Annotated in this window: 113 protein-coding genes, 1 other RNA gene and 25 pseudogenes (2 of these 139 running past the window's edge); 84 read left to right on the top strand and 55 right to left on the bottom strand. The window is 34.8% G+C overall.

The genetic code is table 11. The features are described from left to right. The 4 genes from N7U66_RS08020 to N7U66_RS08005 form a co-directional block, all read left to right on the top strand. Positions 1–345: the 3' end of an AsmA family protein gene (locus N7U66_RS08020; protein WP_267678023.1), read on the top strand. The gene continues 1110 nt to the left of window position 1, outside the view; 345 of the gene's 1455 nt are visible here — the last part of the coding sequence; its start codon lies beyond the left edge, outside the window; the stop codon is at positions 343–345. Continuing rightward, a complete protein-coding gene (locus tag N7U66_RS08015; RefSeq protein ID WP_267678022.1) occupies positions 326–469 on the top strand; it encodes a hypothetical protein in 144 nt (47 codons plus the stop codon). Before N7U66_RS08020 ends, N7U66_RS08015 begins: the two co-directional genes overlap by 20 nt. Positions 470–573: 104 nt before the next feature. Continuing rightward, positions 574–747: a hypothetical protein gene (locus tag N7U66_RS08010; protein WP_267678021.1), complete on the top strand. Its 174-nt coding sequence runs from the start codon at positions 574–576 to the stop codon at positions 745–747. Continuing rightward, positions 748–1266: a dienelactone hydrolase family protein gene (locus N7U66_RS08005; RefSeq protein WP_267678020.1), complete on the top strand. Its 519-nt coding sequence runs from the start codon at positions 748–750 to the stop codon at positions 1264–1266. It begins immediately after the preceding gene. On the opposite strand, the gene N7U66_RS08000 is transcribed toward N7U66_RS08005, so the two are convergent. Next, on the bottom strand, positions 1263–2543 hold the full coding sequence (locus N7U66_RS08000) for a UDP-N-acetylmuramoyl-tripeptide--D-alanyl-D-alanine ligase (RefSeq protein ID WP_267678019.1): 1281 nt from the start codon (positions 2541–2543) through the stop codon (positions 1263–1265). The two genes, N7U66_RS08005 and N7U66_RS08000, sit on opposite strands and share 4 nt — an antisense overlap. Positions 2544–2607: 64 nt before the next feature. Next, positions 2608–4293: pseudogene (gene gldJ / locus N7U66_RS07995) on the bottom strand (gliding motility lipoprotein GldJ). Positions 4294–4564: 271 nt separating this feature from the next. Between gldJ and porU (N7U66_RS21570) the strand changes: the two are divergent. From porU (N7U66_RS21570) to N7U66_RS07950, 10 genes and pseudogenes are all read left to right on the top strand, one after another. Continuing rightward, the gene (gene porU / locus N7U66_RS21570; RefSeq protein ID WP_313791466.1) at positions 4565–4960 is read left to right on the top strand and encodes a type IX secretion system sortase PorU, long form; all 396 of its coding nucleotides are present in this window, start codon (positions 4565–4567) and stop codon (positions 4958–4960) included. Positions 4961–5095: 135 nt separating this feature from the next. Then, positions 5096–8451, top strand: a pseudogene (gene porU / locus N7U66_RS22510) (type IX secretion system sortase PorU). A gap of 33 nt (positions 8452–8484) precedes the next feature. Continuing rightward, positions 8485–9744 (top strand): annotated as a pseudogene (porV, locus tag N7U66_RS07985) (type IX secretion system outer membrane channel protein PorV). A gap of 194 nt (positions 9745–9938) precedes the next feature. Beyond that, positions 9939–10421, top strand: coding sequence for a cytidine deaminase (gene cdd / locus N7U66_RS07980; RefSeq protein WP_267678018.1), 483 nt, complete (start codon positions 9939–9941; stop codon positions 10419–10421). A 153-nt stretch (positions 10422–10574) separates the two neighbouring features. After that, positions 10575–11576, top strand: coding sequence for a pyruvate dehydrogenase (acetyl-transferring) E1 component subunit alpha (gene pdhA, locus N7U66_RS07975; RefSeq protein WP_267678017.1), 1002 nt, complete (start codon positions 10575–10577; stop codon positions 11574–11576). 3 nt (positions 11577–11579) lie between these two features. After that, positions 11580–13285: pseudogene (locus N7U66_RS07970) on the top strand (pyruvate dehydrogenase complex dihydrolipoamide acetyltransferase). A 113-nt stretch (positions 13286–13398) separates the two neighbouring features. Beyond that, positions 13399–13593, top strand: coding sequence for a hypothetical protein (locus N7U66_RS07965; protein WP_267678016.1), 195 nt, complete (start codon positions 13399–13401; stop codon positions 13591–13593). Positions 13594–13645: 52 nt separating this feature from the next. Continuing rightward, positions 13646–14410 (top strand): M20/M25/M40 family metallo-hydrolase, encoded by a 765-nt coding sequence (locus tag N7U66_RS07960; protein WP_267678015.1) that lies wholly within the window; start codon positions 13646–13648, stop codon positions 14408–14410. Then, positions 14400–15086, top strand: a complete 687-nt coding sequence (locus tag N7U66_RS07955; protein WP_267678014.1) for an SDR family NAD(P)-dependent oxidoreductase — start codon at positions 14400–14402, stop codon at positions 15084–15086. The genes N7U66_RS07960 and N7U66_RS07955 overlap by 11 nt, the downstream gene beginning before the upstream one ends. Before the next feature lie 11 nt (positions 15087–15097). After that, positions 15098–16114 (top strand): bestrophin family protein, encoded by a 1017-nt coding sequence (locus N7U66_RS07950; protein WP_267678013.1) that lies wholly within the window; start codon positions 15098–15100, stop codon positions 16112–16114. A gap of 1 nt (position 16115) precedes the next feature. Here N7U66_RS07950 and N7U66_RS07945 read toward each other — a convergent pair whose 3' ends face one another. After that, on the bottom strand, positions 16116–16532 hold the full coding sequence (locus N7U66_RS07945) for a hypothetical protein (RefSeq protein WP_267678012.1): 417 nt from the start codon (positions 16530–16532) through the stop codon (positions 16116–16118). Positions 16533–16723: 191 nt separating this feature from the next. Here N7U66_RS07945 and N7U66_RS07940 point away from each other — a divergent pair. Next, positions 16724–17277 (top strand): annotated as a pseudogene (locus N7U66_RS07940) (thioredoxin family protein). 77 nt (positions 17278–17354) lie between these two features. Then, positions 17355–18287, top strand: coding sequence for a citrulline utilization hydrolase CtlX (gene ctlX, locus N7U66_RS07935; protein WP_267678011.1), 933 nt, complete (start codon positions 17355–17357; stop codon positions 18285–18287). Between the two features lies 1 nt (position 18288). Here ctlX and N7U66_RS07930 read toward each other — a convergent pair whose 3' ends face one another. The 3 genes from N7U66_RS07930 to N7U66_RS07920 are packed head-to-tail and all read right to left on the bottom strand — an operon-like array spanning position 18289 to position 20329. Then, positions 18289–18510, bottom strand: a complete 222-nt coding sequence (locus N7U66_RS07930) for an ATP-binding protein (protein ID WP_313791464.1) — start codon at positions 18508–18510, stop codon at positions 18289–18291. Then, complete coding sequence (locus N7U66_RS07925) at positions 18420–19391, bottom strand: sensor histidine kinase (protein ID WP_267678010.1); 972 nt, start codon at positions 19389–19391, stop codon at positions 18420–18422. The genes N7U66_RS07930 and N7U66_RS07925 overlap by 91 nt, the downstream gene beginning before the upstream one ends. Before the next feature lie 14 nt (positions 19392–19405). Next, entirely contained in the window at positions 19406–20329 is a 924-nt protein-coding gene (locus N7U66_RS07920; protein WP_267678009.1) for a tetratricopeptide repeat protein, read from the bottom strand. 433 nt (positions 20330–20762) lie between these two features. Here N7U66_RS07920 and argS point away from each other — a divergent pair. Both argS and N7U66_RS07910 read left to right on the top strand, forming a co-directional pair. Further along, positions 20763–22558 (top strand): annotated as a pseudogene (gene argS / locus N7U66_RS07915) (arginine--tRNA ligase). A gap of 158 nt (positions 22559–22716) precedes the next feature. Continuing rightward, positions 22717–22890: a hypothetical protein gene (locus N7U66_RS07910; RefSeq protein WP_267678008.1), complete on the top strand. Its 174-nt coding sequence runs from the start codon at positions 22717–22719 to the stop codon at positions 22888–22890. A 284-nt stretch (positions 22891–23174) separates the two neighbouring features. Here N7U66_RS07910 and N7U66_RS07905 read toward each other — a convergent pair whose 3' ends face one another. Continuing rightward, positions 23175–24236, bottom strand: a complete 1062-nt coding sequence (locus tag N7U66_RS07905; RefSeq protein WP_267678007.1) for an SAM-dependent methyltransferase — start codon at positions 24234–24236, stop codon at positions 23175–23177. A 268-nt stretch (positions 24237–24504) separates the two neighbouring features. On the opposite strand from N7U66_RS07905, the gene N7U66_RS07900 reads away from it, so the two are divergent. The 5 genes and pseudogenes from N7U66_RS07900 to N7U66_RS07880 all read left to right on the top strand — a co-directional run bounded on the left by N7U66_RS07900 (position 24505) and on the right by N7U66_RS07880 (position 28734). After that, positions 24505–25101, top strand: coding sequence for a fasciclin domain-containing protein (locus N7U66_RS07900; protein ID WP_267678006.1), 597 nt, complete (start codon positions 24505–24507; stop codon positions 25099–25101). Between the two features lie 315 nt (positions 25102–25416). Next, positions 25417–26074, top strand: a pseudogene (locus N7U66_RS22505) (SprT-like domain-containing protein). A gap of 75 nt (positions 26075–26149) precedes the next feature. Next, complete coding sequence (locus N7U66_RS07890; protein WP_267678496.1) at positions 26150–27244, top strand: mannose-1-phosphate guanylyltransferase; 1095 nt, start codon at positions 26150–26152, stop codon at positions 27242–27244. A 3-nt stretch (positions 27245–27247) separates the two neighbouring features. Continuing rightward, a pseudogene (locus tag N7U66_RS22800) lies at positions 27248–28155 on the top strand (DUF389 domain-containing protein); the annotation flags it as partial. A 99-nt stretch (positions 28156–28254) separates the two neighbouring features. After that, positions 28255–28734, top strand: a complete 480-nt coding sequence (locus N7U66_RS07880) for a hypothetical protein (protein WP_267678611.1) — start codon at positions 28255–28257, stop codon at positions 28732–28734. Positions 28735–28736: 2 nt separating this feature from the next. Here the strand turns inward: N7U66_RS07880 and N7U66_RS07875 are convergent. Together N7U66_RS07875 and N7U66_RS07870 are read right to left on the bottom strand one after the other, a co-directional pair. Continuing rightward, positions 28737–29503 (bottom strand): annotated as a pseudogene (locus N7U66_RS07875) (ABC transporter ATP-binding protein). Continuing rightward, positions 29503–30240: an MlaE family ABC transporter permease gene (locus tag N7U66_RS07870; protein WP_267678005.1), complete on the bottom strand. Its 738-nt coding sequence runs from the start codon at positions 30238–30240 to the stop codon at positions 29503–29505. Before N7U66_RS07870 ends, N7U66_RS07875 begins: the two are co-directional and overlap by 1 nt. Positions 30241–30352: 112 nt before the next feature. Between N7U66_RS07870 and pafA the strand changes: the two genes are divergently transcribed. Then, on the top strand, positions 30353–32017 hold the full coding sequence (gene pafA, locus N7U66_RS07865; protein WP_267678004.1) for an alkaline phosphatase PafA: 1665 nt from the start codon (positions 30353–30355) through the stop codon (positions 32015–32017). Positions 32018–32051: 34 nt separating this feature from the next. Here the strand turns inward: pafA and N7U66_RS07860 are convergent, their stop codons facing one another. The 6 genes and pseudogenes from N7U66_RS07860 to rsfS form a co-directional block, all read right to left on the bottom strand. Next, complete coding sequence (locus N7U66_RS07860) at positions 32052–32318, bottom strand: acyl-CoA-binding protein (RefSeq protein WP_267678003.1); 267 nt, start codon at positions 32316–32318, stop codon at positions 32052–32054. Beyond that, on the bottom strand, positions 32318–32968 hold the full coding sequence (locus N7U66_RS07855; RefSeq protein ID WP_267678002.1) for a phosphatidylserine decarboxylase family protein: 651 nt from the start codon (positions 32966–32968) through the stop codon (positions 32318–32320). The genes N7U66_RS07860 and N7U66_RS07855 overlap by 1 nt, the downstream gene beginning before the upstream one ends. Continuing rightward, on the bottom strand, positions 32958–33779 hold the full coding sequence (locus N7U66_RS07850) for a phosphatidate cytidylyltransferase (protein WP_267678001.1): 822 nt from the start codon (positions 33777–33779) through the stop codon (positions 32958–32960). The genes N7U66_RS07855 and N7U66_RS07850 overlap by 11 nt, the downstream gene beginning before the upstream one ends. A gap of 3 nt (positions 33780–33782) precedes the next feature. Next, complete coding sequence (locus N7U66_RS07845) at positions 33783–34388, bottom strand: LUD domain-containing protein (protein ID WP_267678000.1); 606 nt, start codon at positions 34386–34388, stop codon at positions 33783–33785. A 110-nt stretch (positions 34389–34498) separates the two neighbouring features. Beyond that, positions 34499–36449: pseudogene (gene ftsH, locus N7U66_RS07840) on the bottom strand (ATP-dependent zinc metalloprotease FtsH). A gap of 9 nt (positions 36450–36458) precedes the next feature. Continuing rightward, a pseudogene (rsfS, locus tag N7U66_RS07835) lies at positions 36459–36831 on the bottom strand (ribosome silencing factor). 107 nt (positions 36832–36938) lie between these two features. On the opposite strand from rsfS, the gene N7U66_RS07830 reads away from it, so the two are divergent. Continuing rightward, on the top strand, positions 36939–37592 hold the full coding sequence (locus tag N7U66_RS07830) for a biotin--[acetyl-CoA-carboxylase] ligase (RefSeq protein ID WP_313791463.1): 654 nt from the start codon (positions 36939–36941) through the stop codon (positions 37590–37592). A gap of 75 nt (positions 37593–37667) precedes the next feature. On the opposite strand, the pseudogene N7U66_RS07825 reads toward N7U66_RS07830, so the two are convergent. Both N7U66_RS07825 and pyrE read right to left on the bottom strand, forming a co-directional pair. Next, positions 37668–38065 (bottom strand): annotated as a pseudogene (locus N7U66_RS07825) (SRPBCC family protein). 90 nt (positions 38066–38155) lie between these two features. Further along, positions 38156–38804 (bottom strand): annotated as a pseudogene (gene pyrE, locus N7U66_RS07820) (orotate phosphoribosyltransferase). 128 nt (positions 38805–38932) lie between these two features. Between pyrE and N7U66_RS07815 the strand changes: the two are divergent. After that, positions 38933–39514 (top strand): NUDIX hydrolase, encoded by a 582-nt coding sequence (locus tag N7U66_RS07815; protein WP_267678495.1) that lies wholly within the window; start codon positions 38933–38935, stop codon positions 39512–39514. A 100-nt stretch (positions 39515–39614) separates the two neighbouring features. Here N7U66_RS07815 and N7U66_RS07810 read toward each other — a convergent pair whose 3' ends face one another. The 4 genes and pseudogenes from N7U66_RS07810 to N7U66_RS07795 form a co-directional block, all read right to left on the bottom strand. Continuing rightward, positions 39615–40220, bottom strand: a complete 606-nt coding sequence (locus N7U66_RS07810) for an N-formylglutamate amidohydrolase (RefSeq protein WP_313791462.1) — start codon at positions 40218–40220, stop codon at positions 39615–39617. A gap of 78 nt (positions 40221–40298) precedes the next feature. Then, positions 40299–41532: pseudogene (locus N7U66_RS07805) on the bottom strand (glutamate-cysteine ligase family protein). A 1-nt stretch (position 41533) separates the two neighbouring features. After that, a pseudogene (locus N7U66_RS07800) lies at positions 41534–42980 on the bottom strand (RimK family protein). Positions 42981–43158: 178 nt separating this feature from the next. Further along, positions 43159–44889 carry a M14 family metallopeptidase gene (locus N7U66_RS07795; protein WP_267677998.1) on the bottom strand — a complete coding sequence of 577 codons (1731 nt, stop codon included), beginning with the start codon at positions 44887–44889 and terminating at the stop codon, positions 43159–43161. A 99-nt stretch (positions 44890–44988) separates the two neighbouring features. Between N7U66_RS07795 and N7U66_RS07790 the strand changes: the two are divergent. The 6 genes and pseudogenes from N7U66_RS07790 to N7U66_RS07765 all read left to right on the top strand — a co-directional run bounded on the left by N7U66_RS07790 (position 44989) and on the right by N7U66_RS07765 (position 51631). Next, positions 44989–46649, top strand: a pseudogene (locus tag N7U66_RS07790) (SulP family inorganic anion transporter). A 111-nt stretch (positions 46650–46760) separates the two neighbouring features. Continuing rightward, positions 46761–48044, top strand: coding sequence for a histidine kinase dimerization/phospho-acceptor domain-containing protein (locus tag N7U66_RS07785; RefSeq protein ID WP_267677996.1), 1284 nt, complete (start codon positions 46761–46763; stop codon positions 48042–48044). Beyond that, complete coding sequence (locus tag N7U66_RS07780) at positions 48019–48711, top strand: hybrid sensor histidine kinase/response regulator (protein ID WP_267677995.1); 693 nt, start codon at positions 48019–48021, stop codon at positions 48709–48711. Before N7U66_RS07785 ends, N7U66_RS07780 begins: the two co-directional genes overlap by 26 nt. Further along, positions 48701–48937, top strand: coding sequence for a response regulator (locus tag N7U66_RS07775; protein WP_267677994.1), 237 nt, complete (start codon positions 48701–48703; stop codon positions 48935–48937). Before N7U66_RS07780 ends, N7U66_RS07775 begins: the two co-directional genes overlap by 11 nt. Positions 48938–49452: 515 nt before the next feature. Beyond that, positions 49453–51357 carry an ATP-binding protein gene (locus N7U66_RS07770; RefSeq protein ID WP_267677993.1) on the top strand — a complete coding sequence of 635 codons (1905 nt, stop codon included), beginning with the start codon at positions 49453–49455 and terminating at the stop codon, positions 51355–51357. Beyond that, a complete protein-coding gene (locus tag N7U66_RS07765; protein WP_267677992.1) occupies positions 51344–51631 on the top strand; it encodes a response regulator in 288 nt (95 codons plus the stop codon). The genes N7U66_RS07770 and N7U66_RS07765 overlap by 14 nt, the downstream gene beginning before the upstream one ends. Here the strand turns inward: N7U66_RS07765 and coaD are convergent. Together coaD and N7U66_RS07755 are read right to left on the bottom strand one after the other, a co-directional pair. Then, positions 51621–52079, bottom strand: a complete 459-nt coding sequence (coaD, locus tag N7U66_RS07760) for a pantetheine-phosphate adenylyltransferase (protein ID WP_267677991.1) — start codon at positions 52077–52079, stop codon at positions 51621–51623. The genes N7U66_RS07765 and coaD overlap by 11 nt on opposite strands. A gap of 56 nt (positions 52080–52135) precedes the next feature. Next, complete coding sequence (locus N7U66_RS07755; protein WP_267677990.1) at positions 52136–53119, bottom strand: D-alanine--D-alanine ligase; 984 nt, start codon at positions 53117–53119, stop codon at positions 52136–52138. 275 nt (positions 53120–53394) lie between these two features. On the opposite strand from N7U66_RS07755, the gene N7U66_RS07750 reads away from it, so the two are divergent. The 3 genes and pseudogenes from N7U66_RS07750 (at position 53395) to yaaA (ending at position 56012) form a co-directional block, all read left to right on the top strand. Beyond that, on the top strand, positions 53395–53946 hold the full coding sequence (locus N7U66_RS07750; protein WP_267677989.1) for a PASTA domain-containing protein: 552 nt from the start codon (positions 53395–53397) through the stop codon (positions 53944–53946). A 5-nt stretch (positions 53947–53951) separates the two neighbouring features. Further along, entirely contained in the window at positions 53952–54989 is a 1038-nt protein-coding gene (locus tag N7U66_RS07745; RefSeq protein WP_267677988.1) for an RluA family pseudouridine synthase, read from the top strand. Positions 54990–55253: 264 nt separating this feature from the next. After that, positions 55254–56012, top strand: a pseudogene (gene yaaA / locus N7U66_RS07740) (peroxide stress protein YaaA). Here yaaA and N7U66_RS07735 read toward each other — a convergent pair. Then, positions 56013–56144 carry a 30S ribosomal protein THX gene (locus N7U66_RS07735; RefSeq protein WP_267677986.1) on the bottom strand — a complete coding sequence of 44 codons (132 nt, stop codon included), beginning with the start codon at positions 56142–56144 and terminating at the stop codon, positions 56013–56015. An 80-nt stretch (positions 56145–56224) separates the two neighbouring features. On the opposite strand from N7U66_RS07735, the gene N7U66_RS07730 reads away from it, so the two are divergent. The 6 genes from N7U66_RS07730 (at position 56225) to N7U66_RS07705 (ending at position 60516) form a co-directional block, all read left to right on the top strand. Next, positions 56225–56947, top strand: a complete 723-nt coding sequence (locus N7U66_RS07730) for a hypothetical protein (protein WP_267677985.1) — start codon at positions 56225–56227, stop codon at positions 56945–56947. Next, positions 56948–57628, top strand: coding sequence for a uracil-DNA glycosylase family protein (locus tag N7U66_RS07725; protein ID WP_267677984.1), 681 nt, complete (start codon positions 56948–56950; stop codon positions 57626–57628). It begins immediately after the preceding gene. Positions 57629–57782: 154 nt separating this feature from the next. Continuing rightward, positions 57783–58484 carry a tryptophan-rich sensory protein gene (locus N7U66_RS07720; RefSeq protein WP_313791461.1) on the top strand — a complete coding sequence of 234 codons (702 nt, stop codon included), beginning with the start codon at positions 57783–57785 and terminating at the stop codon, positions 58482–58484. 181 nt (positions 58485–58665) lie between these two features. After that, positions 58666–59961, top strand: coding sequence for a DEAD/DEAH box helicase (locus tag N7U66_RS07715; RefSeq protein ID WP_267677983.1), 1296 nt, complete (start codon positions 58666–58668; stop codon positions 59959–59961). 22 nt (positions 59962–59983) lie between these two features. Continuing rightward, entirely contained in the window at positions 59984–60196 is a 213-nt protein-coding gene (locus N7U66_RS07710) for a DUF6500 family protein (RefSeq protein WP_267677982.1), read from the top strand. A 95-nt stretch (positions 60197–60291) separates the two neighbouring features. Beyond that, complete coding sequence (locus N7U66_RS07705; protein WP_267677981.1) at positions 60292–60516, top strand: VF530 family protein; 225 nt, start codon at positions 60292–60294, stop codon at positions 60514–60516. A gap of 354 nt (positions 60517–60870) precedes the next feature. On the opposite strand, the gene N7U66_RS07700 is transcribed toward N7U66_RS07705, so the two are convergent. The 17 genes and pseudogenes from N7U66_RS07700 to N7U66_RS07625 form a co-directional block, all read right to left on the bottom strand. Then, complete coding sequence (locus N7U66_RS07700) at positions 60871–61533, bottom strand: hypothetical protein (protein ID WP_267677980.1); 663 nt, start codon at positions 61531–61533, stop codon at positions 60871–60873. Positions 61534–61543: 10 nt separating this feature from the next. Beyond that, positions 61544–63065, bottom strand: a pseudogene (locus N7U66_RS07695) (carbon-nitrogen hydrolase family protein). Between the two features lie 155 nt (positions 63066–63220). Further along, a complete protein-coding gene (locus tag N7U66_RS07690; protein ID WP_267677979.1) occupies positions 63221–63676 on the bottom strand; it encodes a tRNA (cytidine(34)-2'-O)-methyltransferase in 456 nt (151 codons plus the stop codon). 10 nt (positions 63677–63686) lie between these two features. Continuing rightward, a complete protein-coding gene (locus N7U66_RS07685; RefSeq protein ID WP_390886645.1) occupies positions 63687–63911 on the bottom strand; it encodes a GNAT family N-acetyltransferase in 225 nt (74 codons plus the stop codon). A 30-nt stretch (positions 63912–63941) separates the two neighbouring features. Then, the gene (locus N7U66_RS07680) at positions 63942–64148 is read right to left on the bottom strand and encodes a hypothetical protein (protein ID WP_267677978.1); all 207 of its coding nucleotides are present in this window, start codon (positions 64146–64148) and stop codon (positions 63942–63944) included. A 156-nt stretch (positions 64149–64304) separates the two neighbouring features. Continuing rightward, a complete protein-coding gene (locus N7U66_RS07675) occupies positions 64305–64532 on the bottom strand; it encodes a hypothetical protein (protein WP_267678610.1) in 228 nt (75 codons plus the stop codon). A 10-nt stretch (positions 64533–64542) separates the two neighbouring features. Then, complete coding sequence (gene trpA / locus N7U66_RS07670) at positions 64543–65307, bottom strand: tryptophan synthase subunit alpha (RefSeq protein ID WP_267677977.1); 765 nt, start codon at positions 65305–65307, stop codon at positions 64543–64545. Between the two features lie 223 nt (positions 65308–65530). Further along, positions 65531–66711 (bottom strand): annotated as a pseudogene (gene trpB, locus N7U66_RS07665) (tryptophan synthase subunit beta). After that, positions 66701–67045, bottom strand: a complete 345-nt coding sequence (locus N7U66_RS21550) for a phosphoribosylanthranilate isomerase (protein ID WP_313791460.1) — start codon at positions 67043–67045, stop codon at positions 66701–66703. Before N7U66_RS21550 ends, trpB begins: the two are co-directional and overlap by 11 nt. A 26-nt stretch (positions 67046–67071) precedes the next feature. Then, on the bottom strand, positions 67072–67335 hold the full coding sequence (locus N7U66_RS21545; protein ID WP_313791459.1) for a phosphoribosylanthranilate isomerase: 264 nt from the start codon (positions 67333–67335) through the stop codon (positions 67072–67074). 114 nt (positions 67336–67449) lie between these two features. Further along, a complete protein-coding gene (gene trpC / locus N7U66_RS07655; protein WP_267677976.1) occupies positions 67450–68235 on the bottom strand; it encodes an indole-3-glycerol phosphate synthase TrpC in 786 nt (261 codons plus the stop codon). Between the two features lie 44 nt (positions 68236–68279). Further along, a complete protein-coding gene (trpD, locus tag N7U66_RS07650) occupies positions 68280–69272 on the bottom strand; it encodes an anthranilate phosphoribosyltransferase (protein ID WP_267677975.1) in 993 nt (330 codons plus the stop codon). A gap of 105 nt (positions 69273–69377) precedes the next feature. Further along, a complete protein-coding gene (locus tag N7U66_RS07645; protein ID WP_267678493.1) occupies positions 69378–69944 on the bottom strand; it encodes an anthranilate synthase component II in 567 nt (188 codons plus the stop codon). A 74-nt stretch (positions 69945–70018) separates the two neighbouring features. After that, positions 70019–71412: pseudogene (locus N7U66_RS07640) on the bottom strand (anthranilate synthase component I family protein). Positions 71413–71658: 246 nt separating this feature from the next. Continuing rightward, positions 71659–72222, bottom strand: a complete 564-nt coding sequence (locus N7U66_RS07635) for a YceI family protein (RefSeq protein ID WP_267677974.1) — start codon at positions 72220–72222, stop codon at positions 71659–71661. A 28-nt stretch (positions 72223–72250) separates the two neighbouring features. Beyond that, a complete protein-coding gene (locus tag N7U66_RS07630) occupies positions 72251–72883 on the bottom strand; it encodes an NAD(P)H-dependent oxidoreductase (protein WP_267677973.1) in 633 nt (210 codons plus the stop codon). Between the two features lie 48 nt (positions 72884–72931). Continuing rightward, entirely contained in the window at positions 72932–73387 is a 456-nt protein-coding gene (locus N7U66_RS07625; RefSeq protein ID WP_267677972.1) for a MarR family winged helix-turn-helix transcriptional regulator, read from the bottom strand. Between the two features lie 122 nt (positions 73388–73509). Here N7U66_RS07625 and N7U66_RS07620 point away from each other — a divergent pair, with 122 nt between their 5' ends. The 4 genes and pseudogenes from N7U66_RS07620 (at position 73510) to N7U66_RS07605 (ending at position 75507) form a co-directional block, all read left to right on the top strand. Further along, positions 73510–74022, top strand: a complete 513-nt coding sequence (locus tag N7U66_RS07620) for a TlpA family protein disulfide reductase (RefSeq protein WP_313791458.1) — start codon at positions 73510–73512, stop codon at positions 74020–74022. Positions 74023–74039: 17 nt separating this feature from the next. Continuing rightward, positions 74040–74648, top strand: a complete 609-nt coding sequence (locus N7U66_RS07615; RefSeq protein WP_267677970.1) for a thioredoxin family protein — start codon at positions 74040–74042, stop codon at positions 74646–74648. A gap of 114 nt (positions 74649–74762) precedes the next feature. Beyond that, positions 74763–75074: a rhodanese-like domain-containing protein gene (locus tag N7U66_RS07610; protein WP_267677969.1), complete on the top strand. Its 312-nt coding sequence runs from the start codon at positions 74763–74765 to the stop codon at positions 75072–75074. A gap of 30 nt (positions 75075–75104) precedes the next feature. Continuing rightward, positions 75105–75507 (top strand): annotated as a pseudogene (locus N7U66_RS07605) (rhodanese-like domain-containing protein). Positions 75508–75510: 3 nt separating this feature from the next. Here N7U66_RS07605 and galE read toward each other — a convergent pair. Beyond that, a pseudogene (gene galE, locus N7U66_RS07600) lies at positions 75511–76528 on the bottom strand (UDP-glucose 4-epimerase GalE). Between the two features lie 81 nt (positions 76529–76609). Continuing rightward, a complete protein-coding gene (locus N7U66_RS07595; protein WP_267677968.1) occupies positions 76610–77338 on the bottom strand; it encodes a nitroreductase family protein in 729 nt (242 codons plus the stop codon). A gap of 190 nt (positions 77339–77528) precedes the next feature. On the opposite strand from N7U66_RS07595, the gene N7U66_RS07590 reads away from it, so the two are divergent. Together N7U66_RS07590 and N7U66_RS07585 are read left to right on the top strand one after the other, a co-directional pair. Then, positions 77529–77807 (top strand): hypothetical protein, encoded by a 279-nt coding sequence (locus N7U66_RS07590; protein ID WP_267677967.1) that lies wholly within the window; start codon positions 77529–77531, stop codon positions 77805–77807. 725 nt (positions 77808–78532) lie between these two features. Beyond that, a complete protein-coding gene (locus N7U66_RS07585; RefSeq protein WP_267677966.1) occupies positions 78533–78796 on the top strand; it encodes a hypothetical protein in 264 nt (87 codons plus the stop codon). Between the two features lie 262 nt (positions 78797–79058). On the opposite strand, the gene N7U66_RS07580 is transcribed toward N7U66_RS07585, so the two are convergent. Together N7U66_RS07580 and N7U66_RS07575 are read right to left on the bottom strand one after the other, a co-directional pair. Beyond that, the gene (locus tag N7U66_RS07580) at positions 79059–79577 is read right to left on the bottom strand and encodes a hypothetical protein (RefSeq protein WP_267677965.1); all 519 of its coding nucleotides are present in this window, start codon (positions 79575–79577) and stop codon (positions 79059–79061) included. Next, positions 79574–79711 (bottom strand): hypothetical protein, encoded by a 138-nt coding sequence (locus N7U66_RS07575; RefSeq protein ID WP_267677964.1) that lies wholly within the window; start codon positions 79709–79711, stop codon positions 79574–79576. The genes N7U66_RS07580 and N7U66_RS07575 overlap by 4 nt, the downstream gene beginning before the upstream one ends. A 345-nt stretch (positions 79712–80056) precedes the next feature. Here N7U66_RS07575 and N7U66_RS07570 point away from each other — a divergent pair, with 345 nt between their 5' ends. The 21 genes from N7U66_RS07570 to N7U66_RS07475 all read left to right on the top strand — a co-directional run bounded on the left by N7U66_RS07570 (position 80057) and on the right by N7U66_RS07475 (position 93059). Then, positions 80057–80245, top strand: coding sequence for a hypothetical protein (locus tag N7U66_RS07570; protein WP_267677963.1), 189 nt, complete (start codon positions 80057–80059; stop codon positions 80243–80245). Positions 80246–80272: 27 nt separating this feature from the next. Next, the gene (locus N7U66_RS07565; RefSeq protein WP_267677962.1) at positions 80273–81907 is read left to right on the top strand and encodes a tetratricopeptide repeat-containing sensor histidine kinase; all 1635 of its coding nucleotides are present in this window, start codon (positions 80273–80275) and stop codon (positions 81905–81907) included. A 3-nt stretch (positions 81908–81910) separates the two neighbouring features. Continuing rightward, on the top strand, positions 81911–82576 hold the full coding sequence (locus N7U66_RS07560; protein WP_267677961.1) for a response regulator: 666 nt from the start codon (positions 81911–81913) through the stop codon (positions 82574–82576). A gap of 231 nt (positions 82577–82807) precedes the next feature. Further along, complete coding sequence (locus N7U66_RS07555; protein ID WP_267677960.1) at positions 82808–82960, top strand: hypothetical protein; 153 nt, start codon at positions 82808–82810, stop codon at positions 82958–82960. 192 nt (positions 82961–83152) lie between these two features. Then, complete coding sequence (locus N7U66_RS07550) at positions 83153–83971, top strand: hypothetical protein (protein ID WP_267677959.1); 819 nt, start codon at positions 83153–83155, stop codon at positions 83969–83971. A gap of 319 nt (positions 83972–84290) precedes the next feature. Then, the gene (locus N7U66_RS21540; RefSeq protein WP_313791457.1) at positions 84291–84476 is read left to right on the top strand and encodes a hypothetical protein; all 186 of its coding nucleotides are present in this window, start codon (positions 84291–84293) and stop codon (positions 84474–84476) included. A 35-nt stretch (positions 84477–84511) separates the two neighbouring features. Beyond that, a complete protein-coding gene (locus tag N7U66_RS21535; RefSeq protein ID WP_313791456.1) occupies positions 84512–84682 on the top strand; it encodes a hypothetical protein in 171 nt (56 codons plus the stop codon). Positions 84683–84688: 6 nt separating this feature from the next. Next, positions 84689–85948: an ABC transporter permease gene (locus N7U66_RS07540; RefSeq protein WP_267677958.1), complete on the top strand. Its 1260-nt coding sequence runs from the start codon at positions 84689–84691 to the stop codon at positions 85946–85948. Position 85949: 1 nt separating this feature from the next. After that, the gene (locus N7U66_RS07535; protein ID WP_267677957.1) at positions 85950–86315 is read left to right on the top strand and encodes a hypothetical protein; all 366 of its coding nucleotides are present in this window, start codon (positions 85950–85952) and stop codon (positions 86313–86315) included. 113 nt (positions 86316–86428) lie between these two features. Next, entirely contained in the window at positions 86429–86860 is a 432-nt protein-coding gene (locus N7U66_RS07530) for a hypothetical protein (protein WP_267677956.1), read from the top strand. A gap of 19 nt (positions 86861–86879) precedes the next feature. After that, on the top strand, positions 86880–87125 hold the full coding sequence (locus N7U66_RS07525; RefSeq protein WP_267677955.1) for a thermonuclease family protein: 246 nt from the start codon (positions 86880–86882) through the stop codon (positions 87123–87125). Next, entirely contained in the window at positions 87088–87411 is a 324-nt protein-coding gene (locus tag N7U66_RS07520) for a thermonuclease family protein (protein WP_267677954.1), read from the top strand. Before N7U66_RS07525 ends, N7U66_RS07520 begins: the two co-directional genes overlap by 38 nt. Before the next feature lie 18 nt (positions 87412–87429). After that, the gene (locus N7U66_RS07515) at positions 87430–87786 is read left to right on the top strand and encodes a hypothetical protein (RefSeq protein WP_267677953.1); all 357 of its coding nucleotides are present in this window, start codon (positions 87430–87432) and stop codon (positions 87784–87786) included. Between the two features lie 22 nt (positions 87787–87808). Continuing rightward, positions 87809–88186 (top strand): PH domain-containing protein, encoded by a 378-nt coding sequence (locus N7U66_RS07510; RefSeq protein WP_267677952.1) that lies wholly within the window; start codon positions 87809–87811, stop codon positions 88184–88186. 26 nt (positions 88187–88212) lie between these two features. Beyond that, a complete protein-coding gene (locus N7U66_RS07505; protein ID WP_267677951.1) occupies positions 88213–89052 on the top strand; it encodes a DUF3387 domain-containing protein in 840 nt (279 codons plus the stop codon). Next, a complete protein-coding gene (locus tag N7U66_RS07500) occupies positions 89027–89206 on the top strand; it encodes a type I restriction enzyme endonuclease domain-containing protein (protein ID WP_267677950.1) in 180 nt (59 codons plus the stop codon). Before N7U66_RS07505 ends, N7U66_RS07500 begins: the two co-directional genes overlap by 26 nt. A 255-nt stretch (positions 89207–89461) precedes the next feature. Further along, on the top strand, positions 89462–89737 hold the full coding sequence (locus tag N7U66_RS07495; protein WP_267677949.1) for a hypothetical protein: 276 nt from the start codon (positions 89462–89464) through the stop codon (positions 89735–89737). Further along, positions 89715–90272: a hypothetical protein gene (locus N7U66_RS07490; protein ID WP_267677948.1), complete on the top strand. Its 558-nt coding sequence runs from the start codon at positions 89715–89717 to the stop codon at positions 90270–90272. The genes N7U66_RS07495 and N7U66_RS07490 overlap by 23 nt, the downstream gene beginning before the upstream one ends. A 135-nt stretch (positions 90273–90407) precedes the next feature. Further along, positions 90408–90671 carry a hypothetical protein gene (locus N7U66_RS07485; RefSeq protein ID WP_267677947.1) on the top strand — a complete coding sequence of 88 codons (264 nt, stop codon included), beginning with the start codon at positions 90408–90410 and terminating at the stop codon, positions 90669–90671. A gap of 59 nt (positions 90672–90730) precedes the next feature. After that, positions 90731–92134, top strand: coding sequence for a hypothetical protein (locus tag N7U66_RS07480; RefSeq protein WP_267677946.1), 1404 nt, complete (start codon positions 90731–90733; stop codon positions 92132–92134). Then, positions 92100–93059, top strand: coding sequence for a BamA/TamA family outer membrane protein (locus N7U66_RS07475; RefSeq protein WP_267677945.1), 960 nt, complete (start codon positions 92100–92102; stop codon positions 93057–93059). Before N7U66_RS07480 ends, N7U66_RS07475 begins: the two co-directional genes overlap by 35 nt. Positions 93060–93442: 383 nt before the next feature. On the opposite strand, the gene ssrA is transcribed toward N7U66_RS07475, so the two are convergent. After that, positions 93443–93837: a transfer-messenger RNA gene (ssrA, locus tag N7U66_RS07470) on the bottom strand. A 233-nt stretch (positions 93838–94070) separates the two neighbouring features. On the opposite strand from ssrA, the gene N7U66_RS07465 reads away from it, so the two are divergent. From N7U66_RS07465 to N7U66_RS07450, 4 genes and pseudogenes are all read left to right on the top strand, one after another. Further along, positions 94071–94280, top strand: a complete 210-nt coding sequence (locus N7U66_RS07465) for a hypervirulence associated TUDOR domain-containing protein (protein WP_267677944.1) — start codon at positions 94071–94073, stop codon at positions 94278–94280. An 88-nt stretch (positions 94281–94368) separates the two neighbouring features. Continuing rightward, positions 94369–95578, top strand: a pseudogene (locus N7U66_RS07460) (NAD(P)-dependent oxidoreductase). A 14-nt stretch (positions 95579–95592) separates the two neighbouring features. Next, complete coding sequence (locus N7U66_RS07455; RefSeq protein WP_267677943.1) at positions 95593–96315, top strand: SDR family NAD(P)-dependent oxidoreductase; 723 nt, start codon at positions 95593–95595, stop codon at positions 96313–96315. 245 nt (positions 96316–96560) lie between these two features. Further along, positions 96561–96707: a hypothetical protein gene (locus tag N7U66_RS07450; RefSeq protein WP_267677942.1), complete on the top strand. Its 147-nt coding sequence runs from the start codon at positions 96561–96563 to the stop codon at positions 96705–96707. A gap of 95 nt (positions 96708–96802) precedes the next feature. Here N7U66_RS07450 and N7U66_RS07445 read toward each other — a convergent pair whose 3' ends face one another. The 7 genes from N7U66_RS07445 to N7U66_RS07415 form a co-directional block, all read right to left on the bottom strand. Beyond that, entirely contained in the window at positions 96803–98683 is a 1881-nt protein-coding gene (locus N7U66_RS07445; protein ID WP_267677941.1) for a TlpA family protein disulfide reductase, read from the bottom strand. A gap of 55 nt (positions 98684–98738) precedes the next feature. Next, complete coding sequence (locus tag N7U66_RS07440) at positions 98739–99281, bottom strand: DUF1361 domain-containing protein (RefSeq protein ID WP_267678492.1); 543 nt, start codon at positions 99279–99281, stop codon at positions 98739–98741. Positions 99282–99395: 114 nt separating this feature from the next. Continuing rightward, a complete protein-coding gene (locus tag N7U66_RS07435; protein WP_267677940.1) occupies positions 99396–99779 on the bottom strand; it encodes a ribosomal maturation YjgA family protein in 384 nt (127 codons plus the stop codon). A gap of 71 nt (positions 99780–99850) precedes the next feature. After that, entirely contained in the window at positions 99851–101230 is a 1380-nt protein-coding gene (gene creD / locus N7U66_RS07430; RefSeq protein ID WP_267677939.1) for a cell envelope integrity protein CreD, read from the bottom strand. Between the two features lie 179 nt (positions 101231–101409). Then, positions 101410–101703, bottom strand: a complete 294-nt coding sequence (locus N7U66_RS07425) for a winged helix-turn-helix domain-containing protein (RefSeq protein ID WP_267677938.1) — start codon at positions 101701–101703, stop codon at positions 101410–101412. A gap of 29 nt (positions 101704–101732) precedes the next feature. Next, complete coding sequence (locus tag N7U66_RS07420) at positions 101733–102065, bottom strand: hypothetical protein (RefSeq protein WP_267677937.1); 333 nt, start codon at positions 102063–102065, stop codon at positions 101733–101735. A gap of 1 nt (position 102066) precedes the next feature. After that, the gene (locus tag N7U66_RS07415) at positions 102067–102669 is read right to left on the bottom strand and encodes a hypothetical protein (RefSeq protein WP_267677936.1); all 603 of its coding nucleotides are present in this window, start codon (positions 102667–102669) and stop codon (positions 102067–102069) included. 341 nt (positions 102670–103010) lie between these two features. Here N7U66_RS07415 and N7U66_RS07410 point away from each other — a divergent pair, with 341 nt between their 5' ends. Continuing rightward, positions 103011–103370, top strand: coding sequence for a hypothetical protein (locus tag N7U66_RS07410; RefSeq protein ID WP_267677935.1), 360 nt, complete (start codon positions 103011–103013; stop codon positions 103368–103370). A gap of 14 nt (positions 103371–103384) precedes the next feature. Beyond that, a complete protein-coding gene (locus N7U66_RS07405) occupies positions 103385–103753 on the top strand; it encodes a DUF1801 domain-containing protein (protein ID WP_267677934.1) in 369 nt (122 codons plus the stop codon). On the opposite strand, the gene kdsA is transcribed toward N7U66_RS07405, so the two are convergent. Continuing rightward, the gene (kdsA, locus tag N7U66_RS07400) at positions 103750–104568 is read right to left on the bottom strand and encodes a 3-deoxy-8-phosphooctulonate synthase (protein ID WP_267677933.1); all 819 of its coding nucleotides are present in this window, start codon (positions 104566–104568) and stop codon (positions 103750–103752) included. The genes N7U66_RS07405 and kdsA overlap by 4 nt on opposite strands. A gap of 546 nt (positions 104569–105114) precedes the next feature. Between kdsA and typA the strand changes: the two are divergent. The 7 genes and pseudogenes from typA to N7U66_RS07370 all read left to right on the top strand — a co-directional run bounded on the left by typA (position 105115) and on the right by N7U66_RS07370 (position 112069). Beyond that, positions 105115–106915 (top strand): annotated as a pseudogene (gene typA, locus N7U66_RS07395) (translational GTPase TypA). 207 nt (positions 106916–107122) lie between these two features. Then, complete coding sequence (locus N7U66_RS07390) at positions 107123–107365, top strand: uroporphyrinogen decarboxylase (protein WP_267677932.1); 243 nt, start codon at positions 107123–107125, stop codon at positions 107363–107365. Between the two features lie 451 nt (positions 107366–107816). Further along, a complete protein-coding gene (locus N7U66_RS07385; protein WP_267677931.1) occupies positions 107817–108689 on the top strand; it encodes a GNAT family N-acetyltransferase in 873 nt (290 codons plus the stop codon). After that, on the top strand, positions 108686–109051 hold the full coding sequence (locus N7U66_RS21530) for a DegT/DnrJ/EryC1/StrS family aminotransferase (RefSeq protein WP_313791455.1): 366 nt from the start codon (positions 108686–108688) through the stop codon (positions 109049–109051). Before N7U66_RS07385 ends, N7U66_RS21530 begins: the two co-directional genes overlap by 4 nt. Beyond that, positions 109029–109787 carry a DegT/DnrJ/EryC1/StrS family aminotransferase gene (locus N7U66_RS07380; RefSeq protein ID WP_313791454.1) on the top strand — a complete coding sequence of 253 codons (759 nt, stop codon included), beginning with the start codon at positions 109029–109031 and terminating at the stop codon, positions 109785–109787. Before N7U66_RS21530 ends, N7U66_RS07380 begins: the two co-directional genes overlap by 23 nt. A 54-nt stretch (positions 109788–109841) precedes the next feature. After that, positions 109842–111320, top strand: coding sequence for an oligosaccharide flippase family protein (locus N7U66_RS07375; protein ID WP_267677930.1), 1479 nt, complete (start codon positions 109842–109844; stop codon positions 111318–111320). Next, entirely contained in the window at positions 111317–112069 is a 753-nt protein-coding gene (locus N7U66_RS07370; RefSeq protein ID WP_267677929.1) for an acyltransferase, read from the top strand. Before N7U66_RS07375 ends, N7U66_RS07370 begins: the two co-directional genes overlap by 4 nt. Here N7U66_RS07370 and N7U66_RS07365 read toward each other — a convergent pair. Further along, the gene (locus N7U66_RS07365) at positions 112059–112976 is read right to left on the bottom strand and encodes a glycosyltransferase (RefSeq protein ID WP_267677928.1); all 918 of its coding nucleotides are present in this window, start codon (positions 112974–112976) and stop codon (positions 112059–112061) included. The genes N7U66_RS07370 and N7U66_RS07365 overlap by 11 nt on opposite strands. A 122-nt stretch (positions 112977–113098) precedes the next feature. Between N7U66_RS07365 and N7U66_RS07360 the strand changes: the two genes are divergently transcribed. The 3 genes and pseudogenes from N7U66_RS07360 to N7U66_RS07350 all read left to right on the top strand — a co-directional run. After that, positions 113099–114154, top strand: a complete 1056-nt coding sequence (locus N7U66_RS07360) for a glycosyltransferase (RefSeq protein ID WP_267677927.1) — start codon at positions 113099–113101, stop codon at positions 114152–114154. A 105-nt stretch (positions 114155–114259) separates the two neighbouring features. Beyond that, entirely contained in the window at positions 114260–114676 is a 417-nt protein-coding gene (locus tag N7U66_RS07355; RefSeq protein WP_267677926.1) for a sugar 3,4-ketoisomerase, read from the top strand. Positions 114677–114701: 25 nt separating this feature from the next. Next, positions 114702–115343, top strand: a pseudogene (locus tag N7U66_RS07350) (glycosyltransferase) (it continues 440 nt past the right edge of the window).

Raw genomic sequence — 115343 nt, 5'->3', positions numbered from 1 at the left:
GGTATTTTTATGGAAGGAACTCCTTTTAAAGCTGACTGGGCATTTGATGTAAACAATAAAAGCGATTCCTTTGTATTTGCTATGGATATGGATCAACTAGAATTGTCTAAAATAAACACATTTACTGAGCCTAATTTAAAAGTGAAGTTAGAAGGGCAAACGAAAAAAATATTCTATACAATAGATGGTAATAATACCAGATCGACTATTGATTTTAAAGTGAATTACGATGATTTAAAAATTTCTGTTTTAAGAAAAGAAGGCAAAAAAGAAAACTGGCTTTTATCTGCTGTAGCCAATCTGTTTGTCTCTAAAACAAGCAAGGATGATCCGAGACAATTTTAGAGCCTCAGAAGCAGAAATTGAGAGAGATAAAACCAAATCTATTTTTAATTTTATTTGGCTTAATGTTAAACAGGGGCTTTTAAAAAGTATTGCAGGTGATGGAGAAGTGGAAGAGAGTAATTAAGACACCATAGCTTATCAGAAAATAATGCTTTTAGGCTTTATGTTTATAAGCCGATGGCCTGTGAAAAAGAATTACAAGTACAACAGTTAAATTTGAGATAAGAAATGAGGCAGGATAAAGGAGCTATAGTAAACACCGAAACGATAACCTTGCCATCTCTTGACGGGGTAACCATTACAGCAGATGTATACAAAATAGATATTGACCCATTACACTACTTCTATGCCACCAAGCGGGCTATAGCCGAGCAGAATATAAGACTACGGCATCACAATTGAATGCTTTGGGGTATTCGGTTATGGCCATCGATCAAAGGTCTCGGACAAGAAGTTAATGGGGTTATTAATGAAACTGCAAAAGTAGCTAAGGCACTAGATTTACCAACAAATTATAGCGATGCGAAACAGGATATAGAAGCGGCAATACATTTTATTTATTGGAATAACGGCAATAAACCAATCGTAATCGTTGGTAGTTCTTATTCTGCGACTTTAGCGTTGTTGATTGCTCATGAAAATGAAAAAGTGAAAGCAGTTGCCGCTTTTAGTCCTGGAGAGTATTTTCCTGCGATGTTTATTCAGGATAGGATTCAAGGTCTTAAAAAACCGCTTTTTGTGACGTCCTCTAAGGAGGAGGCAGCAGCCGTCTCACTACTTGTCAAAGAGGTATCCAAAAATAATTTAACACACTACGTTCCTCATGAACAAGGGATCCATGGTTCTCGTGCTTTATGGGAGTCTACGGAGGGTTGTTTAGGTTATTGGGAGTCTTTTAAGGCGTTTTTAGAGCAGCTTTAGAGTACATCTAAAAGGCGTTCTAAAGCCATCCCGCGTGAGCCTTTAATTAATAACGTTGTCTTTTTATTTGAGGGGATTTTGAAATCTTGTTTTAAGGCTTCAAAAGATTTAAATTTTGTTGTTTTTTGCGACACACTTTCAGTCTTATAAAAATTTTCTCCTACAAGAATAATTTCGTCAATATTTAAATCGGAAGCTAAATTAGTGATGGATTGATGTTCTGTTTTAGCTTCATTACCCAACTCAAACATATCTCCAAGAATGGCGATTTTATAATGATCCTTAAGTTGGTCAAAATTTGTAAGCGCTGCAGTCATACTTGTTGGATTGGCATTATAGGCATCTAGTATGATCTTAACGCCTGCTTTTTTAATAATTTGCGAACGGTTATTTTTTGGAGTATAGCTTTCTAATCCCTTTTTTATGTTTTCGGCAGAGACTTCAAAGTAATTTGCGATACAAATAGCGGAAGAAATATTGCTAAAGTTATATTCACCAATTAAATGGGTTTGAATACGGTGGCCATCAAACTCACATGTTACAAATGGCTGTGCTTCAATAAATTGAATAATGACTTCGCTGTCATTTGTTTTTCCAAAAGAATACACGTTACCACCTTGAGATAATGTCTGTTGCTTAGGGTCGTTGCCATTCACAAAAATGAGTTTATCATTTTTTTTCAAATAATTGTAAAGTTCTGTTTTTCCTTTAATAACACCCTCAACACCACCAAAGCCTTCCAAATGTGCTTTTCCAAAGTTTGTAATGTATCCATAATCTGGTTTAGCAATAGCGCATAAAAACGCAATTTCTCTTAAATGGTTGGCTCCCATTTCTACAATACCTATTTCTGTTTGTTTTGTCATAGATAGCAAGGTGAGCGCAACGCCAATGTGATTATTTAAATTGCCAACCGTAGCGGTGGTTTTATAATGTTGTGATAGTGTCGCATTGATGAGCTCTTTGGTTGTAGTTTTACCATTGCTGCCCGTTAGCGCTATTATGGGAACATTTAAATAGGTTCTATGGTAAGTAGCCAATGCTTGAAGGGTTTCTAATACATTTTCAACTAAAAGGTATTGCTCAGAGGTTTGGTATTCAGCCTCATCTATTACCGCATATTTTGCGCCATCTGTTACCGCTTGTTTAGCAAAGGCATTGCCATTATAATTTTCTCCTTTTAAAGCGAAGAAGATATCATTTTTCGCAAGCTTTCTAGTATCTGTACATACCTTTGGAAAGTTCAGCAATAACGCGTGCAGGTCTTTTATTTTCATAAAATAAATGTATAAAAAAAGTCCTAACGGTGTGTTAGGACTTTTAATATATTTTAAAAAAATATTAGTTTTTAGTCTTATTCTTATTTTGAGATTTAGAACCCACTCGAGACATAGCACATCTAAAGCCGATGTAATCTGTAGCCATACTTTGTGGGAAATAGCGTCTTTGTGCAGGGTCTAACCAATATTCTCTATCTTTCCATGACCCTCCTTTATAAACACGAGTTTCATCATTAATTAAAGACGTTCTTCTGTTAGACTTATCCCATTCTCTAACCAATGTTCCAGTCGAATCATATTCTACACTGTGATTTGGAGAGTTGTACATTTTACGGGTAAGTGAAGCATTTGTTGGGTTATTGCCGTCCACTTCATCATCAAAACTTTCACTATAACCTCTTGATGATTGCTTATCACCATCTCTAAAGTTACGGTTATCACTTCTGTCAAAGTTTGTTCTCAAATACGTTTCATTTTCGTTAACAGCAACTTGAGCAATTTCGCCAGGTAAATCTCTAGCAATAACCTTTCCGTTTGGTAACGTATCGTATACAATATCGTCGGTAGTTACAATAGTAACCGTACCGTCTTCTGAGATTGCATTTTTAGTATAGACATTACCTCTATAGTAATTGAAATCGTTAAATTCATCATCAACAATAGGACGATACACATCGGCAACCCATTCAGCAACATTTCCAGCCATATCGTATAAACCATAATCATTAGGTTCGTAAGATTTTACTTGGGCAGTAATGTCTGCACCATCGTCAGACCATCCTGCAATACCACCGTAATCACCTTTTCCTTGCTTAAAGTTAGCCAATTGGTCACCACGCACTTTACGTTTCCCGAACGGGTATACTGTCCATCCCATGGGTATTTTTTTCGTCCTCTATAAACGTTATAACTTCTAATTTCAGATAAACCTAAAGCGGCGTATTCCCATTCTGTTTCAGTAGGTAGTCTATACTTAGGAGAAATAACTCCCGTTTGTCTAGAGGCATAAATTCCAGTTTCGTTTCCTTCAGCATCTACTTGGATGTTTCTTGATTTTCCTGGGTTTATGATGTCTTCATTTCCACCAAAGGTTTGTTTTGGAGAATTGATATAAGTATCTGTATTAAAGTTGGCGTCAGCAGTCGCCTCATAATGGCTATCTTCTCTTAAGTAGCCATCTTTTTGTAAGTACATTTCGTTCACACGGTCTGTTCTCCAATTTGCATATTCTACAGCTTGAATCCAACTAACACCTACAACAGGATACTCAGCGTAACCCGGGTGGCGCAAATAATTTTCCGTCATTACTTCGTTATACCCTAAACGGTTTCTCCATACCAATGTATCTCGGCACAACGCCATCATATATTCTTCGGAAGTTTTCTTCTTCCGGTGGATACACTCTTTTAATCCAATCTAAGTACTCCATATACATTACATTAGTTACTTCTGTTTCATCCATATAGAACGATTGCAAGTGTTGTTGATTGGGGGTGTTGTTCCAATCATGCATGACATCATCTTGAACACGACCTTTTGTAAATGTTCCCCCTTCTATAAAGACTAGACCTGGAGATGTTTCTTGTTCTTTAAATTGTGTGTTGTATTGGAAACCACCTTCTTTTGCGTTAATATCCCATCCTGTTCCTCTTGAGACGTTTGATCCGCCGGATGATCTGCCACAACTAACCAAGGTTAGCGACACTGCTAATAACATTAAAATCCTTGATACGATTACTTTTTTCATACTGATACGTTTAAGTAGCTAATTATGTTTTATTTGGAGACGCAATATAACAATTATACATAACTCTACAAGCTTTTTTGCGAAATATGAGTAAAAAAATTGCATTTCATCCTAATTATATGCTTTACATCGATGTTTTTTGTGTGTTTTATCGATGATTTCATACACTATAACGGCGCTTTTTTTGTTTTATTATTGTAATTTTGAAACGTTTTTGTGAAAATGTTAAAATTTCAATAATAACGGAGTAATCTAGACGTTAGTATAAGCAATGAAAAAGATATTATTTATTATAGCAGTATTATTAAGTGGTACTATGTTTTCTCAACAAAAGAAGATTAATATAACATGGCAAGCTAGTAAAACCTTTAGTTCGAGTGACTACGCTGTAGAAATACCGCTTTTTTCCCCTGAAGAGCATTACAGCTACAGCCTTTTTGATGGATTAAACATTGTGTCCCAATGGAAAACGAACACTTATGTCAACGAAAAGAGCGCACAGCTTACCAACATAAAGTACCAGCCCATCTCTAAAGGAGACTTAAAAGGGTTAGACTTAAAAAAGATTCCCTCGAAAATAAAAGTCGAATTAAAAAATTCTATTGCCGAGAGATCTAAGTTTTGCCGTATTAAAGGTGCCTGCAATAGTAAAGTCCGGAACGGATAGTTATAAAAAGGTGGTTTCTTTTACTGTAAATTATAAAAATGCACCAAGGTTGAATTCGGCGCTCAATAGGTCTAGCTTTCCAATAAGTAATTCGGTACTTAGCACAGGTTCTTGGTATAAATTTGCTATTGATAAATGCGAGTATTTAAATTGTCTAAAAATTTTTTACAACAATTGGGGATTAGTGTGAACAATATAGACCCTAGAACTATTGGTATATATGGTAATGGAGGTGAAATGATTCCATATCTTAATGATGCCACCTATCCAATCGATCCTGTAGAGAATGCCATTAAAGTTGTTGGGGAAGCTGATGGTGTTTTTAATGATGACGATTATATCTTATTTTATGGGGTTGGACCTAAGGGTTTGGTTGACAATACTGCTATTAACACGAATATTAATCCGTATCAAGATATTGCTTATTATTATATTAATATTGGTTCAGGCCCAGGAAAACGAATGAATGCAATGGTTGAGCCTAGTGCTTCACCTTCATTACAAATAAATACGTTTCAAGACTATCAATTTCATGAAGTAGATGAGTTTTCACTTGCTTTAGTAGGAAGACGCTGGTTTGGTGATAAATTTGATATTGAATTGAATAAAACATTTGCATTTAATTTTCCAAATTTAGTGGGATCTGAACCCGTTCAATTTAAAGTTTATGCCGCGGCTATTTCTCCAATTGCCTCTAGCTTTGCGGTCTCTGTAAATAATAATAGTGTTGCAAACCTTCCTATTTCAGGGATTGGACCAAATGATCCTAATTTTGCTCATGAAGGTGTTTTTAATAATAACATCGCTATTTCGTCCGACAATGTTTCGGTTCAAATTAGTTATAACAAAGCGGGTAATCCCAGTGCAGTGGGGTATCCGGATTATATTTCATTGGAGGCTACAAGAGCATTAACCTTTACAGGGCAGCAATTAAAATTTTATAATAAAAGTACCACTCAGACCTCAGGTGTAGGGAATTACACGATTTCGAATACCACAGGTGTCTCCGAGGTTTGGGATATTACAGATACTAATAATATAACTTCAAAAGTCAACGATAATCAGACTTCTATAAGTTTTAAATCTAGTTTAGGGCGTCTAAAAACATATGTGGCCGTGGCGCCTTCAAATTACTATAGTGCCATTGTGGTGTCTAATTCTAATATTGCGAATCAAAATATTAAAGGCTCCATATTTAAAAATGCTCAAGGCCTTTTTCAAGATATCGATTATTTAATGATTACTCCAGGGGCACATCTAAATCAAGCGGAACGTTTGGCTCAAATTAATAGAATCCAAAATAATTTAAATGTAAAAGTCGTTACTGTTGAAAGTATTTATAAAGAATTTAATTCGGGAATAGTGATATTTCAGCCATTAGAAATTTTATTAAATATGTTTATGACAATGCCAGCAGCCCTGAAAAGAGAGTAAAGTATTTATGTTTATTTGGGGATAGTTCTTTTGATTATAAAGGAAGGATTTCTAACAACACCTACAATCTACCTTCATGGAATGCCTATTCCAGTTTTAATTTAACGAGCTCATTTATTTCCGATGATTTTTACGGCATGATGGATACTAACGAAGGAACTTTAGTGACTGCTGATAAGTTAGATATAGCAGTAGGACGAATCCTTGCCGATTCTCCACAACGGGCTAAAAAAATGGTAGACAAAATAGAGAGTTATTACTCTAAAGAGGCGTTGGGAAACTGGAGAAATAATATCATTGCTATTTCAGATGATGTTGATATTATATGGGAACGCATTCTTCAGGAAACTACTGATGCAATAGCAGATGAAATTACAGATAGGAAACCTTTTATCAATGCTATTAAAATACATGCCGATGCTTACCAACAACAATCTTCTGCCGGTGGAGATCGTTATCCAGCAGTTACTTCGGCAATTGCAGATGCTATAGAAAATGGTGCGCTAGTAGTTAATTATTTTGGGCATGGCGGTGAAGACGGATTAGCCTTTGAACGTATTTTTGAGAAAATGGATGCTGAAAACTTAAGGAATCAATGCAAGTTAAATTGCTTTGTGACTGTTACCTGTGAGTACACAAGGTTTGATAATCCGTTGCGGGTTACTGCAGGTGAATTAATATACTGGAATGAAAAAGGAGGAGCTATCAGTTTAATAACAACAACACGACAAATTTTTGTGACTGTTGGTGTGACATTCAATAAAAAATTAGAAGAGTATTTGTTTTCTTACAGTGATAACGATACGTATAGTGATTATGAGTATCCAACAATTGCAGAGGCCTTAAGACTTACGAAAATAGACCCTTCAGTAACGAATATTAATCAGAAATATTTGGTGTTTTACATTGGTGATCCTGCTTTAAAACTAGCATTCCCAGATCCGGATGTGCGTCTTACAAAAATTAATGATGTACCAATAAGTCAGCAAACCGAGGTGTTAAGTGCACTAAGCTACGCAAAACTAGCTGGTGAAGTAACCGATATTTCGGGTAATGTTTTAACCAATTATAATGGTAAAGTCGTGACTACTATTTACGATAAATCAATACAAAGGCAAACCCTAGCGAATGATAATATTTCAGATGGAGGAGAGCTTATAAAATTGGATTATACAACTTTGGGTGAAGTGATCTTTAGGGGACAAGTTACCGTTACTAATGGTAGTTTTGAATTTGATTTTATTGTGCCAAGAGATATTGGTATTCCTGTGGGGTATGGTAAGGTGAGCTTTTATGCTTCAACCGATAATTCAACTAAAGATTTAAGTGGTGCTGCAATAAATAGTGTGCAAATAGGTGGGATTAATGCGAATGCACCTGAAGACAATCAAGGACCAGTCATTAATTTATTTATGAATGATGAAAATTTCGCATCAGGAGGAGTTACTAACGAATCGCCAACACTCTTAGTCAAATTACAAGACGAAAATGGTATTAACACAGCAAGTGGTATTGGTCATGATATTGTTGCTGTGATTGATGGAGATGAAGTAAATCCGTATGTTTTAAATGATTATTATATTACAGAATTGGATGATTACACGCGCGGAAATTTGAGTTTCCCCTTTAGAGACTTAGAACCGGGTTTACATACACTTTCTCTAAAAGCTTGGGATGTTTACAATAATTCCTCAACTTCAGAGTTACAGTTTAGAGTTTTTAATGAAGATGCTAATTTAGTCATTGATAACGTTTTAAACTACCCCAATCCTTTTGTGAATTACACAGAATTTTGGTTTAGTCACAATAGTTCAGAAAATTTAGAGGTATCGGTTCAAATTTTCACTATCTCAGGCAAGTTAGTAAGGACATTAAATGGTAAAACTAGCGGAGCAGGGGTGAAATCAACGGCTTCAACTTCTCGAGATATTGTTTGGGATGGGCGCGATGATTTTGGGGATAAGATAGGCAAGGGAACTTATATCTATAAGTTAAAAGTACATTCAAGTGCGATAAATAAAACCGTAGAAAAAATAGAGAAACTTGTTATACTCTAATAAAAAATTATATTTGCTAAATAAAATTAATCCATGAAATTAAACCTATTAACAGTATTAGCCATTGTTTTCGCACTTAACTTAAATGCGCAAAACTCATTTCAAATAGAACCATATCAAGATTCCGGAGTGATTACTACGGGAGTGCCTTTTTTGTTAATTGCACCCGATGCGTGAGCGGCGTCGATGGGAGATATGGGCGTGGCGACATCGCCGGATGCTTTTTCACAACAATGGAACTCTGCAAAATATGTGTTTTCAACAACGAAATCTGGTTTTGCAGTAAGTTATACACCATATTTAAGTAAGTTGGTCAATGATATTTTTTTAGGCAATGTCACTTATTTTAATAGAATCAATGAGCAAAGTGCCTTTGCAGCAAGCTTTAAATATTTTTCATTAGGGGAAATTGAATTTGTTGAAGATGAATTTTCTGAAGCATTAATTCAAAAGCCTAATGAGCTAACTATTGACATATCTTATGGATTAAGGTTAAGTGAACAATTCGGTATGGCAGTAGCCATGCGTTATTTGCGTTCTGATTTAAAATTAAATTTCGGGAATAATGATACTACAACAGGAAGTACCTTTGGGGTAGATATTACAGGGTATTATCAAAGCGATGAAAAAGCTTACAACGATTTTAATGGTCGTTGGAGAGGGGGTTTTGCCATTCAAAACTTAGGACCTAAATTTAAATATGACGAAGGAGGACAAGAGAACTTTCAACCCACGACGTTACGCTTAGGTGGTGGTTTTGATTTTATTTTTGATCAGTATAACAAATTAGGAGTCACTGCTGAATTTGCTAAATTGTTGGTGCCAACGCCTCCAGTTCTTGGCGAAAGAATTGAATATGTCGATAATAATAACAACGGACAATATGATTTACCTGATAATGATCCTACAACAACTGATGATGAGGAAATAAACACAGAGGAGAATTATATTATTGATGGACAAGACAATAACGTTGATTTTATTTACGGTATTTTTCAATCCTTTGGTGATGCACCCGGTGGAGTAAAAGAAGAATTGCAAGAATTCACTTATGCTTTAGGTGCAGAATATTTGTATCAAGACGCTTTTGCTTTTCGATTGGGTTATTTTAATGAGCATGAAACAAAAGGTGCACGAAAGTTTTTCGCATTAGGAGCAGGTTTTAAATACAATGTTATGAATATAGATTTATCGTATTTGTTCTCTGCATCAAAAGTGCAAAGTCCGTTAGAAAGTACTTTGCGTTTCTCTCTAACCTTTAATTTAGGAGCAGGAGAATATAAAGAGTATTAAAAATATAATGAGATTATAATAAAAAAACTATTGCCCATCGCAATAGTTTTTTTTGTCTTCAATAGTTTCCATATATTAGTTATACCAAGCGAAGTTTGATTTATAAAATTGAGCATAGCGTGAAATATGCTTATATAATAAAAACCTAATGATACACAGCCTTTAAAAGTTAAAGGTTTGTGATACTAAAGCTTATGAAGGAAGTAAAAATAGAGTCGACACTATATGTTTTTGAGTCACTCAGTGACACCCCGGAAGACATTCAAAAACTCATGAAGGCAGCGATAGAAGTTCGAGATAAGGCTTATGCGCCATACTCAAGATTTCATGTGGGTGCTGCATTATTATTGGATAATGGGAACGTGATTTCAGGAAGTAATCAGGAGAATGCGTCTTACCCTTCCGGATTGTGTGCAGAGCGTACTGCTATTTTTTATGCTGGCGCACAATACCCCAAAGCCAAAGTGCTAAAAATGGCCATCACAGCAGCGTCTCAAAATCAGAAAACAAACAATCCAATACCACCTTGCGGGGCGTGCAGACAGTCCATTGCTGAGTATGAATTTAAGCAAGAACAGCCTATAGAAATCTATTTTATGGGGGAGACTGGAAGCGTCATGAAATCAAGTTCTCTATCTAATTTATTGCCATTTAGTTTCGACGCTTCAAATCTATAACGATTTCGTAAACTTTACGATTTTCAGTCTTTTTTATTACTAACTAAAGTGTTACTTTTGTTATCGCTTATGCCAATTTTAAATTGGTATCTCAATAAGAAACGGTAAAAAACCAAATCTTGAGCATTGGCATGGTTTAAAATAATAGATTAAATGCAAAAAATCACAAAAGAAGTTTACCTAAAGTGGTATGAAGATATGTTATTACGGAGGAAGTTTGAAGACAAACTTGCTGCCGTTTACATTCAGCAAAAAGTAAGAGGATTTCTTCACTTATATAATGGTCAAGAAGCCGTTTTAGCAGGTGCTTTACATGCTATGGATTTGACTAAAGACAAAATGATAACCGCGTATCGTAATCACGTACAGCCTATTGGTATGGGAGTGGATCCTAAACGTGTCATGGCCGAGCTCTATGGTAAAGCAACGGGAACCTCTAAAGGTTTAGGGGGTTCCATGCATATCTTTTCTAAAGAACATCGCTTTTATGGAGGACATGGTATTGTAGGTGGCCAAATTCCACTAGGTGCAGGGATTGCATTTGGTGATAAATACCACGATAAGGATGCCGTTACCATTTGCTGTTTTGGAGATGGTGCTGCTAGACAAGGTTCGCTTCATGAAACGTTTAATTTGGCTATGCTCCGGAATTTACCAGTTGTATTTGTATGTGAGAACAATGGTTATGCTATGGGAACCTCAGTAGAAAGAACAGCCAACCATACAGACATTTGGAAGCTAGGATTGGGTTACGAAATGCCATGTGGCCCTGTAGATGGTATGAATCCGATTAAAGTTGCCGAAGCTTTTGACGAGGCGATTACTAGAGCGAGAACCGGTGGTGGACCAACATTTTTAGAAGTGAAAACCTATCGATATAGAGGGCATTCCATGTCTGATGCGCAACATTATAGAACAAAGGATGAGGTTGCCGAATACAAGAAAATAGATCCCATAACACAAGTTAAAGACATTTTATTAGATAAAAAGTACGCAACTGAAGAGGAAATTAAAGTTCTCGATAAGCGCGTAAAAGCATTAGTTTCAGAGTGTGAGAAATTTGCAGAAGAATCTCCATATCCGGAAAAGAGTGTTATGTATGATGCTGTTTACGAACAAGACGATTACCCATTTATCGAGCATAAAATACAATAAGCTATGGCAGAAGTAATAAATATGCCGCGTTTAAGCGACACGATGGAAGAAGGTACGGTGGCCAGCTGGTTAAAGAACGTTGGTGACAAGGTGGAAGAAGGAGACATTTTAGCTGAAATTGAAACCGATAAAGCAACGATGGAGTTCGAGTCTTTCAATGAAGGTACGTTACTTCACATTGGTATTCAAGAAGGTGAAACGGCAAAAGTAGATACGTTATTAGCGATTATAGGTGAGGAAGGCGAAGATATTTCAGACTTAGTGAAAGGAGGAGCTTCTACAGATAAAAAAGAGGATAAGGAAGCGCCTAAAGCTAAAGAAGGGTCTGAGGATGAGGAAAATGACTCAGAAGATGCATTAGAAAGTAAAAGTGAAGACGAAGAAGTCAAGGCATCTACAGCCAAAGAAGACACTAAACCAATGGAAGATATTCCGGAAGGGGTAACCGTTGTTACTATGCCTCGTTTAAGCGATACCATGGAAGAAGGTACCGTGGCCACTTGGTTGAAAAAAGTAGGTGATAAAGTAGAAGAAGGCGATATTTTAGCAGAAATAGAAACCGATAAGGCGACTATGGAATTTGAGTCTTTTCAGTCAGGTACTTTATTGCAAATTGGTTTAGAGGAAGGCGCATCGGCAAAAGTAGATGCCCTATTAGCAATCATTGGCCCGAAGGGACAGATGTGTCCGCAATAGCGAAAAACTTTAAAGCCGCAGGAGGAACTTCAGAAAAAGCGGAAGATTCACCTAAGCAAGAATCAAAAACAGAAATTCCAAAACAAGAGTCTAAGAAAGATGTTTCCATGAGCGCTCCAAAAAAATCCGGAGAAACGCAAAGTAATTCATCTCCAAACGGCCGTATTTTTGTATCCCCTTTGGCCAAAAAGATGGCAGAAGAAAAAGGCATTAATCTTTCTCAGGTTCAAGGTACTGGGGAAAACGGTCGTATAGTAAAACGTGATATAGAGAATTTCACAACCTCCGTGGCCTCCTCTGCATCTGCTGCAAAATTTGTAGCTTCGGGTACGGAAGATTTTGATGAGAAACCAAATTCGCAGATGCGCAAAGTCATTGCGAAGCGTTTAGCAGAATCTAAATTCACCGCACCACACTATTATTTAAATGTAGAGTTTGACATGGATAATGCTATGACTTTTAGAGCACAGTATAATTCATTGCGAGATACTAAAATTTCATATAATGATATGATTGTTAAGGCCTGCGCTTTAGCATTACGTCAACATCCACAAGTAAACTCTCAATGGTTTGCAGATAAAATGAAATTAAATAATCATGTACACATTGGGGTAGCGGTGGCGGTTGAAGATGGATTAGTCGTGCCAGTAGTTAAATTCGCTAATGAGCAATCCTTACCACAAATTGGAGCGGCAGTGAAAGATTTTGCAGGACGCGCAAGAAATAAGAAATTGACACCAGCAGAAATGGAAGGGAGTACCTTTACGGTATCGAATTTGGGGATGTTTGGTATTGAAAGTTTTACATCAATAATCAATCAGCCAAATTCAGCAATCTTATCTGTAGGTGCTATTCTTTCTAAGCCCGTAGTTAAAAACGGACAAGTGGTACCAGGAAACACGATTAAACTCACACTCGCTTGTGACCATAGAACGGTTGATGGCGCCACAGGAGCAGAATTCTTACAAACTTTAAAGGGGTATATTGAAAACCCCGTAACGATGTTAGTGTAGTTTTTTATAGCTGTTCAATTTGAGATCTTAAAAAAGAAATTAAAAATCATAATCCCAATTCAGCCTATTTGAATTGGGATTTTTTTATATTTAAACGCATTATAAAACTACATATGAAATCAATAGCAGCATTATGTATTGCCACCTTGTTATTAGGTTGTAATACTTCAAAAAACACAACAACAGAAAATACCACGGATGGTTTAGAAACTCCCGCAACGGTAATCGTATCTGCAACACCTAAAATGTCTGAAATTGTTTCTACAAGCGAAGTGAAAGAAATCGTTAGTTTTCACGGCTTCCGATGATTTAAAAGGTAGAAATACGGGAAGTGAAGGCATTGCTGAAGCGGCAAACTATGTGGAAAATCAATTTAAATCCTTTGGGTTAAAACCCTATTTTGAGACCTATCGCGATACTTTTAAAGTTGGAGCATTAGACGCTTTCAATGTTGTTGGATTGGTAGAAGGTAATGATCCTCAATTAAAAAATGAATACATCGTTATTGGCGCACATTACGACCATATTGGTTCGAGTGCTGAAGTTGATGGTGATAGTATCGCCAATGGCGCAAATGATAACGCCGCTGGAACGAGCGCTGTATTGGCTATGGCAAAATACTTTGGAAAAAATAAAACAAATAAACGTAGCTTGATTTTTGTCACTTTTACTGCTGAAGAAAAGGGCTTGTTAGGATCAAAACATTTAGCCGAAAAATTAAAAGCTCAAAACATCAACCTGTATACCATGATTAATTTTGAAATGATTGGAGTGCCTTTTGTAGGTAGAGATTATGACGCTTTTATCACGGGTTACGCCATGTCTAATTTAGCAGAAAGAATCAATGCTTACGCAGGTGACAAATTAGTAGGCTATTCAGAAGTTGCTAAAAAATATAATCTATTTAAACGATCAGATAATTACGCGTTTTATGAAGCTTTTAAAGTGCCTTCTCACACCATATCCTCTTGCGATTTAACTAATTTTGATTTTTATCATCATGTGGATGATGAAGTCGATAAATTGGATTACCATTTTATGGCCAATTTAATTAACAAAATGGGACCTGTTATAGAAGCCATGGCAAATGCAGCAACCCAAGAAATTAAAATGAATGACAACTAAGAATATTATCATTACAGGAACAAGTAGAGGTATAGGATTTGAGCTAGTACATCTATTCGCTAATCAAGGACATAATGTTTTAGCGCTGTCTAGAAACGAACAGAAGGTGAGTAACCTACATTTTGATAATATAGAATCCTTTTCTTTTGATTTATCTGCAGTAGATGATTACAAAAAAGTCGAACATTTTATTAAAACAGAATGGAAGCAGGTCGACATCCTAATTAATAATGCCGGAACGTTGTTAAATAAGCCCTTTGCCGAAACGACCATGGCGGATTTTGAACACGTATATAAAACGAATGTTTTTGGAGTTGCAGAAATGACGCGCTGTGTTTTGCCATTCATGAAAAAAGAGAGTCATGTCGTTACTATTAGTTCTATGGGGGGAGTACAAGGCAGTATGAAATTCCCTGGCTTGTCTGCTTACAGCTCAAGTAAGGGGGCGGTAGTCACATTAACAGAATTACTTGCAGAAGAATATAAAGAAACGGGACCCAGTTTTAATGTATTAGCGTTAGGGGCGGTACAAACAGAGATGCTCGCCGAAGCGTTCCCAGGGTATCAGGCTCCAACAACAGCGTTGGAAATGGCGAAGTATATTGTAGAATTTTCACTAAACGGAAATAAGTATTTTAACGGTAAAATGCTACAGGTGTCCAATTCTACACCTTAAAATGTTCGGGTATGTATATTAAAAGAAATATTGGTTGGGGACTTATTTTAAGATACGCATGGAAAAACCTGATCATTTTTACCGTGTATGCCAGTATTATTTTTTGTTTATACTATTATTTAGGTTGGGATTTTATAGACATTCCTTTTCAACCATTAAGTGTTATTGGTATTGCTGTTGCTTTCTATATTGGTTTTAAAAATAGCCAAAGTTATGATCGGTTTTGGGAAGGTAGAAAAATATGGGGAGGCATTGTAAACTATAGCCGTACGTGGACAATTCAGCTGCTGAGCTTTATCGACACTGGAGATCAAAGTAAAAATAAGGAAATACAGCAACGCTTAGTATATAGGCATCCGGGGTGGATAAACGCCTTGAGAGTTCAATTACGGCAGCCAAAATCGTGGGCCTTAAAAGAAAACTATGCCGTTGAAACTCTTTTTAATAAGCATAATGAGCGTAATATTTCATGTAATGAAACCGTAGGTTTTGTGTCAGTAAGTGAATATGAAGATTTAGAAAAACGCGTAAATCCGGCAACACATTTAATTAAGAATCAAGCACTAGATATTACTGCTCTTAAAAAAGAAGGATTACTCGATGGTTTTCAAGAAGATCAATTGCAATCGGTATTAGAAGAGTTTTATAATCTACAAGGGATGTGTGAGCGCATTAAAAACACACCATTCCCAAGACAATACGGTTATTTTTCTAAAGTATTTACTTGGATCTTTGTTCTTTTATTGCCCTTTGGTTTATTAGATGTATTTGAAAATGATGCACTAAATCTAACCAATGAATTAAAAGAGTGGTATGCTTTTTTAATGATCCCTTTTTCAGTTCTAATTTCTTGGATTTTTGTAACAATGGAAGTGATAGGTGATAATAGTGAAGACCCCTTTGAAGGTAGAATAAATGATGTTCCAATGACAGCCTTATGTAGAACGATAGAGATCGATTTACGTGATATGTTAGACGAAAAAGATCTTCCTAAAAATATTCAACCTAAAAATAATATATTGTACTAGACTATGCTCGCTCTAGTGCAGCATACGCTTTTGATCCTGAAAAAGCTTCTTTAGAAAACACATTGTATTCTAGTATTTCTATAATTTTAATAAGTTGATTGAAGTTTTTTTTCTTGTAAACATGTTTTAGCTTATCGCCAAATTTAAAAAACATTTCAGAGGTCTTGTTTTTAGTATCTGTACCGTAGAAAAAAAGTATTTCATTTTTTTTAGGTTTAAAAAAACGATAATCAGATATAATACTTCCTTCTCGAACATGATAGACTTTAAGGTTTATTTTGTCTACAGTAATATCTTTTTGAATATTTAATTCCTTTGGGAGTAATTTGTAGCGTGTGACTTCTAAAGGGGTTTCAAAATCCTGTGCGGCAGTGAATAGTGAACACAGAAAGAATAGGAGTATAAGAGAATACTTCATGTGAGGGAGATGCTATTAAGAATTACTATTAATATTTTTCAAGAACGCCATTACAATGAACTTATTGTTTTTTTTTTTATAAAAATTAAAATTTAGAGGAGTATATTATGAAAATCTTGTGATGAATTAATTGGGCGATTTTATCATTTCTACTAACTTGACGTTTGAACTAATTTCACTTTACAGAGACTATGGCACTTACAGAATCTAATGATTTTAAAAATGGAACTTTGGCACCGAATTTTCTTTGACCGATACGGTAACAGGAAGAACGATGAGCCTGCATCAGCTTAAGGGTGACAAAGCAACGGTAATTATGTTTATTTGCAACCATTGTCCCTATGTGTTGCATGTGAATGCGCAATTGGTAAAATTAGCTAACGATTATGAAAATAAGGGGGTTGGTTTTATTGCCATTAGTAGCAATGATGTCGATAATTATCCGCAGGACCGTCCTGAATTAATGAAACAGGTTGCGACTCATTTAAAATATCCGTTTCCTTATTTATTTGATGACACTCAAAAAGTCGCAAAAGCATACGATGCAGCCTGCACTCCGGATTTTTATGTTTTTGATACAGACTTAAAAGCCACCTATCACGGGCAATTAGATGATTCAAGGCCAGGTAATACTCTACCAGTTACTGGGAGTGATTTAAGACAGGCCATCACCGCTGTTTTGACTAATAATAAACCATTGTCACATCAAAAGCCGAGTATGGGCTGCAATATTAAGTGGAAATAAAAGGCGTGGATTTTATTTTGTGTATTTTCAATTTACTTCTTATTTAAATTAATTTACTTTTGTAAAAAAAAACAGAAATGCAACAAACCACAAATACCCTATTAATGATTCGTCCTGTAGGATTTAGAATGAATGAGCAAACGGCCATTAATAACTATTTCCAGGAAGAACTTGAACTTAAAAATGCCGAAATTAACGCTAAGGCACAAGACGAGTTCGATCATTTTGTAGAGAAGTTGCGGGCTGTTGGTATTACTGTTATTGTTGAAGAGGATGATACGCTAACAGATACTCCGGATTCTATTTTCCCTAATAACTGGGTGAGTTTTCATGAAAACGGAAATGTTGGACTCTACCCTATGTTTGCAGAAAACAGAAGACAAGAACGCCGGGATGAGATTTTTATAAGACTGGAGAAAGAAGGTTTTAAAATTAATAATATTATCGATTATACTTCGGCAGAAGCGGAAGGGGTATTCTTAGAGGGTACTGGAAGTTTACTGTTAGATCGCGCAAATGATAAAGCTTATTGTGCATTATCACCAAGAGCAGACGAAACACTGTTTATAGAATTCTGCGAGGATTTTGAATATACACCAGTTGTTTTTACAGCTTATCAAACCGTAGCCGGTAACAGATTGCCTATTTATCACACCAATGTGATGATGTGTCTTGCTGAAACTTTTGCGGTCATTTGTTTAGACAGTATTGATGATAAAAAAGAACGTAAACACGTCATTCAAAATTTAACGGAAGACGGTAAAGAAGTGATAAAAATTAGCGAAGCGCAAATGGGGCAGTTTGCCGGAAATATGTTACAAGTAAGAGGTGCAAACGACAAGTTGTATTTAATAATGAGTCAGTCGGCTCATAATTGTTTAACTCAGTCTCAAATACAATTGATAGAGCATCATTGTGAGATTATATCTAGCTCTTTAGAGACTATCGAGACTTGCGGAGGAGGGAGTGCGCGTTGTATGATGGCTGAGGTATTTCTACCAAAGGTGTAGTTCATGTGTTCTCGGGATTTTCATCGCTGGCTTTAGGCAGTTCAACAAAAAAGGTACTGCCTACGTCGGGTTCGCTATCTACCCAAATACGTCCTTCATTAAGTTCAACCAATTCACGGCAAATGGTAAGGCCTAAACCTGTGCCTTTTTCGCTACTAGTGCCAATAGTAGATAAGGTATTATTATCAAATAGCTTGTGCTGATTTTCGGTAGAGATACCCACCCCCGAATCTGCAACACTAATAATGGCTTTTCCGTTGTTTGCCTTATTACTAATGGTAATAAAATCTCCGAATTACAGAATTTAACGGCATTAGCCAATAGGTTTTGTATAATGATTTCAGTCATACTTCTGTCTGCAAATATAAAATCACTAACGGTTTTATCTTTTAAAACAATGCCTTTGGTCTGCATTTTCTGTTCAATCAGTTTTATTTTTTCGTGAAAAACCTCTCTAATATCAAATACAGTAGGTTTTGGTTTAAGTGATTGCATTTGTGATTTAGACCAGTTTAAAAGATTGAATAATAGTAAAGAGGCATTATTCGCGTTCTCACTGAGTTCGGGCAACAAATTATGGAATTCCTCTTGAGAAAGCTGGCCATCCTTTAATAAGTCTATAAATGCCTTAGTGGAAGTCAATGAGTCCTTTAAATCATGAGAGACAATGGAAAATAATTTATCCTTTACATTATTAATGTTTTCTAAGTGTTTGCTTTGTTCAAGGATGGCTTCATTTTGTAGTTCTATTTTTTTGTTTTTAGCCTCCAATTCTTGGGTGTATTTAAGACGACTGTTTCGTTTTAGATAGAAGAGTATAAAAAATATCGATACAATTGCAAATGCCGCTAGTAAGCCATAGAAAATAAGTTTGTATTTGTCTAATACTTTTTGAGCATCATAATTTTCTTTTTCATCAACTTCATCAACACGTATAGGGTCCTCTAGTAATAATAGCGCATTTTTCATTATAGGCTCCTCTTGAATTACGGGTGTACTATAAATGGGTTGCTCTGCATCTAAAGCGCTTTTTATTTTATGATATTGACTTTGCGGGACAAACGCTTTTTCAAAATCTCCTCGTGTAGAATCCAAGGTCTTCATTAAGGCGTAATTTTTTAAAAGCGCTTGCTTGTTATCTTTTTTTTAGCTATGCTCTGAGCTTCTTGAAGTTGTTTTTCGGCTATTTTATATTGTTTCTCAGCAAGGTTGAGAGCGCCTAAATTATTTAACGATTTAATGATACCGTCAAGGTCTTTCAATCTTCTATTTAATTTAATTCCAAGCACCAAATAATCGGCAGCTAATTTATAATCTCCTATTCTTAAATAAGCTTCACCCAGTTCGGGTAAGATGATAGCTCTTAAGGTATCGTTACTATCTTTAACATAATTGAGCGCATTTTCGTAATAGCGAATACTTCTTTTAAAGTTTTTTTTATTATAGTATAAATGCGCCAAATTAGTATGGCTTTTCACTAAGCCCTCAATATCGTTAAGCTCTTCTTGAATGTCTATACTTTTTAAATGATAATCAATGGCTTTTTCAATAACATTTATTTTTTCATAGGCTGTAGCCGGACCATGATAGCCAAGGATTAATTCTTCTTGTAGATCATGTTTTTCAAGCTCATCAATACCGTCGAGCACAAATTTTAGGCCTTTAGAATAGTTGCCACGTTCTATTTCAATAGCACCCACATGGTTTTTAATTTTTGCTAATGCTAAAGTATCTCTAAGTTTCCCATAAATAGTTGTCGCTCTTATAAATTGTGCCGCTGCATTAATGTAATCGTCTTTCTTATTATAAATTAAAGCTTTAAAATAGGCCATCTCGGCAGAACCTCTAGTGTCATTAAGTTCTTCGGAAAGACGTTCGGTCTCTATAATGTATTTTAAGGAACGATCGTATGCTTTGGTTTCGTAGAGTAATTTTATGATTTTTGATGCAGTTTTAATTTTTATACTGTCAGATTTCTCAAAAGTTAATTCAATAATAAGACTTTCTAGTTCCTCATTTTGAGAAAATCCAGAGTAGGTCATAAGAAAACATAAAAGAACGATCAGTTTTTTCATAAATACTTTAAACAGTAACAAATAAAAGACAACTAAAAGACCTTATTCATGTCGAGGTTGCGAAAGACAGTAAATAAAAATGTTTGTTAGTTAAGGATTAAATTTTGTTGATTATTAGCGTATTAACAAAAATTCAAAAAACTTAACAATAAAACGAATTAATGGGTTTTAATGTAAAAAAATTAGTTTAAGTGACTGCGTTTTTTCTGTATTGGCGCTATAACGGTGTTTTAGAGAGGAGATTGAAAATCAATCGCCTGAGTCGACGAAAGGCGTGTGTCTAAAAAGCACAAAGATTTAAGGCTATAAATGTTGTCTATTATAACGATTAAAAAACCACGTATCCAAATTGGTTTCCATCATAAAATAGTATCTTTGTCGCTTTAATAAACATAATAAAATGGACCTTCAAGAGACCTTATCTCAACACGTAAAAACTGCTGTAACATCTATTTTTAATGCCACTATAGAAACAGTGGAATTTCAAGCCACTCGAAAAGAATTTATAGGGGATATTACTGTAGTCGTTTTTCCTATGCTTCGTGTAGTGAAAGGGAATCCTGTGCAAATTGGTGAAGCCATAGGTCAATACTTATTAGATCATGTGGAACAAGTCAAGGGGTTTAATGTTGTAAAAGGCTTTTTAAATATTGAAATTGAGGATGCGTATTACATTAATTTTTTCAACAGTGTGCAAGACAATGAGACGTTCGGATTCGTTGATGCTAAAGCCGAAGATAAAGCGATTATGGTGGAGTATTCTTCTCCCAATACCAACAAGCCGTTGCATTTAGGTCACGTAAGAAACAATTTGTTGGGCTACAGTGTTGCTGAGATTATCAAGGCAGCAGGAAGGAAAGTCTATAAAACGCAAATCATTAACGATCGTGGCATCCATATTTGTAAAAGTATGTTGGCTTGGCAACGCTTTGGAAATGGGGAAACACCAGAATCTACAGGATTAAAAGGGGATAAGCTGGTAGGTAATTATTACGTAAAGTTTGACCAAGAATACAAAAAGGAAATTGAGAAATTAAAAGCCGAAGGCAAGACTGAGGAGGACGCAAAAAAAGAGGCGCCAATTTTAAATGATGCGCAAAACATGCTTTTAAAATGGGAGTCAGGACACCAAGAAACGGTTGCCCTTTGGAGAACCATGAACCAATGGGTGTATGATGGTTTTGATACTACCTATAAAAACTTAGGTGTTGATTTCGATAGGCTCTATTACGAAAGTCAAACCTATTTGTTAGGGAAAGAATTTGTGGCTGAAGGTTTAAAAACGGGTGTTTTTTTTAAAAAAGAAGACGGCTCGGTCCGGTGTGATTTAACGAATGATGGTCCGGATGAAAAAATAGTTTTGCGTAGTGATGGTACTGCCGTGTACATGACCCAAGATATAGGTACAGCCATTCAACGCGCGAAGGATTTTCCGAGACGTTGGTGGTATGGTTTATACGGTAGGTAATGAGCAGGAATATCATTTTCAAGTTTTATTTTTAATTATTAAAAAACTAGGCTTTGAGTGGGCTAAAAACCTGTTTCATTTAAGTTATGGTATGGTCGATTTACCTTCGGGAAAATGAAGAGTAGAGAAGGTACGGTGGTTGATGCCGATGATTTAATTGCTGAAATGGCCAAAACCGCTAAAGAGATTTCTGAAGAGTTAGGTAAATTAGAAGGTTACAGTGATGATGAAAAAGACACCTTATACAGCACCATAGGATTAGGCGCTTTAAAATACTATATTTTAAAAGTAGATCCTAAAAAACGCATTCTTTTTGACCCAAAAGAGTCTATTGATTTTCAAGGTAACACGGGGCCCTTTATACAATATACGTATGCGCGAATCCAGTCTATTTTGCGTAAAGCAGATACTGATAGCGGTGTCATACAGAGCACTGTTGAAGTGCCTCACAATTACAAACTCCACGAAAAGGAAAAAAGTTTATTAAAGCAATTGCAGTTGTTCCCGAAGTGATTCAAAATGCCGCTGCTAATCATAGTCCTGCATTAATAGCAAACTATACTTATGAGTTGGTGAAAGACTTTAATTCATTCTATCAAAACGTCTCTATTTTAGGGGCAGATAGCATCATAGATAAACAGTTTAGAATTCAATTATCACAGGCGGTTGCCAACACCATTAAAAATGCATTTGGCTTGCTAGGAATAACCGTACCTGAACGTATGTAACTGTTTCTTTTTGTTTTAGAAAAAGATAGATATAACGTGTAACAAGAATGGCGTAAATGAATATTATTTATTATGTTAATTTTTAAACCATTACATTTGTTTAAACCTTAATCTCCTCGAACAAATTAATTTCGGAGCATTATTTAAATATAATAAATATGAAAAAGCCCTCAGCACCAATGAAGATTACTTGGATTATTGGAATGATTTACGGTATCCTTGGAATTATCGGACATTTTGCACAGGTTCAAATTTTATCGGAACACAATTACCTGCTTTTACTTATTGGTTTTATTGCCTTGGCTATTGGAACCACTTTAAAAGGTATTTAAATTAAGTGACGCACTTAACTTAACAAGTCTCTATAGAAATTGCTTACGAGCTGGTTGCGCATCGCAACCACTAAAATAAATTGCTTTTGTCGCTTCTAAGAGGCTCCATCTGGTTTTGTTTTTATGTTGTAAAAACGCTCTGCATAGCGCGTAAATCAATCTGTATTTATATTTAAATCGTATTTAGAATATTTACAGTAGGATTTGCAGTATTAAAAGAGAGTTATATCTTATTGATTAAAAACCATAAGCCAATTTAGGTACTAGATATTCTAATCGGGGCTTTATACGACGCCAGGTAAATGTATGCTATATTCAAGTTTTGGCTCAGAGGATATTTTGTATTGCGTATTAAAGGTTATAGAGCCTTGTAAGTTCCTAGGGATTCCACTTACGAAGATTGGTGTGGTCAAAGCACTATCATTTATACCAATTTTAATCTTTTTATAGATTTGTATTTTTGTTATAAGGACGAGATAATCATACCCTTTCAATATCTCAGGTGCAATGACTGTTTTATTTATAGGGAAGGATTTAACTGCATAGGACTGTGTTTTTGATTCATGTGACCCAAAGAGAGCTGTTTTACTAACTTCAAAGACTTTCGTTTTTTGATGGTAATGTTTTAGCTGAAGTGCTTCCATGGGTATGCCAGTTTGTGTCAGTCCTATATATAACTCTATTTTCTCGGGTATAAATAGGGCATCGTATTTTACTTGGCGTATCAAATTCAAGTAAATGGGAACTTGTTGTTCCTTCGCTAATGCATTTTGCATGGCTTCACTCACAATAATGTCCGGTTCGTTTTTGGAATCAATTTGATATGTAGTGGCATCTTCATTAACTAAGGTGATGTCATGCGCTTCTAATTCTAATTTTGACAGGACCCTTTTTAATAGTTTAAAACTAAAAGAATTTATTTCTAAAAACGTATATTTTATGTCAACCGTATACGGTTTTAAAATAATGGGAAGGAGCAATGTAGCAAAGGGGCCAGTTCCAGCATACATAATATGAATTGAGTTTTGTGTCTTGCTTTTGTCTATAATAGCATCATTTATTCCGTGTATAAATTGTCGTGTCCTCAATACATCATCTAAACAATAGGAGGCCATTAGTGTGCCCAGGGGCTTACCATTATCCAATAGCAGATCTTCTCTTCCTTCTTCAGCACTTAGTGCTTCTCCACAAATGCTGTTTAAAATAGATTTATATACACTAGTGGCTTGTGATAGTTTTAAAGGATGAATAGTATCTTCAAAGTATTCTGAGGTTGTATGCCTAATTTTTTGTTGCAGATTCATTCCTAGAGTATTATAAACAGTCAATTTAACCTCATATTCCATATGTAATATGGTTTCAAAAGTATTTATTGAACTTTAGATACAAGGAGTCGTTTTCGACCTTGAACCTAAGGGAGAGTTTTCTGAGTTTTAGCCTTGCCTGTTCACTACATCTTAGTCCAACTCAACTAACAGAAGGCCATAATATGTGATGTGCAAACTTTTAAAGTAAATTTTGTTTAACAAATTTAACTAAACTTTAAACGTTTTAATTTCTTTTTAACGAGGTTATCTTTTAAATTTGTGAAAACTTTAAATAAAAACTAAAATTATGAAAAAGAGAAACTTAATATTTACGATGGCTGTGATTGGCGGCTTATTCATGTCTACAACGGCGTGCAAACAGGAAAACAAAGAGAAAGCTGTGGAAACAGAAGAAGTAGTCATAGAGGAAGAAGTGGCCATGAAGGAGGAGCAGGAAACACCAACAATAGTAGGGGTAGCTGCAGGGAATGAAAATTTCTCAACCTTGGTGGCTGCCGTTCAAGCAGCAGATTTAGTAGATACGTTGAATAGCGACGGTCCGTTTACTGTGTTTGCACCAACAAATGATGCCTTTAATAAGTTGCCAGCAGGAACCGTTGAGACTTTATTAAAACCAGAAAACAAAGGGAAGCTTTCTGAAATATTAACTTATCATGTTGTATCGGGAAATTTCGATGCGGCGGCTGTAACTAAGGCAATTGCAGAGAATAATGGTACCCTTGCACTGAAAACAGTTCAAGGCGAAGAGCTTTCTGTAATGATTGTAGAAGGTAACGTTATATTAAAAGACGCTAACGGCAATACAGCAACAGTTGTTATGGCCGACGTTATGGCATCAAATGGAGTGATTCACGCTATAAACGCCGTTGTCATGCCTAAATAAAAAATAATAATTTCATTGGTTGGTTATTATTGATGAGAAATGCTTGAATCTTAAATTTAGATTCAGGCATTTTTTTATGCCCTGATCTGAAATAAAACTTAAAATACAGCAATAACAAAGCGTCTTGGGGGATTTATTGGGTAGAATGTCATTTTTATGTAAAGTACAATATCCTATTACCATGAGCTAAAGGACTATCAAAAGTGAATGCGTTACTCAATAGTTTCGACAAGGGCTATAATCCTTGCGCTAGGATTCTAGAACTTAGTTTAAAAAAATATTGAATTCGTACGACTTTCTATTATTTTTGCCTCAATGCAAAACACGTTAGAAAATCATATTCCTCAACAGGCGATAGAAAGGGTCATGCATCTATTGAAGCATGATAATTTGGTGGTGTTAATAAAGAAAGAACGCAAAACCGAGACACGGTGATTATAGGCCATTACCAAATGGAAAACATCAAATCACTATAAATGAGAATTTAAATCACTACAAGTTTTTAATTACACTTATTCATGAAATTGCACATTTTGAGGCTTACAAAGCCTTTGGGCGCTATATAAAACCTCACGGTTTAGAATGGAAACGTACTTTTCAAAAACTCATGCTTCCGTTTATTAATCCGTAGTATTTCCAATGGAGGTGTTGCCTTTATTAGCCGAGACATTTTAAAAACCCAAGGGCATCTAGTGATACCGATTCAAAATTAGCATTAGCTTTAAAAAAATATGACGAAGCTAACGACAAAACCTATATTTTTGAAGTACCCTACGGAGAAACTTTTATATTTAGAAATAATAAACGCTTCAAAAAAGGCCATAAACGTACAAAACGCTATGAATGTGTAGAGATTACAACAGGAAAAGTGTACCTTTTTAATCCCAATGCTGAAGTGGACGTCATGTATACCAAAGCAGGAGGAGAACTCATGACAGAGGCTCACAGACGTACTGAAGGGGAGTGGATGTAAAATATATTACGACTTAAAGTTAATTAAAGATTTTAAAAGTAAAAGAGACAAAGGACCACAACTAAAAGTCTCATGATGACGAAAAAGATGCAAAATAAAAACTATTATGCCATATTAATGGCGGGAGGAGTAGGCTCAAGATTTTGGCCAGTGAGTACAGAGGATTTTCCTAAGCAATTCCATGATATGTTAGGAACAGGAGACACTTTAATTCAAAAGACTTTTAATCGATTAGCCAATCTCATTCCGAAAGAGAATATTTTCATTTTAACCAATGCGCGTTATAGCGATTTGGTTTTTAAACAACTACCTGAAGTGACTAAAAGACAGGTCGTTTTAGAACCAGCGATGCGTAATACAGCGCCGTGTATTTTATATGCTTCTCTGAAAATTCAGAAAGAAAATCCAGAGGCTGTGATGATTGTGGCTCCAAGTGATCACTGGATTGAAGATGAGAAAGCCTTTGTAGCTAATGTGAAGCAGGCTTTTGAATTTTGTTATAAAAACAATGCCTTAATGACTTTAGGCATTCAACCCACTTTTCCTAATACAGGCTACGGTTATATTGAATTCGAGAGTACATCTGCAGAGGAGATAAAAGAAGTTCGCCAGTTTAGAGAAAAACCAGATTACGAAACTGCTAAAAGTTTTATTTCCCAAGGTAATTTTTTATGGAATGCGGGTATTTTTATGTGGAGTGTTAAGAGTGTCATTGAGAGCTATCAGGTGAATCAACCTGAGCTTTTTGAGTTATTTAAACAAGGATTAGACGTTTATAATACGCGCGATGAAGCTGGTTTTATTCAAGAGAATTACGATAAGGCTGAAAATATTTCGGTGGATTTTGCCATTATGGAAAAATCGGACAAGGTCTATGTCTTACCCGCAACTTTCGACTGGAATGACTTGGGGACATGGGGAAGTTTGTATGACAAATTAAATAAGGACGAGAACGATAATGCGGTAGTAAATGCGCGCACATTAACGGCTGATGCCTCCGGAAATATGATTAGAACCAAAGACAATAAAATAGTCGTTGTTGATGGGTTGAAAGATTATATTATTGTGGATAAAGAAGAGGTTTTACTTATCTTCCCGAAGCAAAAAGAACAAGATATTAAAAAAGTACTCCAGCAGGTTAAAGATGAATTTGGAGAACAATATGGCTAAAATATGAGCGAAGAAAATAAATTTAACTTCTCTGATGACGAGATAAAAGATGAGGCTGCTATAAAAGATGAAGCCGTAAAGCAATCGAGAGAAACCGTTAAGAAGGAAGCCAGAAGTTTTTTTGGGAGCATCAAATCGTTTTTAAATGAACTCCTTGATTTTAGAAATGATACCGATCGTGATGCCACCATTGAAGCGATAAAGGCAGATATTCCTTTTAAAGGGGCAACGGCATGGATTTTAGTATGTTCTATATTTGTAGCCTCTGTTGGCTTGAATGCTGATTCTCCTGCTGTTGTTATAGGAGCCATGCTTATTTCGCCTTTAATGGGACCCATTTTAGGTATTGGCTTAGCCATTGCGATTAACGATATTGATACGCTCAAGCGCTCTTTAATAAACTTAGCGATAATGATTGTGCTCAGTTTGTTAGCAGCTTTTTTGTTTTTTTACTTTTTTCCATTAAGTGAGGAGACTTCAGAACTATTGGGACGTGTAAAACCGAGATATTCGAGATGTATTAATTGCGTTTTTCGGGGGCTCGGCTTTAATTATTGCACGAACTAAAAGAGGAACCATTGCATCGGCTATTTTTGGCGTAGCCATAGCTACTGCCTTAATGCCTCCACTTTGTACGGCAGGTTATGGCTTAGCAAAAGGGAATTGGATTTTTTTTACGGGGGCTTTGTATCTGTTTACAATAAATACCATATTTATTGCTTTAGCTACTTTTTTAATTCTGAAAATTTTGCGATTCCCTATGCTTAAGTATGCCAATTCGGCAAAGCGTAAGCGTATTGCAAGATTTGCTTCTTTAGTAGCGATTATTGTTATGATTCCTGCAAGCTATACCTTTATTAGTGTATTGAAAGAAAGTAATTTTAAAAACGATGCCAACACTTATATAAAAAATGAATTAGATGCTTTGCCACATGCAGAGTATTTGAAAAAAAATGCGGTTATAAAATACGCCCCGGATGAAACCTCTATTACCATAAATTCTTTTGGTCTTGATAGAATACCGAGAAAGTACTATCGCATTGTTGAATTCAAGAATGAAAACCGATGATTATAGTAACTTGGCACAGACAAAACTCTATGTAGTACAAAACAGGAGTTTAAACTTAGATAATTATAAGAATATGAGGGAATTGAGATCAAGAGATTCTTTAGATAAATTGTCGCAATCACAGAAAATTCAATACTTAGAAGACAGATTGCAGAAATTATCGAAACTTGAACGCAATCAAATCCCGTTTGAAGAATTAAGTAAAGAAGTGAAAATCAATTATGAGAATTTAACAGCCTTTTCCTTTTCCAATGTTATCAATTCAAATTTTTCTAAAATAGATACGATTACGGTCTTTAGCATTAGATTTAATGATTCATTAACTAATGAAGCAACTAAGTTAGCCGAACAAAAAAAATTACAAAATTGGTTGAAACTTAAATTAAAACTGGATACTTTAATAGTGAAACGAATAAATTAAAATCAACCATTCTCCTCCAAATACATTTGGCGCACTTTTTTAAATAAGTTGGATGAGTATACGAAATCGGTTACAATTTCATTATCTGTTTTAAAGATGGTATGTCCGGTGCCTTCCCAGGCTTTAAGTCCATCTTTTAAGAACACAATTTTTTCGCCAATTTCCATAACAGAGTTCATATCATGGGTATTGATAACTGTGGTGATGTCGTACTCTTCAGTAATTTCTTTAATTAAATTATCAATTACGATGGCGGTTTTGGGGTCTAAGCCGTAGTTAGGTTCGTCGCAAAATAAATACTTAGGATTATTTACAATGGCTCGAGCTATAGCGACCCGTTTTTGCATCCCTCCGTAAGCTTCACTTGGCATCTTTTTATGAGCATCATCTAAATTAACGCGTTTGAGTACCACATCTGCACGTTCCCGCATTTCATTGCGTTTCATTTTAGTAAACATGCGTAAAGGAAACATCACGTTTTCTTCAATGGTCAAAGAGTCAAAAAGCGCACTGCCTTGAAATACCATACCTATTTTTGCCCGCATGTCTCGTTTTTTGTCTTCAGAGAGATTAGCGAAAATTTCGCCATCGTATTCAATGCTCCCTTGTTCGTAATCAAACAGACCTAAAAGGCATTTTAAAAAAACAGTTTTACCGAGCCACTTTGGCCAATGATTAAATTCGTCTTGCCTTTGTCGAACGTGGTGCTAATACCTTTTAAAATATGAGCATCACCAAATGACTTATGTAAATCTTTAACTTCTATCATTAGCTTAAAAGGAGTTGAGTTGCTAAATAGTTTAATAAAATAATGGTAACACTGGTCCGGACGAAAGAGGTGGTACTGGCTTCTCCTACTTCTAGAGCACCACCTTTCATAAAGTAACCATGATAGGATGGAACTGTCGCTAGAACAAAAGCGAACAAAAAGGTTTTTATAAACGCATAAGCAATATGAAAGGGTTCAAAATCCTGCTGTAAGCCTGTAATAAAGCTGTCTGCAGATGAGTAGCCCCCAAAAACACAAGCGGCTAAACCTCCAAGAATTCCTAAGAACATGGCTATAGAAATCACAAACGGATAAAAAGCCATGGCAATAAATTTAGGAAAAACAAGATAATTAATAGAGTTAATGCCCATAACTTCTAGCGCATCAATTTGCTCTGTAACCCGCATGGTACCAATGCTAGAAGTAATAAACGAGCCTACTTTTCCAGCCATAATAATAGACATAAAAGTAGGTGCGAATTCAAGCAGAATCGATTGTCTTGTTGCAAAACCCACCAGTTCCTTTGGAATTAATGGGTTGTCAATATTTAAAGCCGTTTGTATGGTCACGACACCGCCTACGAAAAAAGAAATAAAAGCCACAATGCCTAACGAGCCAATAATAAGATCATCAATATCCTTTAGAATAAGATGTCTCATAACGGACCATTTTGTTGGTTTGCGGAACATCTCAATAACCATTAAAAAGTATGTGCCAATATTATGAAGGTACTGCATAGGTAATTTTATTACGCTAAAGTATAAAAATATGACACGTATTTAATGATAAATTTAAATTAAGATTCTTAAAATAACGTATTTTTGGCAAGGATTCCAAAAGCACAGATGAATGAGATTTCTATTGCCCATATTTTTAACGGTATTACTTTTTAATTGTAAAGCACAAAATAACATGACTACAGAACCAACAGTAGAAGTCGAGGCGTCTATTTCGACCGGACCGAAGTTAGTGGTTGCTATCGTTGTAGATCAAATGCGCTATGATTATCTCACTCGATTTTATGAAAAATATGGAGCCGATGGTTTTAAACGCTTGGTCGATGAAGGTTTTAGTTGTAAAAACAATCATTATAATTATGTTCCAACCTATACAGGTCCAGGCCATGCATCCATTTTTACAGGCACCTCACCCAAAAATCATGGAGTCATTGCTAATGATTGGTACGATAAGTTTGAAAAAGAGATGGTGTATTGTGTAGGAGATCCTATGGTTAGGGCCATTGGGAGTGAAACGGAATACGAGCGTATGTCTCCGCACCGCATGAAAAACACAACATTTGGAGATGAGAATAGGTTGTTCACACAGTTTAAAGGTAAAACTATTGGTATTTCTATTAAAGATCGTGGCGCCATTTTGCCAGCTGGACATGCAGCGAATGGAGCGTTTTGGTTTAGAGGAAGGGATGAAGGTCACTTTATTACTAGTAGCTATTATATGAATGCCTTGCCACAATGGGTTCAGGACTTTAATAGTTCTAATGTTGCGGAAAGTTATTTGAAAGTATGGAATACGTTGTATGCTATTGATAGTTATGCAGAGAGTGGTAGTGATTTAAATAGCTTTGAGGCGGGTTTTAAAGGAAAAGACACAGCGACGTTCCCTTATGACTTAGAGAACTTGAAGGCGGATAACGGCGGTTTCGATATTATCAAAGCGACGCCTTATGGGAATAGTTTGGTTGCCGATTTTGCCATTGCAGCGCTGGATGGCGAGTATCTAGGGCAAGATGACATTACAGATGTGTTAACAGTAAGTTTTTCCAGTACAGATTATATCGGCCATAATTTTGGAGTAAACTCTAAAGAAGTTCAAGACACTTATTTACGATTAGATCAGGATTTAGCGCGTTTATTTAAGGCCTTAGATACTAAGGTGGGAGTGGGGGAATACACTGTTTTTTTAACGTCCGATCATGGAGCAATTGATGTTCCATCCTATTTGCAGAGTGTTAAAATACCATCAGGTTATTTCGATGGGAGAGCGTTTAGGAGTGAGCTAAATGCTTTCATATTAGAACAATTTAAGGTGCCCGATTTAATTGAAAACATAAGCAATAATCAACTGTTTTTAAACAAAGAAAAACTTGATTCTTTAAATCTAGAACTCGATGAAGTACAAAACGCTTTAGTGAAGGAGTTGATTAATTATAAAACGATAGACAAAGTATATTCAGCTGAGACCATGCAAAGGTCCAATTTCACGAAAGGTATTGAAGCATTATTGCAAAATGGGTATCATCAAAAGCGCTCCGGCGATGTACTCTTTGTTAACGACCCAGGGGTGATAAGTTATCCAAAAACGGGATCTACACATGGTTCTCGATTAAATAATGATACTCACGTGCCCTTATTGTTTTATGGTAAAGGTATTAAAAAAGGGAGCACCTTTTTAAATACGGAGATCACAGATGTTGCGCCCACGATTTCGGCATTATTGGGCATTAGTTTTCCTAACGGTGCAACAGGTAGGGTTTTAGAATTTGTGATTGATTAGTGGTCTTGTCTATTTTTATAGCTTGATAGACTAACTATTTACGATATAAAAAATAATTATTTACCAAATCGATATAAGATTGTTTGGCTTCATCCTCAGATATTTTTTGTATTTGAAAAAGGGCATTAGTTTTAAACGCATTTATAATAGGTGTGCGACTACTAGGTCTTTCATAATTGTTTGTCGCTTTCTTATAATAGGCGTACAAACGAAGTAAAAAATCTGCAGGAAAAGGCTCTGCATGGGCATTTATGCGCTCTACAGCTTCTTCAAATGCGATATCTATTTTTTTAGAAGTCATTACATTTGGGCAATAATACTTTCACCACCACGAACTTTTTGATTTAACTCTACTTTTATATTGGTGTCCAAAGGTAAAAACAAATCTACTCTTGATCCAAATTTAATAAATCCGGAATCGCTTCCTTGAGTAACGTCTTCACCTTCTATAGCATAATTAACAATACGTTTTGCTAAGGCGCCAGCGATTTGGCGATATAACACTTTACCATAGCTTTTACTGTCTATAACGACTGTGGTGCGTTCATTTTCTTCGCTAGCTTTTGGGTGCCAAGCCACTAAATATTTTCCAGGATGGTATTTACTAAATGCGATTTTTCCTGCAATAGGATATCTGGTAACATGAACATTTAAAGGAGACATAAAGACACTAACCTGTAACCGTTTGTCTTTAAAATATTCTTTTTCAAAAACCTCTTCAATTACCACAACTTTACCATCAACAGGAGAAACCACTGCATGGTCTCCGCTAAATAAATTACGTTTTGGATTTCTAAAAAATTGAAGAATTAAGTACAAAAAGATTCCGGATACTGCGAACAAAAGATACTGTAGCCAAGATAAGCTTACAAAGCGATCGACAAGTAAGACTGCTGCAATAACTACAATAAAAGTAATTACAATGATTTTATGACCTTCCTTATGAAACATATTGAATTATTGTTAAAAATAAATATATAAACGGCGCCGCAAAAATAATACTATCAAAACGGTCTAACATACCACCATGACCAGGCATAATTACACCACTGTCTTTAACATTTGCTTGGCGCTTAAATTTAGATTCTATTAAATCGCCAACCGTACCAATCACACTAACAATCACAGCTAAAATAAGCCAGTTATTAAAGCTTAAAGTTTCTGTAAAGGTAGTAATAAAATAGCTTGCAATACAAGCAAATAATAATCCGCCAAGAAAACCTTCTACTGTCTTTTTAGGCGAAATACGCGGAAACAGTTTTTGCTTACCAAATTGTCTACCGATTAAGTAAGCAAAGGTGTCGTTAACCCAAACGAGAATAAATGAACCCAATAATAACTTTGGTGTGAACTCATTTTTATAATTCGCGATTAAAATTAAAAAAACAAAAGCACTGGATAAATAAAAGGTGGTTAATATAAAGCGTTTCGATTCAAATAAAGGAATCACTTTTTCGGAAAATAAATCTTTAATCAATAATAACTGAACAAAAATAGTGATGACATGCAAAATGCTAGTGGCTTCTCTTAGTCCCTCGGTAGATTTCATTATGGTTTGCCAATAACCAAAAATAAAATAAAGGATAGTAAAGATAATATAGGGGACAAAACTTTTGAGCTGGATTAGCCTGTTAAATTCAACCAGGCAAATAATTCCAAAAACAAAAAACACAACAATGGCTGCGTGCTCATTTAACAATGATGTTAAGAGTATTGTAATATAAAGTAAACCAGATAAGGCTCTAGTAATTGTTTCTTTCATTAATTATAAGTCTTCAAGGAGCAACAAATATAAGTTTTTTGAAGCACTGCCATAACTTAAAAAGTCTTTTTCATCGACATCCTTAAAGTGTTTAATAGTCGTAATGTTAGTTGGTATTCTTTTTTTGTTTTTGTTTTTTATTTGACGTAGACCTTCACCAATATTTGATACAATTTGACTCGTGGTCGCAAAAACAATAAAATTATTAGGGAATTCTATGAGTCTTTTTTCAGCAATTTGTAAGGAGGAGATTAAAATAGAACCATCATTTGCAATCAAATTTTCACAAGTGGTAAAAAAATATGTCGCTTCGTTTAGAGATCCTAATTTTAAATTAGCATCTTTAAATTTAGCTTTTAATTTGTCATCATAGAAATGGCCTAATTTATCTACCCAATTATTTTCTTCTATAATATGATTAATGTTTTCGTAAATTTCATTAAGGTTTTCACAATATATAAACTTCCCTCCGTTAGCTTTAAAGTTAATGGTAAAACTTTCGTCTATTGGGAGTTTTATTTGAGGCATGTACTTTCCTCGATCTTGATTTTTTATTTCTTCTTTCTCCTTATTAGATTTAGAACGAAAAATGTTTCTAAATATGCTCATGTAATGTTTGCTATTGACCTAAAAAATTTGGGTATTTCTCAAATATAAAAAATCTCAAATTAACAAAGGTTGTTATTTTGAGATTTTTAAGTTTGATAAAAGAAAATGGTTTATTTTACTTCTTCTTTTATGATTTCATTTTCAGGCATACCAAAAGGTCTTTTCCCTAAAATTTCTTCCAGATCGTCTTTAAAAATAACCTCACGTTCTATTAGTCTTTCAGCTAATTTATCTAAGACGTCTCTTTTAGATTTTAAGAGATTAACCGCACGAAGGTATTGTGTTTCTACAATGTTTTTAATTTCACCATCAATAAGTTCTGCTGTTTTTTCACTGTAAGGTTTTACAAAACCATTTTCACCAGCTGGATCATAAAAAGTAATGTTTCCAACTTTTTCATTCAAGCCATAAATCATGATCATTGCTTTAGCCTTTTTAGTTACATTTTCTAAATCACTTAAAGCACCTGTTGAAATCTCATCGAAAATAATTTTTTCTGCAGCACGACCACCCATGGTCACACAAATTTCATCTAAAAACTTACTTGTTCGGGTAATGTAAGCTTCTTGAGGTAAATACCAAGCGGCACCCAGAGAACGACCCCTAGGAACAATAGTTACCTTTACTAATGGGTCTGCGTGTTCTAAGAACCAGCTTACGGTAGCATGACCAGCTTCATGGTAAGCAATGGTTTTCTTTTCTTCAACAGAAAATAAGTTGCTACGTTTTTCTAATCCGCCAACAATTCTATCTACAGCATCTAAAAAGTCCTGTTTCTCAACAGCTTTTTTATTCTTTCTTGCGGCAATTAAAGCAGCTTCGTTACATAAATTAGCGATGTCTGCACCGTAAAACCCAGGAGTTTGTTTTGAAAGGAAGTCTATGTCTAAGCCTTCGGCTTTCTTTAAGGGTCTTAAATGCACTTCAAAAATAGCACGACGCTCTGTTAAATTTGGTAAATCAACATAAATTTGTCTATCAAAACGTCCAGCACGCATAAGCGCTTTGTCTAAAATATCGGCTCTATTCGTGGCAGCGATAACAATAACGTTCGTATTGGTGCCAAAACCATCCATTTCTGTTAACAGTTGGTTTAAGGTATTTTCACGTTCGTCATTACTGCCGCGACATAGCGTTTTTACCACGCGCTCTACCTATAGCATCAATTTCATCTATAAAAATAATAGCTGGTGATTTTTCCTTAGCTTGTTTAAATAAATCTCTCACTCGAGACGCACCCACCCCTACAAACATTTCAACAAAATCTGAACCAGATAGTGAGAAGAAAGGTACTTTCGCTTCTCCTGCAACGGCTTTTGCTAATAATGTTTTTCCTGTTCCTGGAGGGCCAACTAGAAGGGCTCCTTTAGGAATTTTACCACCTAATGAGGTGTATTTTTCAGGATTTTTAAGGAAGTCTACAATTTCTTGAATTTCTTCTTTTGCGCCTTCCGGACCAGCAACATCTTTAAACGTTGTTTTTACTTTTGTGTTTTCATCAAAGAGCTTAGCTTTAGATTTTCCGATATTAAAAATCTGTCCGCCAGCACCTCCACCTGCTCCACCGGACATTCTACGCATGATGAAAATCCATACTGCGATTAAAAGAATGAAGGGTAAGAAATTTATTAAAAGGTCTCCAAAAGTACCACTCTCTGTCTCGAATTCGTATTGGGTCGATAAATCGTTTTCCTCTATAATACGTTTAAATGTTTCTTCAAAAATTTCTTGACTACCATATTCGTAATAGTAGTTTGGTACAGAACCACCAAATACAGAAACCGAACGCTCTGCTGCTTTTTTATGAATGGCTTCATCTTTTGCTTCTTTGGTAAGAAAAACTTTTACTTTTTTAGCATTCCCTACAACTTTAAAGTTTTGAATATCTCCATTTTCGAGGTATTCAAAAAACTCAGAAGTGTTTATTTTACTAGAGTCGTCTCGACTATTATTAAAAAAGAATTGAGAAAATATTAATGCTAATATTAAGCCTCCTGAAATCCAATATGGATTGAATTTTGGTTTCTTAGGTGCTTCTTGTTTTTTATTTTTTTCTGCCATGAAATGGATTTAAAATTTTGATTCAATTATTGTGGTTTTTGCATCCCCCCATAGACTTTCAATGTCGTAATATTCGCGAATGTGTTTTTGAAACACATGAACCACGACATTAACATAATCCATTAAAATCCATTCTGCGTTGTCTTCGCCTTCAATATGCCAAGGCTTGTCTTTTAGTTCTTTACTAACTTTCTTCTCGGATAGAGTTAACGATAGCATTAACTTGAGTGTTTGAGGTGCCTTCGCAAATAACGAAGTAATCGCAAACGGTATTTTCAAGTTCTCTTAAATCTAGAATATTTATATCTTTTCCTTTTACATCTTCAATGCCACCAATTATTGTTGTAATTAGTATATCTGAGTTCGCTTGTTCTTTAACCATTAATAAGATTTAATTTGTGCAAAGTTATTATTTTTTGGTTCTTTATACTTTAAATTAATCATAAGATTTTTTGCAATTTATTTTAACTACGAAGATAACCATTATATATGCGTATAATCAAACTTGATGCCATCGATTCTACAAACACGTTCTTGAAAGAGATTAGCAGTGCAGAGGCGCTTGAAGATTATACCGTAGTCACGGCTAAAGTACAAACGAAGGGCAAAGGGAGAATGGGTAATGCGTGGAACTCTAAATCCTCAAAAAACCTTACTTTTAGCGTGTTTAAGTATCTTAACGGAGTAACGTTTGACAACCAATTCTATCTAAGTATTGTAGTTGCCTTAGCAATAACCCGTACATTAAAGGCTTATAATATCCCTAAATTGTTTGTGAAATGGCCTAACGACATTTTGTCAGCAGACAAAAAAGTTGGCGGTATTTTGATTGAAAATGTCATTAAAAAAAACAGCCTCGCTTACAGTATTATTGGGATTGGGTTAAATGTTAATCAAATTGAATTTGAACAGCTACCTCGTGCCTCGTCTTTAAAAAAGATTAGCGGACAAACCTATGACTTGGATGAAATACTTCAACAAGTATTGATACATTTAAACCACTACTTTACGCTTTTAGACGCGGGGAATACCGAAGTACTTAGAGCAGCGTATGAATCACAGCTTTTTAGAAAAAACAAACCTTCAACATTTGAAAATGCTAAAGGTGAATTGTTTTCTCGGATTTATTCAAGGCATTTCTAATACAGGAAGCCTCATTGTTTTACTAGAGGATACCATTGTTAAAGAATTTACCTTAAATGAAATCAAGTTACGCTATTAAACCGCGGTTTTCATATTAGTCGCTAAGGTTTCAATAAATTTACTTATTGGGCCTTTAATCATCATAGCCATCATCGCGTTAAATTCGCCTTCAAATTTTAATTGAACTTCACTAGTATTTGCATCAATTTCGGTAATATTAGCAATCAATGAAAAATCAATTTTGCCTCCAGCTGCTCCTAAAACAATTTTACTTGTTGGAATAGCTTCTTTCTTTTTTAGAATGATTTCACGGCATGCCTTTTAGAGCAAATAGAAATTTTTCTTCATCTATAACTTCAAATTTACTAATGTTTTCTCGGCATTAACATTTCGAAATTTTTAATAGTATTTAAAAAATCAAAGGTCTCTTGAGCCGATTTTTGTAGTGTTACTTTTTGTGATTCTAAGTTCATTCTATGTGTTGTATTGGTTGTTATTGAGGTGTTTGAAGGCAAGATGAAAATAATCATTTAGACGCATAATTAATGAAGCGTCGCTATAAGCTATATTTTAGGGTTCCATTCTGCAGGATTGGCATTCCAATCTGCTAAAGTTTCTAATTGTTCTTGAGTAATATAATTTGCCTCTACTGCTTCAAGTAGTAAATTCTCATAGTTACTTAAAGTGTTTAATTCGATATTCTCAGCTTGAAAATTTTGTTTAGCAATATCAAAACTATAGGTAAAGATAGCAACCATTCCTTTAACATTGACATTAGCCTTCTTTAAGGCTCTAACAGCATTGAGACTACTTTTTCCTGTGCTAATGAGGTCTTCAATAACAACTACATTTTGTCCGCTTTCCGGAAAGCCTTCAATTTGATTTTGTCTTCCATGACTTTTAGCTTCGGGTCTAACATATACAAACGGCAGTCCCATATACTCTGCGACTAACATACCAATTCCTATAGCACCTGTTGCTACACCAGCAATAACATCCGGTTTCCCATAGTGTTGCTCAATAAACTTACTCATTTCCTCACGTATGTAATTTCGAATAGGAGGGAAAGACAGGACAATGCGATTGTCACAGTAAATTGGAGATTTCCAACCTGAAGCCCAGGTAAATGGGTCTTGAGGTTTTAACTTAATAGCGTTTACCTGAAGTAAAACTTTGGCGGCTTGTCTCGGCAATGTGTTTGTCAAAAATCATAGTTGCAAAAATAACACTAATTTCATTTTAAGTATTACTTGATAGCACAAAAAAATATCTTTTTAAGATATAAGAAACTAAAGCAAAAAATAATACTTTTACCACCACTAACTGTTCGACATACTATGATGTATCGTATTTTTGTAAACGACAAACCAATTATTTTAACTACAGAAGTTGAAAAAGAAACCGATTTTAAAAATTTCTTACTTAAAGGTGTTGATATGGAGCAGGTCCTCAATGCTTTGAAAAAAAAGAAAATAAGTCATGTGCGGTTAATTCACCATAACAAAGACACCATATTAAAAAAATTCTTAAAAAAACTACCTAATGTTATTGCTGGTGGTGGGAAAGTTTATAATAAAGATCAAGCCATTTTATTTATATACAGAAATGACAAGTGGGATTTGCCTAAAGGTAAAGCTGAAGGAAAGGAAACTATTGAAAATACAGCCATAAGAGAAGTTGAAGAAGAAACAGGCGTCGCGGGTTTAAAAATAAATAAGCCTTTAGAGACGACTTACCATTTGTTTAGACGTAATGGAAAGCTTAAAGTAAAAATCACGTATTGGTTTGAAATGACTACAGAGTATGAGGGCGTACTTTTGCCCCAAGAGAATGAAGGCATCACAAAGGTTGAATGGTTAAATAAGCAGGCTTCAGAAGCCGCTTTAGAGAACTCTTATGCGAATATTAAGTTGCTTATTTAGAACGTGATTTTACGTCTGTACCATTCAAATGAAGTGAATGAAAACAGGCGTTCATTAGCTGCTAGCTGCATGGTGTTGCTTTAATAAGACAAAGTTGGTTTTAGCTTCTAATCACATTATTTATAGTACTATAGAGGTCTTTTTTTAACTGAAGATCTAGTGTGTTTTTTCTAGAAAACTTCTGATTGATTTCAATCTCAAGGCCTATGTATTCTTCTGGTGTTTGTTTCCTTAAATAGGTCGTAAACCCGTCTGCCTTACCCAAGTATGGATAGTTAAACCGAATTCTCCAATGCGGGTTAATAACGGTTATGGCTTGCTTAAGTTTTAATGCCAATTGTTTTTCATTAGGTCTAGATGCATCATAAAGAAGACCAATATCACAAGGTCTTACCATGTTATTTAAAACAGGCGTGAATGAATGAATGGACAGATGTAAAACCTTTCTGTTATTCTTAAGAAGTTCTTTTATGTGAGTTTCTACGGTATTTCTATAAGGGTTATAGTGGTCTTTTATTATTGCTTTCTTTGCTTCAAGAGTTAGTGACTTAGTGAACTCTGAAAATAAGGACTGGTGATGTAAGGACCGGTTTAATTCTATTAATAGTCTGCTCGTTTCACTATAATTAGAATAGGTGGCTAAGGGTTGTAAGTAATAAAACAAGTCTAAAGCACCTAAATCATAACCTTTATGCGAGTGTAGCACGTCTTGATTATAGAAATGAGGAGAATATTCTTCTGGATAATATTACCGCCATGCTCACAAGTTAACACAAGATCCATTTTAATGTTTTGGAATAAAAAGGCTGTTGTTTTCTAAACAATCTGCTAATTGATTATATATACATCGAATGTTTTTTTCTGTGGTATCTTCTTGTAACGCATTAACAATCCTAGTCGATAGGGTACCATGTTCTAATATGATTTCAATGGCGTTTCTATAGTCTTCAGTGATGTTGTCTTTTGTTAACTCGTATAAGTGTTTCCAAATATTTTTTACTGAAGCATCCATGTTTATATTAAATAATCCCAAATAGTCAAGATTAGAAATGCTGTGATTTTCGGCATCTTTTATGGTCGCATTAAGAATGGCAAACAAGTCTTGTTTTACCCATTTTTTTTGATCTTTTAAGCTAGCTAAATCACCGTTAACTAGTTTTTTTAAGACTTCTATAATCAATACACATATAGCAATATCTGCTTTTGGGCACTCTTGAATATCTACTAATCTTATTTCGATGGCGTTTCTGTCAAAACGAGCTATGGCGCCACGAGAATTTAGAAAATGGTGGTCTAAAATATTGTTGTGGTCGTAGGTTTTAATCGCTTTATTAATCGGTTCAAAAATGGTGGCATAATAATCGACTTTACTAAAAACGCGTTCGGGGATAACCAAGCCAGTCATTTCAGGGATTTCTTTTTGATTATTCTTATAGTATTCCGAGACGCGTATCTTTAAAACCAGTAATTTTACCTTCTAAAATGGGAGAACTCGCACAAAGCCCTGGTAATAGTGGTAAAATAATTCGAATGGCAGCATGAAGTTTTTCAAATTCCTTATCATCATAAAATGGTAAGTTTATATGCGTGCTTTGCACATTACTCCAACCGTGGCCTTTACAATCAAAAATACGGTTATACAACTCGTACACCTCACTATAGCTGTGTTTCCAAAGCCGTGTGTCCTTTAAAGGATTCATTAATGGGTGACATGCCGTAGGTAGTAATTTTGTGTTTTGTGATTTTAAAAGACGGTTTATTTCTAATACGTTTTTATGAAAATCTTCTGAAAGCGTGTCTAAATCTCTTGTTGGGCCATTCGTTTTTATCTCAACCACATGTGCGACCAACTCATTACTCCAGGCGACCGTTCCATTATCAATATCTGAGGTTAATGCCCCATTTTTTGTTGTTAATAACCTGTCCACGATAGGCGCAATCTTAAAAGACGAGGCATCAATAAGCATGTATTCTAATTCGATACCAAAAACTTCGAAGAGATGATATTTTTTACCCATGTTATTCTAAGCGTTTTTTTAGTGCAGAAAGGACTTTAGTATATATCAACTCACCATAGTAGGCGTCTTCTACACCAAAATCAATATTCGGATTATCGTTAATCTCTATAACCATCGGTTTGTTGTCTACCACTTTTATATCAATGCCATATAAGCCTTTACCCATAAGTTTGGCCGATTTTACAGCCATATGTAACACGTCTTTGGGAACGTCTTCAATAGGTAAGCAGTCTGCGTCACCATCTTGGTCATTTTTTTTCTTGGCACTCCAGTTATAAATCTGCCAATGCCCTTTTGCCATATAATACTTGCAGGCAAAAAAGGGTTTGTCGTCAATAATGCCAATGCGCCAATCATAATCTGATGGACAAAACTCTTGTGCAATAATTAGGTCAGATTCCTTAAGCATTTCAGAGACCAATGTATGGTATTCTGTTTCTGTTTTTGCTTTTTTTACACCAAAAGAAAAGGTAGAGTCAGGAGCCTTTAAAACACAAGGCAGCCCCACTTGCTTTAATACCACTTCTCGGTTGTCTTTATGTACAATGACCGTTTTTGGCGTAGCAATATGGGCATTATTTAGTGCTTCTGCCATGAATACTTTATTACAGCATTTTAAAATAGCCTCCGGGTAGTCAATAATGGCAAGACCTTCTTGCTGTGCTTTGCGAGCAAAGGCATAGGCTTCATTATTAACTTCTGTGCTTTGGCGAATAAATAAGGCGTCAAAAGAAGATAAGCGACTTAAATCTTTAGGCTCAATAAATTCAGCATAAATATTCATCTTTTCGGCGACATCTATAAACTTTTTTAATGCTTTAGAATTACTTGGTGGTGCGGGATCATTTGGGTTCACTAAAATCGCCAGATCAAAATCTGAAGTCACCAATTTAGGCGTGTCATACCGTTTTTTAGAGAAATATTGGTTAGCAAAAACGTGAACACTTTCTAAATGTTCGTTTGGAATTTCAGACTCAGAAATGGCTTTAATACTTTGTATGTTCCATTTCGTACTGTGGTAAAATTTCACACGTAAAAAAGGGACTTGAAAATGCTTATAAAATAAGCTACTAAGTTCTTTGTATTTCTGTGCCACATTTTGACCAAAATAAATACTCAATGTGAATTCTCTCGGATTTAATGTTTTTTAAACTTTGTTGAATCACATCATCGAACTCGTCTGAAACGATTTTTACCAGTTTCAAGGTTTTTAAATCGACTATATTTCTAACTGTGGGTATCGCTAAATGGCCTCTAGCTTCTGCTAAAAGTGAAACATAATAGCCCTTGGATTGATAACTATAGTCTTTACAAAGGTTAAATATTCTAGCATTCTTCAAAAGTGAAAACTGCGGATTGGTAAGGTAGTCTTGTGAAGATATTACTGTAATATTTTCAGTCGAAAAATGCCATTTTTCAGGTTGATTGACAACGATATATTTATTCATTTAAGGCGTAAAACGCGATATGTATTTTAAACAAAATTATAGTATTTTATAATTGGTTTTACATCGTGTTGAAAATATTTTTAGAGTAGTATAAAATATTCGTTTTGCACTTTGTTTTTTAATTAAAATGTTGTTTTCTAGGTTTTTATATTTATTTTAGACGCGCGATAAAAAGATGTTACTCTATTCTATAAACAGGATATTGTAAATGCGCTTTCTCGTAGTTTTCACTGTTTTTATGTAGCCAATCCAATTGTGCATACCAATTGCTTGCAAAGTCAGGTTCATTCGCTTTCTTACTCTTAAAGGCTGCTTTTAAATTCGGGTTTTTTGCTAATAAGCTTTCTGCTTTATCTTCCCAAACATAGGGAGAGAACCCCTCTTTTTGCTGTAAAATGGTATCAAAAAAATTCCAATTAAAAAAAGAATCGGGAGCTTGTGGTTCTAAAGTTTCTAGTAAATAGCGTAAAGCATATTGATTCGTGTCAACAATGTAATCGCCTTTTTTAAAGTTGATTTTCTCTTGGGTCCTTTTTACTGTAGTATTATAATGCGAATAATGGCCTTCATAGGCTTCCTTACGTGTTTCGTAGTTGTCAATTTTATATGAGGTTACAGGAAGCAACGTGTCTTTTTCTAACACTTTAAATGTCACACGGTTTAATTCTAATAGGTCTAAGATTTGCCACCAACCTTGAGGAATCACATACGCCGTTGGTAGAGTTACTTCTAAAGAAGGTTTAAAATAGTTTTGATAAGTAATCTGTTTATTAAACGGTTTAGCCGTGTCGTATTTTAAACGTGTCGCTCCGGTAAGCGGGCTCTCTATTGTATTGCCTTCAAAACCTTTAAAGTTTAAAGTCGTTTCTTGTGTCGTGTCTATTGCCCACTGTAACGGATAACTGTTTTTTGCGATTAGCGTTTTATTAAAATCTTGACGCAGTGCTTTTATTTTTTTATAGTCTTCGTCAATGATCACTAACATACTTTTCATAAGTTCATAAGTGCCTTCCACACGTTGTTTATAAGGTTTTAGCATGTGTGTTTCTACCATCATCCCTAGGGTGTTAAACAAAGTTGTGTAACCTGTAGAGTATCTTGGTGAATCCATAAATTGAGAAAAACCTTTTTCAGGAACCGTATTAAAAACGTTGACATAAGGGGTAATGTCCCATTGTTTAGCGTCTAATTTTTGTTCTAGTTTTGGCATCATTTCAGAATGTAAATAGTGGCCTAAATCACCCCCTAATTTATTATGTTGTGTAAATAAATGTGTTAAGGTGTACTGATAATCTGCACCATTACTTACGTGGTTGTCAATAAACACATCCGGGTTTATCCTATGAAAAATTTTGGCAAATGTTCTTGCGTTTTTGGTGTCGTTTTTAATAAAATCTCGGTTTAAATCGTAATTGCGTGCATTGCCTCTAAAGCCATAGGCTTTAGGCCCATTTTGATTGGTTCGTGTCCCCGTGTTGCGGTTTAAACTACCGCCAACATTATAAATAGGAATCGTCACGATAACGGTATGTTTTGGTGCTTCAATTTTGCCTTGTGCAAGGTCTCTAAATAAGAGCATGGTGGCATCGATACCATCACTTTCTCCGGGATGTATACCATTATTAATCAAAAGGAGGCGTTTTTCTTTTCTAATTTCCGAAAAATCGAAATGGGATTCCGGATTAAAGGTAACGGTATGTAATGGTTTTCCTGAATCGGTTTCACCTATAGAATCTATTGAGATTTCGGGATAGTAGTCTGCTAAATTTTCATAATATTGAATCGTTTCGTAGTAAGTTGCAGTTTCTGTGCCTTCAGAGGTTTCAAAAACGGTAGTGAAATCATATTCTTTTTTTGAATCACAGTTAAAACAGAAAATAATTAATGCAGCGAGTACTCTTTTCTTCATTTCAAACGATTTAGTAAATTTATGTGAAACAAATATAGCAATTGCATCTTTGCTAATATCACAATTAAACGTACTTTTGCCGCTTGAAAAACAGTGGTTATGACAGCATATTTTAGAAAACAAACAGCAAATGCAAAAAGTGATATTTTAGCAGGGATTACAGTCTCTTTAGCTATGATACCGAAGTTGTTGCTTTTGCTTTTGTAGCACAAATTGATCCTTTAGTGGCGCTTTCAGGAGCCTTTATTATTGGTTTAATTACGGCTATTTTTGGTGGTCGTCCAGGGTTGATTTACGGAGCTGCAGGTGCCGTAGCCGTTATCTTTGTAACCATGATAGCCGAAGGTCATACTAAAGGTATGTTGTTTGACCAGCCTATAGATAACATGGGCTATTTTTATCTTTTGGCTTGTGTGATATTAATGGGATTCATTCAAATAGGAGCAGGTGTTTTTAAACTGGGCCGATTTGTGCGTTTAATTCCGCATTCGGTAATGATGGGTTTTGTTAATGGTTTAGCGATTGTCATTTTACAGGCGCAAGTAAAAATGTTTACACACAAAAAGGTCGCGATTTCTAAGGATGGTGTAAAAGAATATATAAGCACTTATATGCAAGGCGAAGAGTTGTATATGATGATTGGTTTGGTGGCGTTAACCATGTTCATTATTTGGGTACTACCTAGATGGACTAAGAAAATTCCAGCTTCTTTAACCGCTATTTTAATCACTACGTTTATAGTTGTTTTTGCCGGAATAGAAGTAAACACAGTAGGTTCCTACATTATTGAAGGTGGAGGAACCGGTTTAAAAGGAGCGTTTCCAACACCAAATATGGAGTTATGGCAAAATTTGCCTTTTAATATGGACACCCTAACATTTATATTACCATTTGCCTTTCTAGCGGCTTCGGTTGGACTAATAGAATCTTTAATGACTCTAAATTTAGTAGATGAACTGACTGAAACCAGGAGGAAATGGGAATAAAGAATGTATCGCTCAAGGGGCCGGAAATATAATGAGTGGCTTATTTGGAGGTACGGGAGGTTGTGGCATGATTGGCCAAACCGTAATTAATATCAATGCTGGAGGGCGTGGACGTTTATCCGGTATCATGACCGCTATAACATTGTTAACCTTTATTTTATTTACAGATAAATTAATAGAGCAGGTTCCTATCGCGGCATTGGTTGGTGTCATGTTTATGATGGTTATTGAAACCTTTGCTTGGTCTAGTTTCCGAATTATGCGTAAAATACCCAAAACAGATGCCTTTGTATTGGTCATTGTTAGTGCCGTAACGGTTATTTATGATTTAGCGATAGCTGTTTTTGTTGGGGTCATCATCTCTGCCTTAGTTTTTGCCTGGGAAAATGCAAAGAAAATTAGAGCGAGAAAACGGGTAAAGGATGATGGAACTAAGGTTTATGAAATTTGGGGCCCATTATTCTTCGGAAGTATTACAGCGTTTAACGATAAATTCGATGCAAAAAATGATCCGGATAGAGTAGAAATTGATTTTGTTGAGTCTCGTGTAAGCGATCACTCTGCATTAGAAGCCATTTTCAATTTGGTTGAAAAATATGAAGCCGAAGGCAAAAGCATTAAATTGAAACATTTAAGTGAAGATTGTAAAGAGTTACTGTATAAGGCGAGTCCGAAATTTAGAGCAGTCATTATAGAAGATATTGATGATCCGCGATACCATTTAGCAGCCGATCCGAACGTTTTACTAAATCTCTTTCAGAATATAAACTGTAGTCTATAAAGTCGTGTAAAAAGCATAAAAAACCGATTAAAGTAGTATTTTTTATGTTGAAATGCTGGTTTATGGGTTTTTTCATTACATTGCGAAACAGAAATTTTACCCCAATGAAGAAGACCTATTTTAGTCTTGTTCTTTTATTAATTTCCATGGTGTCATTGCAAGCACAACAGGACACAGAGCCTCCTATTGATGCGATGTATAATGAAATAGAAAGAGCATTTGAACTTTGTCAACGCAACAAATATGGGGAAGCCATAGAAATAAGCACCAAAGTACTTAACTATTCGATTAAGGTCAAGGACGACCATCTTAGAGCTAGAGCATTTAATGTTTTAGGAAATTCGCATTATTTTGTGAACAATGACTCTTTAAGTTTTGATTATTTATTTAAGGCCAAAGATTTATTTATTAAACTAAAAGATACCTCTAGGATTATTATTGCCTATAATAATATTGGAGTTAATTACAGAGCTTATGACAGCCTTGAGAAATCAAGCACTTTTTTTAAAAAATCATTAGAGGTCGCACAAAAAAGTAAATCCCCTATACAATCGGTGTACCCCCTTTACAACATTGGTGTTAACCTGATCAATCATCAAAACGAAGAAGATAATAATTATAAAGAAAGTCTTGAATACCTTTCTAAGGCAGAAACCCTTGCCGAACGGTATTATGAAGGGGAAGCTATAATAGGTGAAATCTTTTCAATTTTAATTTATGTGTATCATAAGTTGGGGGATTCAAAGAAATCTTTGGCGTACTATAATAAAACCATAGATTTTACCAAAAAGTATAACTATTTAGATGTTTTAGCCGACGCACATTCTAATGTTGCTTATATAAATGCTGAAAACAAAAACTTTGAAAAGGCCTATTCGGTATTAAGTGAGTATATTGAAGTAAAAGACTCAGTCTATTCTATTGAACAATTTGAAAGGGCAAAGCAAGTAGAAGCAGATAATTTTCTAAGAGAAAATGATGTAAAATTGAAGCTTAAAGAAAAAGAAAATGCCATCCAAGAATCTCTTATTTCAGAGAGCAGAGGGTATAATATAGTTTTGGTTGTATTCATTACCGCTTTATTATTGTTAGCTTTTTTGTTGTATCATAAGAACAAAGAATTAAAACGCGCGAAAGACAGGGCTGAGAATTTATCTAAAACCAAAAGTGAGTTTTACTCTGAAATTAGCCACGAATTGAGAACACCTTTGTATGCGGTAATAGAATTATCAGGACTCTTGTTAAAAGAAAATGTAAATGCCACACATAAAGAATACTTAGAGTCCCTAAAATTTTCAGGAAATCACCTCATGTCTTTGATTAATAATGTTTTAGAGTTAAACAAAGTAGAGTCTCGGAAAAATGAAGTTACAAATTTCAGATTTTGATTTAAAACAGCTTATTTCTAATATTATAGACAGCTTAGAATATGCGTTACGCGATAGTAATAATACTATCCATTTAAATTATGACAGCAGTATTCCGGATTTATTACAGGGAGATTCTTTAAAATTATCCCAAGTTTTAATTAATTTAATTTCAAATGCTATAAAATTCACTAACGATGGTCATATAGATGTTGTTATTACTAAAGTAGAAGATTTTGATGAAAGGGTGACTGTATATTTTAAAGTCTCAGATAATGGATTGGGAATTTCTCAAGAGAATCAAGGACAAGTATTTGAGGATTTCTACCAGGAACATTCTAAGAATTCCAAATCCTATAAAGGCACAGGTTTAGGCTTATCTATAGTAAAGCGTATTCTTATGGCAATGAATAGCGACATAAAGGTCATAAGTAAAGAATACGAAGGGGCTACTTTTTTCTTTGAACTTGATTTTGCAAAAAGCAAAAAAGAGGAGTTGCCAACAGTAATCTATGAAAATCATTTACAACAGATTAAGGATTTTAATATTTTGATTGTAGATGATAATAAAATTAATCAATTAGTCACTCGGAAAGTATTAGATCAATTAGATATAAAAGCTAAAGCTGTGGCTTCGGAGCAGAGGCTATTGAGATTATTAAGACAGAACATTTCGATTGTATTTTAATGGATTTACATATGCGGAATTAGATGGTTATGAAACAGCCAAGCAGATTAGATTATTTAATCAGGAGATAGCCATTGTTGCTTTAACGGCAGCATCTACTGAAGAAGTAGAAAGTAAGATTTATGATTATGATATGGATGGTTATATCATGAAACCATTTTTTACCGTAGATTTTGTTGAAACTATTAACAAGGCAACACAAAACAGAAATGAAATTACAACGTAACGCATTCAATTTTGGATGTTAATGTATTGTAATCACTATTATTTCTAATGACATCTCTTGCTGTAATTGAGCTAGAATCCCTTGCTAAGTTGTTGGAGTTTTTGTTTATGATCGTTATGAAATCTTTATATTCTAGTTTTAGAGTTATGCGTAAAATTCAAAAATAGATGTGATTGCATTTTTCGTAGAGCAATTAGTTCTGTATTAGAAGCTATTTTCAATCATGTTGAAAAATATGAAGCTGAAATCAAAAGCATAAAATTAAAACCTTTAAGTGAAGATTTTAAAGAGTTACTTCATAAAGTAAGCCCGGAATTTAGAGAAGTGATTTTCGAAGATATTTATAATTTTCGATATCATTTAGCAGCAGATCTAAACTACTTTCGAGTTACAAAAATGAGAACTAAAAAGTAAGGTTAAAACCGTAAAAACTCGACAAAAGTATCTTTTTTTTCGACGAAACGCATTTTATGTTGTTTTTTTTATTACATTGCTGTTTAGAAATTGGACCCCAAATGAAGAAGATTTACTATAACTTGGTCTTTTTATTGATCTCTATTGTAACAACACACGCGCAACAGGAGTCAGAAACTTCTATTGATCCAATGTACAAAGAAATAGATAGCGCATTTGAACTTTGCCAACGAAATAAATATGGAGAAGCTATAGAAATAGGAACCAAAGTACTTGAATATTCTATTGAAGTCAATGATGATAATCTAAGAGCACGAGCTTATAATGTTCTCGGTAATGCTCATTATTTTGTTAGTAATGATTCTTTAAGTTTTCATTATTTATTTAAGGCGAAGGATTTATATATAAAACTAAAAGATACCTCTAAAATTATTCTAGCCTATAGTAATCTAGGTGTTAATTACAGAGTATATGGAGACTTTACGAAATCAAGTTCATTTTTTAAAAAATCATTAAAATTAGCAGAAAAGAGCAAGTCTCCCAAACAATCTGTTTACCCGCTTTTTAATATTGGATTAAATTTTGTAGCACAGAATGACGACAACGATAATGATTATGAGCAGGGGCTAATTTATCTTTCTAAAGCAGAATCTGTAGCAGAACGTTATTATGAAGGAGATGCTATTATCGGTGAAATTTCTCAAATTCTTATTTTTGTTCACTATAAGTTAGGTAACTACAAAAAATCTACAGAATACTATAATAAGACCATAACTTTTTCTGAAAAATATAATTATTTAAATGTTTTAGCAGGTGCACATTCTACGGTCTCAATTATAAACGCTGAAGATAAAAATTTCGAAAAAGCATATACGGCTTTAAATGCTTATGTAACAGTAAAAGACTCTCTATCTACTATAGAACAATTTGAGAAGGCAAAGCAAGTAGAGGCAGATAATTTTTTAAAGGAAAATAGTTTAAAATTAAAACTTAAAGAAAAGGAAAATGCATTACAAGAAGTAATTATTACAGAAACTAAAGGATATAATATAATTTTGGGCTTATTTGTTTTAGTATTATTATTGTTGGCTTTTTTGTTATATGTAAAGGCTAAAGAATTAAAACAAGCAAAAGAAAGAGCAGAAAACTTATCTAAAGTCAAAAGTGATTTTTATTCAGAAATTAGTCATGAATTACGTACGCCTTTATATGCTGTTATTGAGTTGTCTAACTTACTACTTAGAGAAGATGTTAATGTAAGACATAGAGAATACTTAGAGTCGTTGCAATTTTCTCGAAATCACTTGCTATCACTAGTAAACAATGTATTGGAACTTAATAAAGTGGAGTCTGGAACCATGAAAATACAACTGTTGGATTTCGATTTAAAAAACATACTATCTAATATTATTGAAAGCTTAGAGTTTGCATTACGGGATAGTAATAATACAATTCATCTCGTTTATGATAACTCTATTCCGGATGTACTGGTTGGAGATTCTTTAAAAATTTCTCAAATTTTCATAAACTTAATTTCCAATGCTGTAAAATTCACTAATAATGGTCGTATAACAGTCACCATAAAAAAACTAGAGGAATTAGAAGACGATATAAAGCTTTATTTCGAAGTTGCAGATACTGGCGTTGGTATTCCTAAAGAGAAACAACATCAAGTGTTTGAGGATTTTTATCAAGAGCATGCAAAAGTAGAGAAGTCTTATAAAGGAACAGGTTTAGGGCTTTCTATAGTAAAACGTGTAGTTACGGCTATGGGTAGTAAAGTGCAATTAGAAAGTGAAGAAGGAAAAGGGAGTACTTTCTTTTTTGAATTGGCACTTAAAAAAAGTCAAAAAAACAATAATATAGTTGAACTGTATGATCTGCAACTAAAGGAAATTGAAGGCAGTAACATTTTAATTGTTGATGATAATAGAATTAATAGATTGGTTACAAAGCGTGTTTTAGGCCAGTTGAATATAAATTCGGAAGCAGTTGATTCTCGGTAGAAAGGCAATAGATTTAGTAAAAGTTAAGGCATTCGACTGTATCTTAATGGATTTACATATGCCCGGACTAAATGGCTATGAAACAACAGAGCATATACGGGAATTTAATAGGGACATCCCTATTGTAGCTTTAACAGCAGCTTCTTCGGAAGAAGTAGAGTTTAAAATTGAGAAATATGAACTCGATGGTTATGTTTTAAAACCGTTTATTACTTCAGAATTTGTAGAAGCTTTAAATAAAGCTATAAAAAAACATAAGCGCGCTACTGCTTAATTCTTACACTCTTAGGGACTAGTTTGGTATAATCTCCATTATTTCTAATAACGTCTCTAACTATAGAGGAGGCAATATAAGATGTTTTTGCCGCGGTTAATAAAAAAACAGTCTCAATGGGTGCCAGATCACGGTTGGTATGAGCAATGGCCTTTTCAAACTCAAAATCTGCTGGATTACGAAGCCCACGAAGAATGAACTTAATGTCTAATTCTTTACAAAAATCAACCGTTAAACCTTTATACGACATCACTTTAATTCTTGGTTCATCCTTAAAGGCCTCTCTAATAAAGTCCATACGTTGCTCTAATGGGAACATGTATTTTTTATCAGAATTCACACCAATGGCAACAATAACTTCGTCAAAAAGCGTAATGGCTCGTTCTATAATGTCGTAGTGGCCAAGGGTGATGGGGTCAAAGGACCCTGGAAAAAGTGCGCGCTTCATTCTCGGTTATTTTATGTTTCTCACTAAGAGGAGAACAGTATTAATTTTAGATAAAGTTAGTTATTATTTTTCAAAGCCGCTTCAATAGCACTATCAAAGAGTTCTTGCATGCCAATACCAGCTTCTGCAGCCTGTTGAGGTAAAATACTTTCGTTGGTTAATCCGGGTACGGTATTTACCTCTAGCAAGTGTGGTTCACCATCTTGAAATATAAATTCACTACGAGAATAGCCCTTCATCTTTAAGACTTCATATACTTTTTTAGCAAGGGTTGTTACTTTGTTTTCTTGCTCTTTTGTAATTCTCGCAGGGGTGATTTCTTGAGATTTCCCCATGTACTTAGCTTCGTAATCAAAAAAATCATTTTCACTCACAATTTCTGTAATAGGTAACACTTTTGTTTCTCCTTTATAGGTAATGACGCCTACAGAAACTTCCGTGCCGTCGAGAAAAGATTCAATAATAATTTCATCATCTTCTTTAAAGGCAACCTGGATAGCTTGTTTTAGATCTTCAATTTTATAAACTTTAGTAATTCCGAAACTACTGCCGGCTTTATTTGCTTTTACAAAGCATGGAAGACCTACTTTTTCTATAATTTCGGTGTCATTAATTCGGTCCCCAAGATTCAAGTAATAACTTTCGGCAGTTAAAATACCATACGGTTTTAAAACACTCAAGCAATCTCTTTTATTATAAGTAAGCGCAGCTTGATAAGCGTCGCAACTGGTTTGTGGTAGACCAATAAGATTAAAATAAGCTTGCATTAAACCATCCTCTCCAGGAGAACCATGAATAGCGTTAAACACGCAATCAAAAGAGATTTTAGTGTTCTCTATAATTACTGAAAAATCATTCCTGTCTATTGGAAACTCGACAGTATTAGAATCAATGCACACCCACTTTTCTTTAAAGATATGAACGCGATAGACGTTATATTTATCTTTATCCAAAGCGCGGTAAACGACATTTCCACTCTTTAACGAAATTTGGTATTCGCTAGAATAGCCACCCATTATTATAGCAATATTTTTTTTCATTTTTTTGTTGTCTTTCAATTGCGTTAAAGATGCACTTTAACGATGCTATTAATAAAATGAAACGTATGTGTTATAAAAACCCAAAAGGATACAATAATACGCACTTCTATTAGTTTAGCTAAAATATAATTTAAACGTCTTGCATTTTAAAAACATCAAGAAATATTTTGAATTATTTGAGAAGCAATAATGTTACATACGTATTATTTCATTTCAAACGAAAAACCTTTTAGTTTTTATATATTTGCCGAACCATCTTTAACCTAAATTTGAACATGAGTATTATTAATTTTATCACCAGTAAAGTGTTTTTAAAGCAACTCGCTTTAGCCGTTGCAGCTATAGTTGTTTTATGTTTTATAATTCTAAAATGGTTAAACGTTACGACTAATCATGGTAATTTTGAAACCGTGCCAAATTTAAAAGGAAAGTCTATAAGTGTTGCTAAAATAGAATTAGGCAATAATAACCTAGTGATGGCAATTCAAGACTCTGCTAATTATAATCCAGATTTTCCAAAATACGCTGTAATTGATCAAAATCCTGTGCCAGGAGAAAAGGTAAAAGAAAATCGAAAAATATATATTACTCTAAATCCATCGGGCTATAGAAAAATAGCCGTACCCAATTTAGTTGGTAAAACCTTTCGTCAGGCTAAACCAACGTTAGAATCTTTAGGGTTTCAAATAGGAAAAATATCCTACGTGGATGATTTAGGAAAAGATGAAGTGGTAAGCATGCGCTACCAAAACCGAAAAATAAAAAAAGACGAATTACTTCCAAAAATGTCAACGATAGATGTTGTTTTAGGAAATGGGAATCGTTAAAAAGAATGGAAGACTATACACCACAATTGCCGGAAGAGGATAATGAATTATACGAGCATCACGCGTTTACAGTAGATAAAGGGCAAGCGCCCTTACGTATTGATAAATACTTGATGAACCGTATTGAAAACGCCATTCGAAATAAAATTCAAGCAGCAGCGAAAAACGGAAATATTTATGTTAACGATATTCCTGTAAAATCAAATTACAAAGTGAAGCCTATGGACAGTATTCGTGTGTTGTTTGAGCATCCTCCATTTGAGAATTTGCTAGTTGGCGAAGATTTACCATTAGACATCGTTTATGAAGATGAGGCCCTTTTGGTCATCAATAAACCAGCAGGTATGGTTGTACATCCTGGACATGGTAATTACTCCGGAACCTTAATAAATGCGTTGATTTATCATTTCGATAATTTACCTAATAACTCCAGCGATCGACCAGGTTTAGTTCATAGAATAGATAAAGATACCACGGGGCTTTTGGTAGTCGCCAAGACAGAACATGCAATGGCGCATTTGTCAAAGCAGTTTAAAGACAAAACCAGTGAGCGCGAATATGTGGCTATTGTATGGGGGAATATGGAAGACGATGAAGGCAAGATAGAAGGTAATATAGGCCGTCATCCCAAGAATAGACTTCAAAACACAGTTTATAGTGATGATGAGGCTGAAAACGGAAGACCAGCGGTAACGCACTACAAAGTCTTAGAGCGTTTAACGTATGTCACTTTAGTGGCGTGCAAACTTGAAACGGGCAGAACGCATCAAATACGTGTGCATATGAAACACATTGGGCATACTCTTTTTAATGATGAACGCTACGGCGGTGAACGCATTTTAAAAGGCACTACTTTTACTAAATATAAACAATTTGTAGATAATTGTTTTAAAGTGCTACCACGTCAGGCTTTGCATGCTAAAACATTAGGGTTTAAACATCCTGAATCAGGAGAAATGATGCAGTTTAGTACACCCATTCCGGACGACATGCAACAATGTATAGAAAAATGGAGAAGCTACGCTTTACATATCGATAATTAAAATGTCTACCAAAAAAGCCAAGTTGTTTTTAAGACAGCTTGATTTATTATCACTTTCTTGAAATTTAGGAAGGTGAAAACTGTTGTGGATTAAAATGCTTAAACCAAAGGGAATTACCATAGCAAATGCATATTTAAACATTTAAAAATCCTATAGGTTCAATTTTTTTAAGCCAATACTATTTGTAATTTAGTGGCATACAAATGTGTAACTATAATAAAAAAGGATGTGCTAAAAGCAATCGCCAATAGCAACAATTAAAGTATGAAACTAGTAATATCCCCAGCAAAGTCTCTCGATTTCGAAAGCAAATTACCCACTACTAAATCCTCGGAAGCCGCTTTTTTGGAGCAGTCTGAAAAATTGAACAGCCTTTTGAGAAAAAAAACTGTAAAAAGCTTATCTAAACTCATGCACATTAGCGACGCTTTAGGTCAACTTAATTACGAACGTAACCAGAATTGGGAGCTGCCTTTTACAAAAGACAATGCTAGACCAGCTATTTATGCCTTTAATGGTGACGTTTATAGGGGTTTAGACGCTTATACTATTCCGAGAAAATAAAATAGAACCACTTCAACATACAGTGCGTATTTTGTCGGGGTTATATGGGGTATTGAAGCCTTTAGATTTAATACAACCGTATCGGCTAGAAATGGGTACTAAAATGGCTGTAGGTTCTAAAAAGAACCTTTACGAGTTCGGAAAAAGGATGTTGTAACACATTTAAATAAGGAGCTAGAAGCAGATGAGGTACTCGTTAACTTAGCTAGTAACGAGTATTTTAAAGCCATTGATGCCAAGGCATTAAAAGTTCCAGTAGTAAACATCGATTTTAAGGAATACAAAGACGGAAAATATAAAATTATTGCTATTTATGCTAAAGTGGCGCGCGGCCTAATGGCAAGATATATTGTAGACACCAATGCAAAAACCATAGACGACTTGAAAGGTTTTAGAAAAGAAGGCTACGGTTTTAGTGATGAATTGTCCAGTGAAAACCATTTGGTTTTTACTAGATAATTAGGGTTTTACTTTTTTATCAATTTGAATTTTTGTTTCGGGACGCACGCGTTTTTTAATGCGAGGCCTTTTTGTGCCAAAAGTACCTCTACTAATTTTTCCGCGTTTCGTTTTTTTATCACCTCTACCCATAGTTTTTTTTCTTTATATAAAAGTACGAAATAACTTCTACCTTCTTTTATTATCTTTAGACTTTAATCTTAATTTAACGAATGCTCTTATATCTAACACTTGCTTTTCAGGCCTTCTGTATCTATCATGCAATCAAAAATAGAAAGCCGTATTACTGGATTTTTATTATCTTATTTTTGTCTGTTATTGGTTGTGTTATCTATTTAGTAACACAAGTTTATAACAAGCGTGATGCGTCAATAATTCAAGAACGGGTTACGAATATTTTGGTGCCGACAAAAAAAGTAAAAGCTCTTGAAAAGCAGTTAGAGTTTTTAGACACCTATCAAAACAAGGTGAACCTGGCCGATGCTTATTTCGAGATGAAAGACTTTTACAAGGCCATAAAACTTTATGAAGATGCGGCAAAAGACGAAAATCAAAACAATTATTATATAAAAGCGCAATTAGTTATGGCGCATTATCAAACCGGGTATTATGAGGCGGCTATAGCTTATGCCAAAACATTACAGGAGCATTCAGAATTTGAAAAATCAAAAGCGCAATTCACCTACGGGTTGGCTTTAGAGAAAATAGGACGATTAGATGCCGCCGAAGCACAGCTAAAAAAAATAGATCAGCGGTATGATAATTATGAAGAGCGATTGGTTTTGGCTCAATTTTTTTTAGAACGAGAAAAAATTGAGGAAGGGAAAGACATTCTCATTGAAATCTCAGAAGAATCAAAGCACATGACAAAAATGAATAAACAGAAGTATCGTACAACGGTTAATGAAGTAGAGAAATTATTAAAAACGCTGTAAGTGTTTAAGCACAGTCATCCATACCCACCTTTTATTAAAAACAGTACTAGAAAGTTAATTGTTGGCACCTTGCCACCGCCCGGATTCACCACAGGAGATTTACTAGAAAAAGATGTGGATTTTTGTTATGGGAGTTACTACAATTCACTGTGGTTGTTTATCGATAGCATTCACCATCTTAATTTACGGTACGATAATTCTGAAGAAGCAGTCTCGCAACGCAAAGCTTTTTTAATAAAACAGAACATAGGGGTTTGTGATATTGTAGAAAGCTGTGAACGGGAGAAAATAGAGGCTTCCGATTTAGGGATGAAACATGTTGAATTGCGTAATATTATTGGGTATTTAAAAGAGTATCCAGCAATAGATACACTATTGTTTACAGGGGGAAATTCAAAAAATGGACCAGAATATTTTTTCAGAAAACAGATCAGAGACCATGGTTTAAAATTGGAATTGGTATCTAAAGAGACCCCTCGCAGGCATCAATTTGTTATGCCAGTCGACGCTGGGCACTCTCCCGAATTACAACGGGTTGTAAAAACGGTTTCACTAACGTCTGCTTCAGGTGCCGCAAATATCTCTATTGGTAGTAATCCTTTGTACAAACAACTCAAAGCTAGACATCCAAAATTCACCACTTTCGATTTTAGGGTGTTGCAGTATCGCGAGTTTTTGTAAGTTCATTTTTATTTCAAATGTATTAAATAAAGGTTTTCAAATGTGTAATTTTATAATATGAAAAAAATATTACAGGTATGTAATGGGATTGCTCTCGTTGCTACTATTATAATCAATTACCTATCTAATACGGGATTACTTAATAATACGACTATTGGTGAGGTGTCTCGGTGGTTTGCGAACGTTATTTACGCCTGCGGGTTACGCCTTTTCGATATGGGGGGGTATTTATGTCATGCTTTTAGGCTTTATTGTGTATCAAGGCCGTTCGTTGTTTGTAAAGGTTAGAGACGATGGCTTTATAATAAAAATAGGGTGGTGGTTTGTGGTCTCGTGTGTGGCTAATAGTTTGTGGGTATTTAGTTGGATTTATGGGTATACAGGAGGGTCTTGTTTTTTTATATTCCTATTGTTAGTGTCCTTGCTTAAAATAGTTTGGAACAACCGCATGGAATTGTGGGATGCGCCTATTTCAGTCATCTTTTTTTTATGGTGGCCTTTTGTCATCTACAGTGGTTGGGTTACGGTGGCGAGTATCGCTAATGTTTCGGCTTACTTAATTAAAATAGGCTGGGATGGCTATGGGATTGCTCCGGAGGTTTGGACGGTTATTATGATTGGCATAGCGACAGGGATTAACCTTATCATCACTTGGAAACGTAATATGCGTGAGTTTGCTCTAGTAGGTGCCTGGGCGCTTATTGCTATAGGTGTTGCAAATAAAAGTGTGGAAGATCTTATTGTATATACCGCATTTGGCTCCGCAGTAGTTTTACTAATAAGTACTAGTATTCATGGCTATATAAATCGAAACACCAATCCATTTATTAAATTTTCAAAATGGAGAAAAAAGTGAGTTATGCGGATTAATAGGCTGCTGAATTTTCTTGTGGTAGCGGGGTTGTTTTACAAAGTCTACGGTCTAAAAACACAAACATTTCCTAATTATAACAACAAACTATAAATTAACACTACCTTTGCACCTTAATTAAAAGAGATAGCCTACATCAATAGAGTTTATCTCAGAAACTTTATTTATGTCATTTAAATTATTAGGCCTCTCTGAGCCTTTACTAAAAGCAATTAGTAAAAAAGGATACGAAACACCATCTCCTATACAAGCAAAAGCCATTCCACCCATTTTAGATGGTTATGATGTTTTAGCTTCTGCACAAACAGGTACAGGAAAAACGGCAGGGTTTACTTTGCCGTTATTACACATACTGTCTGAAACTCCAAAAGAAAAATACAGACCCATTCGCGCATTGGTGTTAACACCAACACGAGAATTAGCGGCACAAGTGTACGCCAACGTTAAAGAATATGGTGAGTTTTTAGAATTGCGTAGTGCTGTAATATTCGGAGGGGTTAACCGGAAACCACAAGTTGCAAATATTAGGCAAGGCGTAGATGTTCTAGTGGCAACACCAGGGCGTTTATTAGATTTAATTAATCAGAATTTAATCTCTATTAAACGGGTTGAAATCTTTGTTTTAGATGAAGCAGACCGCATGCTAGATATGGGGTTCTTAAGAGATATAGAGCGTGTTATGAAGATGATGCCTGAAAAGCGTCAGAATTTAATGTTCTCGGCAACGTTTTCAGGTGATATTAGAAAACTAGCCAATGGTATTTTAAATAATCCGGTAAAAGTAGAGGCAACACCTGAGAATACAACGGTAGAAGCCATTGCACAAAAAGTATTTAGGGTTGCTAAAGGTAAAAAGACCGATTTAATTATTAAATTAATTTCTGATGGGAATTGGAAACAGGTTTTAGTCTTTACACGTACCAAACACGGTGCGAATAAGCTCTGTGAGAAAATGGGTAAAGCAGGTATTAAAGCAGCAGCCATTCATGGAAACAAAAGTCAAGGCGCAAGAACGAAAGCATTGGCTGGTTTTAAAAGTGGAAGCGTTAGTGTTTTAGTTGCTACAGATATTGCAGCACGTGGCTTAGACATTCCGTTATTACCTCATGTGATCAACTTTGAACTTCCAAATATTTCTGAAGATTATGTGCATAGAATTGGTAGAACGGGAAGAGCAGGAGCTAATGGCGAGGCTATTTCACTGGTAAGTGCAGACGAAACCACCTTTTTAAGAGACATAGAAAAACTTATTGGTAAAAAATTACCTGTTGACATTTTAGAAGGTTTTGAACCGGACCCAAATGCATCGACCGAACCAATAAAGCAAGGCCAAGGTAGACAAAATCGTGGTGGTCAATCGCGTAATTCGAAACCTAAAACAGCCAAGACCAATGCTGATGGTAATTCGAGTAGAAGCGGTAATAGAAACAAAAGTCGCTCACGCAATAAAAACAGACGCTAAAAACGAGTTAATTATATAAACAATGACGCCAAGTTTAAAAGCTAAAATCATTGCCGTTTGTGAGGCTAAAATAGCCCAAAAAGGGGCTACTGTAGGTTTGTCTTTTTATGCGTTTTTTAAAAATAAAAATATAAACCCCGAGCTGTTGATGGAAGCGGCAACGTGGTGGATTAAAACCCACGAATTAGATCACTTTGAGAAAGCAATAAAAATTAAAAAATTAGTGGCATTATAGTCCTGTCATAATTTACGCAGTCAAAGTGCTTAGTGATTCAAGAACTTTAAAAAGTCTTAGACTGCGGTTAGACTGATAATGGTTATATCTTCAGAATGGAAACTCAAAAAAACAACCCCCTTCACGGTATAAAATTAGAGCAGATGATTACCGATTTGCAGACCCACTATGGTTGGGAGTATTTAGGGTATAACATAAAAATTAAATGTTTTACAGATAAGCCTTCTATAAAATCCAGTTTAAAATTTTTACGCCGCACCCCTTGGGCACGCAAAAAGGTGGAAGATTTCTATTTGGAGTATTTAAAAAAGAATCAATAAATTAGTTGACTCGTTTTAATAAAATTGATTTTTTTTCATAAAAACCTGTAGCCCTAACTTCTAATAAGTCAAGTGCCATTTGTAGGGGTTGGAGTCAATGAATTGAGCAATACCCAATAACTATCTCGATCCTCCATCTTAAACGTGGCATGGCCGTCTTCTTCAAAAATAATAAAGCCTATTTCGCCTTTATCATCTCCTTTCTAACTACCAAAAAAATCTTCTACCGATTGTGCATTTAGTAATGAAAAGAACGGAATAATCAATAATAGTGCAATTAATTTTTTCATGTGTTTATTATAAGAATGTACTAATTTAATAACACATCATGATTTGCAATAGAGAAAGAATGCGTTAATCTTCATCTTCTTCTTCAAACTCAGTAACAGTAGCATCAAATTCGGCATCCTTAAATTCATCACGACTCATCCAATACTCAGACGTTTTTAGGACATACGACGTTTCTCCAGTAGGCTTTAATTCCCAAAGGATGGCCTCCGCTTCTTCAAACGCTTCTTTACCAGCTAATTGATTTGAAAACAAGCGCTTAATAACATTGCTGGGGGCTAGAGTTTTGTCTAATATTTTAAGAATAATTTCTTTCGAAACCTCCTTATTCGGACTAATCTCAAACTCAATCACTGTCGCTTTAGCATTTGGAAAAGTGCCGTTGTACGCGTTGTGAAGGAGTTGATTGATGTTGAATAACTCATGATGTAATGTGATATCAGGATACTCTTCTGATATTTTATCTAAAAGCATTTCATGAGACAATTGCTCTATTTGATTTTCATTAAGCTGTTCAGCCAACTTATAATCTAAAACAATAACGGCGGCTTCATTAGGCTCGAAATCTGAAATAGCCATGAAAAGAAGATCTTTTAGTTCATTTGGATTAGCGTTTGCGCCGTCTTGAAAACCAAAACGACTTAATAATTCTATGTAATCCTCAATACTCCAAGCATCATCAAATGCTTCAACAGTTTTTACTTTGTTTATTATAATATGATATTTCATAATCTTAATGTTATTTCTTTTTTAATTCAAAAAGGTCAGTTCTTCTGTCCTTTAAATTTCTCACACTTCCAAATTGATTGAGTTCTCTTAATAAATCAATATCAACATCGGCAATTAGAATCATTTCTGTGTTTTGCGTCGCTTCTGCTTTTACACCATTAGTAGGAAAAGCAAAGTCACAAGGTGTAAACACCATGGATTGTGCAAACTGAATGTCCATGTTTTGAACCTTTGGAAGGTTTCCCACACTTCCTGCTATGGCTACATAACATTCGTTTTCAATCGCTCTGGCTTGTGCACAATGTCTAACTCTTGAAAATCCATTTTGAGTGTCTGTTAAAAAAGGAACAAATAGAATATCCATGCCTTCATCGGCAAGGAGACGACTCAATTCAGGGAATTCAGAATCATAACAAATTAAGATGCCTATTTTACCACAATCGGTATCAAACGCTTGGAGTTTGTTTCCGCCAACCATACCCCAAACTTTCGCTTCATCAGGAGTCACATGCAATTTTTCATAACGCTCCATAGTACCGTCCCGTCTGCATAAATACCCCACATTATAAAGTTTGTCATCTACCATTTCCGGCATGCTGCCCGTAATAATATTAATATTATAAGAGATGGCTAACTTGGAAAAGCGTTGTACAATCTCTGCGGTATGTTTTGCTAACTCACGTATGGCCTCCGGTGTAGACATGTGGTTGTTAGGTGCCATTAATGGTGCATTAAAGAACTCAGGGAATAATGCAAAATCACTTCGGTATCCGGAGACGGCATCCACGAAAAATTCAGCTTGGTGCATGAGTTCGTCTAAATCCTTATACGGGCGCATTTGCCATTGTACAAGGCCTAAACGGACTATTTTTTTTATGGTCGTAGCTTTTTTATTCTTCTTCTCATAATAAATATTATCCCACTCTAGTAAAACAGCATAATCGTGTGAAGAGGCGTCTCCCTCTAAGTAATTTTTTAAAATTCTAGTGGGGTGAAAATCGTTCGAGATTTGAAAATTTAAAACGGGATCGTGAATCTCTTTTGTTTTTACTTTGTCAATATATTCCTTGGCTGTAAGCTTGTCTGAATATTTATGGAAGTTTGGAATACGTCCCCCAAAGGCTAAGCCTTTTAAGTTTAAACGCTCACAAAGTTCTTTCCTGTAATCATATAAACGGCGCCCTAAACGTAAGCCTCTAAATTCTCGGTTTAATAAAAACATCAACCCCGTAAATAACATCTCCATCTTTGGTGTGTGTGTTAAAAGTATAATTTCCAGTTATTTGCTCGTAAGTATGAAAATCTTCATACTTATCGTAATCGACTATAATACACAACGCACAACCAGCTATTTGATTATTAATTTTTATAACCACTTGTCCTTCTCGAAATTCGTCTATCAATTTTTTAATTTGATGTTCCTTCCATATGGAGTCCGGCATTGTTGAGTAAGATGCGATCATGGCCTCTTTAAGTTCTTGATAATCGTCAAGCGTTAAGTAAGCCAGTTCAATATTTTCTATATTTTTCATTAATTAATGGTTATGGTAAAAAGTAAAATAATACTATCAATTTTGTCGCGAATGTAATATTAAATGTCATACAAAAATAATAGTTTAAAATTTATTTGTTATTAATTCTAGCGTCTGTAAATGAGATGTTTATAGGGATCTAATCGTTGTTTTTTTTAGTTTTGTATTTGCCTTAAACCTTCATACACAGTTATGCTCACGGCATTGGCTAGATTTAAACTCCGGATGTGATTACTTAATAACGGAATTTTGTAAATGGACGCGTTATGTGCTTCAATTATCGTGTTCGACAAGCCAGTAGATTCTTTCCCGAAAACAAGGAATAGGTTGTCTTCAAACGGAATGTCCCAGTGGTGTTTAGAAGCCTTACTAGAAAGGAAAGCCATTTTCGCATTTTTATGTTTTTTAAAAAAAGCTTCTGAGGATTCGTAGTATATAACTTCCAAATATTGCCAATAATCTAAACCGGCACGCTTTAATCGCGTATCGGTGATTTCAAAACCAAAAGGCTTTACTAAATGTAATCTAGATCCGGAGGCTAGGGCTAATCGACCAATGTTGCCTGTGTTATTTGGGATTTCAGGCTCTATTAAAACAATGTTTAAGGGCATAATGTGATGTTTATTCGAATTCTAATTTTATTTCTAACGTGTGTTTCTTAAAGCCACTTTTTTCATACGCTCTAATCGCACCTAAATTATCGTGGTACACTAATAAGCGTGCTTCTACCACATGTTTAGTCTTCGCCCAATTTTTAAGGGTTTCAATGATGTTTTGAATAACCCCTTGTCCTCTGTATTCGGGATCAATAAACATAAAACCCATATAGGCATACCTTTGATTGATGTGATACGGTTTGGCATTAACAATTTTAGCCTAACCGGAGCCTATTAATTTAGAATGGTGTTGCGCCACTATTATTTTGGTGTCCGGAGAACTAAAAAGGCCTTCAAAGTCATAATAGACACAGGGGGCTTTTAAGTTTTTGTCAAACTCGCGTTCAAAGGATATAATGGCTTGCTCAAATTGTAACAAAATAGGTAAGTCCTCACGCGTGCCGCTTCGATATATAATGTCTGACATTATTTAATGTTTTAACTTGTATATGATGACTATCTCTTTTAGCAAATCGACACTGGAATGTTTTAATACATGACTATAGTGATGCGTTATATTTATACAATACAAAGCCTAAACAATAAATTATTTAGGCTTTGTTAAGAAATAAATACTGAGCAATTATTTCTTTTTCTGTTGCTCTTTTATTGTGGACTCATCAATATCAAATTTATTGGTTTCAATATTGGTATTTCCTGTTGGATTGGTAGGGTTTGTTTGCTCTTTTGTTGTTTTAAATTTTTTTCTATCTTCTGTAACTCCCATGATGTATCGTTTTTTTTGGTTCATCACTAAGTTACGAACCATTACCAACAATTTCTCATAAGGCTTAGTTAAAACTCGTTTCACATCTGTTAAACTATCTTAAAATGCTGGAAACAAATTGAGAAATTTTAGTTATCCCATCATTTTTCAAATGCTTTATAAATGCACTACCAATAATGGCGCCCTTTGCATATTTGGTCGCTTGGGTGAAGGTTTTATTATCTGAAATTCCAAACCCTACTATTTGTGGGTTATTCAACTTCATGGCTTCAATGCGTTTGAAATAGGCGGTTTGTTCATCACCAAATCCGGAGCTGCTCCCAGTAACACTTGCGCTACTTACCATATATATAAACCCCTTAGAAATAGAGTCTATAAAATGGATACGTTCTATAGAGGTTTGTGGTGTAATCAAAAAGACATTAATCAATCCATATTTTTCAAAAGTAGCTTTGTATTGATCGTTGTAGACATCCACGGGTAAATCGGGGATGATTAAACCATCAATACCAATGTCTTGGCATGTGTTACAAAAGGCTTCTACGCCATATTGTAATATGGGATTGAAATAGCCCATGATAATTAGCGGGATGGAAACCGTTTTTCTTATATCTTTCAATTGCTTGAAGAGGACTTCAGTCGTCATTCCGTTTTTTAAAGCAGTTGTTGAACTCGCTTGAATGGTTGGTCCGTCTGCCAAAGGATCACTGAACGGTAATCCAATTTCAATCATATCAACACCACTTTTTTCTAGGTTTTCAATAATGTCTACCGTAGCATTCAAACTGGGATAGCCTGCCGAAAAATAGAGGGATAGTAGCTTTTTGTTTTCTTGTAGTTTTTGATTAATTCTGTTCATGTTTACTTCCTCCAAAAAGAGAACCTTATTTAATTAAACTTTTTTATTTTCTTCATTGAGTTTTCGCCTTCACCTCAATGGTGAGACTTGATTCTCAACATTTCTTTATCCTTGGTAACCATTCCAATTTTGTTTGCTTGCTGCGATAAGGATTGAAAGGTTTGTTTGAGGGCATCTTTGATAGCGCCCCTTGAAAGCCTGACTATATATGGTAACGCCCTATTTATAATTTAAAATAATCAATATAATTCTGTAAGTCTTTATCGCCACGGCCGGAGAGATTTATTACTATAATATCTTCCTCTTTAAATTTTTTGTCTTTGAAGATCGCTAATGAATGCGACGTTTCTATAGCAGGGATGATACCTTCTAACTGACTCAATTCTAAACCGGCATGCATCGCTTCATCATCTGTAATAGATATAAATTCTGCGCGGCCCGTTTTATACAAATGCGCATGCATGGGGCCAACACCAGGATAATCTAAACCAGCAGAAATAGAGTAGGGCTCGGTAATTTGTCCGTCTTTAGTTTGCATTAAAAGCGTTTTACTACCATGAATAATCCCTTCTTTTCCTAAGACAGAAGTCGCCGCACTCTCTCCGAATGAATACCTTTTCCGGCAGCTTCTACCGCTATTAGTTTTACACGGGTGTCTTCTAAATAATGGTAAAATGCACCCGCAGCATTACTGCCACCACCAACACAAGCTACCACATAATCTGGTGATTCTCGGCCTTCTTTAGTTTTTAATTGCCATTTGATTTCTTCGGATACCACGGCTTGGAAACGCGCGACCATATCCGGATAGGGGTGTGGGCCCACCACACTTCCTATAATATAATGCGTGTCTACAGGATTGTTAATCCAATCGCGAATCGCTTCGTTTGTGGCATCTTTTAGAGTGCGACTTCCGTGACAGTGCAGGGACAACTTTAGCGCCTAGCATTTTCATTACGGCCACATTAGGTGCTTGTCTTGCAATATCAATTTCTCCCATGTAAACAATACATTCCATGCCCATTAAAGCACAAACCGTAGCGGTCGCCACACCGTGTTGTCCTGCGCCCGTTTCTGCAATGATTCGCGTTTTGCCTAAACGTTGTGCCATTAAAATTTGACCAATTGTATTGTTGATTTTATGGGCGCCGGTATGGTTTAAATCTTCTCGTTTAAGGTAGATTTTTGTGTTATATTTCTCTGAAAGCCGTTTGGCAAAATAGAGGGGAGAAGGACGGCCCACATAATCTTTTAATAAGTGGTCGAAGGCCTCTTTAAAAGAAGGTTCAGCCATTATTTTTAAATAATTCTGACGTAACTCTTCTACATTTGGATAGAGCATTTCGGGATGTATGCCCCTCCAAATTCTCCGTAATAGCCTTTGTCGTTTATATTATACGCCATAACCATTAATTTTTAATTGGTATTGAAAATCTTTTATCTTTTTGAGGTCTTTAAACCCTGAAACCGTTTCAAACTTGCTGTTTATATCGAGAGTACAACACAAATCAGACTCTGGTCGTTTTAAGAACAGTAATAAGGCCTCTAATGTTTCAGGACCAATACCACCACTTAAAAAGTACGATTTATTGGAGGGGTATTTTTTAAAAATGTTCCAGTTAAAGGTATACCCATTGCCACCGGGCTCTTTTCCTTTGGTATCAAATAAATAATAGTCACAAACCGATTCATAAGGTTCTAAAACACTAAAGTCGAATTGGTTTTTTACAGAAAACACTTTGATGATTTTAATGTCATAGGCTCTTAACTGCTCGCAAAATTCGGAGATTCGTCACCATGTAGTTGCACCCCTTGTAATTGGTGTGTTTCAATTTTATCGACTAAAAAGTCTAATGATGCGTTTACAAAAACACCAATTTTCTCAATAGTTTCGGGTAATTTAGGAATTGTTTCTTTGAAATATCGTGGCGATTTCTCATAAAATATAAAGCCCATATAATCGGGGTGTAAATCGGCAACATCTAAAATGTTGCTTTCCACTTTCATTCCACATACTTTTAGTTTCATTGCAATTTGTTTTTTTATTTCCGCCTTTCGACTGTGCTTTAGACAGGCAACGGCAGAACTATGTTAATATCATCTTTAATTTATGACTTCCAAATCCCGTGCGGAAGACATCATTTATTGTTGTAATTGTTCTATAAACACCCTAGCGCTTTCTCCGGCATGAGTGGTTTTCATAAAGTTTTCTCCTATAAGAAAGCCTTTATAACCAAAGGGTTGTAATGTTTTAATGGCTTCCACACTGCTAATGCCACTTTCTGATACTTTAACAAAATCGTTTGGAATCAATTCACTCAATTGTTTACTGGTTTCTAAACTAACAGCAAAGGTTTTTAAATTGCGGTTATTAACCCCTAGCATGTCTAAGCTGGGCATTATAGATTTGTTTAATTCTTCTTCGTTATGTACTTCTAAAAGCACCTCTAGGTTTAAACTTTTGGCCAGTTTAGAAAGTTGTTTGATTTCTTCTCTTGTTAATAGTGCAGCAATTAATAAAATAACATCGGCGCCATAGGCTTTGGCCTCAATAATTTGGTAGGCATCAATAATGAATTCTTTCCTTAGTAAAGGTAGATTACAGCTGGCTCTTGCTGTTAGTAAATCGTCTAAACTCCCACCAAAATATTTTGCATCCGTTAACACAGACATGCCACAAGCCCCCGCTGTTTCATAGCCTTCAGCCACATCAAAAACATTAAAACTTTGATTAATCACTGCTTTCGATGGAGACCGCCGCTTGTGTTCTGCAATAATCCCCGTACTACTGTCCTTAATTTTTTGTGCTAGTGACAGCGTTTTGCGTTCAAATAAAACAGAGCGCTCCAATTGGCTTACTGGAATGAGCTGTTTTCGAAAGTTGACCTCAATACGTTTATCGTTTATTATTTTAGTTAATATATCCATGTTACTGTCTTCAGTGTTAGGTGGGCGTATTTTATAAATGCTTATTATTTACTCAACGCGATCAGTTTTTCTAAACTCGCTTTTGCTCTGCCACTCATCAGCGATTCTTTGGCCATATCAAAACCTTGTTTATGATCTATTTGTTTCACAGTAGCAATGGCTAATCCTGCATTAGCATACACCACATTATTTTGTGCCTCGGTACCTTTTCCACTAATCACTTTTAAAAATATTCTTGCTGAAGCATTTACCGTGTCACCCCCAAAAATAGCACTTTGATCGATCTGTTCTACGTCTAAATCTTTAGGTGCCAGCATGGTTTCTGAGGTATTGGAAATGATTTTAGTGTTTCCAGTTAGGGAAATTTCGTCATATCCGTCTAAAGCATGAACAATACTGTACTGCTTATCTGTATTTTGGTATAAATAGCTGTATAGTCGTTGTAATTCTAAATTAAACACACCAACCATTTGGTTCTTAGGAAACGATGGATTGACCATTGGGCCCAACATGTTAAAGAAGGTTTTTACACCCAAAGCTTTACGTATAGGTGCCACATGTTTCATGGCTGGGTGAAATAATGGCGCATGTAACACACAAATGCCAGCGGCATCAATACTTTTTTGTAAAAAGCTTTTATCAGAGGTGAATTTTATGCCTAATTTTTCCATAACATTCGAAGATCCACAAGCCGAAGAAACGCCATAGTTTCCATGCTTGGCCACTTTTACGCCTGCACCTGCCGTTACAAAAGAGGACAGAGTAGAAATATTAAAAGTGTCTTTGCCATCCCCGCCAGTACCACATAAATCAATGGCGTTAAATTCTGAAAGATCCACAGGAATACATAATTCTAATAGGGCATCACGGAACCCTTGGAGCTCCTCAAGTGTAATACTGCGCATCATAAAAACGGTAAGAAAAGAAGCGATTTGACTTTGATTATAATCGCCCTTTGAAATATTGACCAACACCTCTTTAGCTTCTGCACTCGTAATGTTTTCTTGATTTATAAGTCTGTTTAATATGTGTTTCATTTCTATTTCCCAACCCTTTCCATAGGAAAGCGTGCTATTAAATTAATAATTATCTTATGTCTTGTAGGGCGCAGGGCGCACTATTTACTGCGATTGCATTACTTTTTATTGGTGTATCCAATTTTCTAAAAGGCGTTTTCCGTTGGGTGTTAATACAGACTCCGGGTGGTATTGCACGCCTTTAACGTCATAAACTGTATGTCTTAAGGACATGATTTGCCCATTGTCGTCAACAGACGTCGCCTCTAAAGCCTCCGGTAAATTGGGGTCCACCACCCAAGAATGATAGCGGCCAACATTAAATGTTTTGTCGAGTCCTTTAAAAAGGGGTTCATCGTCTACAATGACCTCAACTGGAGTGGCCACGCCGTGAAATACATGATCCGGATTAATAAGAGTACCACCAAAAACTTCAGCTATCGCCTGTTGGCCTAAGCACACGCCTAAGATGCTCTTGGTTGCTGAATATTGTTTTATTATGGCTTTCAATAGGCCTGCTTCATCCGGGATTCCAGGACCTGGAGAGAGTACAATTTTCTCGAAAGCTTCTACTTCATCTAGGGTTAATTTATCGTTGCGTTTCACAGTAACTTCACAATTTAAGTCTTCTAAATAGTGGACTAAATTATAGGTGAAACTGTCGTAGTTATCTATTACTAGTACTTTCATAATTATTTTTGTCATTCCCACCAATGTGGTAATTTTTTAAATTATAGCGTTAGGTCTTGTGGTGTATTACCCATGATTTAAATGTCTTTGGCTAATTCAATGGCTTTTGTTAATGCTCCCAGTTTATTATAAACTTCTTGTAACTCATTATCCGGGTTCGATTTAGAAACGATACCTGCACCGGCCTGCCAATGGAGTTCATGATTTTTACTTAAAAACGTTCGAATCATAATCGCATGATTGTAATTGCCATTAAAATCCATAAAACCAATGGCACCGCCGTAAAACGCACGGCTCGTTTTTTCATATTTTTCAATGAGCTGCATCGCATTATGTTTTGGCGCACCACTTAGGGTTCCTGCAGGAAAGGTGTCTGCCACGACTTGCATGGTTGGTGTGCCTTTATGGACTTTTCCTGTGACTTTACTAACGAGGTGTATTACGTGAGAGAAAAATTGTGCTTCTCTGTAGGTTTCTACTTCTACTTGGCTGCCGTGGCGACTTAAATCGTTTCTAGCAAGGTCGACCAGCATCACGTGTTCTGCATTTTCTTTTTCATCAGTCGCTAGTTCTTTTGCGAGCTCTGCATCTTTTTCGTCATGACCAGTACGTTTAAACGTGCCTGCAATAGGGTGTATTTCAGCTAAACCATTAGAAACAACCAGTTGCGCTTCGGAGAGCTTCCGAAGATTTTAAAATCACCATAATCGAAATAAAATAAATAAGGCGAAGGATTGATACTACGTAAGGCTCTATAGACATTGAATTCATCTCCTTTAAACCCCTGTGAGAATTTTTTGGATAACACGAGTTGAAATACATCGCCACGGGCGCAATGTTGTTTTGCTAAAGTCACGTGCTCTTTATACTCTTCATCCGTTAAGTTGGACTGGATGTCTGATTGGGTTGAAAATTCGTAAGAGGCAAAATTTTTCGATTTGATGAGATGTAGAATGTCGTCTATATTATTTTCTGTATTGTGACAGTGCGCAAAAATATAGGCTTCGTTTTTAAAATGGTTTATGGCAATGATGTTTTGATAAACCGCATAATAAATGTCCGGAATATCTAAAGAATCTGGTTTTTTTGAAATCTCTATATCTTCAAAGTATTTCACAGCATCGTAAGCCGTGTAGCCAAAAATACCATTGTTAATGAATTTAAAGGTCTCATCTGAATTCACCTTAAAGCGTTTGGTGAATTTATGAATGGTTTTTGCCACATCAGTAGTTCTGTTTCTTAAAACACTGCCATCCGGAAAGGTTTGATCAATATGCTTTCCTTTTACTTTTATAGAGGCAATAGGATTGAAACAGATGTACGAAAAACTGTTGTCGCTGGCATGGTAATCACTACTTTCTAATAAAATGCTATTCGGGAATTTATCGCGTATTTTAAGATAAATACTTACAGGTGTAATCGTGTCTGCAAGAATTTTTTTGTAATGGGTGTAAAGACTAAATGTTTTCATTCACTAGGTTTAAATAAAAAAGGCTTGTCGTGAATGACAAGCCTTTTTCTATATTTTAATTTTAAATATATGTAGGGGTTTATTCACGAATTGTTTTTCGAGAATTCCACCACCAAGTATGATTTAAAATATTGTTCATTTTTGATATAAAGTTCAAAGATATAAAATGATACTTTAGTTATCAAACCTTTTAATAAAAAAATCCTATTTATGTTAATAGGATTTTTTCTCGTAATTCATTGTTATTTAAAATACTAAATTAACATTGATATCAAATTCGTTAGAAATGGCTTTGTCTTTCAGTCCGTCAAAGAAACTAGCAGAACCATATTTAATGTCGAATTTTGTACGGTCTATTTTTACTGTTGCAGTGGCTGTATTGTCTTTTACATCCATAGTAAAAGTTACCGGATTGGTTATGTTTTTAATGGTTAAATCTCCTGTTACGGTGTAAGTGTTTCCATTGCTAACTACGTTTGTTATTTTTAAGTCGGCCGTTGGGTGCGCATCTGTACCAAAGAAATCGGCAGATTTTAAATGCCCATCAAGTTTCCCTTTAGACTCTCCTTCAAGATCTGTCGTGTTTATAGAAGTCATATCCATAATAAAATGACCGCCAGTTAATGCATCATTATTAAACGTTAACGCCCCTTCTTTAAGATCGATGGTACCTTCGTGTGCTCCTGTTATTTTGTAACCTTTCCAGGTGATTGTACTTTCTTTTACATTTACTTTTTTATCAGAAATGGTGGTAAAAGAGGCTAATGTGAGTGCAAAGGCAATAACTAAGGTGTTTTTAATTGTTTTCATTTTAAAAAGATTTTAATTTATTTATTATTTAAATGGTTGTGAATAATTCGTTCAGTGGTTTTCTTACTTTGGCATAATGTTGTGTGTCATCCTCAGTAGATCTATAGCCAATAGTAGCAATAACTGCTGCATTGAGATTAAGAGCATTAAGGCCTAGGATCTCATTGTATTGTTCCGATTGAAAACCTTCCATAGGACAGGCATCAATGCGTAATGTAGCTGCTGCAGATAAAAGGTTCCCTAATGCAATGTATGCTTGTTTAGCCGTCCAATTACTTTTTTCAGTTGGAGACAAAGACGACAGCGTCGATTTCATGGTGTCCGCATAGTCTTGTAAACTGCTTTTTGCAATACCTCTAGTTTCACTCGCATTGGTAATATAATCGTCTACTAACGTATCGTCAAAAGTCGTCATGTTTGCAAATACAACAATTTGAGACGCCTCTGTTATTTGAGGTTGCCCATAAGAGGCTTCTAATAATTTTTTTCTCGTCTCAGGATCTTCAATAATCAAAATCTTATATGGTTGTAAACCATAAGAGGAGGCTGTTAATTGTATCGCTTTTTTTAAAGTGCCCAAATCTTGGGTTGAGATTTTTTTTGAGACATCAAATCTTTTTGTAGCATATCTCCAGTTTAAAGCTTCTATGTAATGTTCCATATTTTATTTCTTTTTTATTGTTAATAAATACGTCGTGGTTTTAAAAAATTAGTGTCTCATTTTTTCGAGTAAAACATTTAATTGTTGCAATTCTTGTTCCGTTAGGTTTGCTGTTATTTCCTTTTCAGTACTGTCAATGATAGGATCTATTTCTTTTAAGAGTTGTAATCCTTTGTCTGTGATGTAAATGTCTACTTTTCTTCTGTTTACTTTACAAGTGAAGCGTTCAACTAAATTCTTTAGAATTAATTTATCCACTAACCGCGTCGTGTTACTCATTTTACTCACCATTCTATCTTGAATGTCTTGTAGATTTGCTGGTTCTCCTTTTTTTCCCCGTAGAATTCGAAGGACATTAAATTGCTCCATTGATAAATCAAAAGGTTTCATGATCGTTAACATCTTTTCTTTAACCATGATATTGGTCAGGGTAATATTAATGACCGTCTTCCTAGGGAGCGGTATAACTGCATTGGTTTTTATAATATCTTTTAACTCTTTCATGTACAACAATTGTATATACAAATGTAAAATTATCTTTTATAAATCGAGTAAAAGGACCCTTAATCTTTTGTTAAAATTTAAAAACCCATACAAGGTATTGATAACTTTATACGATGAAGAAGATGGTTGTATTATTAGTAGTGCTTTTTATATCTTGTAAGGGGGAAACAAAACAGGGGTCTCCAGCTTTAGAAAGGGACTCAAACGTGGTTACAAAAGAACTGGAGGTCTATGATTTTGAAGGGCTTGAGAAATTCTTGACAAAAGAAGACCATAAAACGTATGTTGTCAATTTTTGGGCCACGTGGTGTGCGCCTTGCGTTAAAGAATTACCCTATTTTGAAAAGTTGCATCAAGCCTATGGTGCTAAACAAGTGGAAGTAGTGTTAGTGAGTTTAGATTTTCCCAATCAATATGAAAAAAGGCTGAAGCCCTTTATTGTTGAACATAAGCTACAATCGAAAGTGGTTGTTTTAAACGATGTAGATTCAAATGCTTGGATTCCGAAGGTAAGTGCCGAGTGGTCCGGCGCTATTCCTGCAACCTTGATTTATAATAAAAGTAAACGTCAATTTTACGAGCAATCCTTTAATTATGACGAATTAAAAAACGAAGTCGATAAATTTTTAAAATAAAAACAATGAAAAAGTTAATGAAATTAGTACTAGTGGCCATTGTAATTGCTGGCGTTAGTGCATTTACAATTAGTAAAAAGCAAGTAAGAGAAGGCTATAAGGTTGGTGATGTGGCTACCGATTTTAAATTACCTAATATTGATGGTAAAATGGTGTCACTATCCAATTTTAAAGACGCCAAAGGTTTTATTATCACCTTTACGTGTAATACTTGCCCCTACGCGGTGGCTTATGAAGATCGAATAGAAGCCTTGAATAAAAAGTATGCTTCTCAAGGGTACCCTGTAATAGCGATCATGCCAAATAATGTAGAGGTAAAACCAGGAGATAGTATGGATGCTATGAAAGCGCGTGCTCAAGAAAAAGGATTTACTTTCCCTTACTTAATGGATACCAATCAAAAAATATATCCGCAATATGGCGCGACTAAAACACCCCATATTTACATTTTAGAAAAAACAAAGGGCGGAAACATTGTGAAGTATATTGGTGCTATTGATGATAATTATCAAGATGCGACAAAGGTGAAAACCAAATATGTTGAAAATGCAGTGGATGCACTTTTGAAAGGAAAAGACATTGAAATAAAAGAAACCAAAGCCATTGGCTGTTCTATTAAAGTATAATCCTTGTTTAAAGCAGTAAGTAGAGGCCTGAAGTCATTAACCTTCAGGTTTTTTTTGTCTTCCATTTTAAACGAACATTAAATTGATTAACTTTGTAGGTATAAACAAAACACAATGGCAGATTTATCACAAGAGCAGTGGGCTCAACAACTAAAAGAGGACGACAATGCGTTTATTCTTGATGTGAGAACAGAAGAAGAAGTAGAAGAGGGGTACATTCCCAATGCAAAAAACCTAAATATTTTTAAAGGTCAGGCTTTTATTTACGAACTAGAGGCTCTAGATAAGGATAAAAATTATTATGTGTATTGTAAATCCGGAGGTAGAAGTGGTCAGGCCTGTGGTATTATGAGTCAAATGGGATTTAAAAACGCCTATAATTTGCTTGGCGGTTTTCAAGAATGGACTGGTGAAATTGCCCAATAGAACATAGACCTTAATCGAAACTTATCTATTATGAAAAAATCAATAATTGTCTTTTTGTTTGTTTTGTTCTTTAGCCTCTTAGGATGCGCATCACAATCGAATCAACAGGAGGTTCAAGTCGTTTCTACAGAAGAAGCGCAACTACTTTTAGAGTTAGAAAACGTACAGCTTATAGATGTCAGAACTCCGGGAGAATATGATTCGGGGCATTTGGAAAAAGCACAAAATATTGATTATAATTCTTCAAGCTTTGATGACGCTATTTCACGGTTTAGATAAAGAAAAACCGGTGGTTTTATATTGTAAAAGTGGTGGTAGAAGCGCCAAGAGTGCGCAAAAAATGTATGATGCTGGTTTTAAAAAGATTTATGATTTAGAAGGTGGGTTTTCAACATGGCAGTCTAAAAAGTTAGCCTTGGATTTAAACGAGTAGTCTTTAGGACCTTATTTTTTGTTCCCATTTCCAAGCTGAGGATAGCGCGTCTGTTAAACTTCGCGTGGTTTGCCATCCCAAACTTTTTTTAGCCTTGGTTGTATCTGCATAGGCGGCAATAACATCTCCTTGACGTCTTTCGACGATTTGGTAATTTAGTTTTTCGCCAGTAATTTTTTCAAAGGCCGTAATGACTTGTAAAACCGACGATCCTTTTCCCGTTCCAATATTATAAACTTCAAAATTACTGTTATTCTCCTTTTTTATAAGGCGTTTCAGCGCAGTAACATGCGCTTGAGCTAAGTCTACCACATGGATGTAATCTCTAATGCAAGTGCCATCTTTTGTGGGATAATCGTTACCAAAAACAGAGAGTTTTTCTCTTAATCCGATGGCTGTTTGCGTAATAAATGGGACTAGATTTTGAGGTGTTCCCGTAGGTAATTCCCCAATATTTGCGGTGTCATGAGCACCAATGGGATTAAAATAGCGCAAGGCAATCGAGTTTAAATGGGCGGTGACCTTGCTGGTGTCTTTTATAATGGCTTCGCCTATTTGTTTGGTGTTCCCATAAGGGGATTCGGCAGGTTTTATGGGAGCGTTTTCAGTTATAGGTAGCTCATCGGCTTGCCCATAAACCGTACACGACGAACTAAAAATGAAATGTGCTGCTGCTTTTTTTTGTAGTTCTTGTAAGAGGTATATTAAAGGATTTAAGTTATTTTCATAGTATAGTAGTGGTAATTCTACACTTTCTCCAACCGCTTTTGAAGCGGCAAAATGAATAACACTAGAGACGTCTCGGATGTCTATTAAAAAAATCAGTCACCAGCGCTTTGTCTCTCAAATCGATATTTTCAAATACGGGTTCTTTATTCGTGATTGCCGTGATGCCTTTTAGTACTTCTATAGAGGTATTTGATAAGTTGTCAATAACGACCACATCAAACCCTTCATTTTGAAGTTCTACAACCACGTGCGAGCCTATATACCCTAAGCCACCTGTTACCAATATTTTCATTGTAATCGTTTTGGGGAATTTAAAAATATAAAATAAATGATGTTAAAATTACAGTTTTTTGCTGATAAAATCACATGTCAGTTATACATTAAAATACACAGATTCGAATGGCACTCTAAATCGTGGTCCATAAATACCTTCAGGCGTTCTAATACCACAACCAATCACCATATTAATTTCTGCACCTCTTGGCAAGCCTATTATTTGCTTCACTCTTAATGTGTCACTCCCTTCCATCGGGCAAGTGTCGTATCCTATTTCAGCCATACTGAGCATGAAATTCTCGGCTGCTAGAGCGGCACTTTTATGGACCACAATACGCATATCACTGGCTCTTGCTTGTCTGTAAATAGGTCTAAAAAGCCCAATGATTTGAAAAATAAAATATTTGAGATACCCTAACATACCTAGAAAATCAATATAAATGGTGGGGATTATTTTACTGTAATAGTCGGTAGCCTGTTTTTTGCGTTTCAGCTCTTGGTCTGTTAACTTTGGTTTGCTATACACCTGATCTAAAAAGGACAAATTCGCTTGAGCACGCTTTTGCCATAAATCTTTTCCGGTCACTACAATCACTAATTGTTTAGCTGTTTTAGCTGCGTTCTGCTTAAAACAGGCTCTAGCTAATTGTGCTAGCGTGTCTTTATCTGTCACATGATAAAATTCCCAAAGTTGTAAATTACTGCTAGTAGGTGCTAGCGTGGCATTATAAATACAGTGTTTCACTTTTTCGCTGTCTATGTCTGTGTCGAGATACACGCGTGTTGAACGCCTATAGGCTATAGCCTCGGTAACCGTTTTAGTCATGCTTTAAATTTTTATAAATATAGTTTAAAACCGGAAGGGTCTTAGGGAACAGTAAAATCTTTTTTTTCAGCTAAGAGTGTCTCTTATAGTTTCAAAGGATAAAGGTTTTTAGTTTATGTTATAAACAGATGTATGATTTTTCCATTTTGATACCGTTAAAAATTTAAGCAAATCCATTAACCGCTTTTGAGTGAAGATATTACATTACATGATCACTAATTTAAAAACGGAACACATGACTAAAGAGAAAAAACACGCAGACTTTCAAAGTCCTTATAGAAAATCCATGAATTTTGATAAGGTGACTAAAAATGAAAATTTGGAGCCCGATGGAAAGGGCAATATCAAATTGGAGAACGAGTCGACTGGGCTTAGTGCATCTGAAAAAAAGAAAATAGCAAATGCCATGGATAATATGCATCATAATATTGAAATGATTCCAGGAGCTGCTCGAGAGGAGGAAGAATAGGAAATCTAGATTTTTTACGTCTTCATTATAACTAAAAAAAAATCTCATGCTTTACTTTAGCCATGAGATTTTTTTTAGTGCCTTATTCTTGGTGTCTTGCAAAAGGTAACAGAGCCGTTTAATAATATCTAATATTACTTTTTTATTTAAAATGAGTACATTGTAACCGTTTTGTTATTAATGATAAGAACTCCATTACCCTATGAAAAACCTGCTATCTGTATGCTTCCTCCTGTTAATTAGTGTTTTGTACTTGCATGACCTTAAAAACTAACGGCCTACCAATCCCGATTGTTTTGAACAAGGTTCCAATACACCACGGTATTATAACAAGTACATTAAAAAAGCTAAAATACATAAAGACGGAAGTTTACCGAGATAAACGGGAGTACGTCTACCAGTTCGATGACCAAAACAATCCTGTAGAAATAAAATCGTATGTAGTAACTGCTGCTGGTAAGTGGTTGCATAAAAAACAGTATTTAAAATCTCGTAGAAGTAATTGTTTAACACAATGAAGCACACCAAAAATAAAGGACATAAACGCATCTCGGAAAGCCATAGATCATTGGGTAAAGGATAGCCAACACTTAGATCTAGACTATTTACTTCGTACACACAGGTCTCATGTAAAAGTTTGGGTAAGTCCCTATAGCGATTTAAGTAGCGGCATTCACAAAGGTCCCGTATTAAAAGGAGCAACCCGAAAAAAAGTATTAGCAGGATTGCTTCACATCTTTAACCAATGGGAAGAACAACTAAAAAAATTAGAGACCCCTTATTATCTAGCGTTATGGCTTTATGAGCCCAACCTACAAAAATCGCAGGTGGTGTGCAGTATTGGCAGTTGCTTAGACTTTTATGATAGAACCTTCTATAAACCTGACATACAAAAGCAAATCCCATTAATTAATTATGGGAACTTTTCTGAAGCATTGAGCCAATTCAGCTGGGCACACGCCTTAGACGAAACCTTCTATACCCCGTGAAGATTTTGAGGCCACGCCGGACGAGTTTTATACCCTTAAAGAGTATAGAAAGCATAAGAAGTGGGCAAAACGCAAACTCAAAGAAAACCCCCGAACGGTTGTTGATCCCATTAGTCACACAACTTATTATTTTGTGCCGCATGGTCGGGTTTGGATTGGGCAGAAGAATATTAAATAGGAATTTCAATTAAATTTTGTAGTTGTTTATGCTATCTAGCACTAGAAGTCTTTGGTAGCCCTGTAGGAGTCACATAGATACTTTTTAATCATATACTCGGTAATAGGCTTGAGCGTCTTCCCTGTCTCTCGGATGTAAGCCTAGAGCGGTGAAAAATTCAAGCTCTTTATTGTGGTTCTTACCATACCATAAATTCTCATGTCCATTGGTTTTGAAGTACACCGTTTTGCAATCAGGAATAGTCTTCCTAAAACTTAGAATCCTGTTTTTATTGTAAACTTTTATTTCACGTATATTATATTTTTCAATATCAAATGGAACTTCTTCATAATGGTCATTCTTCCAAACCATCCATTTTTGGGTTTCAATTGTAAAGGAGGCAATTATAAGTGCAGTGCTAACTAACGCAAAAGTGAGTATAATTTTTATTTTATTTTTTATAAAGAAATTTTCACTTGTGTTGAACGAAGAGACAGGTTCTTTCTTCTCGTAATCACTAAACGAAGCATAGCCCAGGTACTTGCATAAACTATTAACCACAAAAATCTTTAACTCAACTTTCTCACCAGTATTGTCGATGGCATTGTTATAATGAATTCTCAATATCTTTTCACCATAGGGAATTCCGAATCTTCAATAATAAAATCAGAGAGAAATTCACTAATGTGTGTTTTTTTTACCAACCTTTCTTCCTTTTCTGCTTTTTTAAAAGCATCGATAAGTAATTTTCTATGCATTTAATCGTCTTCTTTTTTTGTTGATTATGGACTTGGAAATTCTTTTCCACAAACTTTCCATAGCCTTTCCATACTGTTTTTATTAATCTTCATTTATTTGACTCAGAATTAAATAATGCCTTGTCGTAATAAGGCTTACGAGATTATTTTTATTCTATAGTAGCGTGTTGTCCTAAGCAGTAATGGTGATTTGGAAAGTAACCATTCTTCTTAAGTAATATGCTCTACACTTTCCAAAAATCGAAGAGCATGCTCTTCACGTTTTAGCGTGTTGCTGTACAAACTTAAATCTCTGATAAAACTATCGGAAAGCAACACTATTGTCCAATTTTAAATTTCAATAAAATGAAGAAATTATTTATAATTATGTTTACGGTTTTCCTCAATGGCGCTTTTTTTTCTTGCACACCGGAACATATAGTCGCTGAAGACCAAACACAAGCAACAGACTGTTGTGGAGAAGATGGTGATATAGATCCACCACCGCCACCGCCACCACCATCAGGAGGGAAAAACAGTCAAGGCGGTAAATAACTAAAAATTAGTTTCTATTTTAGAGGAATGAAATCATTAAAAAATTCATTCCTCTTTTTTTTATCTGTATTTATTTTGTTTTTTTTTAAAGTTGGATTTACCCAAGAGTCTATAGATAGTTTAAATTACTATACAAAAAGTATTGATTTCGTGCAATCGCAAAGCAATCTTTCAAAGGCCTACCTGTTTTTTAAAAAAGATTTAGTCTTGAATAAAAAAAATGGTAATAAGCAAGCTCAAGCTTATAATTTATACTTTCTTTCAAAAATTGATTTTAAGATGGGTTTTTATGATGAAAGTGAAGTTGCTTCTGTAAAAGCATTATTGCTTTTAGATAAACTTGATCGTACTGAGTATACTAATTATTTAAGAATAAGCTTATTAAATCTTTTAGGTAAAGTCTATAAAGAGAAGCAATTATATTCTGAAGCCATTAAAAAGTATAATGAGGCATTGGTGTTAATTGAAAAGTCTGAAGACAGTTTGGTTATTTATAATAATATATCCAATATCTTAAAAGATGAAAATAAATTAAATGAAGCGGAGCAAACACTTTTAAAGGCCTCTAAGATGTTTTTCAGAGTAAGGGATACAATGGAAATAGCGAGGGTAATTGATAACTTAGGCCATATTAAATTAAGATTAAATAAGGAAAACGCTTTGCCTTATCTGCATAAAGCTTTAGAGTTAAGAAAACAATCTAAAAACAGTTCTGAGCTCTATCCTAGTTATCGAAATTTGTCAAAGTACTATTTAAGTACGAAGGATTCTTTACAAGCCACGGCCTATGCTATAAAGGCTTATAATGTTGCGCGTCTAATAAATAGTTTATCCTACAAATTAGATGCTTCCGGATTAAGAATGGATTCAGGAGATTATGCTGTAGCTAACGAATATTTTAGTTTAAGCGACAGTTTGCAGAAAGCTAAAAACCAAAGCCAAAATAAGTTTGCATTATTAAAATATAATGTGGTTAAAAGCGAAATAAAAACGCAAGAAGAAAAAGCAAATAGACAGTTCTATCAGTTTATAGCAGTACTTATTTTTAGTATTGGACTCTCTATATTCTTTATACTAAACGTTAGACATAAAAAACAAAAATTACAAGAAGTCTATAAAACTGAAACACGTATTTCTAAAAGAGTTCACGATGAAGTTGCTAATGATATGTATCACGTCATGACTAAACTGCAAAGTAATACCGATTATAAAGAGGAAGTACTTGATGATTTGGAAAGTATCTACAATAGAACAAGAGACATTTCTAACGAAAATAGCGCGATTGAACTTAACGATACTTTTGATAACATACTATCAGATTTATTGTTAAACTATAAAAATGATACGGTAAGTATTATTACTAAAGATTTATCTAAGATTGCATGGCAAGAGGTTTCTACTATTAAGAAAACAATAATTTACAGAGTGCTTCAGGAATTAATGATAAATATGAAGAAGCATAGCGAAGCTACCATAGTTGTTATAAAGTTTGGTAAACAAAACCGAAAAATCACAATAGATTATAACGATAATGGTAAAGGTCAGGTTCTTAAAAGAGGCAATGGTCTTGCTAATGTGGAAAACCGTATTCAATCTATTAATGGAATATTTACTTTTGAATCAGAAAAAAATGAAGGGTTTACAGCAAAAATAAGAGTGTAACGTATGTTTAAAAAAGTTTTAATTGCAGACGATTTAGGAAGTATTAATCAAGGGGTAACATCAGTGTTAGCTGCATTAGGTATAAATGCTGTAGAGCAAGTGCAATATTGTGATGATGCCGTTCTTAAAATTAAACGGGCTATTTTAGATAAAGCGCCTTTCGATTTGGTGATTACAGACTTGTCATTTAAAACAGATTATCGTGAACAAAAACTAGAATCTGGAGATGCACTAATTACATTTATTAAGGAAAATTATCCGGAGCTTAAAGTCATTGTATATTCTGTAGAAGACCGGTTGCAAAGAGTACGGTTTCTAATTCAAACAGCCAAAACGAATGCTTACGTTTGCAAGGGCAGGCGTGGTTTAATTGAAATTAACCAAGCCATTATTAAGGTCTTCCAAAACGAATGTTTTGTTTCGCCTCAAGTTTCTCAAGCTTTAAGTCAGAAGTCTAATCTAGAGATAGACGATTATGATATAGCATTGGTTAACCAGCTTTCTCATGGTTTAGACCAAAAAGGGGTAAGCAGGTATTTTATAACCAATAATATCTCACCCAGTAGTGTAAGCTCTATAGAGAAACGCTTAAATAAACTCCGCATTCAATTTAAGGCTGATAATGTAACGCACTTAGTTGCTAAGATGAAGGATTTAGGTTTGATATAATTTAGTTTACTTCTTTTAAAGGCCATTTATTTTAGCCCTTTACGGGTTACCGTAACGATAGGGAATAAAATGCACCTAAGTTTACAACTTAAAGCTGTGCTTAGCTAATAATCAATGCAAAGAAGCTATTAATCAATTGTTTTAACCAAGAAAAGGCCTTACGGTTTTCCGTAAGGTTTTTTTGTTTTCAAGGGTTAAGTTTGAAGTATTAAACAATACAAGCTAAACATTATGGCAGTAAAACACACACCAACAGCAATAGTACACAAAGGGCAAAAGGGAAACAATACAGGATGTGGTAAGGACACAAAAGAGCATGCCAGCCTATGGATAAATACCAGTGAAAAAGTGAATTGCAAAAAAAATGGCTGTAAAAACTCATGAGAATTCAAGGTGTTTTTAAGCACTAAGAAAGCACTATGGTGTATTTGAGTACATAAATTTATGAGTAAGACATCTGTATCTAAACATTAAACACAAAAAACAAACTTTATGATTTTACCAATTTTACTTTTTCTTATGATAGGTGTATTATTTGTAGTTTTTATAATCGGAATGGTTAAACCTGAAATGATTATGAAATGGAGCAAATATCCCAATAGAATTAAAATTTTTGGCATTTGGTTTGTTCTAAATTTCGCGCTTTGGGTTTTATTTGGAATGGCAATACCTGAACAAACTTTTGAAGAAAAAATAGCAGCTTCAAAAGAACATTTGAACACCGGAAATTATAAACTTGCGAAATCAGGATTATCTAAAATCAAACCAACAGACACAGGCTATAAAGAAGCACAATACCTCATTATTAAAGCAGATAGTTTAATAACTATGGAAAAAGAACAAAAGCTATTGGCTAAAGAAGCAGCCAAAAAAAAGGCGCGTGAAACCAATGAGATAGAACAAAAAAAACAGTTGGAAAGAGAAATAGCAGCCATTACAGAAGGTGTTGACTTTTCTTCTTATAAAGGAAGTGTAGATGCTTTGCAAATGGAACTCATTCTATTCGGAGCTTGGGCTAAAATAATCGAAGATGGCGAAAAATATGAAGCTCCTGAAATCCGGAAATTGGCTAAAACCCTTAAAAATAAAGTGGTAAATCTTCAAGTTCGGGAGTTTCCAAAAATGAGAAAAGAATATGCTAAAATTATGGCTGATAAGCTTTGGAGTAATGATATTAACGTGTATTCGAGTGGCTTTGGTAGTACATATATTAATCTTACAGGAGGGATTTTCGCGGCGAATAAAAACAAGAAAGACTTTCAAAACCAAATTCGAGAATCATTAAAGATGTACCGATTTAAACAAGCACGCTATCGGTGGTACAAAGGCGACGATGAGTATACTTATTGGAGTTTAGAACCAGAAAAAGATACGCAGTTAGTGACCTTTAAATAAAAAACACTTTGGAAGCACTTGTATGAGTAATTGTTAAGGAGGAATCTAATACAGCATACTTTCCACCCTTACGGAAAACCGTAAGGGTTCTTTGTTTTTAAGGTATACTTTTAGAGTTTGAGAACAGAATTTTAAAATATGGGCAATATAAAAGCACTAGCATTAAAAGTGATAAGGAACGAAGGAATTATCTAGAAAATGACATCAGTCTATAAGAGCAGTGCGTGAATGGTTGTAATACCAGCGAAAATGTGAGTTGTACAAAAAAAAACAAAATTATTTTAATAGAATCCATCTAAAACCACAAATCAAACTAATTATGATATCAACCGAATTAAAAAGTCACTTTTTAAGGCTCTATCAAATTGCTTTTTCAGATGATAATTTCGATATCCTTGAAATGCAAATGCTCTATAAGTTTGCAGAAGAACGGGGACTGACAAAAGAACAACTAAATGACATTTTACTAAATCCTTCCCACGATTCATCCATTCCGAAGCTTTAGAGTTACGAGTAGAATATTTATATGATTTGGCTGTGATGATTTGGGCTGATGGAAAAGTGACGGACGATGAATATAATACACTAAAAAAGTATTGTAAAAAATTCGAGTTTTTAGATGAGAATATTATCGAATTGGCAGATTATTTATTGGACTCTGCTAAAAAGGGTATTAATAAAGAAGATATTATAAGAGATATAAATTCGTAATTATGGGTGCAATTAAAAAAATTATTTAAATTAAAAAATAGCGAACCAAGTAAGTTTGAAACTGAGAACACAGAAGAGGCTAGGGAGCAGGTTAGGATAACTTATTATCAAAGTGGATATGGAGCATCTAAGAAAGCTGATGGTAATCCATTAACATTTGGAATGGGATTACATAACTTATTTAACACTTTTGAAAACCTTTGCAGAAAACAGCTTAATGAGCAGAAGGTCTTGAAACAACCTTATGTAGAGTCTCAAGAACGAGAACGTACAGAACTTAAAAAAAGAGAAACAGCTAAATCTATTTACGAAGATCAAATAAAAGTTATTCAGAGCTCCATTGATAAGTCTAAATTCGAGATTATTGATGTTAAGCAACATCCTGATAAATATGGTATAGATTCGGATAAACGACCAAAAGCTCAATTTTATATTGGGTTATTTCTGTTGTTACCAATAACAATTTACCTTTTTGTCTTTTATATATCTGCAACATACTCTGCTTTCTTTAAAGATTTTGAAACTGATAGTTTGTCTGCTGCTATTTTTGATGCAAATGCATTAGGTAAAGCTATAAGTGATGGATGGTTAGAAGCTATTTTTGTAGGGACTTTACCGTTTGTTTTTATGGGGCTTGGTTATTTAGTGCATATGTTTCATAAAATAAAAGGATGGCAAGCATTCGTGAAAATTGGATCGCTATATGTTTTAACATTCATGTTTGATGTGATTTTAGCGTACTTAATTGAAAAGAAAATTTTTTTATATGATGCAGTGCTTGGACAACAGTTTTCCCCTACAGATGCATTAAGTAGTGTTAATTTTTGGGGGATTATTTTTGCTGGATTTGTAGTCTATATTATTTGGGGTTTAGTGTTTGATTTTGTGATGAAAGAGCATGAGAATGTAGATAAAATAAAGGTATTTATTGTGAATCAGAAAGAGACAATAAAGAATGCAATAAAAAAGAGAGAAGAATTAGCTATTCTTATTGATAATGTGCAACAAGAGGTTACAGCTATAAAAGGGAAAATAACAGAATTACAATCAAAAATAGATGGGTTTATTTTTCCAGTAAAGGAATATCTACATTATCATTATCAATATGTTGAAGGCTGGTTTCAGGCTATTAATTCAGAATTGCAATTTCCAATAAAGCAGCTGGATGCAATTAGAGAAAATTGTGAAACTGTTGCTTCAAACCATCTTAACGAATTAAATCTTAAGGATATTGAAGTTCAGAATATAATATTTGAAAAAATATAAAATGATGAAAAAAAAAATAAACAAATTGTTTTTGTTAGTACTTGTTGTTTTAGCGTCTTGTAAAGAAGATGCTAAAGAATATGGAATTGATATTGAAGAACACTTAGAAGAAGTAGTATCACATAAGTCTAACGATAACCTAAATATTAGTTTTTTATTAGACTTATCAGATAGGATAAGTCCTGAGAAACATCCCAATAGTGCAATGGAATATTATCAAAGAGATGTTGCTTATATTAAATCTGTATCCGAAGCTTTTGACATGCATGTAAGAGGGAAAAAGGTTAGAGCTATTAAAGATAAAATACAATTGTATTTTGATCCGAACCTAGTAATCAAAATATCAATTCTATTTCTAATAGCTTAAAGTATAGTCTTAATAGAAAGAATGTAACTTTACCTATTCTTGACAATATTAAAGAAAGTTATGCTTCAAAACCTCAAAAAATATATGATCTGGCAATTGCGGACAATAAGTACGTGGGATCTGATACTTGGCGGTTTTTTAAAACAAAAGTTAATGATTACTGTGTTGATGAAAATTTCAGAAATATTTTAATTGTTTTAACAGATGGTTATATATACCATAAAGACACAAAAATGAAAGAAGCTAAGCTAACCTCTTATCTAACACCTCAAGTGATAAGAAGTTTTAAGTTAAATACTAAAGATTGGGAAAATGATATAGCTGAAAAGCAATTTGGGTTTATACCAGCAAATAACGATTTATCAAATCTTGAGATATTAGTTTTAGGTATTAATCCGGATACAAAAAACCCATACGAAGAAGAAGTAATTAAAAAATATTGGAGTGACTGGTTTGATGCTATGAAAGTAAATAGATATGTAATTAAATCGGCGGCCTTGCCTTCAAATATGGATAAAATCATCAAAGATTTTATTTTAAATTAGTAGTTAAATTATATATCCTATGTCTAAGCTTTGGTTATCCTCATTATCACTTTTAGTTCTGTTATTAGCATTTAGCATTTCAGAAAAGGCTAAACCAACAATCCTTACTGGCAAAGTCGTTGGTATCATGGATGGCGACACCTTTAAATTGTTAACAAAAGATTCAACAACTGTTAAAGTAAGGTTAGCAAATATAGACTGCCCGAGAAAAAAAGCAAGCGTATTCCATGAAGGCAAAGGAATTTGTTTCAGCAGCTATTTTTAGTAAAAAAGTAACAGTTCAAGTCTTAAAAAAAGATAGATACCGGCGTTTAATTGCCAATGTGTTCTATGGCGATTCTATAAACCTTAATCAAGAGTTAGTTAAAAACGGATTGGCCTGGCATTATTTAAAATACTCAAAAGATACTATCTTACAAGGCCTAGAGGACAAAGCGAGAAAAGATAAAGTGGGGTTATGGCAAGAGCCACAGGCTATTGCGCCTTGGCAATGGCGCGCGAATAAAAAAGAAGCCTATCGATTGAAAAAACAAAATCAAAAAAAGGATTAAAAATCGGCATAAGTTTAAATGAAACCCTTAAAACTTTTATTAGTAATACTATCCTTTGCATTTGTAAACACCGCAATAAGTCAAACCGTTTACACGACCAAAACAGGAGAAAAATACCATACCTCCAGTTGTCGCTATTTAAAGTATTCTAAAAAGGCATACACGCTTGAAAAAGCAAAAGCGCTTGGGTTTTCTGCCTGTTCTGTTTGTAAGCCTAATACGCAAACGTCAGCAACCAATGGATTGTTAGAAAACAAACAAAGTACTACACCGGTAAGAACAGTAACAGCAAAACAATGTACTGGTAAAACCAAAGCTAAGAAACGCTGTAAGCGCAAAACAAAAAATGCTAATCAAAGATGCTATCAACATTAATTATAAATTAAAAACAAAACGCATGGGATTATTAAATAAAATATTAGGAAACGCGAGCGAAGTATCTGCAGAACAACTCAACGAGAAATACGGGCGGTTATTAACAGATAACGAGCAAATAGAACTCGGTTTTAAGCTGTTTAGAGACGTATTTATGTTTACCAACAAACGATTAATACTAATAGACGTACAAGGCGTAACAGGAAGTAAAGTTGAATACAAGTCTATGCCTTATAAAAGTATTTCTAGATTTTCATTAGAAACCTCGGGAACCTTCGATTTGGATGCCGAATTAAAGATCTGGATATCAAGTGAAAACATGCCCTCGGTAAGTAAAAAGTTTAATAAAAGCATTGATGTGTACGAGGTACAAAAGTATTTGGCTGAAAAAGTAATGTAAGCGATTGTATAGGGTTTAAAAAGCAGATGAACTTGGCATTAAAACAGTATTCTGCGGTTGATGGGCAGAACTTTGAAGATATAGAAACCTCTATAGTTGTTGTTAAAGACCAATTAGATTTGTTAGCAAAACTGTTCCATGAGTTTGATGCTTCAGGTTATTTTTCCGGAGTTGGTATCAAGCAATTAGAATGTTTAAATAATGGTGCAGAATATGTGCAGCTTACCAAAAACATAGAAACCCGATTTATGAATATTGTAAAGCGTTTAAAAGCTGCTTATAATATTTGTTGTGGCAGTGAAACGTTTACAGACATTCAGAAAGATTGCATTCATTTTTACTTAGCGATTCGTTCTATTGTTTTTAAATTAACCAAAGGCAATGCGCCAGATACATCACAAATGAATGCTAAGGTTAGAGAACTTATAAAAGAGGCTTTAAAAAGTGATGGTGTAGAAGAGATTTTTAAACTAGGTGAAGACACACAAAAGGAAATAGATATTTTTGATGAAGCTTATTTAGCTAAAATCGAAAAAATAAAACTACCCAATACTAAAATTAAACTTTTAAAACAGCTCTTATTGAAAGCAATAGATGAGTTAAAGAAAACTAATAAAATACAAGGCATAGATTTTTCTGAAAAGTTCAAAAGTATTGTTGATAAATATAATGAAAGAAAAGAATCTGATATTCTACAGAGTAACGTTCTAGAAGATTTTACAAATGAAATAATCGATTTATATCATGAACTTAGAAAAGAAAAAAACACTTTTCAAGACTTGGGTATCGATTTAGAGGAAAAAGCCTTTTATGATATTTTAAAAGCCATAGCGCATAAATATGATTTTAATTATCCGAGAGAATAAATTGATACCTCTTGCTAAAGAGGTTAAGAAAGTTGTAGATGATAAAGCTAAATATACAGACTTGAACCAGCGAGATGATATTAAAGCAGAGTTAAAAGTAGATTTAATTATTCTGTTAGCTGAAAAACGCAATCAAATGAGACCATCTTGTTAAATTCTAAGAGTATTAATATCAGATAAAATAAGGTAAAGATTAGCTACGCTGTTCACTCCATTCCGAAATTGACCATCCATGTAAAATGGTTTTTGTTTCAGTTTTAAAGGGTAATGGAGACCTAGATTGAGGTATTGGTAAAACGAGTCTTGAGGTATTAGAATTCAAAAAATAGCGAATGGTTCAATATTATTTTGAATAAACGTAATGTACCAATTATTAATTTAGGACTTTTGCGCATCAATATTATAATCTATGACAGCTCATTTACCTTCAAAGCACCTATTAAAAATTCAATACTTACTCTTAATACTACTATTCGCTGGGGTTACGACGCATGTATTTGCTCAAGAAACGGACAAAGAGATTTCAAAAAGTATCTATTTGACCTCTAATATCGGGTTGGATAAAAATTTTAATGCCAATACGGTATTAAAAGCGATCGTAGATGCTTCACAAAAAGATTCTAACGCGGCATTTGTTGCTTTGGGGAATAGCACGCGATCCAATGGGTATCCGAGAAAATACTGAAGATCGAAAAAAGGAGGAAGCCTTTCTTAAGGCGCACGTACTAGAACCACTTTCTGAGTTTAATGGTCAGGTGATTTTTATTCCAGGACAAAATGAATGGAACAAAGGCGGGCATAAAAATATAGACGATTTAGAATCTTATTTGCAAGACAATAGTGACGCCAAATTTTGGCCTAACGATGGTTGTCCCATAGAACGTGAAAGTTTAAGTGATAACGTCGAGTTGGTCATGGTCGATACTCAATGGTATCTTGAAGATTGGGATACCCATCCCTATATTAACAATGACTGTGAAATAAAAACGAGAGAACAGTTTTTTTTGGCATTCAAAGATGAACTTAAAGATGAGCAGAATAAAACCATTGTAGTCGCATTGCACCATCCTGTGTTAACGGCGACAAGACAAGGACTAGTTGATAGAATGGGAGGGCTCTCTAAACAAGCCTATTACCACAAAGACATGCAATATTTGGTGGGCCGATTAGAAACCTTGGCAAGCCAGTTTAACGATATCATATTTGTGTCTCGGTGGTGATAAGAATTTACAATTTTTAATGCACGATGGGATCCCTCAGATAATCAGTGGCGCCCTAGGAAACAATACAAAAACAAAAAATAAAAAAAGAAAGGCTATTTTGTCTCTAGCCAAAACGGTTATGCCAAGCTAAATGTGTTTAAAGATGGCAGTTCTGAGGTTGAAATATACACCGTCACCGGAGAAGCGGTTAAAAAGGTGTTTACCTCTAATATCAAGTTAAAAAAAGGCGTCTTAGAAGATTTTGAATACCATACGAGCGACGCCTTCGGCTCCACTTATAAAGCGTCTATTTATACTGCAGAAGAAGTTAATAAATCGGATTTTACAAATGGTTTTGGGGCGATCACTACAGACCTGTTTATGGTAAGGAGATTGAAGCACCTGTATTATTCTTAGAAAACTTACCAAATAACGTAAGAGCAATCACCGAAGGTGGTGGGAACCAATCTAGGAGTTTGCGATTAATTGATGATAATGAAAACGAATTTACGGTAAGGGAACTACGTAAAAGTGGGGTGCGGTTTATTCAATCTAAAATTAAGGACCATTATGTTCTAGACTATATGGATAATACGGTGGCAGAATCTATTGTACAGGATTATTACACCACAGCCCAGCCTTATGCGCAATTCGCTATCAACGAGCTCTTAGACGCGATAGACATTTCTCATGCGAACCCAAGAATCGTGTATTTACCCAAGCAGGAACGTTTGGGGCGTTTTAATGAAAATTATGGGGATAAACTGTATATGATTGAAGAGCATGTGGGGGATGAAAATAAGACATTTGATATTTTTGGTAATGCCGATGATATCATTAGTACGACAGACATGCTACTGGAACTTCAAAACGATAAAGATGCTCAAATTGATGAAGACAGTTATTTGAGAGCACGATTATTCGATATGCTTGTTAACGATTGGGACAGACATGAAGATCAATGGCGCTGGGCTTTGCATGAAGATAAGGATGGTACAAAACTGTATAAACCTATTCCAAGAGATCGTGATCAAGCCTTTTCTAAATACGATGGTGTCTTTCCTTTTATATTAAAAGCGGTATCACCACTGGCGAGAAACATGCAGAGTTATAATGCTGAAATTAAAAACGTTAAAACCTTTAATAACGCGGTGTATTATTTAGATAAGAACTTTATAAACCGTGCCAGTTGGGCAGACTGGAAAAAACAGGCAGAGACTATTCAGAATCAACTCACTGATGCTGTTATAGATAAGGCTTTCGCCAATCTTTTAGAAGATACTAAAGATGAAAGTATTAATTCTATTAAATCCACTCTAAAGCAAAGACGCGAAAATATGGTGTCGATTGCTCAAGCGTATTACGATTATTTTAAGGAACACGAAATACTTGTGGCGACTAATAAAGATAATACGATTGATATTTTAAGGCAGCCTAATGGTAAAACAACTATTAGTATTACGCATAAAGAGAAGATTATTTTTGAAAATAGCTACGAGAAAGACAAAACTAAAGAGATTTGGATCTATGCTTTAGATGGTGACGATACGATTTCAATATCCGGCGAAGGCAATGATTATATCAAGCTTAAAATTTTTGGAGGTGAAGAAAATGACATCTATAATGTAACCAACAACAGCGCCGTTACCGTTTACGATTATAAATCGAAGAAGAATACCTTTAACGGTGCAGTTGGTAAGAAGCTAACTGATTCATACGACATTAATAATTTTGATCCCCAAAAACGTAAATACTCAAACAATGTGTTGTTGCCTGCTATTGGTTTCGATCCGAGATGCGGGTTTAAATGCAGGATTAACAAACACCTATACAACATACGCACTATTGCGCAACCCGTTCACCACACAACATACTGTTAATGCGTCTTACTATTCTGCAACTCAAGGTTTCGAAGTCTCCTATAATGGTGAATTTGCACATGTTTTCCAAAATTGGAATTTGGGTTTAGATGCACGTATTACCAGTGCTAATTTTGCTGTTAACTTTTTTGGTGTAGGAAATGAAACGGTTTACAATCCGGATGCTGTGGATATGGATTTTAACCGCACAAAAATTAGTCAATGGCATTTCCAGCCATCGTTAATTTATAAGACCAGTGGTAATGTGAGTGCACATATCGCAGCAGGCGTTGAATCTTACGAGGTAGAAGATTTTGAAAATGGGTTCGCTGAAGGATTTTTTAATGCGGCTAATGATGTTTTTGAAAATCAAATGTATGTAGGTGGAGAAGTTGGGATTCATTTCAATAATAAATCAGGATTACTAAGTTTACCACGTCGCGGCTTGGAATTAGGAGTCGTGGCCGGTTATAAGCAGTCTGTGGATTCTGAATTTGATAACCAGTTGTCTTACATAAAACCAACAGCGTCGTTTATTTATCCCATTCATGAAAGCGGGTTGGTCACTCTAGCGACTAAAGCACAGGCTAATTTTATTCTTGGAGATTCTTATGAATTTTATCACGCGGCGACTGTAGGTGGCAATACCAGTCTTCGTGGCTTTCGAAACGATCGTTTTTTAGGAGAGACCTCCTTTTTTCAAACCACAGACTTGAGGGTTTGTTTTTTAGAAGTCCGTACCGGATTTGTACCCCTAAGAATAGGCGTGACAGGAGGCTATGATCTTGGGCGTGTTTGGAATGAGAATGAAGATTCCAACCAATGGCATGACAGCTACGGGGGCTCCATATTTATTAATGGGTTTCAGGCGTTTACCGCAAACATTGGGTATTACCAAAGCGTCGAGGACAGTCGTATCATTTTTACTGCCGGCTTCCGTTTTTAAAGCATAAAAAATAGAACTAATAAACTAAAAAAGCGCAATCACCTATAAGGTGTTTGCGCTTTTTTAATCGTGGAGTCGGAGCGATTAGCTGTGCTGTTTACTACCACTCCCATATGGTAATTGCAACGTGCTGTGCTTACCGCCCGGATGCTTTTAAACAAAAAAGGGCAATCAAGTAAAACTTGTAGCCCTTTTTATGCTAAAAACCGCAAACACGTTGCGTTTAATTGTGGAGTCGGAGCGATTAGCTACGCCATTCACTCCATTCCGAAATTGTAAATGCATTGTATTGTCTTTCCAAGACAAACGTATTAAATAAAAAAATCTGATCAAGCGAGCTTGTCAGATTTTTTTTATTTTAATCCGCAATAAAATTGCGCTTATTGTGGAGTCGGAGAGAATCGAACTCTCGTCCAAACAAGTAATCAAATAGCTTTCTACACGTTTATTCTTTTCTTGGGTTTTCGATTAAAAGCTGGTTAAAGACAACCTACTTTTAACTTATCTTCTTTAGTTTCAATTAGGCATCAAAGCGCTACCTAGTCTATATTGACATTTACGATATCTCAAATGGAACGCCGTCAATCAAGGCTTTCCGGAGACATAAAGCTTGCTCACCTAGTGAGCCGAGGCTTAATCCTACTATAATTCGGATTAGGCAGCTAAAGCGTAGTTATTCTCGCCGTTTAAAAAGTTGAAATAAGGATTTACGAGTGTAATCTCATTACTCGACGTGCTTACTACTTCATTAATCTCGCTGTCAAAACCAGTCGACCCCATTAAATGAAATAGCAAATGTTTAATTTACTTTATTGAAGGAATTTAAAAACAAGTTACCTAAACACCGTTTAAGTGTGCTTCAAAAAGACTTCAATACCAAAAAACGATAAATAGTATTCCTTGGTCTGCAAAATTACTAAAAATAGTGAAGCAAAGGCTGTGCGCGAACAGTTTTAAATAAAATTTAAGATAAACTAACCGTATAAAAGAGTATTTTAATGGCAAAAAAGCATGATTAGAACAGGAACAAAAGTAAAATGGACATGGGGAAAGGGCACAGCTACTGGTCGCGTAGAGCAAGCTTACAGAAACAGCGTTACTAAAACGATTAAAGGCACTCAAGTCACTCGGCATGGTGAAAGCGGAAACAAAGCGTTATATATTAAACAAGACGACGGTGGTTTTGTTTTAAAGCTAGAAAGTGAAGTTTCAAGGGCTTAGTAACTTTATTTGCGAAACGCCTTTAATAAAAGTAATTTAGCCAAAAAAATAAGGCTGCCTACTTAGCACTAACAAAAAATACTCTTCAATGAAATTCGCCATTATAAAAGAACGCAAAAACCCACCGAGACCGCCGTGTCGTTTTTTCACCACAAGAATTAAAGATAGTGAAAGCGCGTTATCCTCAAGTCGAAATTGTGGTGGAGGCTTCAGACATTCGTGTTTTTAAAGATTCAGATTATAGGGATTTAGGATTTACCGTTTCTCAAGACGTATCTGACGCCGATGTTTTATTTGGCGTAAAAGAAGTGCCCATCGACGCCTTGATTCCACATAAAAAATATTTTTTCTTCAGCCATACTATAAAAAAACAACCCTATAACCGCGAATTACTTAGGGCTATTTTAGATAAAAAAATCGAACTTTTTGATCATGAAACCATTACAAAAAAGAACGGTGCACGCCTCATTGGTTTTGGGCGTTATGCTGGATTAGTAGGTGCTTATAATGGGTTTAGAGCCTTAGGTTTGCGTGACGGACTCTATAATTTGCCTAAAGTAGAGGCCTTGACAGATTTAGAAGATGTGAAACGCGAGTTGGACAAAATCAAACTCCCTAATATTAAAATTTTACTTACAGGAACTGGTAAAGTGGCGCATGGGGCAAAAGAAATACTGGAGTACTTAAAAATTAAACAAGTGAATGATGCGTTATTTTTAACGACTGCTTTTAATGAACCTGTGTATTGCATGGCTGATGTTATGGAATATGCGAAGCGCAAAGATGGTAAAGTAGGCGATAAGCATGCTTTTTACAAAGACCCTAGTGATTACGAAAGTAATTTTATGCCTTACGCTAAGCAAACCGATTTTTTTATAGCAGGACACTTTTATGGTAATAATGCCCCATATTTGTTTACAAGGGAGGAGGCAAAACATCCGGATTTTAAAATAAATTTAGTCGCAGATATTTCATGTGACGTCGATGGTCCTGTCGCTTCCACATTAAGAGCCTCTACTATAGCAGACCCTTTTTATGGTTATGACCCACAAGCGGAGAAAGAGGTGCCTTTCAATGCGAAAAATGCCATAACCGTAATGGCCGTCGATAATTTACCTTGCGAGTTACCAAAAGATGCGAGCGAAGGGTTCGGTACGATGTTTTTAGAACATGTTATTCCTGCTTTTTTTAATGCCGATGCCAATGGTATTTTAGAACGGGCAAGGATGACCACACATGAGGGTAAGCTTACAGACCGTTTTGCGTATTTGCAAGATTATGTAGACGGGAAAGCGTAATTTAAATTAAATATATGTCTCAGCTAGCAGTAGTCACTGGAGCAGCATCCGGATTAGGATATGAATTAATGCTTTTACTTGTAGCAGACCACTACGACTTAGTGTTAATAGATGTTGACGAAAAAAAATTAAAAGAAGTAAAATCTGAAATTGAAACAAAATACGGGGGTAACGTACATATTATAGTTACCGATTTAAGTCACGTAAATAGTGCAAAAGTCGTTTACGATCAAATTAAACATAGAAAAATAGAGATCCTTATTAACAATGCAGGGTTTGGTGTTTTTGGTTCGTTTATAAATACATCTTGGGAACAAGAATCCAACATGTTGCATTTACATATTTTAACGGTGACACACCTAACCAAGTTGGTACTTCAGGATATGGTCTCTCGTAACTCCGGTAAAATTCTAAATGTGTCTTCTTTAGCGGCATTTATGCCAGGACCTATGATGGCTTTGTATTATGCATCAAAATCGTATTTGCTTTCATTCTCTGAGGCAATAGCCAATGAACTTAAAGGTACTGGGGTTTCAGTAACCGTTTTGTGTCCAGGACAAACCAATACGGGATTCCAAAAAGTGGTGTCTAACACCACCTCCGAAAATAAAATCAGCTTTAACTTTGCGTGCCCGAAACAAGTAGCAGCTTACGGTTATAACGCCTTATTAAAAGGAAAAGTTATTGCGGTGCCTGGTTTTTTTAATAAGTTTTTGTCTAATTTGCCCGAATATTAACCAGAAACAGGGTGAGGTCTATAGTAAGGAAAGTTCAAGATAAAAATAGAGATACAGACTATCCTGCTGAATTCATAAAAAATGCCTCTTGATGTAATGGCTGTATTTAAATTGTAAGTGGGCTGATTGTCATTTTTCGGTGTCACTGGTTTATAATATAGCTCAAACCAAAACCTATCGAAGGGCTTAATAATATACCCCACTAGGCAAACATAGCTATTGTTGATGCTATCACGGTTATAAGCGTGGTCGTAGACGACGATAATAACCCTATGGCTGCAGGTACTACAACGGGGAGTTTTGAACCTCAAACAATCGATGATACCACTATTGAAGTTGCCAATAAAATAACCATAGATTTTACTATAAGTCAAGGCCTAGACCATCAATAACTTGTTACTGTGTTAGCTAACAATTGTTACTACATTAACTATAAATAAAAGAGGCTCTAATCTAGAGCCTCTTTTATTTTTTTGTAGTTAAAGGTTTATGATTTTACTAAATCTATCATCAAATCCATTTCTTGTTTTAGCTTATCGTTACTACCACTAAACCCAACAGATTTAAATTTAATACGTCCGTTTGGTCCAATAACAATTTTTGTAGGTATTCCGGAAATACCATATTTATTGGCTACTTCGTATTTGTCGCTGTCCTTTATTTTGCCATCAATTAATACATGGAAATCGTATTTGTTATCTGTAATAAATTGAGCCACGTCTTGTTCTCTGTTTGCACCATCTTCAAAAGTATCTACAAAAAGTATGACAACGTTTTCATCTCCTTCATATTTTTCAACCACTTGTTGCATACCAGGGAAAGACGCTTTGCATGGTCCGCACCAGGTCGCCCGTAAATCTAGAATCACCGTCTTGCCTTTTAAAGACTCTAAGGATACCGTTTTACCATCTAAATTTTTAAGCTCAAATGCTGGTGCAGCATCATCCAACATCTCTTTTTTAAGGTTGTCTAAAGCCTTGTTGCGAGACTTTTGTTCTATATTGGCAATAATAGCATCAAAATCAGTAGCATTTGGATGGGCTTGAGCATACGACTTTCTATAGAGTGCTGTCATTTTTTCTGTACCGTGACCTGCATTTAAAAAGACATTTGCTTTCTCATTGGCACGTTCATATTGCTTATCGGCAACTAAAAACTCTATATAACGCTCGTTGATTTCGGTATTCAGACCATCACCAATCGCTTGAGCTTGATAGGTAATTGCTTCTTTAGTGTTTCCTAATTTGTATTGAATTAAGGCATATGTATCGGCGTACATGTTATACGAACGCTGTAGATTTTTTTTGTGCTGTTTTTCAGAGTAATATTCAGGTTTGCCCTCTGTACTATTTTGTTGCGCTTTCATTAATTCTAATGATGCTTTTGAAATCTCAGCTGCCGTTTCTAAATGTTCTCCTTTCTCAGCTAAAGGCCAAGCGACACTGTTATACATTCCTGCCTTATCACTAGGGCTTTCAATTTTGTCGGCATATTGTTTAAACGCTTCCATGTCTCCTGCTTTAAAATGCTCAGAGGCCATATTGCTAGCCGCATAAGATAAAGAAGGTTCCATATCGAAGTTTGTATGCAGCTCATTAAAAACAACTTCTTTTTCTTCTAAAGTCTTAGCATCATAAAATTGATTCATTAATATCTGTTTCTTGATCTTTCCTTTTGGGAATTTTTCAGTGGCTATTGCTGCTAAAGAATCGGCAAGATTACTTTTCCGAGTCATGGAATAGATACTGTGTAGTTGGTTGTAGTCTGCTTCAGTTAAAACTTTTTTACTTGAAATTTCTTGGGCTAACTTGTTAGCAATGGTCTCACCCTTTTCGCGATCGTTTCTCAATATGAGGTTTAAATATTGGTCTTCCCAAACTTCTTTTACTTTGGCATTTTCATTGACCTCTTTTATAAGGGTAGACACAAAAATAGCGTTATCACCTTCTAATCCGTATTGTTCTCCGTAGCTCGTTTTATAATATTCTAAACTGGACTGACTTCCAGCTACAGGTATCCCTTCTTGGTCCTGTACGGCAAATAAATAGCCTTTTTTATCATTGTTTAAATACGTACCATCCACTTTAAAGTTGAAAGCTACCGCAGTTATAGAATCCGGAATAACGATGGTCGCGGTACTGTTTTCAAAATTCAAGTCTACAGGATATGCTTTATACCCTTTTAGCTGATAGTAAAAGGCCTCCATATTTTTGTCATTACCATTGTAAGTAATGCTAATAGGTTGGTTATGAACTATGGTTTCTTGAGACATTTCAAAATCACCTAAAACCAATGGTTGTTCTTTTTCTTCTGTTTTGCATGAGAAAATACTGGCTATAAGAATTAAGCCAATTAACGTGTGTTTCATTTTTTATTGTTTTGATTGATACCTTTTAAATTTAATAAAACCATTTTAAATGAAACTAAATTCTTGTTTTTTTTAATGCAAAGCGCTTGAAAATAAAATGCCCAAAGCTTAATAATAGGCCGAATAATATAGTAAATAACCAAGCTTTAATATGTGCTTTAGGCTGTAAAAGAACATTATTAATCAATGGTTTAGGGTTGCTTAATATTTCCCATGAATTAAAACGCAAATACCGTCCAATATAAATTCCGAAAGCCGATAAAAAACAGATGAGAATAACTACTATTTTTTCCTGTTTTATTTTGTAATGTTTCTTAATGATTTTCATCATTTTGTTTAGAGAACAATAAAATAAGACGGCTCCTGTTGTTGCGAAGGTTATAATAACTAAAGTGTCTAGCCGGATGAGCTGCGCTGTACTTCTTTGTAAATGGTATAAATCTGTAATAATATACAACGCATTTGATAAAAATAGTAACCAAACTATAAAAGCAAACACTCGTCCTGTTTTGGGTAGGTCTTTCTTTTCTGAAAGAAACATCGTGATGACATACGGAATACTGGCTAAGAAGACATTCCGAGACTCAAAAAAGGAAATAGCCGGTTTTAGTGATTATTATTACGGTAGACAATAAAAAGAAACTAAATAATAGAATGCGGAGTAGGGCTAGGTTTTGTTGTTTGTTTTTTTTAAGTATAAATTTTATAGTTTTCATTTTTGGCGTGATTTTGATATTTTTAAATCGATAAAAGCAATGCACATAACTCCTAAAGCATAAGCAACTAAATCTTGGATACTAAAAGAAGTGCCAAGTATTAAGCCTGCCATTGTATTCCCACGTAGATTTAAATACGTTAAAATATTATATAGCTGAAGAAACTCTATCCCATAGGCAATAAATAGTACCGAGAGCGCTGTGCAAACTATTTTGAGGTCTAAAAAACTTTTTATAAAACAATAAAGAAGTATAACCACTAAAAAGTCACCAACAGTGTGCCTTATAAAACCCGTTTTTAGGAATAAAGCAATACCGATTTCTAGTAATAATAACGTGCAGAATGCTGCGAAAAAATAAGATTGAAATTTGAGTGTCATAAGATTTGTTTTTAATGAAGAGGCACTCATACAAACTTGTAGAGGAGTGCTTTCTCAAAGGAATTAATACATTAATCGTTTTTCCAATCTATTTTTCTAGAGATGAACATGACTGAAGCCAATATTAAAAATAAACCAATGCTTCCTACAATTAAGGCATAGCTTTCTAACTGAATGATAACATAGATGAAAGTGTATAAGGCTATAAGTGACAAAAAAATAAAGGTTGGAAATTTCCAGGTTTTTAAAATGGATTTAGAATAAAGTGTAATTAATGACACGACTGAGGTTCCAGCAATTAAATAGGCTTTCAAGAAGTTGCTATGTTCACTAATGGATACGAGTAAAGTGTAGAACATGGTTAATGACAAACCAATCATTAAATATTGAAACGCATGAATGTGTATTTTACTAAGTGTTTGAATTAAAAAGAATAATAAAAACGTTAAGCCAATAACTAAAAAGCCATATTTGGCAGAACGCTCACTTTTGGTATACTCATCTACGGGTATCATGAAATTAATACCAAAAGCAAATTCTTCTAACCCTGGTAAATACTCGAAATATTGTTGCGAAAAGGGCCTGTTGAGGTCTAGAATATGCCATTTAGCGTTAAACCCGTTGGCGGTGAACTTATTGTCATTATAAGGTAAAAATTCACCGAAGAAATTGGCGTCTTTCCAATTCGAACTCATACTGGCTTTTGTTTCTTTCCCAATAGGAATAAAACGAATTTGCTCACTTCCTTTTACATTAAAGTCAAGTTGAAAGGCCATGTTATTGGTAAACGATTCTTCAGTTAAGTTATTTATTACTTTACTTTCTAAAGTGTGCATGATGACTTCATCGTAACGAGTTATTGCTTTGCCATTGTACGTGGAGGAGAATTCAAAAGCATGCCCATTAAAATCAAGTTTTGCAGTAGTGACCCCTTTTAGGTTAGAGGTTTTTACGACTACTTTTGCTTTATCCCATAGGATGTGATCTGTGTTTATTTCTCCAAGATTAAAATCCGGAACACTAAACGAGCCGTCAAGTGTCATCTCACTATCATAAACAGCTGTTTTAAAAATGCCTCGCGCTTTGGTTTCAGGGTTAACCGCGGCCGAAATATTTAAAGTTGAAGGGAAGAAATAGGCATAGTTTATACTTTCTATAGTTTCTGTAAAGGTTTTTTTTGTTTCTTGATTGGTTACCGTTTTTTCAGTAAATGTTTTATAGGGTATTTTTAATATGGGGCCATAGAGTAGGACTTCATTTCCCCATTTATCATTAATCTCTTGAACAACATCATCTTGGCGCCTGGTACGTTCATCTATTAAATTTTGAATAAAAAATAAAGGAATAAGTAGAATCAAAGTTAAGAAGCCAACCATTGCTAATCTTGCAGTAATAGAGGTTTTTAACCAGCTACCAAACTTGTTTTTGTTAGTGTCGTTTGCGTGTTCCATTGTAGTATATATTTAGGTTATTAAAATTATAAGCATTTGATAAGTAAAGTCAAGGGATATCTAAAAAGCGAAATAGTATACGCTTTGTGAGATTTTGAATGAGCAACTGATGTCTTGTTTTGTGTTTGTGTTTTTTAAAAGTACTTTGAAATTCAAAGCATATAGTTAAAAAATATATGTTATGATCTATGTATTAATTTTTCTAGGGCATTAATGTGTTTTTTAAATTCAGCTTTACCAAGTGGGGTAGTGCTATATTTTGTGTTTGGTTTTTTACCAATAAACTGTTTTTCAATTTTGATGTATTCAGCTTTTTCAAGTGCTTTGGTATGGCTTGCTAAATTGCCATCTGTAGCTCCTAGAAGTTCTTTAAGCCTATTAAAATCGGCATGCTCATTCACCATTAAAACAGACATGATGCCTAATCTAATGCGGTGGTCAAAGAGTTTGTTTATGTTTGTTATGATGCTCATACTTTTCCTGCGAAAGCAGGAATATTTGGCTATTTATTAGTATTCTTATAAAAAATAGCAGTCTCATTAGTCAATTTGATTTTTCTAAAAAGAAACGCAATACCATAGACAAACAAACCAATAACTAAGGACACAGGAATTAACACTAAGGCCCCTTGTTTAGTCGTTTTTCGTTTCACTTGTTGCCTGGCAAGACTACTAGATTGTTTGTTTATTTCTGTTTTATCAATTACTCCGTTTTTATCTAAGTCGAAAACAGCAACTTTTTCTTGAAACTGTTTATTAGAATAGTAGGTGTAGGCTACACCACCAGCATACACTAAGAGTGTTGCTATTAAAGCTATTTTTAAAATTGTACTCATTTTAATCATATTTAAAATGCATGATTGCACCGTATAGTATATGCATGACACCAAAACCTAATACCCAAAGCCAAAAACCATAGCCCGGGAACACTGCGGCAATGAGGCCTAATGCAATTTCTGTAAAACCTAAATAACGAATATCACCAATACTGTACTTCGAGGCATTCACTAAAGCCAAACCATAGAAGATAAGCATTAACGCACCAGTTTGTCCATATTTTTGGTGTCCGAGGGTGGTAAGGATATAAAGGCCACCTACAACTAAAGGTATCAAAAAATTAAGAATTAACCGTTTGGAAGAACGGTCCCATATTTTCTCGCCGTTTTTTTTTGCTTTTTTCGTGGTAAGGTAAATGCCAGTGAGTACACTTAAAACAGCAACACCTAACAAAATAGCGATACAGAGTTTAAAAATGCTGCCGTCTAAAATTAAATAGCCTCGAGCTGAAGTTTTTACAATATAGTACGCTACTCCTGCACCAAATAGGGCATAAACACCAGCTAAAACACCCGATAAACCACTCAATGAAATAAAGCGAGACGATTTATTCATTAAATTTTTAATCTCAGTAATGTCTTTTAGATAATCTTGTGTGCTCATAATAAAAGTACTTTGAATTACAAAGTAAGTTAAAATATTTGAACTGTACAAGTTAAAAGTATCACAATTTAGAGCACGCTTTCTATTAAAAGACGAATGCCTTTAAAAAAGGGACGCTATTCAGAGTGCTGTCAATATTATAGAGAAAACTCTACGATCCTGACAAGGTTGCATTTTAATATCAATTTAGCACTAATAACGCAGTGATAGAACAGGGGTTCCGGGCACGCCAACAGAGAAGGCTTTTGTGATTCAGGATAACTTCGATTCAAATTTTTTGTAAAGACGCCGATCTCGAACCGCGTTTTTTAAGTAACTTTAGAGTTAAAACAAAATACATTATGATCGTTACACTTTTAACTCTAGCAAATATTGCTGGGGGTATATTACTAGGTTTAGCAACGCTAGATAAATGGGATGGTAAACGTCATTTTTTTAATATGATTGCTAGTGCTCCGGTGCCGTTTCAAACCGTTATTGGAGGAATCTTGGTCATATTGGGATTAATAAGACTGTTTGGTCACGGCGGTTGGCTTGCTAATATTGTAAGTGTTCTCGGGGGTATTTTGCTGCTAACTCACGTTCTTGGTAAAGCAGCTGCTTTTGGTAACACGCTACTTAAATTCTCTGATAAATTAATGCCCTTTAAGGCGGCCATTGGTATAGCATTAATTGTGATTGGATTGATAACCTTATTTTAACGAGTCTTATTTTTATGAATCCTGCAGCCGTATATATTCTTAATCAACCCGAACCTTACCGTTCGATGTTAATGCATGTGCAAACCGTGATTGAGCAGGCCATTCTAGGAATAGAATTAAAATACAAATGGCACATGCCTTGTTATTATGTTGGAAAGCGTCCCATATGCTATATTAGGCAAAGCAAGGATTATGTAGATGTTGCCTTTTGGCATTCTAGTTACATTACAAAATACACAGAACACCTAATAGGAGAAAAGCGAAAAATCGTTAAGTCGTTACGCTATAAAACCTTAGAACAGATTAATGATACGGTTCTAAGGTCTATTCTTGAAGAAGTGCATTTATATAAAGATAAAAGCTTTTATAAGAAGGAGCGCTAAAAAGAGTTTACCAACTTTCTAATGGCAACTAAATGCGTCAATAACCCTTCTAAATTATCTAAATGTAACATATTAGCCCCATCGCTTTTCGCATTTGCGGGATCAAAATGCGTTTCTATAAATAAACCATCCACATGATTTACAATCCCAGCACGGGCAATGGTTTCAATCATGTCCGGTCTGCCGCCCGTAACCCCAGCGCTTTGGTTAGGCTGCTGTAAAGAATGGGTGACATCTAAAACCGTTGGAGCATATTGACGCATGGTTGGAATGCCACGGAAATCGACAATCATATCCTGATAGCCAAACATGGTGCCACGATCTGTAATCCAAGCTTTTTCACTGCCGGCATCTTTTACTTTCTGAACCGCATGTTTCATCGCTTCCGGACTCATAAATTGGCCTTTTTTTAAATTAACCACTTTCCCTGTTTTAGCTGCAGCAACCACTAAGTCAGTTTGGCGCACTAAAAACGCTGGAATTTGTAATACGTCTACATATTGCGCAGCTAAAGCAGCATCGCTGGTTTCATGGATGTCTGTCACCGTAGGAACGTCAAACTTTTCAGAAACTTTTGCTAATATTTCTAATGCTTTTTCGTTACCAATACCTGTAAAGCTATCAATACGACTGCGGTTTGCTTTTTTAAAGCTCCCTTTAAATATGAACGGAATCTCTAATTTATTAGTAATTTCTAGCACGCGGTCTGCAATACTAAAGGCCATTTCCTCACCCTCAATAGCACAGGGTCCACATAAAAGGAAGAAATTATTACTGTTGGTATGTTTTATTTTAGGGATGTCTTGCAATTTCATAAGTTGTAGTCTTAATTTATGCTGTAAAGATAATTGATGCTGATTTTATTTTAGACTTTTTTGTGCTGAATTTAGGATGTTGGTTATTTTTAAATGAAATAGGTGATGCTAGGTTGAGCGTTTGAAGAGTAGGCATGAGACCCTACGTTTGAAAAAAGAATGATCACGAAACTAATGAAATCCTTGTTTTATTTCTTCCTTCAAATGAAGAAAGGTTCGATTTTGCTTCTGCAAAACTTGAAAGCTTTAACGAAAAAGGCAAAACTCTTTTTTAAAGCTATGAACCGTTTCTTTAAACCAAAACACAAATGATATTCCTCAACAGGCGCTAGTCATGCATTATCGATAGTAGCGGCATCCTTTTTTGTTTGCGGGTATGCACAAAAAAGATATAGCGGATAGCGCGACCTTTTGTAGCCCAGTTACTTAGGTGTTTTGTGGCATTAAATTTGAGTAGCTATAAAAGGAAATGTCCAAATAAAATTTAAAACATTAAAAATCAATAAAAATTAAGTACCTTTGCACGCTTAAAATAAGGCACACATTATGGCTAATATTAAAAATATCGCAATTATTGCGCACGTAGATCACGGGAAAACAACGTTGGTAGATAAGATCATGTACCATTGCCAATTGTTTCGTGAAAATGAAAACACAGGAGATTTAATTCTTGATAATAACGATTTAGAGCGTGAGCGTGGTATTACCATTACCTCTAAAAACGTTTCAGTGGTATATAAAGATACAAAAATCAATATCATTGACACCCCTGGTCACGCCGATTTTGGTGGTGAAGTAGAGCGTGTTTTGAATATGGCGGATGGTGTTGTATTATTAGTTGATGCTTTTGAAGGCCCAATGCCACAAACGCGTTTTGTATTACAAAAAGCGATTGACTTAGGTTTAAAGCCTTGTGTGGTTATTAATAAAGTAGACAAAGAAAATTGCACCCCTGATGAGGTTCATGAGAAAGTATTTGATTTAATGTTTGAATTAGGTGCTGAAGAATGGCAATTAGATTTCCCAACCGTTTATGGTTCGGCTAAGAATAATTGGATGAGTGATGATTGGAGAAATGAAACGAATAATATTGAACCATTATTAGATATGGTCGTTGAGCATGTTCCAACACCTGTTTTTAAGGAAGGTACTACGCAAATGTTAATTACCTCTTTAGATTTTTCTTCTTTTACTGGTCGTATAGCGATTGGTCGTGTGCAAAGAGGAAACATTGTTGAAGGACAACAAATTTCTTTAGTAAAAAGAGATGGTACGGTTACAAAAAGTAGAATAAAAGAGGTCTTTATATTTGAAGGTTTAGGACGTAAAAAAGTACAAAGCGTTCAAACTGGCGATATTTGTGCCGTAGTAGGTGTAGAAGGTTTTGAGATTGGAGATACCATTTGTGATTTAGAAAACCCTGAAGGGTTGAAGGCGATTGCAATAGATGAACCTACAATGAGTATGTTATTTACTATTAACGATTCGCCTTTCTTTGGAAAAGACGGAAAGTTTGTAACGTCTCGCCATATTAAAGACCGTTTAGAGAGAGAATTAGAAAAAAACTTAGCCTTACGTTTAGGAGAAACGGGGAGTGCAGATAAATTTATGGTTTTTGGTCGTGGTGTATTACACTTATCGGTTTTAATTGAAACGATGCGTCGTGAAGGCTACGAATTACAAATTGGACAACCACAAGTAATCATTAAAGAAATTGATGGTGTAAAATGTGAACCAATTGAAGAATTGACGATTGATCTTCCGTGAAAGTGTGTCCGGTAGAGCGGTAGAATTTGTTACCATGCGTAAAGGTGAAATGCTAAGTATGGAAGCCAAAGGGGAACGTATGATTTGCGAATTCATGATTCCTTCTCGTGGTATTATTGGTCTACGTAATCAATTATTAACAGCAACGGCAGGTGAAGCTATTATGGCACACCGTTTTAAAGAATATCAACCATTAAAAGGCGCTATTCCAGGACGTATATCTGGTTCTTTAGTGTCTATGGAAAACGGAACAGCGATTCCTTACTCTATCGACAAATTACAAGATAGAGGGAAGTTCTTTGTTGAGCCTGGAGAAAGTATTTACGAAGGACAAGTTATTGGTGAGAACTCTCGTCAAGACGATATGGCTGTAAATATTACCAAAGCGAAAAAGCAAAGTAATGTACGTTCTTCTGGTGCAGATGATAAAGCGAAAATTGTTCCAGCAATTAAATTCTCTTTAGAAGAAGCATTAGAATACATTCAAAAAGATGAGTACGTTGAAGTAACGCCAAATCACTTACGTTTACGTAAAATCAGGTTAACCGAAACAGATCGCAAAAGAAACAAAATTGCTTAGAAGCAATTAGGAATTATAATTTTCTAAAAAGAGAAATACTGAAAAGTATTTCTCTTTTTTATGGCGTAGAGATACAAATAGCTATCGCATTTAAGTAAAAATTTCGGGTCTTGTTTTTATGGCAGGTGAACCTTAAACAGTGCTGTTACCGAAAACAAGTTTTAAGTTTAATTAATGAAAGGCCCCTTTTTTGGGTGGGTAAAAACTATGGAATTATTTGGAATTACAATAACAGAATATGTGGGGTATTTAGCCTCAATAATGGTTTTGCTTTCTTTCACTATGAAAGATGTGAACAAATTGAGAACAGTCAATATGATTGGATGTTTGCTTTTTGTGGCTTACGGTTTTCTAATGCCAACCATTAGAGTTGGGTTACCAATTATCATTACCAACATTGCTATTTTTTGTGTGAATTTTTACTTTTCATTTATCAAGAAACAAGCTTAGCTCCCTAGTACTTTTAAATATTTGTTTTGGACTGAAATCGAGGGCAAAATAGTGTTATTCGTGGCTGAATAATTGCAGGAAGTATGACTATAAGATTTGAGTTTTAGAAATATAGTTGTTAATAGAACTTAGACCTATGGAGATAGATACTGTTTTTTGTATCTATAAAACGCATGATAAAAAGTTTAGAAATCATGTTTAACTAAAATGACATCTTTTTATTATAGGTCATTTGAATCCCTTAGACGAAGGCTTTTCAAGTTTTAATTATACTATATTTATACTTAAAGCCTTGTGAAAATTAACAAATATTGTATTTTGCTCTTTATTACCCTAACCAATAAAGACTGCTATTTTTTCAATACAAAAATATACCCATATTCATAAGAAGCTTTGGAACGATTTTGTTTCAAAAGCCAAAAATGCCACGTTTCTATTTCAGCGTGACTTTATGGAGTATCATAGTGATCGTTTTCAGGATCATTCGCTATTAGTTTTTAAAGCAGACGAACTCGTCGCTGTATTACCTGCAAATAAAGTCGGTACCCTCTTATATTCGCATCAAGGGCTTACCTATGGAGGTTTACTTTTAGGAGAAGCACTGAAATTGCAGGATACAGCACAGGTGTTAAAGACCATATTGGTTTTTCTCTCAACTATAAATATCACACATATCAATATTAAATTATCGCCCGCATGTTATCACATAAAGGCTAGTGATGAAATGTCTTTTTTATTGCATCATTTAAAGGCGGAAAAATACCGTTGCGACGCCCTAAGCGTTATAGATTTACATGAAAAGCTTTTATTTTCTAAGGATCGAATTTCGGGAGTGAAAAGAGGACAAAGAAATGGTTTAGTGGTGAGGGAGGTTCAAGAGTTTTCTGCTTTTTGGGACCATATATTACTTCCTAACCTAAAATTAAAACATCAGTCAAAGCCTGCACACACGCTAAAAGAAATTGCTTTACTTAAAGAGCGATTCCCACAACAAATAAGGCAATTTAATGTTTATAAAGACAATGTAGTGGTGGCAGGAACAACCATTTTTGAAACCAAAAAAGTGGCGCATTCCCAATATATTTCGGGAAATCTTGATAAAAACACCTTAGGAAGTTTAGATTTTTTACATGTGCACTTAATAACTCACATCTTTAAAGATAAACGGTATTTCGATTTTGGTACCTCTCATGAAAATCAAGGAGAAAATATAAATGAAGGACTCTTGTATTGGAAAGAAGGGTTTGGAGCCCGCACGGTAACCATGGATTTTTATTCCTTGCCCGTAGCAAAATATAATAACATAGACCGTATTTTTATATGATAAAGTTTCCGGATTTACAAAAAGTAAATAAACGCTTTGAGGATGAATTTCAAAAGCAGTTTGCTTTGTTTCTAAGTTCCGGATCTTATATTTTAGGAGGACAAGTAACAAGTTTTGAAAAACGTTTTGCCGAATATTGCGGAACGACATATTGTATAGGTGTTAGCAATGGCTTAGATGCCTTAACTTTGATTTTTGAAGCCTACAAAATTCTTGGAGATTTAAAAACAGGAGACGAAATTATTGTACCTGCTAACACCTACATTGCATCCATACTCTCTGTAGTGAACTCCGGGTTTACGCCCATTTTTGTTGAGCCAAATTCAAGTACCCTTAATATTGATCCGAGACGAAATTGTTAAAAACATATCTAGTAATACAAAGGCCATTTTAGGGGTGCATTTATATGGGCAACTTTATAATGTAACCAAACTTGAGGCCATTGCGAAGTCTTATAATTTATTACTCATAGAAGATGCTGCTCAAGCACATGGCGCGGTGTACAAAGATGGTCGAAAATCCGGAAATGTTTCTAACGCCGGGGCTTTTAGTTTTTATCCAACCAAGAATTTGGGGGCTTTAGGGGATGCTGGGGCAGTAACAACAAATAATCGTTATTTATTTGAGCTTATAAATACCCTCAAAAACTATGGACGGATTTCTGCCTATGAGAATGAATATAAAGGATATAATTGCCGATTAGATGAAATACAGGCCGCATTTTTAAATGTAAAATTAAAGAGGCTTGATGCCGACAATCTCAAGAGGCAAGAGATCGCTGCTTTTTATTTGAAAGCAATCAAGAACTCAAAGATAAAATTACCTTTCTTTTCGAAAGAAAAGGATCATGTGTTCCATCAATTTGTTATCCAGGTCGCGCATAGAGAAACATTTGTGGCGTACATGAACGATCATGAGATTGAAGTTTCAGTACATTATCCCATACCTCCTCACAAGCAGAAAGCACTGCGTGAATACAACAAACTAGTATTGCCAGTCACTGAAAGAATTCATGAGGGAGTAGTGAGCTTGCCAATAAATCCTATTTTAACACAGCAAGAGATCTATACCATAGTAGAAGTCATAAATAGATATTAATGAATTACAGTATAAGTATTTTAAGCATGAAGCTTTCAATGTTTATTTTCTTGAATGAACAATAGTCAGAAATCATACAGACAAATATTAAAAGCAACATCGTTATTTGGTGGTGTACAAGTGATAAGCATCTTAGCAGGGGTGTTACGATCAAAATTTGCAGCCATATTTATTGGTGTTTCAGGCATTGGCCTCTTAGGAATATTGAACGCTACTTTAAATTTAATCGTAGGGGTTTCAAAGCTAGGTCTAGATGCCAGTTCAATAAAAGAAATTGCCTTTATTAATAAATCAGAAGACCTCAAAGTCGTCTCTAAAACGATATATGTTTTAAAACGTTTGCTTTGGCTTACAGGGCTTATAGGAGCGTTGTTAACCATCGCATTATCTTCCGTTTTAAGTGAAATGGCCTTTCACTCTAAAGACCATACCTTTTCATTCATTTGGATTGCAGTTGCTGTGTTTTTCAAACAATTAACTTATGGTGAATTAGCTATTTTACAAGGGTTAAGACTGTTAAAAAAGCTGGCACTAGTGAATTTGTATGGAAGCGTGATTTCTGTGTTGATAGCCGTGCCCCTATATTATATTTTTGGTATTGACGGCATCGTTCCCACCATCGTATTAAGTGCTTTTTTAGGGTATCTTATTGCCAACCGTTTTTCTATAAGCTTTAAAAATGAAAATGAGAGCCTGTCATTAAAACAAATCATTTCTGAGGGAAAACCCATGCTTAAACTGGGTGTCACCTTAAGTATATCAGGTTTAATAACGTTACTAGTTGCTTATGTCATTCAATTGTATATTACCAATACAGGTGGATTAACCGAGGTGGGCTATTATAATGCTGGTATAATAATTATTAATTCTTATGTAGGAATCATTTTTCAATCCATGAGTAAAGATTATTTTCCTAGACTGGCAGAGGTTGTTAATGATCTTAATAAAGTAGGCGAAATTGTCACACAGCAAGCAACCATTGCGCTTCTATTGGTGACACCAATAATTATTATTTTTACGGGGTTTTCACAATATTTAATAAGCATACTGTATTCCTCAGCTTTTTTACCAACAGCCGTTTTTTTGAATGTTGCCATCACGGGCATAGTATTTAAAGCTGTGTCATGGTCCATGGGGTATGTTATTATAGCTCATGGTCATGCTAAAATATTTATTAAAACAGCGATAGCCTTTAATTGTTTTCTGCTAGTAATTAATATGTTAAGTTATTCGGCTTACGGCTTAGAGGGCCTAGGTGTAAGTTTTGTTGTTTATTATTGTATTCATTTTATTGTGATAGGGATAATCATGAAAAAATATTACGCCTTTGTTTTTTCTAAGGCATTCTTTAAGACATTTTTTTTATGTTTAGTTATGGTTTTTATAACTTTTAGTATCACTTCTATTGAGGGGGGAGGGGCTAAAATAGTGTTATTAACTTTAGTTATTATATCCTCTATTTTATTTACATTATATAAATTAAATAAAGTAACAGATTTAAAAACCATATTAAAAAACAAATATAGAAAGTGAAAAAGTGGTACCGATTATTAGTGAAATTATGGAATAGTATAAGATTTTTTTTATCAATAAATTGGTACAAAACATTACTCTTAAATTTTAAGAAGTTGCCTTTTAATCAAGCGATTAAACTTCCTTTTTTTATTTATGGAAGGGCACGATTTACCTCAATTTTAGGTGATTTTATTATAGATGCACCTATAGAAAGGGGAATGATTGGATTTGGACAAGCTTATGAAATTAATAAAGCAAGCCTTGGAATTTCAGAATTTAATGTCAATGGTACTTTAATTTTTAAAGGACATGTTCAGCTTGGAAAAGATTTTTTTATTTTCGCCTCTAAACATGCGGTTTGCGAATTTGGTCACATGTCTTCCATGGGTTGGCGCTCTAAAATTATATGCACGTCTTCTATTCGATTTGGTGAGTTTGCTAGGTTTGGACCAGAATGTCAGGTGATTGACACCAATTTTCATAACATGAAAAACACGATGACCCATGAGGTGTTTGAAAAATCTAAACCCATAGAGGTGGGAAGCTACAATTTTATTTCTAATAGAGTGTCTGTCTTAAAAGGGTGCACCACACCAAAGTACTGTACCATTGCCTCTAATTCGGTTTGTTCTAGAGATTACACTGCATTTGGAAATAATATATTAATTGGAGGTGTTCCTGCTCAATTAATAAAAGAAAATATTACAAGAGATTGGAGTGGAGAGAAAGCGGGGCTTGAGTCATTGCTTATGATCTTTAAAAAGTAGTGGTTTTAAAACGTTGTCGTATTAGTAATATATTTAAAAGTAATACAGTGTATTTAAGGAGTAACTGGAGGTTTAGGATTTTTATATTTACCTTGATTTCTAATAGTATTTTACGCATAGTGGCTTGGTCTTCCTCTTTGTTTTTATTCATGGCTAACGTCTTTTTTACCGCCATATAGGTCGCTTGTTTAAACTTGTAATTTTTTTTATCAATGCCCTTATAATTAAGGCTTCCTAAGGAATTCTCTAATTTTATACGGTTAACAAGCACCTCATCTACGTAAAGGATGTAATAGGTTCTCGCCAAACGAAGCCAAAAGTCATAATCTTCATATATTAATCGTTCATCATAGCCACCAAGGGCCATAAATACGTTACGCTTAATCATGGCGCTTACAGAGCATATCGTATTAGAATGATCTATTAATTCTTTATAAATAAACCCATCCTTAGGAGATGATGCCATTTTTTCTTGTGAAAATCTATTAAAAAAAACATACTTCTCATCCGTACTTTTATTAATAACAGAAGCATTTCCATAAACAATGCCTATTTTTTCTGTTTTATAAGCATTGAAAACAGATATTTGTAATGCAATGCAATGGGGTAATAACTCGTCATCGGCAGCTAAATCAATGAGATAATCACCTTTAGATTTTAAGACGGCGTTGTTGAAAGATTTTGTTAACCCTAAATTGTTTTTGTTTTTAATTAATGTACCAAAATTATTGTCGTCAATCCAATGTTTAATAATCTGTACAGAGTCATCTTTACTGCAGTCATCAATGATAAGTAGTTCTATGTTTTTGTAGCTTTGATTCAATACAGAATCTAGAGCAATTTTTATAAAATCACGATGATTAAAGCATGTGCATATTACGGTTACTATCGGATTTGTTTTTTGCATTTAAAAGATTAAATTTAACACCATCAAATATACTATGAGTTTTCGCTATATAATTGTATTTTCAAGTAAATTTGCTCCATTAGGATATGACTAGACACTCTAAAAAGCATATTTGTATTCTTGTGGATTGCTTAACAGGTGGAGGTGCAGAAAAAGCCGCGGCCCTTTTGTCTGAGTCTCTTTATGACGCTCACTATGAGGTCTCTATTATTGTCATGAAGGATTTGATTGATTATAGTTTTAAAGGGACTCTTTATAATATTAGGATGGTGAAGCATAGCTTTTTAAATTTTTCAAATTTAAAAAAGTTGTTTTGTTTAAGGCGAATTTATAAAAAAATAAATGCAGATGTGTACCTAGATTTTAGGGTGAGGTATCACACAATAAACGAAGTCTTATTGCATTTGTTTGTGTTCAAAATAAGAAAAACAGTGTTCACTATTCACTCGTACAAAGTTCATAACTATTTACCTAAAAAACACTTTTTCTACCATTTATATAATAAAGCAAAGGCAATTGTAGTGGTTTCTGAAGGTATTTTAGAAAAAACGAAAACCCTATTCGATTTTGATAATTTAATTTGTATTCCTAATTTTTACAACAAATCTATTGTTAATCAAGGTGATAACGAGGTTGATTTTCATTTAGGCTCCTATATTATAGCGGTGGGAAGATTAAAAAACGAAGTGAAACAATTTGATAAACTCATTCTAGCATATGCCAACACCATCCCAGCAAAAAGGGGTATTCTTCTTGTGATTTTAGGAGAGGGAAAAGATCATCATATTCTCAAACGTTTGATTGAAGACCATCATTTAGAAAGTACCATAAAACTTTTAGGGTTTAAAAACAATCCATACCCCTATATTAAAAAGAGTCAATTTTTAATATTATCTAGTAAAGTGGAGGGGTGCCCAATGGTACTTGTAGAAGCTTTAGCACTTGAAACGGTTGTCGTATCTTTTAACTGTAAGTCCGGGCCTGCTGAGATTATTACACACGAAAAAAATGGATTATTAGTGAGAAATCAAGATTTTAATGCGCTTAAAATGGCTATTGATAGAATGTATACAGATTCAGAGCTTTACTTAAAATGTAAAAAAAACACTAAAAGCTCGGTGTACAAGTTTTCAGATGAAGTTGTTTTTAACAGTTGGTTAAAGTTAATTAATACTTAGAATGGTAAGTGTCTTAAGTGGGACTCAGGTTGTGCTAGTATATTAATCGGGAGCGTCACATAAGAAAGTAGTGAGAAGAGTGCGCGAATTTATTTAAAAGAATGTATGAGTAAAACAACAATTGAAACGATTAAAATTATTGATATACCTAAAATTGAAGATACGAGAGGCAATCTTTCTGTGATTGAAAAAAACACAATTCCTTTTAAGATTAAAAGAGTCTATTATTTATATGATGTGCCTTCTACGGCTTATAGAGGTGGACATGCACATAAAGAACAGTTAGAATTACTGGTGGCTTTAAGTGGAAGCTTTGAGGTGAAATTAAGTGATGGTGTCAAACAAATAAGTATCATGCTCAACAAACCAAATAAAGGCTTATTAATACCCACTGGTATTTGGAGAGAGTTAGAAAATTTTTCATCCGGTTCTGTATGTTTGGTCTTGTCTTCAGATGTTTTTGATAAAAATGATTACATCTATGACTTTAAGGAGTTTATGAGGTTTAAATCTTTGAAATAATGCAGGTTAACACTTCTATTTCACTATGAAAAAAATTTGTGTTATTACAACTTCTCTAAGTAAAGGAGGGGCAGAAAAATCAAGTGCCATTCTCACGCAACTGCTTTTTCAGCTCAATTATGAGGTTCATATTTTAATGACAAAAAATGATTTGGATTATGACTTTTCGGGAACATTATTCAATTTAGAAAAAGAGTTTGGAAATGATTTATCTCAGTTTCAAAAGAGTAAAATTTTAAGAACTTACTTTCAAAACCAAAAGTTTGATTTGATCATCGATAATAGAACGAGAGCTGTTTTTTTTAAAGAATTCATTTTATATCACTTTATCTTTAAAGCAAAAGAAAGGATCGCGGTAGTACGTAGTTTTTATCTAAGAAACTATCTTCCTAAGAATAGATTCTTAGCAAAATTAATTTATGGTAATTCTACTACAATTGTTGCCGTTAGTAAAGGTATTGAAAAGGCAATACATAAAAATTATGGGTTTAAACATGTGAAGCAAATATATAATCCGGTGGATGTTAGCATCATTACTGAAAAGGCAGAAGAGCCCATAGAGCTAGATTCCGATTTTATTTTGTGGTATGGGAGAATAGCGGAGCAAGTTAAAAATTTGACCTTACTTTTAGAGGCGTTTAAAATCTCTGATTTACCTAAAAATGCT

The sequence above is a fragment of the Lacinutrix neustonica genome (genome assembly GCF_026625145.1).
Lineage (GTDB): Bacteria > Bacteroidota > Bacteroidia > Flavobacteriales > Flavobacteriaceae > Lacinutrix > Lacinutrix neustonica.
The sequence above is the reverse complement of the archived record's forward strand: the minus strand, read 5'-3'. Positions and strand labels throughout refer to the sequence as shown.

Bases quoted from the DNA above. Each gene is read 5' to 3' on its own strand.
- N7U66_RS07575 (WP_267677964.1), bottom strand. From the start codon at position 79,711: ATGCATAGAAAATTACTTATCGATGCTTTTAAAAAAGCAGAAAAGGAA.
- N7U66_RS07910 (WP_267678008.1), top strand. From the start codon at position 22,717: ATGAAAAAGCCCTCAGCACCAATGAAGATTACTTGGATTATTGGAATG.
- N7U66_RS07700 (WP_267677980.1), bottom strand. From the start codon at position 61,533: ATGAAATATCATATTATAATAAACAAAGTAAAAACTGTTGAAGCATTT.
- N7U66_RS07925 (WP_267678010.1), bottom strand. From the start codon at position 19,391: ATGAAGACCTTGGATTCTACACGAGGAGATTTTGAAAAAGCGTTTGTC.
- trpC (WP_267677976.1), bottom strand. From the start codon at position 68,235: ATGGATATATTAACTAAAATAATAAACGATAAACGTATTGAGGTCAAC.
- cdd (WP_267678018.1), top strand. From the start codon at position 9,939: ATGAAGGAAGTAAAAATAGAGTCGACACTATATGTTTTTGAGTCACTC.
- N7U66_RS07845 (WP_267678000.1), bottom strand. From the start codon at position 34,388: ATGAGCATATTTAGAAACATTTTTCGTTCTAAATCTAATAAGGAGAAA.
- N7U66_RS07715 (WP_267677983.1), top strand. From the start codon at position 58,666: ATGTCATTTAAATTATTAGGCCTCTCTGAGCCTTTACTAAAAGCAATT.
- N7U66_RS07620 (WP_313791458.1), top strand. From the start codon at position 73,510: ATGGTTGTATTATTAGTAGTGCTTTTTATATCTTGTAAGGGGGAAACA.
- N7U66_RS07955 (WP_267678014.1), top strand. From the start codon at position 14,400: ATGACAACTAAGAATATTATCATTACAGGAACAAGTAGAGGTATAGGA.
- kdsA (WP_267677933.1), bottom strand. From the start codon at position 104,568: ATGAAATTGCAAGACATCCCTAAAATAAAACATACCAACAGTAATAAT.
- N7U66_RS21535 (WP_313791456.1), top strand. From the start codon at position 84,512: ATGATTTGGGCTGATGGAAAAGTGACGGACGATGAATATAATACACTA.
- N7U66_RS08010 (WP_267678021.1), top strand. From the start codon at position 574: ATGAGGCAGGATAAAGGAGCTATAGTAAACACCGAAACGATAACCTTG.
- N7U66_RS07815 (WP_267678495.1), top strand. From the start codon at position 38,933: ATGTATCGTATTTTTGTAAACGACAAACCAATTATTTTAACTACAGAA.
- N7U66_RS07855 (WP_267678002.1), bottom strand. From the start codon at position 32,968: ATGTTTCATAAGGAAGGTCATAAAATCATTGTAATTACTTTTATTGTA.
- N7U66_RS07560 (WP_267677961.1), top strand. From the start codon at position 81,911: ATGTTTAAAAAAGTTTTAATTGCAGACGATTTAGGAAGTATTAATCAA.
- N7U66_RS07755 (WP_267677990.1), bottom strand. From the start codon at position 53,119: ATGAAAAAAAATATTGCTATAATAATGGGTGGCTATTCTAGCGAATAC.
- N7U66_RS07410 (WP_267677935.1), top strand. From the start codon at position 103,011: ATGATCGTTACACTTTTAACTCTAGCAAATATTGCTGGGGGTATATTA.
- N7U66_RS07415 (WP_267677936.1), bottom strand. From the start codon at position 102,669: ATGAGCACACAAGATTATCTAAAAGACATTACTGAGATTAAAAATTTA.
- N7U66_RS07920 (WP_267678009.1), bottom strand. From the start codon at position 20,329: ATGACCTACTCTGGATTTTCTCAAAATGAGGAACTAGAAAGTCTTATT.
- N7U66_RS07435 (WP_267677940.1), bottom strand. From the start codon at position 99,779: ATGACACTCAAATTTCAATCTTATTTTTTCGCAGCATTCTGCACGTTA.
- N7U66_RS07770 (WP_267677993.1), top strand. From the start codon at position 49,453: ATGAAGAAGATTTACTATAACTTGGTCTTTTTATTGATCTCTATTGTA.
- N7U66_RS07525 (WP_267677955.1), top strand. From the start codon at position 86,880: ATGTCTAAGCTTTGGTTATCCTCATTATCACTTTTAGTTCTGTTATTA.
- N7U66_RS07570 (WP_267677963.1), top strand. From the start codon at position 80,057: ATGAAGAAATTATTTATAATTATGTTTACGGTTTTCCTCAATGGCGCT.
- N7U66_RS21545 (WP_313791459.1), bottom strand. From the start codon at position 67,335: ATGAAACTAAAAGTATGTGGAATGAAAGTGGAAAGCAACATTTTAGAT.
- ctlX (WP_267678011.1), top strand. From the start codon at position 17,355: ATGCAACAAACCACAAATACCCTATTAATGATTCGTCCTGTAGGATTT.
- N7U66_RS07615 (WP_267677970.1), top strand. From the start codon at position 74,040: ATGAAATTAGTACTAGTGGCCATTGTAATTGCTGGCGTTAGTGCATTT.
- N7U66_RS07610 (WP_267677969.1), top strand. From the start codon at position 74,763: ATGGCAGATTTATCACAAGAGCAGTGGGCTCAACAACTAAAAGAGGAC.
- N7U66_RS08005 (WP_267678020.1), top strand. From the start codon at position 748: ATGCTTTGGGGTATTCGGTTATGGCCATCGATCAAAGGTCTCGGACAA.
- coaD (WP_267677991.1), bottom strand. From the start codon at position 52,079: ATGAAGCGCGCACTTTTTCCAGGGTCCTTTGACCCCATCACCCTTGGC.
- N7U66_RS07355 (WP_267677926.1), top strand. From the start codon at position 114,260: ATGAGTAAAACAACAATTGAAACGATTAAAATTATTGATATACCTAAA.
- N7U66_RS07750 (WP_267677989.1), top strand. From the start codon at position 53,395: ATGAGTATTATTAATTTTATCACCAGTAAAGTGTTTTTAAAGCAACTC.
- N7U66_RS07735 (WP_267677986.1), bottom strand. From the start codon at position 56,144: ATGGGTAGAGGTGATAAAAAAACGAAACGCGGAAAAATTAGTAGAGGT.
- N7U66_RS07890 (WP_267678496.1), top strand. From the start codon at position 26,150: ATGACGAAAAAGATGCAAAATAAAAACTATTATGCCATATTAATGGCG.
- N7U66_RS07405 (WP_267677934.1), top strand. From the start codon at position 103,385: ATGAATCCTGCAGCCGTATATATTCTTAATCAACCCGAACCTTACCGT.
- N7U66_RS07510 (WP_267677952.1), top strand. From the start codon at position 87,809: ATGGGATTATTAAATAAAATATTAGGAAACGCGAGCGAAGTATCTGCA.
- N7U66_RS07390 (WP_267677932.1), top strand. From the start codon at position 107,123: ATGGAATTATTTGGAATTACAATAACAGAATATGTGGGGTATTTAGCC.
- N7U66_RS07945 (WP_267678012.1), bottom strand. From the start codon at position 16,532: ATGAAGTATTCTCTTATACTCCTATTCTTTCTGTGTTCACTATTCACT.
- N7U66_RS07495 (WP_267677949.1), top strand. From the start codon at position 89,462: ATGACAGCTCATTTACCTTCAAAGCACCTATTAAAAATTCAATACTTA.
- N7U66_RS07780 (WP_267677995.1), top strand. From the start codon at position 48,019: ATGAAGTTACAAATTTCAGATTTTGATTTAAAACAGCTTATTTCTAAT.
- N7U66_RS07425 (WP_267677938.1), bottom strand. From the start codon at position 101,703: ATGAGCATCATAACAAACATAAACAAACTCTTTGACCACCGCATTAGA.
- N7U66_RS07550 (WP_267677959.1), top strand. From the start codon at position 83,153: ATGAAATGGAGCAAATATCCCAATAGAATTAAAATTTTTGGCATTTGG.
- N7U66_RS07365 (WP_267677928.1), bottom strand. From the start codon at position 112,976: ATGCAAAAAACAAATCCGATAGTAACCGTAATATGCACATGCTTTAAT.
- N7U66_RS07625 (WP_267677972.1), bottom strand. From the start codon at position 73,387: ATGAAAGAGTTAAAAGATATTATAAAAACCAATGCAGTTATACCGCTC.
- N7U66_RS07535 (WP_267677957.1), top strand. From the start codon at position 85,950: ATGATGAAAAAAAAAATAAACAAATTGTTTTTGTTAGTACTTGTTGTT.
- trpD (WP_267677975.1), bottom strand. From the start codon at position 69,272: ATGAAACACATATTAAACAGACTTATAAATCAAGAAAACATTACGAGT.
- N7U66_RS07785 (WP_267677996.1), top strand. From the start codon at position 46,761: ATGAAGAAGACCTATTTTAGTCTTGTTCTTTTATTAATTTCCATGGTG.
- N7U66_RS07745 (WP_267677988.1), top strand. From the start codon at position 53,952: ATGGAAGACTATACACCACAATTGCCGGAAGAGGATAATGAATTATAC.
- N7U66_RS08000 (WP_267678019.1), bottom strand. From the start codon at position 2,543: ATGAAAATAAAAGACCTGCACGCGTTATTGCTGAACTTTCCAAAGGTA.
- N7U66_RS07465 (WP_267677944.1), top strand. From the start codon at position 94,071: ATGATTAGAACAGGAACAAAAGTAAAATGGACATGGGGAAAGGGCACA.
- N7U66_RS07500 (WP_267677950.1), top strand. From the start codon at position 89,027: ATGATTTTAATTATCCGAGAGAATAAATTGATACCTCTTGCTAAAGAG.
- N7U66_RS07965 (WP_267678016.1), top strand. From the start codon at position 13,399: ATGAAATCAATAGCAGCATTATGTATTGCCACCTTGTTATTAGGTTGT.
- N7U66_RS07520 (WP_267677954.1), top strand. From the start codon at position 87,088: ATGAAGGCAAAGGAATTTGTTTCAGCAGCTATTTTTAGTAAAAAAGTA.
- N7U66_RS07795 (WP_267677998.1), bottom strand. From the start codon at position 44,889: ATGAAGAAAAGAGTACTCGCTGCATTAATTATTTTCTGTTTTAACTGT.
- N7U66_RS21540 (WP_313791457.1), top strand. From the start codon at position 84,291: ATGATATCAACCGAATTAAAAAGTCACTTTTTAAGGCTCTATCAAATT.
- trpA (WP_267677977.1), bottom strand. From the start codon at position 65,307: ATGAACAGAATTAATCAAAAACTACAAGAAAACAAAAAGCTACTATCC.
- N7U66_RS07490 (WP_267677948.1), top strand. From the start codon at position 89,715: ATGGGTATCCGAGAAAATACTGAAGATCGAAAAAAGGAGGAAGCCTTT.
- N7U66_RS07515 (WP_267677953.1), top strand. From the start codon at position 87,430: ATGAAACCCTTAAAACTTTTATTAGTAATACTATCCTTTGCATTTGTA.
- N7U66_RS07630 (WP_267677973.1), bottom strand. From the start codon at position 72,883: ATGGAACATTACATAGAAGCTTTAAACTGGAGATATGCTACAAAAAGA.
- N7U66_RS07705 (WP_267677981.1), top strand. From the start codon at position 60,292: ATGGAAACTCAAAAAAACAACCCCCTTCACGGTATAAAATTAGAGCAG.
- N7U66_RS07730 (WP_267677985.1), top strand. From the start codon at position 56,225: ATGCTCTTATATCTAACACTTGCTTTTCAGGCCTTCTGTATCTATCAT.
- N7U66_RS07900 (WP_267678006.1), top strand. From the start codon at position 24,505: ATGAAAAAGAGAAACTTAATATTTACGATGGCTGTGATTGGCGGCTTA.
- N7U66_RS07830 (WP_313791463.1), top strand. From the start codon at position 36,939: ATGCGTATAATCAAACTTGATGCCATCGATTCTACAAACACGTTCTTG.
- N7U66_RS07710 (WP_267677982.1), top strand. From the start codon at position 59,984: ATGACGCCAAGTTTAAAAGCTAAAATCATTGCCGTTTGTGAGGCTAAA.
- porU (WP_313791466.1), top strand. From the start codon at position 4,565: ATGAAAAAGATATTATTTATTATAGCAGTATTATTAAGTGGTACTATG.
- N7U66_RS08015 (WP_267678022.1), top strand. From the start codon at position 326: ATGATCCGAGACAATTTTAGAGCCTCAGAAGCAGAAATTGAGAGAGAT.
- pdhA (WP_267678017.1), top strand. From the start codon at position 10,575: ATGCAAAAAATCACAAAAGAAGTTTACCTAAAGTGGTATGAAGATATG.
- creD (WP_267677939.1), bottom strand. From the start codon at position 101,230: ATGGAACACGCAAACGACACTAACAAAAACAAGTTTGGTAGCTGGTTA.
- N7U66_RS07565 (WP_267677962.1), top strand. From the start codon at position 80,273: ATGAAATCATTAAAAAATTCATTCCTCTTTTTTTTATCTGTATTTATT.
- N7U66_RS07505 (WP_267677951.1), top strand. From the start codon at position 88,213: ATGAACTTGGCATTAAAACAGTATTCTGCGGTTGATGGGCAGAACTTT.
- N7U66_RS07860 (WP_267678003.1), bottom strand. From the start codon at position 32,318: ATGACTTCTAAAAAAATAGATATCGCATTTGAAGAAGCTGTAGAGCGC.
- N7U66_RS07870 (WP_267678005.1), bottom strand. From the start codon at position 30,240: ATGCAGTACCTTCATAATATTGGCACATACTTTTTAATGGTTATTGAG.
- N7U66_RS07850 (WP_267678001.1), bottom strand. From the start codon at position 33,779: ATGAAAGAAACAATTACTAGAGCCTTATCTGGTTTACTTTATATTACA.
- N7U66_RS07375 (WP_267677930.1), top strand. From the start codon at position 109,842: ATGAACAATAGTCAGAAATCATACAGACAAATATTAAAAGCAACATCG.
- N7U66_RS07420 (WP_267677937.1), bottom strand. From the start codon at position 102,065: ATGAGTACAATTTTAAAAATAGCTTTAATAGCAACACTCTTAGTGTAT.
- N7U66_RS21530 (WP_313791455.1), top strand. From the start codon at position 108,686: ATGATAAAGTTTCCGGATTTACAAAAAGTAAATAAACGCTTTGAGGAT.
- N7U66_RS07680 (WP_267677978.1), bottom strand. From the start codon at position 64,148: ATGTCAGACATTATATATCGAAGCGGCACGCGTGAGGACTTACCTATT.
- N7U66_RS07635 (WP_267677974.1), bottom strand. From the start codon at position 72,222: ATGAAAACAATTAAAAACACCTTAGTTATTGCCTTTGCACTCACATTA.
- N7U66_RS07905 (WP_267678007.1), bottom strand. From the start codon at position 24,236: ATGGAATATGAGGTTAAATTGACTGTTTATAATACTCTAGGAATGAAT.
- pafA (WP_267678004.1), top strand. From the start codon at position 30,353: ATGAGATTTCTATTGCCCATATTTTTAACGGTATTACTTTTTAATTGT.
- N7U66_RS07950 (WP_267678013.1), top strand. From the start codon at position 15,098: ATGTATATTAAAAGAAATATTGGTTGGGGACTTATTTTAAGATACGCA.
- N7U66_RS07595 (WP_267677968.1), bottom strand. From the start codon at position 77,338: ATGACTAAAACGGTTACCGAGGCTATAGCCTATAGGCGTTCAACACGC.
- N7U66_RS07690 (WP_267677979.1), bottom strand. From the start codon at position 63,676: ATGCCCTTAAACATTGTTTTAATAGAGCCTGAAATCCCAAATAACACA.
- N7U66_RS07385 (WP_267677931.1), top strand. From the start codon at position 107,817: ATGGAGTATCATAGTGATCGTTTTCAGGATCATTCGCTATTAGTTTTT.
- N7U66_RS07455 (WP_267677943.1), top strand. From the start codon at position 95,593: ATGTCTCAGCTAGCAGTAGTCACTGGAGCAGCATCCGGATTAGGATAT.
- N7U66_RS07555 (WP_267677960.1), top strand. From the start codon at position 82,808: ATGGCAGTAAAACACACACCAACAGCAATAGTACACAAAGGGCAAAAG.
- N7U66_RS07445 (WP_267677941.1), bottom strand. From the start codon at position 98,683: ATGAAACACACGTTAATTGGCTTAATTCTTATAGCCAGTATTTTCTCA.